Genomic DNA, 114,107 nt, shown 5'->3' with positions numbered 1-114,107 from the left:
TGAAGGCGTGGAACAGGCCGATGGCGTTGGAACCGCCGCCGACGCAGGCGATGGCGGCGTCGGGAAGACGGCCCGCGCGCTCCAGGAGCTGGCGGCGCGCCTCGACGCCGATCACGCGGTGGAAGTCGCGGACCATGGCCGGGAAGGGGTGCGGGCCCGCGACGGTGCCGAACAGGTAGTGGGTGTGGTCGACGTTGGCGACCCAGTCGCGGAAGGCCTCGTTGATGGCGTCCTTCAGCGTGCGGCTGCCGGACTTCACGGCGATGACCTCGGCGCCGAGCATGCGCATCCGGGCCACGTTGAGGGCCTGGCGCTGGGTGTCGATCTCGCCCATGTAGATCGTGCAGTCCAGGCCGAAGAGGGCGCACGCGGTGGCCGTGGCGACGCCGTGCTGGCCGGCGCCGGTCTCGGCGATCACGCGGGTTTTGCCCATGCGCTTGGTGAGCAGGGCCTGGCCGAGGACGTTGTTGATCTTGTGGGAGCCGGTGTGGTTGAGGTCCTCGCGCTTGAGGAACACCTTGGCGCCACCGGCGTGCTCGGCGAACCTGGGCACCTCGGTGAGGGCGCTCGGGCGACCGGTGTAGTTGACGAGCAGGTCGTCGAGCTCGCGGGCGAACTCGGGGTCGTGCTTGGCCTTGTCGTACTCGACGGCGACCTCGTCGACGGCGGCGACGAGGGCCTCCGGGATGAACTTGCCGCCGAATGCGCCGAAGTAGCCTTCGGCGCTGGGGACCTGACCCTCCGGGTCCGGGATGAAGAACTGGCTGGGCATGCGGAAACCTCACGGTGAGTGCGTGAAAAAGACACTGATCGCCGTGGGGGCGGGGGTTGTCAGATGACTGCGGGCCGTCGGTGGCCGATCGCGCCCTTCCCCGCGCCCCTGAAGGCCGGCTGCCATCGACGTCCGTTGACCTGCCCGGGTTCGTCGCCGATCACATAACGGACCCGGCGGCCGTGCACCCGTCGCGCAGGGGCGCGGCAGCCTCGGGGCCTGCAGCCGCGCGCGAGGCGGGCGTACGGGTCCCTGGCCGTCAGTGTGATCGTCGCAGTCATCGCCGCTCAGCTTATCGGGGATCAGCCCCGGCCGTGCCGGAGTGCGGGATGTGCGCCCGCCGCCACCAGGTCGGACACCGCCGTCTTGGGGTCCTTGCCGGTGACGAGGGACTCGCCGACCAGGACGGCGTCGGCGCCCGCGTTGGCGTAGGCGATCAGGTCGTGCGGGCCGCGGATGCCGGACTCGGCGACCTTGACGATGCCCTCCGGGATCTCCGGGGCGACCCGCTCGAAGGTGCCGCGGTCGACCTCCAGCGTCTTGAGGTTGCGCGCGTTGACGCCGATGAGCTTGGCGCCCGCGTCGACCGCGCGGTCGACCTCGTCCTCGTCGTGCACCTCGACGAGCGGGGTGAGCCCGATGGACACCGCCCGCTCGATCAGGGACTCCAGGGCGGGCTGGTCGAGGGCCGCGACGATCAGCAGCGCGAGGTCGGCGCCGTACGCCCGGGCCTCCCACAGCTGGTACGAGGTGACGATGAAGTCCTTGCGCAGCACGGGGATGTCCACGCGCGCGCGGACCGCCTCCAGGTCGGCGAGGGAGCCGCCGAAGCGGCGCTGTTCGGTGAGGACGGAGATGACGGCCGCGCCGCCCGCCTCGTAGTCCGCGGCGAGGCCGGCCGGGTCGGCGATCGCGGCCAGCGCGCCCTTGGAGGGGCTGGACCGCTTGACCTCACAGATGACCTGGACGCCGTCGCCGCGCAGGGCGGCCAGTCCGTCCTTGGCGGCGGGGGCCTTCGCCGCGCGCTCCTTGAGCTCGTCGAGGCTCACGCGCGCCTGCCGCTCCGCGAGGTCGGCACGGACTCCGTCGATGATCTCGTCGAGCACACTCACGCGAGTGGCCCCCTTCCAGACGGTTGACTGTCACAGCGGCACCGAAGAACAAAACCGGTGGTCACTGCGATGGTATCCGGAGCCGGGCGAAGGCCTCGCATCCGGTTGACGCCGGTCCCAGTACCTGGACATCTGCCAGTTGATCAAGGATGGAGCCAGCCACCGAAGGGCAGGTTCCGGACAACGGTGAAGAGCAGCAGCAACGCGCCCGCGCCCCACACGTACGCCGGCCGCGGATCGAGGCGGAGCGGACGGCCGCGTGCCGCGTGGACCACCCAGACGGTCCACAGCACGGCGAAGAGCAGATAGCCGGCGACGGCCACGGCATTGGCGTGCAGCGCGGCCGGGAGGTCGCCGTGCACGACGGCGTGCGCGCTGCGCAGGCCGCCGCAGCCGGGGCAGTACAGGCCGGTGATGCGCAGCAGCGGGCAGGCGGGGTAGTGGCCGGGTTCGTTGGGGTCCACGGCGCCCACGTAGGCGAAGGCGGCGGCGACGGCCGCGAGGACGCCGACGGGGGCGGCCAGCCGTCTGGTGCGGGTGCTGCGGCTGTCGGCGTTCATGTCCCGCATTGTGCCCGCCCGGGCGTGGACGCGCGAAAGGGGCGGCCCGGCGTCGCGCCGGGCCGCCCCTCGACGAGGTCGCGGCGGAAGGCCGTACGGGAAGGATCAGCTCTCGGCGGCGACCGGCTCGCGCGCGGTCACGGTCCGCGCGGGCTGCGTCGCGCCGGACGTCATCTTGAGCGGCTGCGCCTTGGGCGCGCCCAGGCCCATCGCGCGCATGATCCCGCCGACGACACCGCCCAGGACCACGATCACCATGCCGCCCCAGAAGCCGAGCGGGTTGTCCATCACCATGAAGGCGCCCGCGACGCAGAAGCCGATGAAGATGATGATGACTCCGGTCCAGGCGGCGGGGGTGTGACCGTGCCCGTGGCTGCTGTCCGCCATTGCTTGCTCCTCGTTGCCGTGTGCGTGTGTGAGCCGGACGCTCGTCGTTCATTGTCCCGTACGCGCGCGCGTGCCATACGCGGGGGGGCTGACCCCGGGTGCGTCTGTTTCGCCACACCGGGGCGGGCGGCCCGGTGCCTGTGCCGACCGGTGCCTAGGCCGGGCCGGTGCCCGTCGGGTCCTCGCCGCGGTCCAGGGCCTTCCAGAGGTCCTCGGGCCGGTCGGGGTCGGCGGACGGGGCGGTACGGCGCGCGCGGGGGGCGCCGCCTCGTTCGTAGCGTCCGGACATCGCGGGCCACAGGCGGCCGTAGCGCAGGGCGAGCAGTCCGGCGAGCAGGATCAGCGCGCCGCCCACGGCCGCGGCGTACGGCCACGCGGTGTGGGTGAGGGCGTCCACGGTGGCGGAGGTGTCGCCGGAGGCCTGCGCGGCCTTCTCGTCGAGCGCGGAGCTGTCGGAGGCGCCGGACAGGGCGGCGGCGATGGTGCCGGCGCCGCACAGCGCGAGCAGCCCGGCCACCGCGAGGCGGCCGGCCCGGCGGACGGCGAAGACGGCGACGAGCGCGGCCAGGCCCACTATGGCGAGCGCGGCGGGGACGCCGGTGACGTCGCTGCCCTTGGCGGTCAGCGGGAAGGCGCCGCCGGCCACCGTCGCGGTGCCCTCCGACCACTGCTGACGGGTGGCCAGCAACGCCACGGCCGCGCCGAGCGCACCGCACAGCAGGGCCAGGGCAAGACTCCGCCGCCCGGCACGCGCGGGTCCGGGGCCTTCGGAACGGGGGTGAGGAACAGCAGTCACGTACTCCACTATCGCCTGCCCTTCGCGTGAACCGTCACCCGGGCTCACGTGAGAATCGCCCTATTGTCCGAGCCGGTTCGCCGTGTGGACCGCGCGCAGGACCGCTGCCGCCTTGTTGCGGCACTCCGTGTCCTCGGCGACCGGGTCGGAGTCGGCGACGATGCCCGCGCCCGCCTGGACGTACGCCGTGCCGTCGCGCAGCAGGGCCGTGCGGATGGCGATGGCGGTGTCGGAGTCGCCGGCGAAGTCGAGGTAGCCGACGCAGCCGCCGTACAGGCCGCGCCGGGACGGCTCCAGTTCGTCGATGATCTGCATCGCGCGCGGCTTGGGCGCGCCGGAGAGGGTGCCCGCCGGGAAGCAGGCCGTCAGCACGTCGAAGGCCGTACGGCCCGGCGCCACCCGTCCCGTCACCGTGGAGACGATGTGCATCACGTGCGAGTACCGCTCGATGGACATGAAGTCGACGACCTCCACCGAGCCGGGCTCGCAGACCCGGCCGAGGTCGTTGCGGCCGAGGTCGACCAGCATCAGGTGCTCGGCGCGCTCCTTGGGGTCGGCGAGCAGTTCCTCGGCCAGGGCCTGGTCCTCCTGCGGGGTGCCGCCCCGGGGCCGGGTCCCGGCGATGGGGTGGACCATGGCCTGCCCGTCCTCGACCTTGACCAGCGCCTCGGGCGAGGAGCCGACGACGTCGAAGCCCTCGAAGCGGAGCAGGTACATGTACGGCGACGGGTTCGTGGCGCGAAGCACCCGGTACACGTCCAGCGCGCTCGCCGTGCACGGCGCCTCGAACCGCTGCGACGGTACGACCTGGAAGGCCTCGCCGGCCCGGATGCGCTCCTTGATGTCCTCGACGGCCTCCTGGAAGTCGGGGCCGCCCCACAGCGCGCTGTACTCCGGCAGCTCGGAGGGCGGCAGCACGGCCGGCGGCTGCGCCACCGCGCGCGTGAGGTCGTCCTCCATGGCGTCGAGGCGGGCCACGGCATCGGCGTAGGCCTCGTCGACGCCGGTGTCGAGGTCGTTGTGGTTGATCGCGTTGGCGATCAGCAGGACGGAGCCCTCCCAGTGGTCCATCACCGCGAGGTCGCTGGTCAGCAGCATGGTCAGCTCGGGCAGCCGCAGGTCGTCCCGCTCGCCGGGGCCGATCTTCTCCAGGCGGCGGACGATGTCGTACCCGAGGTAGCCGACCATGCCGCCGGTGAAGGGGGGCAGGCCCTCCTGGTGGGGCGTGTGCAGGGCCTCGACGGTGGCGCGCAGGGCGGCCAGCGGGTCGCCGTCGAGGGGCACGCCCACGGGGGGCTCGCCCAGCCAGTGCACGTGGCCGTCCCGCTCGGTGAGCGTGGCGGCGCTGCGGACGCCGACGAACGAGTAGCGGGACCAGGAGCGGCCGTTCTCCGCGGACTCCAGCAGGAAGGTGCCGGGGCGCTCGGCGGCGAGCTTGCGGTACAGCCCGACCGGGGTGTCGCCGTCGGCCAGGAGCTTGCGGGTGACGGGGATGACGCGGCGGTCGGTGGCCAGCTTGCGGAACGTCTCGAGATCCATGGCGGCCGACCTTACTGACCCAGCGGCAGGACGTCGGAATCGAAGCAGGTGCGCGCGCCCGTGTGGCAGGCGGCGCCCACCTGGTCGACCTTGACGAGCACGGTGTCGGCGTCGCAGTCCAGGGCCACGGACTTCACGTGCTGGACGTGTCCCGAGGTGTCGCCCTTGACCCAGTACTCCTGGCGGCTGCGCGACCAGTACGTGCAGCGGCCCGTGGTCAGCGTGCGGTGCAGGGCCTCGTCGTCCATCCAGCCCAGCATCAGCACCTCGCCGGTGTCGTACTGCTGGGCGATGGCGGGCAGGAGCCCGTCGGCGCTGCGCTTCAGGCGCGCGGCGATCTCGGGGTCGAGGCTGCTGGGCGGCGTCGTACTGGTCATGGATGCCATTGTGCCGCGCACCACTGACAGTGCCGGACGGCGTCCACTGGGCGGACCGGACACCCGGTCGTAGGCTGACCCCATGTCGACCTTTGCCAAGCGTGAACGGCTCCTCCTCGCCGACCTCTTGGAGACCGCCGGTCCGGAGGCCCCCACTCTGTGCGAGGGCTGGCTGACCCGTGACCTGGCCGCGCACGTGGTGGTGCGCGAACGCCGCCCGGACGCCGCCGGCGGCATACTGATCAAGCAGCTCGCGCCACGCCTGGACAAGGTGATGGAGGAGTACACGGCGAAGCCGTACGAGGAGCTGATCCAGCTCATCCGCACCGGCCCGCCGCGCTTCTCACCCTTCCAGCTCAAGCAGATCGACGAGATGTCGAACACGATCGAGTTCTACGTCCACGCCGAGGACGTCCGCCGCGCCCAGCCCGACTGGACGACCCGCGAACTCGACCCGGTCTTCCAGGACGCCCTGTGGTCCCGGCTGGAGCGCACCGCCCGCCTGATGGGCCGCGCCGCGCCCACGGGGCTGGTGCTGCGCCGCCCCGACGGCCAGACGGCGGTCGCCCACCGCGGCACCCCGGTGGTCACGGTGACGGGTGAGCCGTCCGAGCTGCTGCTGTTCCTCTACGGCCGGCAGAGCGCCGCCAAGGTGGACATCGACGGAGACGCGGACGCGATCGCCAGGCTGGAGGAGGCCAAGCAGCTCGGCATCTGAGGCACGGGCGGCGGCTCGGATCCCGTGGCCCCGGCTCACCGTGGCCGGCTCACCGTGGCCGGCTCACCGTGACCGGATCACCGCGGCCGGATCACCGCACGGAGTGACCCGCCGCCCGCAGCGTCTCCTTCACCTCGCCGATCCGCAGATCGCCGAAGTGGAACACCGAGGCCGCCAGGACGGCGTCCGCGCCCGCCGCGATGGCCGGCGGGAAGTCGGCCAGCCTGCCCGCGCCGCCGGAGGCGATCACCGGCACGGTGACGTGCTTGCGGACAGCGGAGATCATCTCCAGGTCGTAGCCGTCCTTGGTGCCGTCCGCGTCCATCGAGTTGAGCAGGATCTCGCCGGCCCCCAGCTCGGCGGCCCGGTGCGCCCACTCGACGGCGTCGATGCCGGTGCCGCGGCGCCCGCCGTGCGTGGTCACCTCGAAGGAACCCGACGAGGTGCGGCGCGCGTCGACCGACAGGACCAGGACCTGGCGGCCGAAGCGTTCGGCGATCTCACGGATCAGGTCGGGGCGGGCGATCGCCGCCGTGTTGACGCCCACCTTGTCGGCGCCCGCCCGCAGCAGCTTGTCCACGTCCTCGGCGGTGCGCACGCCGCCGCCGACGGTGAGCGGGATGAACACCTGCTCGGCGGTGCGGCGCACCACGTCGTACGTCGTCTCGCGGTTGCCCGAGGACGCGGTGATGTCCAGGAACGTCAGCTCGTCGGCGCCCTCGGCGTCGTACACCTTCGCCATCTCGACGGGGTCGCCCGCGTCGCGCAGGTTCTGGAAATTGACGCCCTTGACGACCCGGCCGTTGTCGACGTCCAGGCAGGGGATGACTCGGACCGCCAGGGTCATGAATCCACGGCTCCTTACGAGATGCCTCTAGCCTCTGAAGGCTTCCACTTCCACTTCGACCAGGATGCGCGGGTCGACGAAACCCTCCACGACGAGCAGGGTCGACACCGGGCGCACCGAGCCGAACAGCTCCTTGTGGGCCCGGCCCACGGCGTCCACGTCCCGCGCGTGGGTCAGGAACATCCTGGTACGGATCACCGAGTCGACACCCAGCCCGAACTCGGCGATCGCCTCGACCGCGCTGGTGAAGGCCACCTTGGCCTGCTCGTACGGGTCGCCCTCCCCGTACAGCACGCTGCCCTTGAAGGACGTCGTGCCCGCCACCAGGACGCGGTCGCCCACCGCGACGGCGCGCGCGAAACCGAAGGACTCTTCCCAGGGACTTCCGCTCTGCACACGCCGCACGGCATCGGACGTCATGACACTGTGTCCTTTTTCAAGATGTGGCCTCCAGTGCCTCTTCCAGGGTGAACGCCTTCGCGTACAGGGCCTTCCCGACGATCGCGCCCTCGACACCGAGGGGCACCAGCTCGGCGATGGCCCTCAGGTCGGCCAGCGAGGACACGCCGCCGGAGGCCACGACCGGGCGGTCGGTCGCCGCGCAGACGTTCTTCAGCAGCTCCAGGTTGGGGCCCTGCAGCGTGCCGTCCTTGGCGATGTCGGTGACGACGTAGCGCGCGCAGCCCTCCTTGTTGAGGCGCTCCAGCGTCTCGTAGAGGTCACCGCCGTCACGGGTCCAGCCGCGGCCGCGCAGCGTCGTGCCGCGTACGTCGAGACCGACCGCGATCTTGTCGCCGTGCTCGGCGATGACCTTGGCGACCCACTCGGGGGTCTCCAGGGCGGCCGTACCGAGGTTCACGCGCGTGCAGCCCGTCGCGAGAGCGGCGGCCAGCGACGCGTCGTCACGAATACCGCCGGACAGCTCCACCTTGATGTCCATCGCCTTGGCGACCTCGGCGATCAGCTCACGGTTGTCGCCCGTGCCGAAGGCGGCGTCCAGGTCGACCAGGTGCAGCCACTCGGCACCCGCCCGCTGCCAGGCGAGGGCGGCCTCCAGGGGAGAGCCGTACGAGGTCTCCGTGCCGGACTCGCCGTGCACGAGGCGGACGGCCTGGCCGTCACGGACGTCTACGGCGGGGAGGAGTTCGAGCTTGGCCATGTCTCTACAGGGTTCCGATCCAGTTGGTGAGCAGCTGCGCGCCGGCGTCGCCGGACTTCTCGGGGTGGAACTGCGTGGCCCACAGGGCGCCGTTCTCCACGGCGGCCACGAAGGGCTTGCCGTGCGTGGACCAAGTGACCTTGGGGGCCTTGAAGGCGGGGTTGTGGGTCTCCAGCGTCCAGTCGTGGACGGCGTAGGAGTGCACGAAGTAGAAGCGCGCGTCCGCGTCCAGGCCGGCGAACAGCTCGGAGTCGGCCGGCGCCTCGACGGTGTTCCAGCCCATGTGGGGCACGATGTCGGCCTGGAGCGGCCCGACCTCGCCGGGCCACTCGTCGAGGCCCTCGGTCTCGACGCCGTGCTCGATGCCGCGGGCGAAGAGGATCTGCATGCCGACGCAGATGCCCATCACGGGGCGTCCGCCGGAGAGGCGGCGGTCGACGATCCAGTCGCCGCGGGCTTCGCGCAGGCCGTTCATGCAGGCGGCGAAGGCGCCGACGCCCGGCACCAGGAGGCCGTCCGCGTTCATGGCCTTGTCGAAGTCGCGCGTTATCTCGACGTCGGCACCCACGCGCGCGAGGGCGCGTTCGGCCGACCTCACGTTGCCGAAGCCGTAGTCGAAGACCACGACGCTCTTAGGAGCGCTCAATTCCACACCTCCAGCCGCAGGACGCCCGCGACCAGACACATCGCGGCGCCGATGGAGAGCAGCACGATCAGACCCTTCGGCATCTTCTGCTTGACGAAGGAGATGATGCCGCCGACGAGGAAGAGGCCGACGACGATCAGCAGAGTGGACGTACCGTTCACAGTGTCCCTTCGTTCGCTTCTCCGCCCGCGCGGCGCAGAGGTGCGGCCATCGTCGTCGTCTGCGGCCCGGCGGCCGCGCGTGCGTCGCTCACAATGCGCCCTTCGTGGAGGGGAGGATGCCGGCCGCGCGCGGGTCGCGCTCGGAGGCGTACCGCAGGGCGCGGGCGAGGGCCTTGAACTGGCACTCCACGATGTGGTGCGCGTTGCGCCCGTACGGCACGTGCACGTGCAGCGCGATCTGCGCCTGGGCGACGAACGACTCCAGGATGTGCCGGGTCATCGTCGTGTCGTACTCGCCGATCATCGGCGCCATGTTCTCGGGCTCGGTGTGCACGAGGTAGGGGCGGCCACTCAGGTCGACCGTCACCTGGGCCAGCGACTCGTCCAGGGGAACCGTGCAGTTGCCGAAGCGGTAGATCCCCACCTTGTCGCCGAGCGCCTGCTTGAAGGCGGCGCCCAGCGCGAGGGCGGTGTCCTCGATGGTGTGGTGCGAGTCGATGTGCAGGTCGCCCTCGGTCTTCACGGTCAGGTCGAACAGGCCGTGCCGGCCGAGCTGGTCGAGCATGTGGTCGTAGAAGCCGACGCCTGTCGACACATCGACCTTGCCGGACCCGTCGAGATCGATCTCGACGAGGACCGAGGTCTCCTTCGTCACGCGTTCCACGCGTCCTACGCGGCTCATGCCTTCTGCTCCTTCTTCAGTTCACGGACCGCGTCGAGGAACGCGTCGTTCTCTTCGGGCGTCCCGGCCGTGACCCGCAGCCACCCCGGTACGCCGTTGTCCCGGACCAGCACGCCCCGGTCGAGGATCTTCCGCCAGGCCTCGTGGGCGTCCGGGAACCGCCCGAACTGCACGAAGTTCGCGTCGGACTCCGTCACCTCGTAGCCGATCGCCCGCAGCTCGGCGACCAGCCGGTCCCGCTCGGCCTTCAGCTGCTCGACGTACCCGAGCAGTGTGTCGGTGTGCTCCAGGGCGGCCAGGGCGGTCGCCTGGGTGACGGCCGACAGGTGGTACGGCAGCCGTACGAGCTGCACGGCGTCCACGACGGCCGGGTCCGCGGCGAGATAGCCGAGGCGCAGGCCGGCCGCGCCGAAGGCCTTGGACATGGTCCGGGAGATCACCAGATGCGGACGGCCCGCCAGCAGCGGCAGCAGCGAGTCGCCGTGGCTGAACTCGATGTACGCCTCGTCCACGACCACCATCGACGGCTTCGCCGCCTGTGCCGCCTCGTACAGCGCTACCACCGTCTCGCGGGAGACCGCGTTGCCGGTGGGGTTGTTGGGGGTGGTGATGAAGACGACGTCGGGCCGGTTCTCGGCGATCGCCTTCGCGGCGGCGGCGACGTCGATCGTGAAGTCGTCGTTCCGGGGACCGGAGATCCAGCCGGTGCCCGTCCCGCGCGCGATGAGGCCGTGCATCGAGTACGACGGCTCGAAGCCGATGGCCGTACGGCCCGGTCCGCCGAACGTCTGGAGCAGCTGCTGAATGACCTCGTTGGAGCCGTTGGCCGCCCAGACATTGGCGAGGCCGACCTCGTGGCCGGAGGTCTTGGTCAGGTACTCGGCGAGCCTCGTGCGCAGCTCGACCGCGTCGCGGTCCGGGTAGCGGTTGAGGTTGCGGGCCGCCTCGCGCACCCGCTCGGCGATCCGTTCGACCAGCGGCTCGGGCAGCGGGTACGGGTTCTCGTTGGTGTTCAGCCGTACGGGGACGTCCAACTGGGGCGCGCCGTAGGGGGACTTGCCGCGCAGCTCGTCCCGTACGGGGAGATCGTCGATGCCGGTCACTTGCTCTCGGGTACCTTCCAGCCGAACCTCGCCTTGATCGCCGCGCCGTGCGCGGGCAGGTCCTCCGCCTCCGCCAGCGTCACCACGTGATGCGCGACCTCGGCCAGCGCGTCCTGCGTGTAGTCGACGATGTGGATGCCGCGCAGGAAGGACTGCACGGACAGGCCCGAGGAGTGGCAGGCGCAGCCGCCGGTCGGCAGGACGTGGTTGGACCCGGCCGCGTAGTCGCCCAGCGAGACCGGCGCCCAGGGGCCGACGAAGATCGCGCCGGCGTTGCGGACCCGGTCGGCCACCGCGGCGGCGTCGGCCGTCTGGATCTCCAGGTGCTCGGCGCCGTACGCGTCGACCACTCGCAGGCCCTCGTCGATGCCGTCGACCAGGACGATCGCGGACTGCTTGCCCTTCAGCGCCGGGACGATCCGGTCGTCGATGTGCTTGGTGGCCGCGACCTGCGGCTGAAGCTCCTTCTCCACCGCGTCCGCCAGGTCGGCGGAGTCGGTGACCAGCACCGCCGCCGCCAGCGGGTCGTGCTCGGCCTGGCTGATCAGGTCGGAGGCGACGTGCACCGGGTCGGCGGTGGCGTCGGCGAGGATCGCGATCTCGGTCGGGCCGGCCTCGGCGTCGATGCCGATCTTGCCGGTGAAGTAGCGCTTGGCGGCGGCGACCCAGATGTTGCCGGGGCCGGTGACCATGGGGGCGGGCGGGCAGGACTCGGTGCCGTACGCGAACATCGCCACGGCCGTCGCGCCACCGGCGGCGTACACCTCGTCGACGCCGAGCAGGGCGCACGCGGCGAGGATCGTCGGGTGCGGCAGCCCGTTGAACTCGGCCTGCGCGGGCGAGGCGAGCGCGATGGACTCGACGCCGGCCTCCTGTGCGGGTACGACGTTCATGACCACGGACGACGGGTAGACCGAGCGGCCACCCGGCGCGTACAGGCCGACGCGCTCGACCGGCACCCACTTCTCGGTGACCGAGCCGCCGGGCACGACCTCGGTGGTGTGCGTGGCGCGGCGCTGCTCGCGGTGGACGAGCCGGGCGCGCCGGATGGACTCCTCCAGAGCCGCGCGCACGGCCGGGTCGAGTTCTTCGAGGGCCTTTTCGAGTGCCGCGGGCGCCACCCGCACCTGGTCGAGCTTGACGCCGTCGAACTTCTCGGCGAAGTCGATCAGCGCCGCGTCGCCCCGATGATGCACGGCCTCGCAGATCGGGCGCACCTTCTCCAGGGCGGCCGATACGTCGAAGTCGGCTCGGGGCAGCAGGTCGCGCAGGGCGGGGCCCTCCGGGAGGGCGTCGCCGCGCAGATCGATTCGGGAGATCACGCGTCCAATTCTCGCAGACCCGGACGGGGCGCCGTCCGCGCGTTCCAGTGGCTGATACGAGACCCCGCCGACGCCCCGCACCGCCACCGGGGAGATCGGCTGCACGTTGGGCGTTCGGGCCGTCACTCAGCGGGCATGAACGGCAGTACGAAACCGCTGAGCAGCCGGGGAGGAGAGAGAACACGGTGACCGAGGGGGCCGGCATCCGGGACGGGGATCTGCCGGAGGATCTGACCGCCGCCGAGGCCGGGATGTGGCAGGCCTTCCGCAACGGCAGCGTGTACGACCTGAGCAGCGGGGACCCGGTCGTCGACGATCCGCACGGCGGGCATCCGTGGGGGCCCGAGCGGTCCGTGCGGGCGCGCATCGTGTGCTGGCTGCTCCTGGACGGGCCGCCGGCGCTCGCGGGCCGGGTGTCCTCGCTGAAGCTGACCGGCGTGCGGATCAGCGGCAGCCTGGACCTCGCGGGCGGCACGGTGACGCCGTACGTCGAGCTGCGGGGCTGCCGCTTCGAGCGGGAGGTCCTGCTGCCGGAGGCCCAGTTCAAGACCCTGCGGCTGGTGAACTGCTCGGTGCCGCGGCTGGAGGCGGCCCGGGTGCACACCGAGGGGGATCTGCATCTGCCGCGCTGCCGGTTTCACAACGGCATCCGGCTGACCGACGCGCACATCGGTACGGACCTGCTGCTCAACCAGGCCGTGGTGTACCGGGACCGCACCGGCCGTTCGATGGCCGCGGACGGTATGACGGTCGGCCAGGACCTCCAGGCCGAGATGCTGGAGTCGCACGGCGAGCTGAGCCTGCGCAGCGCGAAGGTGGGCGTCTCGCTCAGCCTGCGCGGGGCCCGGCTGCGCAACCCGTACACGCGGCTCGCGCTGAACGCCCCGCAACTGACCGTCGAGCGCACCCTGTACCTCACCCCGGCGGGTGTCGGCAGCCTGCAACTCGCCGGGCGCACCCCCGCGCGCGGAACGCGGATACAGCACTTCGAGTGCCACGGCGGGGTGCGGCTGGACGACGGCCGGTTCGGGGACGCGGTCGACCTGGAACGTGCCCGGTTCACCTTCACCGACGAACAGGAGCTGTCGCTGCGCCGGGTCCAGGTGCCCGAGCTGCGCTTCCTCGGGGAGCGGCCGCAGCGCGGCAAGGTGGTGCTGTCCGGCGCGCGGATCGTCAACCTGGTCGACCGGGCGAGCAGCTGGCCGGGTCCCGGCAATCTGCACATGCCGGGTTTCGCGTACGAGAACCTGGTGCCGCAGGGGCCGTTCCCGCTGGCGGAGCGGCTGGAGTGGGTGGCCGCGGCGACCGCCGAGTACCACCCGGAGCCGTACGAGCGGCTGGCCGCCGTGCTGCGGGCGGGCGGGGAGGACGAGGACGCGCGCGAGGTGCTGCTCGCCAAGCAGCGCCGCCGCCGGGAGACCCTGCCGCCGGCCGGCAAGTTCTGGGGGTACGCGCAGGACCTCGCGGTGGCCTACGGGTACCGGCCGGGGCGGGCCGCGGTGTGGATGGCGGTGCTGTGGGCGGCCGGCACGCTGGCCTTCGCGTACGCGGGGCGGCCCCGGACGGGTGGCAGCGCCGGTGACCCGCCGTGGAACCCGGCCCTGTTCGCCCTGGATCTGCTGCTGCCGGTGATCGACCTGGGGCAGGTGGGCGTCTGGCATCTGGACGGCGGCTGGCAGTGGCTCGCCGCCGCGCTGGTCCTGCTCGGCTGGATCCTCGCCACGACGGTGGCGGCGGGGGCGACCCGGCTGCTGCGGCGCAATTAGGGGTCCTTTCACTATGAGCGTCCGATCAGGTCGCGTGGTTTGGTGCCGTGCATCGCAAGGCGCCGGAGCGCCCTCGTGGCGGAGCCACGTGGGCGTTTCGGCAACGCCGCGAGGTGCGGTGCCAAACCACGCGACCCGGACGGGCATAGTGAAAGGACCCCTTAGGGCCTGTCCGGCGGATCGGGTCGCACGAGCGCGGGGCTCCGGGGAGGGCGGGGCGGACGGGCCGGGCCGCGCGACCATTAGGCTCTTGCGTCGTGACCACCGTCCGGCTGCCGCTCTTCCCCCTGAACACGGTGCTGTTCCCGGGACTCGTGCTCCCCTTGAACGTCTTCGAGGAGCGCTACCGCGCCATGATGCGTACGCTCCTGAAGACCCCCGAGGACGAACCGCGCCGCTTCGCCGTCGTGGCGATCCGCGACGGCCATGAGGTCGCGCCGAGCGCGCCCGGCATGCCCGATCCGACGGCCGTGCCCGAGCGGGGGGCGGCGGCCGGGTTCGGCACCGATCCGGCCAAGGCGTTCCACGGCGTGGGCTGTGTGGCCGACGCGGCGACGATCCGGGAGCGGGCCGACGGCACGTTCGAGGTGCTGGCGACCGGGACGACCCGGGTGCGGCTGCTGTCGGTGGACGCGTCGGGGCCGTTCCTGACGGGCGAGCTGGAGGAGCTGCCGGAGGAGCCGGGCGACGAGGCGGGGGCGCTGGCCGAGGGGGTGCTGCGGGCGTTCCGGCAGTACCAGAAGCGGCTGGCGGGCGCGCGGGAGCGGTCACTGTCGACGGGCGGGGAGCTGCCGGACGAGCCGTCGGTGGTGTCGTTTCTGGTGGCGGCCGCGATGATGCTGGACACCCCGGCGAAGCAGCGCCTGCTCCAGGCCCCCGACACGGCGTCCCGCCTGCGCGACGAGCTGAAACTCCTTCGCTCCGAGACCGCCATCATCCGTACGCTGCCCTCGCTGCCGGCGTCGGATCTGACGCGGGCGCCGACGAGTCTGAACTGACCTGAAACGACCTGGGGAACAGCCCGGATGGCAAAGAAGCCGAAGAAGAACCAGCAGTCCGGCGGCACGCCCGCGACGGTGGCGCTGACGGCGGCGGGCGTGGAGTTCACGATCCACTCCTACGACCACGACCCGTCCCACCCCTCGTACGGCGAGGAGGCGGCGGAGGCGATGGGCGTCTCACCGGACCGGGTCTTCAAGACCCTGGTGGCGGACGTCGACGGCACCCTGACGGTGGCGGTGGTCCCGGTGGCGGGCACGCTGGATCTGAAGGCCCTGGCGTCGGCGGTGGGCGGCAAGAAGGCGACGATGGCGGACCCGTCCCTCGCCGAACGCACCACGGGCTACGTCCGAGGCGGCATCTCGCCGCTCGGCCAACGCAGGAAACTCCCCACGGTCCTGGACGCCTCGGCCTCCGCCCACGCCACGATCTGCGTCTCGGCGGGCAGGCGGGGCCTGGAGGTGGAGCTCTCCCCGGACGACCTGGCCAAGCTCACCGAGGCGACCCTGGCGCCGATCGGCCGCGCGTGACCTCTCGACGGCTTGCCCTTCCTCGGTTAATGAGAAAGGACATGTCGAAGAAAACCCGGAAACGCAAATGGCGCATCCGAAAACGCCGGGCGAACCACGGCCGGCGTCCGGCGTAGTCAGCGCGTCCCGCCGGCTGCCCGCAGCAGAGCTGCCCAGCTGCGGGCAGCCGCACCGCAGGAGCTACCGAACCTCTCCGTGCGGCCCGTACCCCACCGGCTCGGGATCCCGGGGCCCGAACAGCGCCGTCAGCCCCAGATGCACCAGCACCCCGGAGAACGACCAGGCCAGCAACGCCCCCTTCGCCCCCAGCTTCAACGGCGCCGAGAACGTCACCCCCTGCCCCACCTCCTTCGCATGCGCCAGCACGTCCTGCGCAGGCCCGAGCCACACCCCCAGCCGCCAGGCGAGCAACGACCCGAGCAACCCGCCGACCCCCAGCGCGACCACGCCCGGCACACCCCCGCGCCGCCGCACCAGGAACACCACCACCGCGCTGACCACACCGAACGCCAGCGCGAGCAGCGTGAACGTTCCATCGACCCCGACCGACTGCTCCCCCTCGGTGTCCTTGAGGTAGACGACCCACGCCCCGTCCACCACGTCACCGACCAGCGGCACACGCGGCGCCAGCCAGTTCCACAGCACCCCGAGCAGGGCCCCGCCCAGAGTCAGAGCCACCGTGATCACGGCGGCCTCCCGCAGCTCGGTCCTCATCCCGGGCCCGTCCTCACCCTCGCCTCCGTGAGCACTGCCAGGAGCGACGGCGTGATGATGCGCGCCCACCCCGTGCCCGGCCCCGGCCGGGGGCCACGCGCTGTGCGAGGACTGTTCATGCGGCGGCGGAGGTGGCGTCAACGGTGCTGTCACCCTGACATCGTGCCAGGCCCGTCCGCAGGACGCGTCACCGGACGGCGGCCCGGCGGTACGCCCAGGTGGCGACGGCCAGCGAGATCACTCCGACCCCGGCGCACACGGCGAGGTCCCCGGCGACCCGCGCCCAGTCGGGATGCGCCGCGAACGTCCGCGCGTACGCCTCCACCCCGTACGTCGACGGCAGCAGATCCCGAGCGAACCGCACGGCCTCCGGCATCCGGTCCGGCGGCAGCACCCCCAGCAGCAGCGCCGCCGACATCCCCAGCTGCCCCAGCAGCGTGGCCAGCTCCGGCCGCGGCGCGAGCAGCCCGCAGGCCGCCCCGAGCCCGGACAGCGCGGCCCCGGCCAGCGGAATCACCGCCAGCAGGACCCACAGGTTGGTCAGCGGCAACCCGAACAGCACGCACCCGAAGACGGCGGTCACCAGCGTCCCCGGCACGGTGAAGGACGCGTACGCCCCCGCGGCCCCCAGCACCACCGCGGCCGGCGGCACGGGCAGCGTGGCGTAGTGGTCGAGCCCGCCGGTGGCCCGCAGCTGACCGAAGTACTGTGCGAGCAGGTTCAGCGCGACAAACGCGACGACCACGACCGACGCCCCGGCGACCACGGCGTGCGCCTCGCCGCCGCCGTCCACCACGCCCCGCATCATGATCATGATGCCGACGGACTGGAAGGTCGCCACGAACAGCAGCGGAATCCGCGCCACCCGCGCCCGGGACAGCTGCGCCCGGTACACGGCCGCCAGCGACGGCCACAGCCGCGCGGGCGGCGCGAGCTCGGCCGCGTCCCGGGCCGCTCCGTCGGCGGCCAGGGCACTGCCCGGCAGCACCTCTGCGGGTACGACACTCACGTCGCGCTGCTCCCCTTCCCCGGTTTCACTCCGGCGCTCCCCCCGTTCCGTACGGATGTGACGGCTCGACGACTCAGGCCCGCCCTGATACGACTCAAGCCGGTGCGGCGGCTCACACTCATGCCTTGACCAGCCCCTGCCGCGCCGCCCCGCCCAGCGCCATGTACACGTCCTCCAGGCTCGGCGTGGTCAGCGTGAAGTCGTCCAGCGCGGCGAAGGCGGCCCCGCCGGTGACCGTCGAGACGACCGCGCGGGCCTCCTCCGGCGCCAGCCGCAGCGTCCAGCGCCGCCCGGACTCCACGACCCGGTCCCGCAGCGCGGCCACCTCGGGCACGTCCAGCGGTGCCCGCTCCCGCCACACCAGGTCGACCCGCACCTCACCGGCGACCTGCTCCTTCAGCCGGGAGGGCGTGTCGCAGGCGATCACGCGCCCCTGGTCCAGCACGGCGACCCGGTCGAGCACGGTCTCGGCCTCGATGACGTTGTGGGTGACCAGCACGACGGTCGTACCGCGCTCGGCCCGCCGCCGGTCCACGGCGGCCCACACGGCCCGCCGCGCCACGGGGTCCATCGCGGCGGTCGGCTCGTCCAGCACGAGCAGCGGCCGCTCCCCCACCAGCGCCGCGGCGACACAGGCCAGCCGCCGCTGCCCACCGGACAGCTTCTTCAGCGCCCGCCCGGCGATCGCGGTGAGCCCCAGCTCCTCCAGTACGGCGTCCCGCTCGTGCCGCGCCTGCCGCGCGTCCAGCCCGCGCAGCCGCCCGGTGGTCTCGGCGGCGAGGGACACGCTCAGTTCGTCGAGGGCGGTGGACTCCTGCCCGAGGTAGGCGAGGATCCGCGAGGCCCGCTCCGGGTGCCGCACGATGTCGTGCCCGAGGATCTCGACGCTGCCCCTGTCGGGCCGCATCAGCCCGGTCAGCTGCCGCACGAGGGTGGACTTGCCGGCCCCGTTCGGCCCGAGCAGCCCGAAGATCTCCCCCCGGCGCACATCCAGCCGTACGTCGTCCGTGGCCCGGACCTCGGGGGTTCCCGGCGCCCCGCGCCGACCCCGTACCGCCGGATAGGTCTTGGTCAGCCCGCGCACCGCGCACACGACCTCACCACTGTCCCGGTAGGTCTGTGCCGCGCGCGTACTCACAAGGGACGAGCCTACGGGGTCCACGCCCCCGGCACGGTCCCGGGTCGGCCTACGCCGCGAAAACCACCACTGAGCCCAGGGGATTCACTGCTCCCCGGCAGGAGCCGGTTCCGCCGCCGTCCGTACGTCGATCTCCCGCCAGAACCCGGCCCGGATCGCGTACCGGTCGTGCTCGTCGATCTGGTCGTCCTTGTGGGCGAGCAGCCCGAAGCGGGCGGCGTACCGCAGCAGCTCGCCGTCGATCCGGTGCGGGATGCGCGGATACATGCCGGACAGCTTCTGCAGGTGGCTCTGGTCGCCGAGCCGGGACATCCACCGCCGCGCGAACACCTGTCCGACCTCGTACGGGTCCCCGCCGACGGTCGTGATGTCCTCCTCGCGGTCGGCCCAACGCTGCTCCGCCGTGGTCAGCTGCGCCAGCGTCGGCATCGAGGCGGCATCGGGCGGCTCCGCGGCGACGCCGGGCCGGTCCACCCAGCCCTTGTCGGAGGACCAGCGCAGGGTGGCGGTGGCGGGTTGCGGGGGCTGCGGGCCGTGCGCCCGGAGCGCGGCGAGGTCCTTGGGCGTCGGCACGCCCTTCGGCGCCGGCACCCGCTCCTCGGCGCCGTTCTGCGCGGCGGCGGGCGCGGTGCGGGGCGGTTCCTGGGCGGGCCGCTCGGCGGCCGGGGCGAGCGTGGCGTCGGGCAGCGGCGCGGACAGGATCGCGGCGATCTCCGGCCGCGGCGCGGGCGGCGGCGCGCAGATCCCGCCCAGCTCCTTGGCGCGTACGGCCTTGGTGATCCACGTCCGGTCGAGCACGCGCCGCTCGTCGGCCTCGGCGACCAAGTCCTCGGACTGGTTGTAGTCACCGTCGGCGGCCTGCACGGCCCACAGGTGTACGGCGACCCCGTGCTCCTTGGCGGCCATCATGCCCGGCAGCAGATCGCCGTCGCCGGTCACCAGGACGATGTCGGAGCAGGCGCGGTTGCGGGCGAGCTCGGTGAGCTCGGCGTGCATCGCGGCGTCGACGCCCTTCTGGTTCCAGCGGCCGTCGCTGCGGGTGAGCGCGCCGAGCCGGACCGTGACCCGGGGCATCACACGCAGCCTGCGGTGCTCCGGCTGCGGGACTCGGTCGGGGGCGCCGTCGAACCAGTAGATGCGCAGCAGCGGCCGTTCCGTGTCGGCCTCGGCGCGTTCGCGCAGCCCTTGGATGAGGGCGGTGTGGTCGACGGTGATGCGGGACCGCGACGGCTCCCCGGCGAGGAGACTGGCGGCGGCCCCCAGCAGATACCCGGCGTCCACCAGGACGACGCAGCGGTCCACGCGACTCACCCTCTTCCCGGGAGGTTTGCTTCGGGCTTGCTTCGAGTCTGCCCGACCACGCGGGGGTTAACGGCCCGAACTCGATCTTCGGCGTGGCGTTTGTGGGATTCGCGCGCCGTTCTGACTCCGACAAGCCCTGTTACAGACGGTAATTGTCCGACATGCGTTTGTTGTCAGCCTATGTGAATCTGGTCCCGGCCCTGGCCCCTAGATCCCCCACAGGAGGCAGATCACCATGGCCAAGAACAAGAACCGTGACCGTAAGCAGCAGCAGACCAGCCGCGCGCAGCAGCAGCCGGAACAGTCGTCGGCGGAGCCGATGTCGGAGCAGCAGGCCGCGCAGCCGTCGCCCATAGACGTCGCCCGCAAGGGCCGGCAGAAGCGCTTCGGCCACAACTGACGTCCGCGTGACGGGCCGTCGCGGCCCAGGCACATGACGAGGGGCGCATCCGGGATCGGATGCGCCCCTTGCGTGCATCGGGAAGCCGGGCCTCAGCCCGCCAGGCAGGACGGCCCGAGCAGCACCTTCAGATCACCGAACAACGCCGGGTCGGGCTTCACCCGGTGCCGGTCCAGCCGCAGGACGGTCGTCTTCGTCGGCCCCTGGAGCTTGATCCGCACCTCGCTGTCGCCCTTGTGGTGGGTGAGGATCTCACCGAGCCGGCTGACCATGGGCGGGGTGACCTTCACCGCCGGGATGGTGAGCACCACGGGCGCGTTGGTGCCCGCGTTGGACAGGTCGGGGACCATCAGCTCCATCGCGACCAGCCGCGGCACGTCCTCGCGCTTGTCGAGCCGTCCCTTGACGAACACCACGGCGTCCTCGACGAGTTGGGTCGACACCAGCTGGTACGTCGCCGGGAAGAACATGCACTCGATGGAACCCGCGAGGTCCTCGACCGTGGCGATCGCCCAGGCGTTGCCCTGCTTGGTCATCTTGCGCTGCAGGCCCGAGATGATGCCGCCGATGGTCACGACCGCGCCGTCACCGAAGTCACCGCCGGTGAGCTGGGCGATGCCCGCGTCGGCCTTGTCGGACAGCACGTGCTCCAGACCGAAGAGCGGGTGGTCGGAGACGTACAGACCGAGCATCTCCCGCTCCTGGGCGAGCAGATAGGTCTTGTCCCACTCGTCGGGCGAGAACTCCACGTCCAGGCCGAAGCCCGGCTCGCTGCTCGCCTCCTCGCCCATGCCGCCGAAGAGGTCGAACTGTCCTTCCGCCTCCTTGCGCTTGACCGCGACCACGTTGTCGATCATCGGCTCGTACTGCGCCGTCAGGCCCTTGCGGGTGTGGCCCATGGTGTCGAACGCGCCCGCCTTGATCAGCGACTCCGTGGTGCGCTTGTTGCAGACGACCGCGTCGACCTTGTCGAGGTAGTCGGGGAAGGAGGCGTACTTCCCCTTGGCCTTGCGGCACTTGATGATCGAGTCGACCACGTTCGTACCGACGTTGCGCACGGCGGACAGGCCGAAGAGGATCACGTCGTCGCCCTGGGCGGCGAAGTTCGACTCGGACTCGTTGACGTTCGGCGGCAGCACCCGGATGCCCATGCGGCGGCACTCGTTGAGGTAGACCGCCGACTTGTCCTTGTCGTCCTTGACCGAGGTGAGCAGCGCGGCCATGTACTCGGCGGGGTGGTTCGCCTTCAGGTACGCGGTCCAGTACGAGACCAGTCCGTACGCCGCCGAGTGCGCCTTGTTGAACGCGTAGCCGGCGAACGGCACCAGCACGTCCCACAGCGCCTGGATGGCTTCGTCGCTGTAGCCGTTCTTGCGGGCGCCGCCCTGGAAGATGACGAAGTTCTTCTCCAGCTCCTCGGGCTTCTTCTTGCCCATCACCCGGCGGAGGATGTCGGCCTCGCCGAGCGAGTAGCCCGCGATGATCTGGGCGGCCTTCTGCACCTGCTCCTGATAGACGATCAGGCCGTAGGTGACGTCCAGGACCTCCTTGAGCGGTTCCTCCAGCTCGGGGTGGATCGGTGTGATCTCCTGCTGGCCGTTCTTGCGCAGGGCGTAGTTCGTGTGGGAGTTCATGCCCATCGGGCCCGGGCGGTACAGGGCCGAGACGGCGGAGATGTCTTCGAAGTTGTCCGGCTTCATCAGCCGGAGCAGCGAGCGCATGGGGCCGCCGTCGAACTGGAAGACACCGAGGGTGTCGCCGCGCTGGAGCAGTTCGAAGGTCGTGGGGTCGTCCAGCGGCAGCGACAGCAGGTCGATGTCGATGCCCTTGTTGGACTTCACCATCTTGACGGCGTCGTCCATGATCGTCAGGTTGCGCAGGCCCAGGAAGTCCATCTTCAGCAGGCCGAGCGACTCACAGCTCGGGTAGTCCCACTGCGTGATGGTCACGCCGTCGGTGTGCCTGACCCAGACCGGGACGTGTTCGGTGATGGTCTCGCTGGACATGATCACGCCGGCCGCGTGCACACCCATCTGCCTCACCAGGCCCTCCACGCCGCGTGCGGTGTCGATGACCTTCTTCACGTCGGGCTCGTTCTCGTACATCGCCCGGATCTCGCCCGCCTCCGAGTAGCGGGGGTGCTGCGGGTCGGTGATGCCGGAGAGCGGGATGCCCTTGCCGAGGACGTCCGGCGGCATGGCCTTGGTGAGGCGGTCGCCCATCGCGTACGGGTAGCCCAGCACGCGCGCGGAGTCCTTGATCGCGTTCTTCGCCTTGATGGTGCCGTACGTGCCGATCATGGCGACCTTGTCGGCGCCGTACTTCTCCGTCACGTACCTGATCACCTCGACGCGCCTGCGCTCGTCGAAGTCGATGTCGACGTCGGGCATCGAGACGCGCTCGGGATTGAGGAACCGCTCGAAGATCAGACCGTGCGGGATCGGGTCGAGGTCGGTGATGCCCATGGCGTACGCCACGATCGAACCGGCCGCGGAGCCTCGGCCGGGGCCGACGGCGATGCCGTTCTTCTTGGCCCACATGATGAAGTCGGCGACCACGAGGAAGTAGCCCGGGAACCCCATCGAGATGATGACGTCCATCTCGTACTCGGCCTGCCGCATCCGGTCCTCGGGGACGCCGCCCGGGAAGCGGCGCTCCATGCCGCGGCGGACCTCCTCCTTGAACCAGGTGACCTCGGTGTACCCCTCCGGGATGTCGAACTTGGGCATCAGGTCGCGCTTCTCGAACATGCCCGTGGTGTCGACCTGCTCGGCCACCAGCAGCGTGTTGGCGCAGCCCTCCTGCCAGGCGTCCGAGGAGTCGATGGCGTACATCTCGTCCGTGGACTTCAGGTAGTAGCCGGTGCCGTCGAACTTGAAGCGGTCGGGGTCGGAGAGGTTCTTGCCGGTCTGGATGCACAGCAGGGCGTCATGGGCGCCCGCCTCGTGCGCGTACGTGTAGTGCGAGTCGTTGGTGACCAGCGGCGGGATGCCGAGCTTCTTGCCGATCTCCAGCAGACCGTCGCGGACCCGGCGCTCGATCTCGATGCCGTGGTCCATCAGCTCCAGGAAGTAGCGGTCCTTGCCGAAGATGTCCTGGTAGTCGGCGGCCGCCTTCAGGGCCTCGTCGAAGTGGCCGAGACGCAGCCGGGTCTGCACCTCGCCGGAGGGGCAGCCGGTGGAGGCGACGATCCCCTCGGACCACTGGGCGATGGTCTCCTTGTCCATCCGGGGCCACTTCTGCAGCCAGCCCTCGGCGTACGCGTCCGAGGAGAGCCGGAAGAGGTTGTGCAGGCCGGTCCTGTTCACCGCCCACATCGTCTTGTGGGTGTAACCACCGGAACCGGAGACGTCGTCCCGCTTCTGGTGCGGCTGGCCCCAGAGGATCTTGCGCTTGTTGCGCCGGGACTCGGGGGCGACATAGGCCTCGATCCCGATGATCGGGGTGATTCCGGCCTTCTTCGCGGAGTGGAAGAAGTCGTACGCGCCGTGGAGGTTGCCGTGGTCGGACATGGCGATGTGCGTCATGCCCATCTCGTTGCAGGCGTTGAACATGTCCTTCAGCCGCGCGGCACCGTCCAGCAGCGAGTACTGGGTGTGGACGTGCAGGTGCGTGAACGGCGGCTTTGACACGGCTGCGGCCTCCAAGGAAAACGGATGTCGACGGGGGTCCGTCAGGCTGCGGACAGTCTGGGGGACAGCGTCGAAGTCTATGCCCAGGGACTGACACTCGGCGGGCACTCACGCGTACCTTCGGACGTTGGAAAGTGACGGACGGATCCTTGCCGGTGGCATGAACCATCCGTCCCACAGGTCACGCACCACCGCCGCACCAGGAGGCACCCAGCGATGTCGTTCCCGCAGCTCAATGACGAGCAACGCGGTGAGGAGATCCTCGCCGTCTTCGGCACCGCCTTCGGCGAGCTGCTCGCCGCCGACCCGGCCGCGTTCCGCGTGAAGTTCCGGAAGATGGCGGCCTCGGCCTTCGCCTTCTACCGGGGCACGGCGTGCCTCTTCTACCACGACCTGGACGCGGAGAACGCCGAGGAGAACGCCGAGAGGGCTGGCGGGACCATATACGGCGGACCGTTCCTGGACGAGCGCACCTCGCGCGTGTGGATCCACGGCGACCTGCACGCGGAGAACTTCGGCACGTACATGGATTCGAACGGCCGGCTGATCTTCAACGTCAACGACTTCGACGAGGCGTACGTCGGCCCCTTCACCTGGGACCTCAAGCGCTTCGCCGCCTCCATCGCCCTGATCGGGTACGCGAAGGCACTCAGCGACGAGCAGATCACCGAGCTGGTGACGATCTACGCGACCGCGTACCGCGAGCGCGTGCACGCGCTGGCCACCGGCGCCAAGAGCGACGAGGTGCCGCCGTTCACCCTGGACACCGCCGAGGGCCCGCTGCTGGACGCGCTGCGTGACGCCCGCTCGCTGACCCGGTTCGGGCTGCTGGACTCGATGACCGAGATCCGCGACTTCGAACGCCGGTTCGCCGCGGGCGGCGGCTCCATCGAGCTGGACGCGGCCACCCGCTACAAGGTGCTCGCCGCCTTCGACGGCTACCTGGAGACGCTCCCGGAGTCCTCGCTGGCCCGCCCCGACTCGTACCGGGTGAAGGACGTCGTCGGCCGCCGCGGCATCGGCATCGGCTCGGCCGGCCTGCCGTCGTACAACATCCTGCTGGAGGGCAACAGCGACGCCCTGGAGAACGACGTGGTGATCTACGTCAAGCAGGCCCAGACCCCGGCCGTCTCCCGGCACATCACGGACCCTGCGATCCGCGAGTACTTCCAGCACGAGGGCCACCGCACGGTGATCTCCCAGCGCGCCCTCCAGGCGCACGCCGACCCGTGGCTGGGCTGGACCGAGCTGGACGGCGCGGGCCAGCTGGTCGCCGAGGTGTCGCCGTACGCCGTGGACCTGGACTGGGGCGACATCGACGACCCGGAGGAGATCGCCGCGGTCGTCGCCGACCTGGGCCGGGCCACGGCCACCATGCACTCGGCCGCCGACGACGACTCCGGCCACTCCGACCTGGTGCCGTTCTCCACCGAGCGGGCCATCGACGCGGCCATCGCCGCCGACGAGGAGGGCCTGGCGCCGCTCCTGGTCGACTTCGCGCACAGCTACGGCGCACGCGCGCGTGCCGACCACCAGATCTTCGTCGACCTCTTCCGCAACGGCCGGATCCCCGGCCTGTGACCGCCCACCGGCCGCCCCAGGACTTCACAGGGACCCTTTAGGAGTCCCTTACCGGAGTCCGTGACACACTCTCCCCGCTATGGACATATCCAGGACACAGCTCAGAGCCGTACGCGCGGCGCTGTTCACGGCGATCGTCGTGACGCTCAGCACCGCGTCGCACGTGCTGCTGTCCCGGGCCCCACTGCCGCTGGGCACGGTGGCGGCGATCGCCGCCGCCGTGTTCGTCATCGCGTACGCCCTGGCGGGCCGTGAGCGCGGCTTCGGCCGGATCGCGGCGCTGCTGATCCCGCTGGAGCTGGCCGCCGACACGGTGTTCACCACGGGCCAGCACGCCTGCTACGGCCGGGCGGGCGGCCCGGTCGCGGGCCCGCTGCGCTCGGTCGGCCTGGATGTGCTGTGCGGCGGCGAGGTGGGCACGCCGCTGGCACGGATGGCGGGGACCAGCGGCACCGACCGGATCGCCGCCGTCCTCGCGCACGCGCACCCCTCTACCGCCTGGCTGCTGCTCGGCGCCCACGTCGGCGTCGGCCTGCTGGCGGCGGCCTGGCTGCGCCGCGGCGAGCGGGCCCTGGCCCAGCTGCTCAGCGCGATGGCCGCGACCACGTTCCGGCCACTGCTGCTGGCGGCCGCCGCCGGCACGGCACGACCCTCCGCACCGGCCCCCCGGCTCCCCCGCCCGGCGCACCGTACGGCTCCCGCGCGCGACCTGCTCCTCACGCACTCCCTGGGACGGCGTGGCCCGCCGTGCTCTCTCGCCCTCGTCTGAAGAGCGGCATCCCGAGAGCACGACCACCCCCTCACACGTATCCCGCGTACGACATGTGCGCGTCCCACACGGAGATCATCACCATGAGCAAGCGGAACAGCCAGGCGGCGAAGACGGCGGCCCGGGAGCGGCTGCGGGCCGAGCGCGAGCGCGAGGCCAAGCGGGCCAAGGTCAGGCGGCAGATCATCGTCGCCTGCTCGGTCGTCGGCGTCCTCGCGGTGGCCGGCGGCATCGGCTACGCCGTCGTCCAGACCAACCAGCCGAGCAAGTGGGAGGAGGCCGCCGACGCCAAGGTCGTCGCCCCGGCCAACACCTCCGGCAAGAACGGCACCACCGTCCTGATCGGCGACTCCAAGTCCGACAACGTGGTCCACCTCTACGAGGACCCGCGCTGCCCGGCCTGCGCCTCCTTCGAGCAGACCATCGGCGAGACCGTCGACAAGGGCATGGAGGACGGCGCCTACAAGCTGTCCTTCACCATCGGCACCTTCCTCGACGGCAACCTCGGCGGCGAGGGCTCCAAGAACGCCCTGAGTGCGCTCGGCGCCGCGCTGAACGTCAGCCCCGAGGCGTTCCTGGACTACAAGGCCGCGCTGTACTCGGCGGAGTACCACCCGCAGGAATCCACCGACGAGTTCGCCAAGGACAGCTACCTGATCAAGGTGGCGAACACGGTGGACGCGCTGAAGAACAACAAGAAGTTCCAGGACGCCGTCGAGCAGGGCACGTACGACGCCTGGGCGATGAAGATGAGCGACTCCTTCGACAACACCAAGGACGTCAAGTCGACCCCGACCATCAAGATCAACGACAAGGTGATCCAGAACCCGAGCACCGTCGCCGAGTGGGAGACCGCACTCAAGGACGCGGGCGTCACCAAGTAACAGACCGTCAGGCGGTAACGCCATACGGAAATACGAAGAACGAGCGGGCGAACTCTTCCTGGTTCGCCCGCTCTTCGTATACCCGTGCCTTACCGAAAGCGCTACCGATCAGTAATCTGATCACCCGTGACCAGTCGAAACAGACCCATCACGGGCCTCAACTTCCCCGCTCCGCGCCGCCGTACGGTCGTCAAGGCGGCCGCCGCCGGAGCCGTCCTCGCCGCCCCGCTCGCCGGCGCCCTGCCCGCCCGCGCGGCCACCGAAACCCCCGCCTTCCTGCACGGCGTCGCCTCCGGGGACCCGCTCCCGGACGGCATCCTGCTGTGGACCCGGGTGACGCCCACCGCCGAGGCGACGCCCGGTTCCGGACTCGGCCCGGACACCGAGGTCAGCTGGATCGTCGCCCGGGACAAGGCCTTCACGAACATCGTCGCCAAAGGCTCCACCACCGCGACCGCCGCCTCCGACCACACGGTGAAGGCCGACATACGCGGCCTCGCGCCCGCCACCGACTACTGGTTCCGCTTCTCGGCCGGCGGCACCGACTCCCCGGCCGGCCGCGCCCGCACCGCCCCCGCCACCGACGCCGCCGTCGCGGGCCTCCGCTTCGGTGTGGTCTCGTGCGCCAACTGGGAGGCCGGCTACTTCGCGGCGTACCGCCACCTCGCCGCCCGCGGCGACCTGGACGCCTGGCTGCACCTCGGCGACTACATCTACGAGTACGCCGCCGGCGAGTACGGCACCCGGGGCACCTCCGTCCGCGCGCACGCCCCCGCGCACGAGATCCTCACCCTCGCCGACTACCGCGTCCGGCACGGCCGTTACAAGACCGACCCGGATCTGCAGGCGCTGCACGCGGCCGCCCCGGTCGTGGCGATCTGGGACGACCACGAGATCGCCAACGACGCCTGGTCCGGCGGTGCCGAGAACCACACCGAGGGCGCCGAGGGCACCTGGGCCGCCCGCCAGGCCGCCGCCAAGCAGGCCTACTTCGAGTGGATGCCGGTCCGCCCGGCCGTCGCCGGCACCACCTACCGCCGACTGCGCTTCGGCAAGCTCGCCGACCTCTCCCTGCTCGACCTGCGCTCCTTCCGCTCCCAGCAGGCCGCGTTCGGCAACGGCGACGTCGACGACCCGGACCGCACCCTCACCGGGCGCGCCCAACTCGACTGGCTGAAGGCGGGCCTGAAGTCCTCCGACACCACCTGGCGGCTGGTCGGCAACTCGGTGATGATCTCGCCGTTCGCCGTCGGCTCGCTCTCCGCCGAGCTGCTGAAGCCGCTGGCCAAACTGCTGGGCCTGCCGCAGGAGGGCCTCGCCATCAACACCGACCAGTGGGACGGCTACACCGACGACCGCCGCGAACTCCTCGCCCACCTGCGCTCGAACGCGATCCGCAACACGGTCTTCCTCACCGGCGACATCCACATGGCATGGGCCAACGACGTGCCGGTGAACGCCGGTACGTACCCGCTGTCGGCGTCCGCCGCCACGGAGTTCGTGGTCACCTCGGTCACGTCCGACAACCTCGACGACCTGGTGAAGGTCCCCGAGGGCACCGTCTCCGCCGTCGCCTCGCCGATCATCCGCGCGGCCAACCGGCATGTCCACTGGGTCGACACCGACCGCCACGGCTACGGCGTCCTGGACATCACCGCCGAGCGCGCGCAGATGGACTACTACGTCCTCTCCAACCGCACCAAGGCCGACGCGACCGCCTCCTGGAGCCGCTCCTACCGCACGCGCAGCGGCACACAGAAGGTCGAGCGGACGTACGACCCCGTGTAATCGCACGCTAGAGACTGTCGAGGAAGCCGAGCGCCACCCGCCAGGTGGCCTCGGCGGCCTCCTCGTCGTAGTCCGGCAGGTCCGTGTCGGTGTACAGGTGCCCGGCCCCGGCGTACCGGTAGATCTCCACGTCCGCCCCGGCCCGGCGCATCTGCAGATACCAGGCGCTCAGCCAGTCGTCCGTCTCGAACGGGTCCGGCTCGGCGACATGCAGCTGCACCGGCAGGTCGTCCACCGAGACGTTCGGCGCCAGGTCCGACGTGCCGTGCAGGAGCAGCAGTCCGCGCGCCTTCTCGTCGCCCAGCGCGAGGGTCTGCGCGACCGAGGCGCCGAACGAGAACCCGGCGTACACCAGCCCCCGCTCCGAGTAGGGCGCGGCGGCCAGCACGGCCCGCTTCAGCAGCTCGTCCTTGCCGATCTCCTCCTTGAACGCCATGCCGTCCTCGGCCGTCTCGAACGTGCGCCCCTCGAAGAGGTCGGGCGTCCACACCTCGTGACCGGCGGTGCGCAGCCGGTCCGCCGCGGCGCGCACCGCGGGTCTGAGGCCGTAGGTCGAGTGAAACAGCATGATGTTCATGAGGCCATGGTGCCAGCCGGGTACGACAACGCAGGTCCGGGCACTACCCCGATCCGCCGCGAAGTCACATGTTCACTGCCCCCCGGTACTGGTTACGTTCGAGGGCATGGAGAACCTGCTCCGCCCTCTCATAGTGATCGGCGGCTCGGTCGGCCTCGGCCTGCTCATCGGCTGGGCCACCGACCGGCTGCTGCGCAAGGCCGACGAGCGGCACCCGGAGACACCGCTGTGGGGTCTGCTGCGCCGGGGGCGCATCCCCTACCAACTCGTGCTGTGCGCGGCCCTGCTGAGAGCGTCGTACGACGAGGCGCAGCTGCTCCAGGACCACCGGGTCGGCGTCGGCCAGACGCTCACGCTGGTGATGATCGGATCGGCGGCCTGGCTGGTGATCCGGATCGCGGCGGCCGTCGTCGAGACGTCGTACACGCGCTACGCCAGCTCCCGCGCCCAGCGCGACCCGGCGCGGGTCCGCCGGGTGCGCACCCAGGTGACGCTGATCATGCGGGTGGTCGCGGCGGTCGTCGGCGTGGTGGCCATCGCGGCGATGCTGCTGACGTTCCCGGCGTTCCGCGCGGCGGGCGCCTCGCTGCTGGCCTCGGCCGGCATCCTCGGCATCGTCGCCGGTGTGGCGGCGCAGTCCACGCTGAGCAACATGTTCGCGGGGCTGCAGATCGCGTTCGGCGACATGGTGCGCATAGGGGACACGGTCGTGGTGGACGGCGAGTGGGGCACCGTGGAGGAGATCACGCTGACCTACCTCACGGTCCGCACGTGGGACGAACGCCGGATCACGATGCCGGTGTCGTACTTCACGTCCAAGCCCTTCGAGAACTGGTCGCGCGGCAGCCCGCAGATGACCGGCATCGTCTACTGGCACCTCGATCACACCGCCCCCGTGGAGGCGATGCGCGAGCAGCTCCGCGACATCCTGCGCGAGTGCCCCGCGTGGGACGGCCGCCACTACGGCGTCGACGTCACGGACACCACGCCCAACACGATGGAGGTACGGGCCCTGGTGACGGCGAAGGACGCGGACGACGTCTGGAAGGTACGGGTCACGGTCCGCGAGCGGATGATCGCCTGGCTGATCCGCGAACACCCGTACGCCCTCCCCCGAGTCAACACCGCGGACGCGCTCCTCCCTCCGGGCTCCACCCCCCACCGCCCGTCCCCCGACGGCACCCCCCAACGCCGAGCGGTGGACACCCCGAGACCGGACCGGGGCTGAGGTACGTGGCCGACAACAACCGGACCAGCCGCACCAGTACGACGACCCCCACGATCGCCGCCGGCCAGCCCAGCAGCTCACCCCACCGCCCGGACGCCGTCCGGATCGCGTCGAGCAGCGCGAGCACGATGCCCACGTTGAACGGTCAGGACCGCCGCTGAACGGTCAACCCCCGCTAGAGCGAACGCCGCATCGCCCGGTGCGGTATTCCCGCGTCGGGGAACTCCGGCCCGTACGCCACGTACCCCAACCGCTCGTAGAACCCCAGCGCATGCGTCTGCGCGTGCAGATCGACCGCCGACAGCCCACGCGCGCGTGCCGCGTCCTCGATGGCCCGCACCAGCGCGCCCCCGACACCGAGTCCGCGCGCCTCCCGGGTCACCGCGAGGCGCCCGAGCGACCCCACCGACGGATCGCCCCCGGTCTTGGCGGCCGCCGCGGCCCCGTACAGCAGCCGCCCGGTCCCGAGCGGCACGCCGTCCTCCCGTACGGCGAGCACATGCAGCGCGCCGGCGTCGTACGCGTCGTACTCGACATCCTCCGGTACGCCCTGTTCGGCGACGAAGACCTCCTTGCGTACGGCGAAACACGCCTCGCGGTCGGCCTCCTCCTCGGCGACCCGCACGACGTACCCGGGGCTCATCCGTAGGTCTCCTCGCGCACCTTGTCCAACGCGCTCTGCAGGTCGTCCGGGTAGTCGCAGGCGAACTCCACCCACTCACCGTCGCCGGGGTGCTCGAAGCCCAGCCGTACGGCGTGCAGCCACTGCCGGGTCAGGCGGAGCCGCTTGGCGAGGGTCGGGTCGGCGCCGTACGTCAGGTCGCCCACGCAGGGGTGGCGGTGGGCGGCCATGTGGACGCGGATCTGGTGAGTGCGGCCCGTCTCCAGTTTGACGTCGAGGAGGGAGGCCGCGCGGAACGCCTCGATCAGGTCGTAGTGCGTGACGGACGGCTTGCCGTCGGCCGTGACCGCCCACTTGTAGTCGTGGTTGGGGTGGCGGCCGATGGGCGCGTCGATGGTGCCGCTGGTGGGGTCGGGGTGGCCCTGGACGAGGGTGTGGTACCGCTTGTCGACCGTGCGCTGCTTGAACTGCCGCTTGAGCGAGGTGTAGGCGCGCTCGGACTTGGCGACCACCATCAGCCCCGACGTACCGACGTCGAGCCGGTGCACGATGCCCTGGCGCTCGGCCGCGCCGGACGTGGAGATCCGGTACCCGGCCGCCGCCAGGCCGCCGATGACCGTCGGCCCGGTCCATCCCGGACTCGGGTGCGCGGCCACGCCGACCGGCTTGACGATGACGACCACGTCCTCGTCGTCGTGCACGATCTCCATGCCCTCGACCGGCTCGGCCACCACCTGCACGGGCGGGGCCGCCTGCGGCATCTCGACCTCCAGCCAGGCGCCGCCGCGCACCCGCTCGGACTTGCCGACCGCCGTGCCGTCGACCAGCACCTTGCCCGCCGCGGCGAGCTCCGCGGCCTTGGTACGGGAGAAGCCGAACATGCGGGAGATGGCGGCGTCGACGCGCTCGCCCTCCAGGCCGTCCGGCACGGGCAGGGTACGGATCTCGGGAATCGTGCTCACCCGTCGAGTATGCCGGACGGGTCCGACACCGCTGACCGGAGGCTGTTGATCAGTCCTTGTGATCCTTGTGATCAGTCCTTGTGGACGGTGCCGTCCGGGTCGAGGCCCTTGAAGGACAGCAGCACGATCAGGATGCCGCCGCACACGATGGCCGAGTCGGCGAGGTTGAACACGGCGAAGTGCTTGGGCGCGATGAAGTCGACGACCGCGCCCTGGAAGACGCCCGGGGAGCGGAAGATCCGGTCGGTGAGGTTGCCGAGCGCACCGCCGAGCAGCAGGCCGAGGGCGATCGCCCAGGGCAGGCTGTACAGCTTGCGGGCGAGCCGGGCGATCACCACGATCACCGCCGCCGCGATCACCGTGAAGATCACGGTGAAGGCCTCGCCGAAGCCGAAGGCGGCGCCCGCGTTGCGGATCGCCTCGAAGCGCAGCCAGTCCCCGATGACCTCGATCGGCTCGTGGTGCTCCAGCTTGGCGACCACGATCATCTTGCTGATCAGGTCGAGGGCGTACGCGAAACCGGCGACCGCGAACAGCACGGCGATCCGGCGCTTGCCCCGGGGCCGCTCGGCCGGGGCGTCGCGCTCGTCCGTGCCGGACGCACCGGCCGCTGCCGCCGCCGCCTCGGCGCCGGACCGTTCCTGCGACGCGGCGTCGTCGCCCGGCCGCTCCTGCTCGGCCCGCGCCGCGTCCGGGGTGCCCGGCATACCGATGATGCGCTCCGCCTCTGCCACGTGAGTCCCTCAACCTAGGTGCCTGACTGAGCACGAGGGTACGGCACGCCCGGGACGGCACACGTGCTCGGCCGGGTCAGTAGCGGCGCTCCTGCTTCTGCTTGCACTCGACGCACAGCGTGGCGCGGGGGAAGGCCTGCATACGGGCCTTGCCGATGGGGTTGCCGCAGTTCTCGCAGAGGCCGTATGTACCCGCGTCGAGGCGTTGCAGGGCGTGCTCGGTCTGGGTGAGCATCTCGCGCGCGTTGGCGGCGAGGGCCAGCTCGTGCTCGCGGGTGATGTTCTTGGCGCCGGTGTCGGCCTGGTCGTCGCCGGCGCCGTCGCCGGAGTCCCGCATGAGGCCGGCGAGGGACGTCTCCGCGTTGGCGATCTCGGCGCTCAGCCGCTCCATCTCGGACGTCAGCTCTCCGCGCGCCTCCGCGACCTCTTCCGGGGTCCAGGGGTCCTCACCGGGGCGCACCGCGAGATCGCCCGGCTCCGCCGCGGCGACCCGTGCCTTGGGGACGGCGGTCTTCGCCGCCGTGGCCTGCCCAGGGGTCTTCTTCGCAACCACTGTCGTGGCTCCCGTCTGCCTCGCGGCCTGCGCCGCGCCCACCTTCTTGCCCGTACTCCGCCCGCCCGCCCCCTTCAAGGCGCGCTCCGGCTCCCCAACGACAACTGCCGCGCCCTCACCGACGCCCACCTCGCCGACTACTGCGCCCACTGCCTTCTCGGCGACGGCCTCCTCACCCGCCGCGCGCTCAGACACCGCCGCCTCCTCGACCGCGGCTTCCTTGGCCGACGCCACCTTCCTTGCCCCGGCCTTCTTGACCGACGCCACCTCCTCGACCGCGGCCTCCTTGGCCGACGCCACCTTCCTTGCCCCGGCCTTCTTGACCGACGCCGCCTCCTTGGCGACGGTCCCCTCAGCCGCCGCCCGCGCAGACACCGCCGCCTCCTCGACCGCAGCTTCCTTGGCCGACGCCACCTTCTTTGCCCCGGCCTTCTTGACCGACGCCGCCTCCTCGACCGCGGCCTCCTTGGCCGACGCCGCCTTCTTTGCCACGGCTTCCTTCGATGCCGCAGCCTCCTTGGCAGCTGTCCTCTTGGCGGCAGCCTTCTCAGCAGCGGTCTTCTTGACCACCGCTTCCTTCGGCCCCGCCGTCTTCTCGACCACCGCCGGCGTGGCCGCAGGTGTCTTCTTGGCGGCGGTCTTCTTGGCCGTAGGCTTCTTCGCCGCCCGCTTCCCGGCCGCCACCTCTCCGGCCACCGTCTTCTTGACCGGCGCCTTCTTGACCGGCGCCTTCTTCACGGCCCGCTTCTCGCTGGCCTCCTTCCCAGCGGCAGCCTTCTCGGGCACCGCTGCCTCCGGTGCCCCCTTCTTGCCCGGCGCCTTCTTCGCCGCACGCTTCCCGGCAGCCTCCTCTTTGACGGCGGATTTCTTGGCAGCCGCCTTCTTGGCGGCCACACCCGCAACCGGCGCTTTCTTGGCCGCAGCCTCCTTGGCCGCCGTCTTCGCAGCGATCTTCCCGCCGCCCGCCTCCTTGGCCGCAGCCTCCTTGGCCGCCGCCTTCACGCCAGTCTTCCCGCCGCCCGCCTCCTTGGCCGCGACCTTCTGCCTCGCCACCTGCTTGGCCGCACCCTTGCCCGCGGCCCCCTTCTCGCCCGCCGCCCCCGCCGAAGCCGTACCCTTCCCACCCCCCACCCCCGAGGAAACCCGCCCCCTCGCCGCCCCCGACTTCGCAGGCGCCGCCCGCGCCCCACCCGCCTTCTCGGCGGTCGCCCCCCGCACCCGCTGCACGGCCTTGCCCACCGCGCGCTTCGCGACCGACGCCACCCCCTGCGTGCTCTTCTTCCCGCCCGCCCCTTGGCCGCACCACCGGACGCCCCCGCCACCCCGCCCGAGGCGCTCGTGGACCTGCCGGACGCCGACTGCTGTACGGCGGTCTTCTTCGCCACCATGGCCGCGGCCCCTTCACATATTGTGATCTTGCACGCGAATCGTGCTGGGACGATAAATCGACTCGGGTCCCGCGGCAACGGGGCACGCCGCCCGAATCGCCCGCCCCACGGCCGCCACGCGGCCGGCATGCATGCGTTGTGCCCAGCTCCCCGCCAGGTAATCCGTCGAGCCCGACATCATAGGATCCGATGTCGTATAAGTGACCAATCGGGTCATATTACATCCACCCCGCCACCCCCAGCCCTCGCCGGAAATTCCGGTCCGCAGAAATCCGGTCGGCCCCTGTCCGCCCGGCGCCGTACACTGGGCGGAGCGAGAAGCGTGGATGGGGACGAGTAGCGGCGTACGCAGCCCAGAGCGACCCGGGGACGGTGGAAGCCCGGGGGCGAGCGCGACGTGAAGATCACCCCGGAGCCGCCGGAAGAAAGCCCAGCTCAAGATCCAGGGTCAGTAGAACCGGCATCGCGACCCCAATGAGGGGGCTCACCGAGGCACACCAGTGCGCCGGCGAGCCAAGGAGGGTGGTACCGCGGGAGCGCGCCGAAAGCGGCGTAAAGAAAGACGGCTCTCGTCCCTCCGGACGGAAGGCAGCAAGTCCGCCGGAGGAAGCTCGCAGATGACAACGCCGACGTACCGCCAGGTGCCCGCCCAGGTCGACCTGCCCGCCCTTGAGCACGCCGTGCTCGACTTCTGGCGCGAGCAGAAGATCTTCGCCAAGAGCCTGGAGCAGTCCGAGGGCCGCCCGGAGTGGGTGTTCTACGAAGGCCCGCCCACCGCGAACGGCATGCCGGGCGCCCACCACATCGAGGCCCGCGTCTTCAAGGACGTCTTCCCCCGCTTCCGCACCATGCGCGGCTACCACGTGGCCCGCAAGGCCGGCTGGGACTGCCACGGCCTCCCGGTGGAGCTGGCGGTGGAGAAGGAGCTGGGCTTCTCCGGCAAGAAGGACATCGAGGCGTACGGCATCGCCGAGTTCAACGCCAAGTGCCGCGAGTCCGTGCTCCGCCACACCGACGCCTTCGCCGAGCTGACGACCCGCATGGGCTACTGGGTCGACCTCGACGAGGCATACGTGACCATGGAGCCCGAGTACATCGAGTCGGTCTGGTGGTCGCTGAAGGAGATCTTCAACAAGGGCCTCCTCGTCCAGGACCACCGCGTCGCCCCCTGGTGCCCCCGCTGCGGCACCGGCCTGTCCGACCACGAGCTGGCCCAGGGCTACGAGACGGTCGTCGACCCCTCCGTCTACGTCCGCTTCCCCCTCACCTCCGGCCCCCTCGCCGGCGACGCCGCGCTCCTGGTGTGGACGACCACCCCCTGGACCCTGGTCTCCAACACGGCCGTCGCCGCCCACCCCGAGGTCACCTACGTCGTCGCGACGAACGGCGAGGAGCAGCTCGTCGTCGCCGAACCGCTGGTCGAAAAGGCGCTCGGCGAGGGCTGGGAGACCACCGGCCAGACCTTCACCGGCGCCGAGATGGAGCGCTGGACGTACCAGCGTCCCTTCGAGCTGGTCGAGTTCCCGGCCCCCGCCCATTTCATCGTCAACGCCGAATACGTCACCACGGAGGACGGCACCGGCCTGGTCCACCAGTCCCCCGCCTTCGGTGAGGACGACCTCAAGGTCTGCCGCGCCTACGGCCTGCCGGTCGTGAACCCGGTCCGCCCGGACGGCACCTTCGAGGAGGACCTCCCCCTCGTCGGCGGCGCCTTCTTCAAGAAGGCCGACGAAAAGCTCACCGAGGACCTCGGCAACCGCGGCCTGCTCTTCAAGCACCTGCCGTACGAGCACAGCTACCCGCACTGCTGGCGCTGCCACACCGCGCTGCTCTACTACGCGCAGCCGTCCTGGTACATCCGCACGACGGCCATCAAAGACCGTCTGCTGGAGGAGAACGAGCGGACCAACTGGTACCCGGACACGGTCAAGCACGGCCGCTACGGCGACTGGCTCAACAACAACATCGACTGGGCCCTGTCCCGCAACCGCTACTGGGGCACCCCGCTGCCGATCTGGCGCTGCGAGGACGACCACCTCACGGTCGTCGGCTCCCGCGCCGAGCTCACCGAGCTGACCGGCACGGACCAGTCCGGCCTCGACCCGCACCGCCCGTTCATCGACGAGGTCACCTTCGCCTGCCCGCACTGCCGGCAGACGGCCACGCGCGTGCCGGAGGTCATCGACGCCTGGTACGACTCGGGTTCGATGCCGTTCGCGCAGTGGGGCTACCCGTACAAGAACAAGGACCTCTTCGAGTCCCGCTACCCGGCGCAGTTCATCAGCGAGGCCATCGACCAGACCCGCGGCTGGTTCTACACGCTGATGGCGGTCGGCACCCTCGTCTTCGACAAGTCGTCGTACGAGAACGTCGTCTGTCTCGGCCACATCCTCGCCGAGGACGGCCGGAAGATGTCCAAGCACCTGGGCAACATCCTCCAGCCGATCCCGCTCATGGACCAGCACGGCGCCGACGCGGTCCGCTGGTTCATGGCGGCCGGCGGCTCCCCGTGGGCGGCCCGCCGCGTCGGCCACGGCACCATCCAGGAGGTCGTCCGCAAGACGCTCCTCACCTACTGGAACACGGTCGCCTTCCAGGCCCTGTACGCGCGCACGTCGAACTGGGCCCCGTCCGCGGCCGACCCGGCCCCGGCCGACCGCCCGCTGCTCGACCGCTGGCTGCTGTCCGAACTGCACGCGCTGACCGACCAGGTGACCCAGTCCCTGGAGGCGTACGACACCCAGCGCGCCGGCAAGCTGCTGTCGGCGTTCGTCGACGATCTGTCGAACTGGTACGTACGCCGCTCCCGGCGCCGCTTCTGGCAGGGCGACAAGGCGGCGCTGCGCACCCTGCACGAGGTCGTCGAGACGGTCACGAAGCTGATGGCCCCGCTCACCCCGTTCATCACCGAGCGGGTCTGGCAGGACCTGATCGTGCCGGTCACGCCCGGGGCACCGGAGTCGGTGCATCTGTCCTCCTGGCCGGAGGCGGATCTGACCGCCATCGACCCGGAGCTGTCGAAGCAGATGGTGCTGGTGCGCCGCCTGGTGGAGCTGGGCCGGGCCACGCGCGCGGAGTCGGGCGTCAAGACGCGTCAGCCGCTGCGGCGCGCGCTGATCGCCGCGACCGGGTTCGCCGCCCTCTCCCCCGAACTGCACACGCAGATCACGGAGGAGCTGAACGTCGAGTCGCTCGCGTCGCTGAGCGAGGTCGGCGGCTCCCTGGTCGACACGACGGCCAAGGCCAACTTCCGTGCGCTGGGCAAGCGGTTCGGCAAGCGCGTCCAGGACGTCGCCAAGGCCATCGCGAACGCCGACGCGGCCGCGCTGTCCCTCGCCCTGCGCGAGGGCACGGCGTCGGTGGAAGTCGACGGCGAGACGATCACCCTGGCCCCGGACGAGGTCATCATCACGGAGACCCCGCGTGAGGGTTGGTCGGTGGCCTCGGACTCGGGTGCCACGGTCGCCCTGGACCTGGAGATCACGGAGGAACTCCGCCGCGCGGGCCTCGCCCGGGACGCGATCCGCCTGATCCAGGAGGCTCGCAAGAACAGCGGCCTCGACGTCGCCGACCGCATCGCGCTGCGCTGGACGGCGACGGACCCGGCGACGATCGCCGCCCTCGGCGACCACGCGACGCTGATCGCCGACGAGGTCCTGGCAACGGACTTCGCCCAGGGCGAGGCGGACGACAGCTACGGCTCCCCGTTCACGGACGAGCCTCTGACCCTGACGTTCCGCCTGCGCAAGGCGTAACAACCCACACGAAGGCCCGGGTCCATCAAAAAATCTTGGTGGACCCGGGCCTTCGGCGTTGCGTACACCCACACATCTGCGCCTACACCCGAACGCACACGGCAAAAGCCGCGAACACGCGTAGCAAAAGGGCGGGGCCCCGGACTCGGAATCCGGGGCCCCGCCCTATGAACGCTGCCGATGCCTACGCCGTACTACGGACTGTCAGTTGTCGTCCTCGTCGATGAGGAACCCGCGCATGGGCGAGGGAGCCTGACCCATCGGCGACGGGCCCTGCGGCCGTACCGGAGCCATCGGCTGGGTCATCGCCGGGGACATCTGCTGCTGGCTGCCGTACGACGGGCCGGACGGCGAGGGGCCGCCACCCATCGTCTGGTTGCCGCCGTACGACGGGGCACTCGCGCCGGCCGGGGCCATGGAGGGCGCCGGGGACGGCGGGAGGGACGCGGTCGCCGGAGTACGCGGCGGGGCGAGCGAGTCGTCCGCCTGGGTCTCCAGCTGACGCAGCTGCGACTCCAGGTAGGACTTCAGGCGCGTGCGGTACTCCCGCTCGAAGCCGCGCAGGTCCTCGACCTTGCGCTCCAGCGTGGCGCGGGCGGACTCCAGCGAGCCCATCGCGACACGGTGCTTCTCCTGGGCGTCCCGCTCCAGCGCGTCGGCCTTGGCGCGGGCGTCCCGCTCCAGGCCCTCGGCGCGCGAACGAGCCTCACCGACGATCTTGTTGGCCTCGGAACGGGCCTCCGCGATCGCCTGGTCGGCGGTCTGCTGGGCCAGCGACAGAACGCGCGCGGCGCTGTCGCCCCCGGGGCCCTGACCGGGCATACCGGGACCACCCATCGGACCGCCCATGGGGCCCGGGCCCATCTGGCCCTGCATCGGCCCCTGGCCCATCGGACCCTGACCCATCGGGCCGGGACCCTGCGGACCCTGACCGCCGGGACCGGCGGGCAGTTGCGGCGCACCGCTCGGCAGCTGGGGCGGGCCACCCATGGGGCCACCCATCTGCTGCTGCGGCGGGCCCGATATGCCGGCGGGTACGGGAGCGCCGGGACCGCGCATGCCCTGCTGCGGCATGCCCTGCTGGGGCATACCGCCCTGCTGGGGCATACCCTGCTGCTGGTCCTGCCCCTCCGGAGGCTTGCGCATGTTCTGCTGGTTCTGGGCGGCGGCGCGGGTGGCCGCGGCCAGCTTGGCGCGCAGGTCCTCGTTCTCGCGGAGGAGACGGGTCAGCTCGGCTTCGACCTCGTCGAGGAAGGCATCGACCTCGTCCTCGTCATAGCCTTCTCGGAGGCGGACGGTCGTGAACTGCTTGTTCCGCACGTCCTCGGGGGTCAACGGCATCTCTTCACCTCAACGTAGTCGTCGGCATTCGGCAAGACCGTAGTTCACATCGCTCACAGCCGGCTCACGATCGAGATCAGGATGTAGACGATGATCATCAGTACGAAGAAGGACAGGTCGAGCGCCACGCCCCCGAGACGCAGCGGCGGGATGAACCGCCGCAGAAGCTTGAGCGGTGGATCAGTGACAGTGTAGGTGGCCTCCAGAACGACCACCATCGCCTTGCCGGGTTGCCATGAGCGGGCGAACTGGAAGACGTAGTCCATGACCAACCGGAAGATGAGCACGATGAGGAAGCACATCAGCGCGATGTAAACGACGTCCAGGACCACGCTCATGACCCTTGCTTCCCTCTCCCCTGATCCGTGCTCTGGGTACTGCTCGGTGATGCTTGTACTGCTGTTTCCGGTCGTGCGTCTCAGCTCTGGTTGAAGAACCCGCCCTCTGCGATGCGGGCCTTGTCCTCCGCCGTGACATCGACGTTAGCAGGAGACAACAGGAACACCTTCTGCGTCACCCGCTCGATACTGCCGTGAAGACCAAACACCAAACCCGCCGCAAAGTCGACAAGTCGCTTGGCATCTGTGTCATCCATCTCAGTCAAATTCATGATCACCGGAGTGCCCTCACGGAAGTGTTCCCCGATGGTACGGGCCTCGTTGTAGGTCCTCGGGTGAAGCGTGGTGATCCGGTACGGCTCTCGTTCCGACACAACCTTGGGCATGATCACCGGTGCGTTCTTCTCCAGGCTTGCGCGTTCTTGTGTGATGGATGCCACGGGCGCGATGCGCGCCGGACGGCCGGATTCCGCGGGTAGCGAAGCGGAGTGGGAGACCGGCTCGCGGGGCGCCGGAGGCTGCACCACTCGTACCGGTTCATCCCTTTGGGACTGATGTGCACCGTGGGACTGGTGCGACGAGTCGTGCCGCCGGTGGTCCCGCTCGGGTTCCGGGTCGAGTTCGGGCTCGAAGTCGTCGTCGGGGTCGAATCCCCGGCCGTCGTACCCATCGTCCTCCACGAGGCCGAGGTAGACCGCCATCTTGCGCATCGCGCCGGCCATGCTCTGAGTCCTCCGCTCTGTGGTGGATCGGCTGACGACTGCCAAGTGCCCGCGATCCACGAGGTCGTTACGCCCGCCCTTCGACGGCAATGACCATATTTTCTGCTGTGGTCCGACTTCTTGGCGACGTTACCCGAGCCTGGGGCGGACTCCGAGTACCGCGGTGCCGACGCGCACATGTGTCGCTCCGGCGGCCACGGCCTGTTCGAGGTCCGCGCTCATCCCTGCCGAGACCATGGTGGCAGCCGGATGGGTCCGGCGCAGGTCAGTCGACAAATCCATCATCCGCTCGAACGCCGCCAGTTCGTGTCCCGCGTACTCCCCGGTGAGCGGCGCGACGGTCATCAGTCCGTCCAGCCGCAGTCCCGGAGCGCCGGCCACGAGATCCGCCAACTCGCCGATTCCGCTCGGCGCCACGCCACCCCGCTCCCCTCTCGCGCTCTCACCCGCGTCGAGCGCGACCTGGATGAGGCATCCCACCTCGCGCCCGGCGCGCACGGCCTCCTTGGACAGAGCCGTGACGAGCCGGGAACGATCGACGGACTGTACGAGATCCGCGTAACCGACCACGGAACGCACCTTGTTGGTCTGCAACTGGCCGACGAAGTGCCACGTAAGGGGCAGATCCGAGCACTCCGCGGCCTTGGGTGCCGCGTCCTGGTCGCGGTTCTCGGCGACATGGCGCACACCGAGTTCCGACAGGATCCGTACATCGGCCGCGGGATAGGTCTTGGTGACCACGATCAGGGTCACCTCCTCGCGCCGCCGCCCGGCGGCCGCGCACGCGGCGGCGATGCGCTCCTCGACCTGTCCCAGATTCCTGGCGAGTTCGTCCTTACGGTCCGTCATGTTCCATCATTCCAGCCACACATAGCCCGCGAGCCGACCGGTGGTGCGGTCGCGGCGGTACGAGAAGTGGTCGCCCGACTCCAGCGTGCACACCGGCGACTGCGCCCGGTCGCGCACCCCGAGCCGGGCGAGCTGGGCGTGTACGCCGGCGGCCACGTCGACCGCGGGCGTGCCCCAACTCGTCTCGGCGTACGCCTCCGGCTCGACGGCGGCCACCTCGGCGCGCATCGCCTCCGGCACCTCGTAGCACCGGCCGCACACGGCGGGTCCGGTGCGGGCCACGATCCGGTCCGGTTCGGCACCCAGTTCCATCATCGCGCGTAGCGCGGCGGGGACGACGCCGGCGACCATGCCGGGCCGGCCCGCGTGGGCCGCGGCGGCGACCCCGGCGACGGGGTCGGCGAGCAGGACCGGTACGCAGTCGGCGGTGAGGACGGCGAGGGCGAGGCCGCGGTGCCGGGTCACGATCGCGTCGACCGAGGGGATCGGCTCAGCGGAGTCCCAGGGTCCGTCGACCACGGCCACGTCGTCGCCGTGCACCTGGTTCATCCAGACCACCCGCCCGGCGTCCAGCCCCAGGGACTTGGCGGCCAGCTCGCGATTGGTCCGTACCGCCCCGGGGTCGTCGCCGACCGCCCCGCCCAGGTTGAGCTCCTCGTACGGAACGGCGCTCACCCCGCCCCACCGGTCGGTGAAGCCGAAGTGCGCGCCGTTCACGGTGTCGCGCTGTCCTATCACTTCAGGAAGTCCGGTACGTCCAGTTCCTCGGCCGCGCTCTCCGCGTAGCTGCGCGACGGCGGGACCGGCGGCGGCGCCTGGATCTCGCTCACCGGCTCGGGCGCGGGCTCCGGCTCCTCCTTCGGCTTGACGCTGCCGAGGGCGCCGAAGGACGGGCGGCTCTCGGTCTGCCGTACCGGAGTCGGCTCCTCGCGCTTGGCGGAGGACGAGCCGAGGACGTTGTCCCGGCGGGCCGGGGGCTGGCCCCCGTCGAAGCCGGCGGCGATCACGGTGACCCGGACCTCGTCGCCGAGGGCGTCGTCGATGACCGCGCCGAAGATGATGTTGGCCTCGGGGTGGGCGGCCTCGCTGACCAGCTGGGCGGCCTCGTTGATCTCGAACAGGCCGAGGTCGGAGCCGCCGGAGATGGAGAGCAGCACGCCCCGGGCGCCGTCGATGGACGCTTCGAGGAGCGGCGAGGAGATCGCCATCTCGGCCGCGGCCACCGCACGGTCGTCGCCACGGGCCGAGCCGATGCCCATGAGGGCCGAACCGGCCTCGGACATGACCGACTTGACGTCGGCGAAGTCGAGGTTGATGAGGCCGGGGGTGGTGATGAGGTCGGTGATGCCCTGGACACCGGAGAGGAGGACCTGGTCCGCCGACTTGAAGGCGTCGAGGACGGAGACCTGGCGGTCCGAGATGGAGAGCAGCCGGTCGTTCGGGATGACGATGAGGGTGTCGACCTCTTCGCGGAGCTCGGCGATGCCGTCCTCGGCCTGGTTGGCGCGGCGCCGTCCCTCGAAGGTGAACGGGCGCGTGACCACGCCGATGGTGAGGGCGCCGAGGGAGCGTGCGATGTTGGCCACGACGGGCGCGCCGCCGGTGCCGGTGCCGCCGCCTTCACCGGCCGTCACGAAGACCATGTCGGCCCCCTTGAGGACCTCCTCGATCTCCTCGCGGTGGTCCTCGGCGGCCTTGCGGCCGACGGCCGGGTTGGCTCCGGCGCCGAGTCCGCGGGTGAGTTCACGGCCCACGTCGAGCTTGACGTCGGCGTCGCTCATCAACAGCGCCTGCGCGTCGGTGTTGATGGCGATGAACTCGACGCCCTTGAGACCGACCTCGATCATCCGGTTGATGGCATTGACACCACCGCCGCCGACACCGATGACCTTGATGACTGCGAGGTAGTTCTGCGGTGCTGCCACGTCGAAGGCCTCTCGCCTCGAATTACGTGCCGTCGTCTCGCGGTGCCCCGCGATCCGACGACTGATGCCGAATGGGACGGTCCGTATCGCCGACCCGAACCCTAACGCTGAAGTTTAGGGTTACCAGTGTGTCTGTTCCCTGGAGTCTTCTGAACAGGACACTAAGTCGACAAGTGGCGCACGTTCAACGAACACGCCGAACCTCCCGTTTTTCTTTTCACCCTATGTGATCAGCCGTAGCGCTGCCCAACCAGGGTGCTGGCCTGCGCTGATGTGCGTCAACTCCCCGATGACGCAGGGGCGGTGGGAACGCTGACATCGAAGTGCCGGGCGCCGGGGGCGGCTTTCATGAGAGCGGTGAGCGTACGGGCTTTGGCGCGCCCCTTCTCGCTGCTGCCCCACGCGACGGTGCGTCCGTCGCTCAACTCCAGTGAGATGTCGTCGTAGGAACGGACCTTGACGACCCGGGTCTGGTGGGCGACGGCGGCCGGAACGGCACCGGCGGCCCGGACCGCCTCACGCATGAGACGGCTCTCGCCGAAGCGGCGGTGGCTGGGCACGGCCGAACCCGTCCGGGACACCGTCAATTCAAGGAGCGGAACGCCTTTCGGAGCCTCAGAAACCGTGGCGAACCGGACACCTTCGTCGTCCACTTCCACAAACTTCGTGCCCTTTTTGACAAGGAGAACCGGCGTCCGCTCGGTCACTTTCAGGCCGATTCCATGAGGCCAGGAACGGACTACCTGAACCGCATCAATTCGGGGCAATTTCTGACGCAGTCGTGCCTCAATCCCGTCGGTGTCGACGGAAATCAGCGGCGCTCCGACCGGCACGTCGGCGGCCTCGCGCACCTGCGCGGGCGTCAGGACGCGAGTTCCGGAGACGGTCACGCGCTCCACGCGTGTCCACTGCGAGCCGTACAACAGCCAGCCGGCACCGGTGCCGAGAAGAATCAGGACAATCGCAAGGATGATGATCGTACGAAGCCGGAACCGCCTCAACCGCCGGACGAGGGGCGGGCCGGACGACTCCTGCTGGCGTGCACCGCGCTCGGCGGTGGTCGGTCCGGCCACGCTTCCTGCCTTCCGTTCAAACGTGCCTAACGGTGTGCACGGTGGGCGGCGATCGCCTCGTACACCATGCCGACGAGGAGTTCGTCGGCGTCCCGGCGGCCGAACTCGCCGGCGGCGCGGGACATCTCGTACAGCCGGTGCGGGTCGGCGAGCACGGGCAGGACGTTCTGCTGCACCCACTCCGGGGTGAGTTCCGCGTCGTCGACCAGCAGTCCGCCGCCGGCCTTGACCACCGGCTGGGCGTTCAGCCGCTGTTCGCCGTTGCCGATGGGCAGCGGGACGTAGGCGGCCGGGAGTCCGACGGCGGAGAGTTCGGCGACGGTCATCGCGCCCGCGCGGCAGAGCATCATGTCGGCCGCGGCGTACGCGAGGTCCATCCGGTCCAGGTAACTTACCGGGATGTAGGGGGGCATTCCCGGCATCTGGTGCACCTGCGGCAGTTCGTTCTTCGGGCCGACCGCGTGCAGGATCTGGATCCCGGCCTGCTGAAGGTAGGGCGCGACCTGCTGGACCACCTCGTTGAGGCGGCGGGCGCCCTGCGAGCCGCCGGAGACCAGCAGTGTGGGCAGGTTGGGGTCGAGGCCGAACATGTGCCGGGCCTCGGGGCGGGCGGCGGCCCGGTCGAGGGTGGCGATGGCGCGGCGCAGCGGGATGCCGATGTAGCGGGCGCCGCGCAGCTTGCTGTCCGGGGTGGAGACGGCGACCTGGGCGGCGTACCGCGAACCGATCTTGTTGGCGAGGCCGGGACGGGCGTTCGCCTCGTGGACGACGATCGGCACGCCGAGGCGCTTGGCGGCCAGATAGCCGGGCAGGGCGACATAGCCGCCGAAGCCGACCACCGCGTCCGCCTTGGTGCGCTCCAGGATCTGCTCGGCCGCCTTGATCGTGCCGCGCAGCCGGCCCGGGACGGTGATCAGCTCGGGAGTGGGCTTGCGCGGCAGCGGTACGGCGGGGATCAGCGCCAGCTCATAGCCCCGCTCCGGGACGAGCCGGGTCTCCAGGCCGCGCTCCGTGCCCAGGGCCGTGATCCCCACCGTCGGGTCCTGCCTGCGCAGGGCGTCCGCGAGGGCGAGCGCGGGCTCGATGTGGCCGGCGGTCCCCCCACCAGCGAGTACGACATGCACCGAAATTCACCGCTCTCCGGACGAGCGCGCCGTGGCGCGCCGTCGCATCGTGTTCCAACTCCGGGGACTCCGATTCGACGCAGTACCCCCAGCCCCCCGCTTTCTACCAAAGCGGGGTTGCCGCATCGCAAGCGCCGCCCGCGCAGCGGGCTCGTCGCGCGCGAAGGCGATCAGCAGCCCGATGGCGAACATGGTCGGCAGCAGGGCGGATCCCCCGTAGGAGAACAGCGGGAGGGGGACGCCGGCGATCGGCAGCAAGCCGAGCACCGCACCGATGTTGATCACGGCCTGGGCCGTGATCCAGGTGGTCACGCCTCCCGCGGCATACCTCACGAAGGGGTCCTCCGTGCGTCCGGCCACGCGGATACCCGCATAGCCTAGAGCGGCGAAGAGGGCGAGCACCGACAGCGTCCCCGCCAGGCCCAGTTCCTCACCGGTGACGGCGAAGATGAAGTCGGTGTGAGCTTCGGGGAGTTGACCCCATTTTTCCACACTCGCGCCGAGCCCGGAACCGAAGAGTCCGCCGGAGGCGAGGGCGTAGATCCCGTGCACGGCCTGCCAGCAGGAGCCGTCGGGGCCCATCTCGGTGGCGCCGATGCAGCGGAACCGGCCCAGCCGGTTGGAGCTGCTCTGGATGAGGATCGCGCCGAGGGCCGCGGCGACCCCCAGCACGCCGACGAACAGCCGGGTCGGGGCGCCCGCCAGCCACAGCAGGCCGAACAGGATCGCGGTGAGGATGATCGCGGTGCCCATGTCGCCGCCGAGCATGATCAGGCCGAGCAGCAGGAACGCCATCGGCACCAGCGGCACCAGCATGTGCTTCCACTGCGCGAGCAGGTTCCGCTCCTGCTTGCGGGCGAGCAGATCGGCGGCCCACAGCACCAGGGCGAGCTTGCCGAACTCGCTGGGCTGGATCTGGAAGGAGCCCCCGAGGGCGATCCAGTTCTGGTTGCCGTTGACAGCCAGCCCTATCCCCGGCACCTGCACCAGGGCCATCAGGAAGACGGCACCGGCCAGGATCGGGTAGGCCAGCGCCCGGTGCAGCTTCACGGGCATCCGGCAGGCGACGTACAGCAGCACCGCGCCGATGACGGCGGCCAGCATCTGCTTGCGGAAGAAGTACGACCCCGGCAGGGACATCTGCAGCGCGGTGATCTGGGAGGCCGAGTAGACCATCACCAGGCCCAGCACGGTGATCAGCAGGCTGCCGCCGAGAATGAGGTAGTACGCCGTCAGCGGCCGGTCCCAGGCTCTCTTCGCGCGCGTGGAGAACCGTACGAAGGGGTTCTCGCGCGGCGGCCGGGGGGCGGCGGGCGCGCGGACGGTCCGCGGAACCGGAGGGCGTCCGGTACGGCTGCCGGACATCACCGGTTACCCCCGGCGGGCAGCCGCCGACCAAACCCGTGCCACATCCGAGTCACCCGTCCCTCCATGGGTCCCACAGCACCCGCCGTGGCCGAGACCCGCCGTCAGGCGCCCGCGCCGAGTTCGCGCACCGCCTCCGCGAACGCGTCTCCTCGCTTGTTGTAGTTGGCGAACATGTCCATAGAGGCACAGGCAGGTGCCAAGAGCACCGTGTCTCCGGTGACGGCGAGTCGCCGTGCCTCGCGGACAGCCGCGAGCATCGCCCCAGTGTCGGTCCGGTCGAGGTCGACGACGGGTACTTCCGGGGCGTGTCGCGCAAGGGCGTCCCGGATCAGGGCGCGGTCGGCGCCGATGAGCACGACCCCGCGAAGCCGCTTCGCCGACTTGGCGACCAGTTCGTCGAAGGTCGCGCCCTTGGCCAGTCCGCCCGCGATCCACACGATGGAGTCGTACGCCGCCAACGAGGCCTCGGCGGCATGGGTGTTGGTGGCCTTCGAGTCGTCGACGTACGCCACCCCGTCCAGGTCGTCGACGAGCGCGATGCGGTGGGCGTCCGGGGTGAAGGCCCGCAGCCCGTCCCGTACGGCCGTGGGGGGCACGCCGAAGGCACGCGCGAGGGCCGCTGCCGCAAGGGCGTTGGCGATGTTGTGCGGGGCCGGCGGGCTGACGTCGGAAACCTCGGCGAGTTCCTGGGCGTTGTGGTGCCGGTCCGCGACGAAGGCGCGGTCGACCAGGATGCCGTCCACCACGCCGAGTTGGGACGGCGCCGGCGTGCCCAGCGTAAAGCTGATGGCCCGGCAGCCCTCCTCGACGTCGGCCGCGAGCACCAGGTCCTCGGTGGCCTTGTCGGCCGCGTTGTAGACGCAGGCGACGCGATTCCCTTCGTAGATACGGCCCTTGTCGGCAGCGTACGCCTCCATGGAGCCGTGCCAGTCGAGGTGGTCGGGGGCGAGGTTCAGCACGGCGGCGGAGTGGGCGCGCAGGGAGGGCGCCCAGTGGAGCTGGTAGCTGGACAGCTCGACGGCGAGGACGTCGTAGCGCTCCTCGCCGAGCACCGCGTCCAGCAGCGAGACACCGATGTTGCCGACGGCCGCGGTGCGCAGCCCGGCCGCGCGCAGCATCGAGGCCAGCATCTGGACGGTGGTCGTCTTGCCGTTGGTGCCGGTGACGGCGAGCCAGGGGGCCGCGTCGGGGCCGCGCAGCCGCCAGGCCAGTTCGACGTCGCCCCAGACGGGGACGCCGGCCTCGGCCGCCGCCGTGAACAGCGGCTTGTCCGGCTTCCAGCCGGGCGCGGTGACGATCAGTTCGGTGCCCTCGGGCAGGGTCGCCCCGTCGCCGAGGCGGACGGTGACGCCGAGCGCCTCCAGCTCGGCGGCCTGGTCCCGGGCGCGCTCGTCGGCGCCGTCGTTGACGACGGTGACGTGTGCGCCGAGGCCGCGCAGGACCTTGGCCGCCGGGACGCCGGAGACGCCGAGCCCGGCGACGGTGATGCGCTTGCCCTTGACCATCGAGGACACCGTGGAGGTCACTTTTCCGCTGCCCATCCCGCATAGAAGAGGCCCAGTCCGACAATCACACAGATGCCCTGAATGATCCAGAAGCGGACCACGACAAGGACTTCGGACCAGCCCTTGAGTTCGAAGTGGTGCTGGAGTGGCGCCATCCGGAAGACGCGCTTTCCGGTCATGCGGAACGAGCCGACCTGGATGACCACCGACATGGTGATCAGTACGAACAGGCCGCCGAGGATGGCCAGCAGCAGCTCCGTGCGGGAGCAGATGGCCAGACCGGCGAGCACACCGCCGAGCGCCAGCGAACCGGTGTCACCCATGAAGATCTTGGCCGGCGAGGTGTTCCACCACAGGAAGCCGAGGCAGGCACCCATCAGCGCGGAGGCGACCACCGCGAGGTCGAGCGGATCCCGTACCTCGTAACAGGCGTTGGGGTTGGTCAGATCCAGCGCGTTGGCGCACGACTCCTGGAACTGCCAGACGCCGATGAACGTGTAGGCGCCGAAGACCAGCACGGACGCGCCGGTGGCGAGGCCGTCGAGGCCGTCGGTGAGGTTCACGCCGTTCGACATCGCGAGGATCATGAACAGCGCCCAGACCACGAACAGCACCGGGCCGATCGACCAGCCGAAGTCGGTGATGAACGACAGCTTCGTGGAGGCCGGGGTGTTGCCGCGGTTGTCCGCGAACTGCAGCGAGAGTACGGCGAAGGCGATACCGACGATCAGCTGGCCGGCCATCTTCGCCTTGGCCCGCAGTCCCAGCGAACGCCGCTTGACGATCTTGATGTAGTCGTCGAGGAAGCCGACCAGGCCCATGCCGACCATCAGGCCGAGCACCAGCAGACCCGAGAAGGTCGGCGCCGCGTCCGCCTCGGGGTCCAGCGAGCTGGTGACCACCTTGGCCAGGAAGTAGGCGGCGACCGTCGCCAGGATGAAGGCGATGCCGCCCATCGTCGGCGTACCGCGCTTGCTGGCGTGCTCGCGCGGGCCGTCGTCGCGGATGTACTGGCCGTAGCCCTTGCGGGCCAGCAGCTTGATCAGCAGCGGGGTGCCGATCAGCGTCAGGAAGAGGCCAATGACTCCCGCGAACAGGATCTGCTTCATCATCGGGCGGCAACCTCACCCTCGGCACCGGTCTCGAGCAGCGCCTGGGCAACGCTCTCGAGGCCGACCGAACGGGACGCCTTCACGAGTACGACGTCTCCCGGGCGCAACTCGCTGCGCAACAGGTCGACCGCCGCCTGTGCGTCGGACACGTGCACCGACTCCTCACCCCACGAACCCTCGTTATATGCGCCCAGTTGCAGCCAGGACGCTTCCCTGCCCCCGACCGCGACGAGCTTGCTGACGTTGAGCCGGACGGCGAGCCGTCCGACCGCGTCGTGCTCGGCGAGCGCCTCGTCCCCGAGCTCGGCCATCTTGCCGAGCACCGCCCACGTACGACGCCCCTTGCCCATGGCCACCAAGGCGCGCAGGGCGGCCCGCATGGACTCGGGGTTCGCGTTGTAGGCGTCGTTGACGACCGTCACGCCGTCCGGGCGCTCGGTGACCTCCATGCGCCAGCGGGAGAGGGAGCCTGCCTCGGAGAGCGCGGTGGCGATCTCTTCCGCGGACATGCCCAGCTCATGGGCGACGGCGGCCGCGGCGAGCGCGTTCGACACGTGGTGCTCACCGTACAGGCGCATGGTCACATCGCTGCACCCGGAGGGTGTGTGAAGCATGAAGGAAGGCTGTCCGCTGTCCGTGAGTCGCACGTTGTCTGCGCGTACGTCCGCTTCGTCGGACTCTCCGAAAAGGATCACCTTCGCCTTCGTACGGGACGCCATGGCCCGTACGAGGGGATCGTCGGCGTTGAGGATCGCGGCGCCGTCTTCCGGAAGGGCCTCTACGAGTTCGCCCTTGGCCTGCGCGATCTGCTCACGGCCGCCGAACTCGCCGATGTGCGCGGTGCCGACGTTGAGCACCAGGCCGATCTTCGGGGGCGTCAGGCCGGTGAGGTACCGGATGTGGCCGATGCCCCGCGCGCCCATCTCCAGCACCAGGAACCTGGTGTCCTCGGTGGCGCTGAGCGCGGTCAGCGGCAGCCCGATCTCGTTGTTGAACGATCCGGGCGTCCACACCGTCGGCGCCTTGCGCTGGAGCACCTGCGCGATCAGGTCCTTGGTGCTGGTCTTGCCCGCGGAGCCGGTGAGCGCCACGAGGGTGGTGCCGAGCTTGCGCACGACGTGCCGGGCGAGGGCGCCGAGGGCCGCCTGGACGTCGTCCACGACGATCGCGGGCACGCCGACGGGACGCGACGCGAGCACCGCGACCGCGCCCGCCTCGACGACCTGTGCCGCGAAGTCATGGCCGTCCACGCGTTCGCCGACGAAGGCGGCGAACAGGCTGCCGGGCGTGACCTCGCGGGAGTCCCGGACGACCGGTCCGGTGACCTGTGCCGACGGATCCGGTATGTCGTGCGTCTGCCCGCCGCAGATTTCCGTGATCTCGGCGAGAGAGAGGGCGATCACAAGTTCATCCCCTGGGTCTTTACGGATTTTCATCCCTGGGTTTTCTGGATGGCTTCGCGCAGCACCTGGCGGTCGTCGAACGGACGGACCACCCCGGCGATGTCCTGGCCCTGCTCGTGGCCCTTGCCCGCGACCAGCACCGTGTCCCCGGGGCGCGCCCGGCCGACGGCGGCGGCGATGGCGGCGGCGCGGTCCTCGAAGAGCAGCACCTCGCCGCGTTCGTGCGCGGGCACCGTCGCCGCGCCCTGCAGCATGGTGGCGAGGATCGCGAGCGGGTCCTCGGAGCGGGGGTTGTCGGAGGTCAGTACGGCCGTGTCGGTGAGCCGGGCCGCGGCGGCGCCCATGGGGCCCCGCTTGGTGGTGTCCCGGTCGCCGCCGCAGCCGAGCACGACGTGCAGCCGGCCCTTGGTGACCTTGCGCAGCGCCTTGAGGACGGACTCGACGGCGTCCGTCTTGTGGGCGTAGTCGACGACCGCGAGATAGTCCTGGCCGGCGTCCACGCGCTCCAGGCGGCCCGGCACGCCCGGTACTGCGGCGATGCCGTCGGCGGCGGTCTGCGCATCGAGGCCGGCGGCGGCGAGGGCGACGATCGCGGCGAGGGTGTTCGCGACGTTGAAGGGGCCCGGCAGCGGCGATCTGGCGCTGATCCGCTCGCCCTTGGGGCCGAGCACCGTGAACGGCGAGTTCAGCGGGCCGACCTCGACGTCCTCGGCGCGCCAGTCGGCGTCCGGGTGGCCCTCGGCGGAGTAGGTGACGACCGGGACGGTGGCCTCGCGGGCGAGCCTGCGGCCGTACTCGTCGTCGATGTTGACCACGCCGAGTTTGCTGCGTTCCGGCGTGAACAGCTGCGCCTTGGCCCGGAAGTAGTCCTCCATGTCGGAGTGGAACTCCATGTGTTCCGGGCTGAGGTTGGTGAACACGGCGACGTCGAAGACGCAGCCGTCGACCCGGCCGAGGACCAGCGCGTGGCTGGAGACCTCCATGGCGACGGCCTCGACCCCGCGCTCGCGCATCACCGCGAACAGCGCCTGCAGGTCGGTGGCTTCGGGCGTGGTGCGCTCGGACTTGATGCGCTCGTCGCCGATCCGGGTTTCGACCGTGCCGATCAGACCACTGCTGTGGGCTGTCTTGAGGCCGCCCTCGACGAGATAGGCGGTGGTGGTCTTGCCGGAGGTGCCGGTGATGCCGATCTGGAGCAGCTCGCGGCCGGGGCGGCCGTAGATCGTCGCGGCCAGCTCGCCCATCCGCGCGCGCGGGTCGTCGACGGTGAGCACCGGCAGGCCCGTGGCGGCGGCGCGTCCGGCACCGGCCGGGTCGGTCAGTACGGCGGCGGCGCCGAGGCCGACGGCCTGGGCGACGAAGTCGGCGCCGTGCGCGCGGGCGCCGGGCAGGGCGGCGTACAGGTCGCCGGGGCGGACGGCGCGCGAGTCATGGGTGATGCCCGTGACCTCGGTTGCCCCCTCCGGGGCGGTGACACCCAGCTGGTCGGCGAGGTCCGCGAGGGGTGTGGCGGAGACCCGTTCCGGCCTGGGCGGTCCCGGGTATGTCACGGGAGCGTCCTTCTGGGCGATGTGGGACTGATCAGCGTGTGGCACGGCGGTGAGCGTACCGGGCGCACCCGCTCCGGAGCGAAGTGAGGGGCGGGGGGTGCTCTGGTTCCCGGGATCGGGGGTGATCGTTGTCACGGATGGTTCCTGGGTGCTCGGTGCTGATCGGGCGTGCGGATCGGGTACTGGCGGCTCGGTGCGGGTCGGGATGCTCGGCGGACGGGTGGCTCTGGCGGCTCGGTGCGGATCGGGTACTGGTGGCTCGGTGCGGATCAGGGTTTGAAGGTGACCGGGAGGTTCGCGGGCTTCGCTCCGGTCGGCGGGACCTGGAGGGTCTTCAGGGCGAACTCCATCACCTGCTTGTAGACGGGTCCGCAGATCTGGCCGCCGAAGTAGCTGCCCTTGGTGGCGTTCTGGATGGCGCAGTAGACGGTGACGCGCGGCTTGTCCGCGGGTGCGAATCCGGCGAACGACGAGGTGTAGCCGCGGTACTTGCCGGTGTCCGGATCCACGCGGTTCGCGGTGCCCGTCTTGCCCGCGACCCGGTAGCCGGGGATGCGCGCCTTGGTGCCGGTGCCCTCCTCGTCGTCCACGACCGACTCCAGCATCTGGGCGAGCGTCTTGGCCGTCTTCTCGCTCACGACCCGCGTCTTCTCCGGCTTCGGGGCGGGTGTGAAGACGCCGTCGGGTCCCTGCGTGCCGCGCACCAGCGTCGGCTCGACGCGTACGCCGCCGTTGGCGATCGTGGAGTAGACGGACGCCGCCTGCATCGCGTTGATGGACACGCCCTGGCCGAAAGGAATCGTGTACTGCTGCGACGTCGACCACTGGTCCGGCGGCGCGAGGATGCCCTTGGTCTCACCGGGGAAGCCGAGTCCGGTGTAGCTGCCGAGGCCGAACTTGCGCAGGTACTTGTAGAGCACCCGGTTGGCCTCGGCCTGCGTCTTGCCGAGCTGTCCGGTGGCCAGGATGGTGCCGATGTTGCTGGACTTGGCGAGCACGCCGTTGAGCGTCAGGTACCAGGTCGGGTGGTCGATGTCGTCCTGGAAGAGCCGGTCGCCGCGGTGCAGCCGGTTGGGCACGGTGACGTGCGTCAGCGGGGTGGCGACGTTCTCCTCCAGCACGGCGGCCATCGACATGACCTTGGCGGTGGAGCCGGGCTCGTAGGCGTCCTGGAGGGCCGCGTTGCCCATGGCGGACGCGTCGGCCTTGGTCAGGTCGTTGGGGTCGAAGCCGGGCGAGTTGGCCATGGCGAGGATCTCGCCGGTGCGGGTGTCCTGCACGATCACATAGCCGCGGTCCGCCCGGGACTCCTTCACCTGCTCCGCGATGGCGTTCTGCGCGGCCCACTGGATGTCGCGGTCGATGGTCAGCTCGATGTCGGAGCCGGGCACCGCGGGCGTCTCGGTGGAGCCGACGGTCGGCACCTGCAGGCCACCGGACTGGGCGTAGCGGATCTTGCCGTCCTCGCCGGCCAGCTGCCCGTTCAGCTGCTGCTCGATGCCGCCTCCGCCCTTGCCGTCGGCGTTGACCCAGCCCAGTATCCCGGCGGCCAGATCGCCGTTGGGGTACACGCGCTTGCTGCTGGGTTCGGCGAGGACGCCGGCCAGGACGTTCACGGTGCTCTTGTCGGTCTTCGCCTTGGTGACGAGCGCGGTCCTCAGGTCCTTGATCTGCTTCCAGACCTGCGGGGTCTGCCGCCCGGCGAGCTTGACGTAGCGGAGCGTCCTGTCCTCGGGCCGGAGCTTGGCGACGAGCTCTTGCTGGTCCGTGCCGAGGATCGGCGCGAGCAGCGCCGCCGCCTGCTCGGGCCCGCCGTCGATCTTCAGCTGCTCGCGGGTGAACAGCGTGGGGTCGGCGGTGATGTCGTACGCGTCGACACTGGTCGCCAGGGCGACGCCGGTGCGGTCGGTGATCTCACCGCGCTGGGCGGCGAGGGTGTGCACCACATAGCGGTTCCTCTCGGCCTTGGCGGCGTAGGCGCTCGCGTCGACGGCCTGTACCTGGAGCAGTCGTACGACGAAGACCAGCAGGACGAGGGTCAGCGTGAAGCCGATCATGCGCAGCCGGGGGCGGGGGCTGCCGAGCCGGATCGCGCGCGGGGCCGCCGGACGGGGCGGGGCGGGGCGGCGCGCCGGGCGGGCGCCGGGGCCGGGGCGCCGCTGGCCGCCGGAGCGATCGGGCCGCGCGGGTCCGGGCACGCGGCGTCGCGGCGATTCCCTGTCGGTCACTTCCGTCACCTGCCGGAGGGTGTGGTCGGGAGGGGGGCGGGCGTGCTGGCGAGCGGGCGGGGAGCGGGGGCCGTGGGGGTGGTCGTGGTGGCCGGGGGTGCCGTGCGGGTGGCCGGTGTGACGGGCGCCGGCACGGGGTGGAGGGCCGCGGACGGGATGGCCGCGGAGGGGATGGGCACGGGCCCGGTGGACATCGCCTCGGGGGCGAGGACGAGGGGGTGGCGAGCGGAGGCCGGTTCGGCGTCGGCGGGGGACGGGACGCCGTTGATGGTGCCGTCCGGGTTGAGGAAGGCGGGGTCCGAGCCGGGGACCATGCCGAGTTCGCGGGCGCGGCGCTGGAGGGCCCCGGGGGCGGAGTAGGCGTCGATGTCGCGCTGGAGGGCCTGTTCCTCGTCGGTGAGGTTCTTGGTCTCCTTCTGCAGGTCGTCGAGTCGGAACGACCCTTCGCTGAGCGCCGAGTTCAGCATGAGCAGGCCGATGAGGCCGCCGCCGAGGAGCAGGACGACGAGGAGGACGAAGGGCGTCCGGGCGGCCTGCGCCCGCCCGGTCGGCAAGAGCTGCGCGAGCCGTGCGGCCCTCCCCCTCAGTTCGGGTTTCCTACTCACTCACCCTCCCCCCGTCCGGATGTCGAACCCGCGTGTGTTGTGAGCCCCCCGCCCCGTCGGCTGCCTCACTCGACGTCCTCCCTGATCCGCTGCGCCCCACGCAGGCGCGCCGGGGCCGCACGGCGGTTCTCGGCGACCTCTTCCTCGGTGGGAAGTTCGGCACCGCGGGTGAGCAGCTTGAGCCGGGGCTGGTACTGCTCCGGCACCACCGGCAGCCCGGGCGGCGCGGTGCTGGCGGCGCCCGCCGCGAACACCTGCTTGACCAGCCGGTCCTCCAGCGAGTGGTACGACAGGACGGCGATCCGGCCGCCCACGTCCAGCGCCTTCACCGCCGCCGGGATCGCCCGCTCCAGCACGGACAGCTCGCCGTTGACCTCGATGCGCAGGGCCTGGAAGGTGCGCTTGGCCGGGTTGCCGCCGGTGCGCTTGGCGGCCTGCGGCAGCGCGTCCCGGATCAGCTCCACGAGCCGCGCGCTGTTGCTGAACGGCTCCTTCTCGCGCTCGCGCACGATGGCGGCCACGATCCGCTTGGCCTGCTTCTCCTCGCCGTACGCGCGCAGGATCCGCACCAGCTCGCCGGCCGGGTAGGTGTTGAGGACCTCGGCGGCACTGATGCCGGTCGTCTGGTCCATGCGCATGTCGAGCGGGGCGTCCTGCGCGTAGGCGAAGCCGCGGTCGGCCTCGTCGAGCTGCATGGAGGAGACCCCGAGGTCGAACAGCACGCCCTGCACGCGCGCGATGCCGAGCCGGTCCAGCACCTCGGGCAGCTCGTCGTACACGGCGTGCACCAGGGTGGCGCGCTCCCCGTACGGCGCGAGCCGCTCGCCGGACAGGCGCAGCGCCTCCTTGTCCCGGTCGAGGGCGACGAGGCGGGCCTCGGGGAAGCGCGCGAGCAGCGCCTCGCTGTGACCGCCGAGGCCGAGCGTGCAGTCGACGACCACGGCTCCGGGCCGCTCCAGCGCGGGTGCCAACAGGTCCAGGCACCGCTGGAGCATCACCGGGACGTGTCGACTCTGGCTCAAGGGGCCCTCTCAGGTCCGGCGGGCGGTACGCACCGCCGGGTCCCCGCCCGCTCGTGAAGGGGAGGCCTGCCGGCGCCGGAAGCGTCAGCCGGCCGGGAGCGGGTGGAGGCCGAGCCGTACGTACGCGCCGCGCACGTGGGGGGATCTCCGGCGGCTGGGCCGGGATCCTGGGGGAATTCGATGCAGCGGGGAGAGCCTCGCCTCCCGCTTCGCGTCACTTTAGTCCACCCTCAGTCGCGGTCAATCAACCGGCCTGCGCGTCGCGGCGGGGTACGGAAATCAACCCGCGAACCGGCGAGGATCACCCGCAAGGGCGTATACGCGCCACGCTTGTGGGTTAGCTCACATCACGGCCCGATGACTTCTTTGTCCTGTCTCACAACAGGACCCGATCACCCGTGACCAGTACCGTCGTCACCATGACGACTTCTGCATCGGTTCCCGCCGGCTCCGAGGACGCCATGGCCCGGGTCGGCACCGTCACCGACCGCCTCGTCGAGGCGAACCAGCGGTACGCGGCCGCCTTCACCGACCCCGGCATGGACGCCCGTCCGGTCCTCCAGGTGGCCGTCGTGGCCTGCATGGACGCCCGACTCGACCTGCACGCCGCGCTCGGCCTCCAGCTCGGCGACTGCCACACCATCCGCAACGCGGGCGGCGTGGTCACCGACGACGTGATCCGCTCCCTCACCATCAGCCAGCGCAAGCTCGGCACCCGCAGCATCGTCCTGATCCACCACACCGGCTGCGGTCTGGAGAGCCTCACCGAGGACTTCCGCACCGAACTGGAGCTGGAGGTCGGCCAGCGCCCGGCCTGGGCGGTGGAGTCCTTCCGGGACGTCGACCAGGACGTACGGCAGTCGATGCAGCGCGTGCGCACCTCGCCGTTCCTCCAGCACACCGATGACGTGCGCGGCTTCGTCTTCGACGTGCGGACGGGTCTGCTGCGTGAGATCGACCCCGCGTAACCGGGCGGCGGAGCTGTCGTTTCGCTATCAATTCGAGCACCGAGGCCCGCGAAAAGCGTCAAAGCCGACATATCGCTGGCAGTTGTCCACAGGCGAGTGACACGAATCGGTAACGGCAGCAAGAATGCGGGGGTGGCGTCACGCGGAACCTTGCACGCGTGGTGTCCGTGTTTCGGAGTGGGCCGGTCCGCATCACAGAGCGTCGGCCCGTGAGAAAGAACGGGCCGAGGAGGGCCGGGTGACGACCTATGACGATCGAGCGAGCCTTACTGATCTGACTGCCACCGTGGAGCGGGTCCGCAGTTCGGTGGAAGAAGTGATCGAGGGCAAGCCCGAGGTCGTGCGGCTTTCGCTGACCGTGCTGCTCGCCGAGGGACACCTCCTGATCGAGGACGTCCCCGGAGTGGGCAAGACGATGCTGGCCAAGACGCTGGCGCGGTCCATCGACTGTTCGGTGCGGCGCATTCAGTTCACGCCCGACCTGCTGCCCTCGGACATCACCGGTGTGTCCATCTGGGACCAGCAGCGCCGCGACTTCGAGTTCAAGCCGGGCGCGATCTTCGCGCAGATAGTGATCGGCGACGAGATCAACCGCGCCTCGCCCAAGACCCAGTCCGCGCTGCTGGAGTCGATGGAGGAGCGCCAGGTCACCATCGACGGGCAGACCTACGAGCTGCCCAGCCCCTTCATGGTGGTCGCCACCCAGAACCCGGTCGAGATGGAGGGCACCTACCCGCTTCCCGAAGCCCAGCGCGACCGCTTCATGGCCCGCGTCTCCATCGGCTACCCGAGCCCGGAGGCCGAGCTGCAGATGCTCGACGTGCACGGCGGGGTGAGCCCGCTGGACGACCTCCAGCCGGTGGCGCACGCGCACGAGATCGTGAAGTTGATCGAGGCGGTGCGCGGCGTCCACGTCGCCGACACCGTCCGGCGGTACGCGGTCGACCTGGTCGCCGCCACCCGCACCCACCCCGATCTCAGACTCGGCGCCTCCCCGCGCGCGACGCTGCACCTGCTGCGCGCGGCGAAGGCGGCGGCGGCCCTCAGCGGCCGGGAGTACGCCCTGCCGGACGACGTGCAGGCCCTCGCCGTGGCCGTGCTGGCACACCGCCTGCTGCCCACCGCCCAGGCCCAGCTCAACCGCCGTACTGCGGAGCAGGTCGTCCAGGAGATCCTGCAGCGCACGCCGGTGCCTGCGACGCCCCAGCAGAACGCCTTCGGCGACCTGGGCCACGGCACCCCGGCGTACGGCCAGCAGCCGCCCCGGAGGCTGTGATGACCACTGCGGCGGGGCCCGCGCCCGCCGAGGCCGACCGGGGCGACAAGGGCGGCGCGCGCACGGCCCTGGCCGGTCTGACCACCCGCGGCCGCTCCTTCCTGGCAGCCGGGGTCGCCGCCGCCGTCTGCGCCTACGTCCTCGGCCAGAGCGACCTGCTCCGGGTCGGGCTGCTGCTGGCGGTGCTGCCCCTGGTGTGCGCGACCGTGCTGTACCGCACGCGGTACCGGGTGGCCGGCAGCCGCAGGCTCTCCCCCGCGCGCGTGCCCGCCGGTGCGGAGGCCCGGGTCCATCTGCGGATCGACAACGTCTCGCGGCTGCCCACCGGGCTGCTGATGCTCCAGGACCGGGTGCCGTACGTGCTCGGCCCCCGCCCCCGCTTCGTGCTCGACCGCGTCGAGCCGGGCGGCCGCCGCGAGGTGTCCTACCGCGTCCGCTCCGACCTGCGCGGCCGCTATCCGCTGGGCCCGCTGCAGCTGCGCCTGACCGACCCGTTCGGCATGTGCGAGCTGACCCGGTCCTTCTCGACGTACGACACCCTGACGGTGATCCCGCGCGTGGAGCCGCTGCCGCCGGTGCGGCTGACCGGCGAGGCCAAGGGGTACGGCGACGGGCGGCTGCGCTCGCTGGCACTGGCCGGCGAGGACGACGTCATCCCGCGCGGGTACCGCTACGGCGACGACCTGCGCCGTGTCCACTGGCGCTCCACCGCCCGCTACGGCGAGCTGATGGTGCGCCGCGAGGAGCAGCCGCAGCGCTCCCGCTGCACGGTGCTGCTCGACACCCGGGGCGTCGCGTTCGAGGGCGCGGGCCCCGACTCGGCCTTCGAGTGGGCCGTGGCGGGCACCGCCTCCGTGCTGGTGCACATGCTCGAACGTGGCTTCTCGGTACGGCTGTTGACGGACACCGGCAACTCGGTGCCCGGCGAGGGCGCGGACGGCTTCGCGGGCGCGAGCCAGGAGTCGGCGGACGCGGCCGGGCTGATGATGGACACCCTCGCGGTGATCGACCACTCCGACGGTACGGGCCTGTCGCGGGCGTACGACGTGCTGCGCGGCGGACACGAGGGGCTGCTGGTGGCCTTCCTCGGCGACCTCGACGAGGAGCAGGGCGCGGTGGCCGCGAGGATGCGTCAGCGCACCGGCGGCGCGGTCGCCTTCGTCCTGGACAGCGAGGACTGGGTGCGGGAACCGACCGATGTGCCCCGGCCGTTGGGCGGGAAGGAGGAGCGCCTGCGGATGCTGCGCGAGGCCGGCTGGACGGTCGTGCGCGTGCCGCGGGGCGCCTCGCTGCACGACCTGTGGCGCCAGGCGGAGCATGAGCGCACGGGCGTCGCGGCGGCCGGGGGCACGACGGTCGGGGAGGGACGGTCATGAGCGGACAGGCGCGGATGGCTCTGTGCGCCATGGCGGCGACGCTGATGGCCGCGTGCGCCCTGCTGCCGCTGGTCGATCCGGCCACGTGGTTTCTGCAGGCGGCCATCCTGCTGGCGATCCAGACGGGGGTGGGCGCGGCGGCCCGGCGGGTGCCGCTGGCCCGTCCGCTGACGGTGACCGTGCAGGCCCTGGTGACGCTGATGCTGCTGACTCTGGTCTTCGCCCGGGAGTACGCGTTCATCGGGCTGATCCCCGGCCCCGAGGCCTTCCTGCACTTCGCCGACCTGCTCCAGCAGGGCACCCAGGACGTCGGACGGTACGCGATCCCGGCGCCCCTGTCCCCCGGCATCAAGCTGATGCTCATCGGCGGTGTCCTGGTGATCGGGCTGGCGGTCGACATGATCGCGGTGACCTTCCGCAGCGCGGCCCCGGCCGGGCTGCCGCTGCTCGCGCTGTACTCGGTCGCCGCGGGCCTGTCGGACGGCAGCGGCGGCTGGGTGTGGTTCCTGATAGCGGCGGTCGGCTATCTGATGCTGCTGCTCGCCGAGGGACGGGACCGGCTGTCGCAGTGGGGCCGGGTGTTCGGCGGGGCGCCACGCGCCCCGGGCGGCGGTCCGGTGGCACCGGTGCGCACGGGGCGGCGGATCGGCGTGGTCGCGCTGGGCATAGCCCTGGTCGTGCCGCTGACCCTGCCCGCGATGAACGGCGGCCTGCTGGACGGCGCCGGGACGGGTGTCGGCTCGGGCAGCGGGGGCGGCGGCACGATCTCCGCGGTGAACCCGCTGGTGTCGCTGCGCGACAGCCTGAACGTGGACGAGGACCGCACGGTCATGACACTGCGCAGCAGCACGGACGACCTGTCGAACATGTATCTGCGCATCGTGTCCCTGGACGACTTCGACGGCACGACCTGGAAGCCCTCCCGGCGGAACATCGTCGCGGTGCCGGACGAGTTCCCGACGCCCGTCGGACTGGGCCCGGACGTCCGCCGCGCCGAGGTCCGCACCCGGATCGCCGCGGCGGACTGGTACGCCCAGGACTGGCTCCCCATGCCGTACCCGCCGAGCAGCGTGCGGATCGACGGCAGCTGGCGGTACGAACCGGTCGGCATGACGCTCGTCGGCGACCACGGCCAGACCACCCGCGACGCCACCTACGAGGTGACCAGCCTCGATGTGCAGCCGACGGCGGACCAGCTGGCCTCGGCGCCGGAGCCGCCCGCCGCGATCGAGCGCGAGTTCACCGAGGTACCGGACTCACTGCCGCGGGTGGTGTCGCGGCAGGCCCGCGAGATCACGGCAGGCGCGGAGAATCCGTACGAGCAGGCGGTCAAGCTCCAGGAGTACTTCACCCTGACCGGCGGGTTCCAGTACGACACCGAGGTGGAGGTCGGCGGCGGCTCCCAGGCGATCGCCCGCTTCCTGCGGGACAAGCGGGGCTTCTGTGTGCACTTCTCCTTCGCGATGGCGTCGATGGCCCGCACGCTCGGCATACCGGCCCGGGTCGCGGTGGGCTTCGCGCCCGGTACGGCGCAGGGGGACGGCACGGTGACGGTGGGGCTCCGGGACGCGCACGCGTGGCCCGAGCTGTACTTCGAGGGCGTGGGCTGGACCCGTTTCGAGCCGACCCCGAGCCGGGGCACGACGCCCACGTACACCCAGCCCGAGGTGCCGGGCAGCAGCATCCCCGAGCTGCCGGAGGCCTCGCGGACGGCGGACCCGGCTCCGTCGGCCGAGCCGTCCACGAGCGCGAGCTGCTCGCCGGAGGACAGGCGGCTCGATGCGTGCGGCGGGGCGCTGCCGCTGGACCCGGGCACCTCCGACGACGAGGGTCGGCCCTGGTACCAGACGGCGGGCTGGACACTCCTCGCCGTCGCGCTGATCGTCCTGCCGCTGCTGCCCATGCTGTGGCGGGTCAGACGGCGGTCGGTGCGACTGGCCTCGGCCCGGCACACCGGCTCGGCGGTACCGGGTGTACTCGGCCGGGGACGCGGCGGTGAGGGCGGCAGCGACGGCGTCGAGGCGACCACCCTCGACGTGCAGCTGGACGAGCGGTATGCCGCCGAGGTGGCCGCCGGGCATGTGCTGGCCGTCTGGCGCGAACTGACCGACACCGCCTGGGACTACGGCATCGTGCCGGACGACGCGCTGACCCCCCGCAAGGCGGCCGCGCGGATCGTGCGGCTGGGGCATCTGGACGAGCCGACGGCCCAGTCGGTGCACCGGGTGGCCGGTGCCGTGGAGCAGGTGCTGTTCGCACCGAACCCACGCGCGGAGACGGGGCTGGCCGACGACGTACGCCGGATGCGGGCGGCGCTGCGCTCCCGGGCCGGCTGGCGGACCCGGATCCGGGCGGTCGTCGCACCGCGCTCGGCCATCCGCGCCGTCTGGGACCTCAATGACCGCTGGTCCGCCGCGAAGACCCGCATGGCGACCGGCTGGGCGGCTCTGGTGCGCCGCCCGTCGGGTCAGCGGAGCGGCTGAGGTCTGAATCCGAAGGAGACAGAGCAGGGGCCCGGTGCTTGTCTAGAGCGCCGGGCCCCTGGCCTGTTCCGACGGCGTACTCCCTGACCGACCCCGGTCATGGCATGCGTGAGGGGTTACCGCCCGGCGGGCGGTAACCCCTCACGTACGTCGGTGGGAGCTGCGGGTGGGAATCAGTGGCCCTGTTGCTCGTCACGGCGTCGCTGCCAGCGCTGTTCGATGCGGTCCATCATCGAGCGCCGCTGACGTCCCTGACGGCCGGCGGAGGGACCACCCGCAGCGGGCTGCTCGCCCGGCTTGGGGGCCTTGCGCCAACCGGTCACGGCGAGTACCGCACACCCCAGCATGACGAGGAAGCCCACCACGCTGAGCCAGACCTGCTGGGCGACCATTCCGGCCATGAGGAGCGCGATACCTACGAGGAAGCCCGCGACCGCCTGGTAGACCCGTCGCCGGGTGTACGTACGCAGCCCGCTTCCCTCAAGCGCTGTCGCGAACTTGGGATCTTCGGCGTACAGCGCTCGCTCCATCTGCTCGAGCATGCGCTGCTCGTGCTCTGAGAGCGGCACGGAGTCCTCCTCATCGTGCAGTCGCCGGGGCGACCCGGGGGGTCTCTTCAGGATAGGCAGGGAATCGCCCCCGTGAAACCCGCCCCTCTGCGCCAATTGGCCAACCGGAACCCGCCATGGCCGAACCGGTCCGCCGAGAATCACATTCCCCGGCAGCCGACCCGTCATGCCGGGCGGTCTCCCTCGATCATACGGCGGGAAGCCCCCGATCGGGGGGCCTGTGGCGTACTCCATCCGCCACCAACCCGCTGATCAGCGGCGCACCACAGGGGTCGCTCAGGCCCCGGCAGACGCTCGGGTCTCACCGAGCACGTGAAGCTGCGTGGCCACCGCGTGGAACGCGGGCAGCTCGGCCGCGGCGGCCTCCAGCTTGAGCAGGGCGTCCATGGCGCCGGGCTCGGTGTCCACCAGCACGCCGGGCACGAGATCTGCGAAGACCCGGACGCCGTGCACGGCCGTGACGGCGAGGCCGGCGCCCTCGACCAGGTCGGTGAGCTGCTCGGCGGTGAAACGGCGCGGCATCGGGTCACCCGAGCCCCAGCGGCCGTTCGGGTCGTCGAGGGCCTGCTTGGCCTCCTTGAAGTGGCCCGCGAGGGCACGCGCGAGCACGGCGCCGCCCAGCCCGGCGGCGAGCAGGCTGAGGACACCCTCGGGCCGCAGGGCGGCCACCGCGTTGCGGATGCCCTCGGCCGGGTCGTCCACGTACTCCAGGACGCCGTGGCAGAGCACCGCGTCGTAGCCGCCGCGCTCGACCACGTCGAACAGGCCGTGGGCGTCACCCTGCACGCCCTTCACCCGGTCGGCGACGCCGGCCTCGGCGGCGCGGCGCTCCAGGGCGAAGAGCGCGTTCGGGCTGGGGTCGACGACGGTGACCCGGTGGCCGAGGCCGGCGACGGGCACGGCGAACTTGCCGCTGCCGCCTCCGGTGTCGAGGACGTCCAGCGACTCCCGGCCCGTGGCCTTGACCCGGCGGTCCAGGGCGTCCTGGAGGACCTCCCACACCACGGCGGTACGGAGAGCGGCGCGGGGGCTCGACGGGTCCGACACGGCAGTTGACTCCTCGGCGCGGCACCGCCCCCGTGCGGGGCGGAGCGAACGGGCTGCCTCCCCGGCCCGGGGTACGGGGGAAGGCTTCAGGCGCTCTCCACCCTATTGCCTCCGGCGCGCCGACCGGTCACGGTCAGCCCGCGTCGGGCATCTCGCGGTCGCGGTCCGTGCCGGGGCCGCGGTCCTCCGCCTCGTCCGCGTCCGGGCGGGGCTGTGGGAGGACCGGCTGGAGCACCAGCATCCGCTCGACGAGGCGGATGAACATCGCCACGTCGCGTATCAGGTCGTCGGCGTCCCGGCGGCCGGCCGCGCCCTGGATGCCCGCCTCGGCCCGGGCACGGCGTCGGGCCCCCGAGGCGAACAGCGCGCTCCACTCGGTCAGCTCGGGCGCGATTTCGGGGAGCACTTCCCAGGCGCTGCGGATCCGGGCCCGGCGCCGGGGGTTGGACTCCGGGCGGCCCCGCGCGGCCAGGACGGCGGCGGCCGTGCGCAGGGCGGCGAGGTGGGCGGTGGCGTAGCGCTCGTTCGGCGTTTCGAGGACTGCTGCCTCGTCGAGCCCGGCACGGGCCTTGGCGAGCAGGTCGAGGGCGGCGGGCGGGGCCGTGGCCCGGCGGAGCACGGGGTGCACGTCGCTCGCCGGGCCGGTCAGTGAGGGGGCAGGGCCGGTGGCGCGGCGCCGACGGGCGGCGGCTGCGGACGAGTTGGCCATGACGAACCTCCTGTCGTCTGTGTGACGGCACACCCTCACACGGGGTGCCGTATGTGCCCATCGTGAGGTATGGCACTGACAATCCGTTCTGACCTCGGCTTTTGCTTCGATCGAGAGTTCGGGCTAGTTTTGCACTGACCAGTCAGTTCAAATGGTTCGGTTCGGAATCACCGATCCAGAAACACCTGGGGGCACTGTGGGGGGAACCGTGGCGGGACTCGCCGTCACCGCCCGCGACTTCGGGCTCGAGGGACCCCGCGGCTGGGCCTTCCGTGGCATCTCCTTCACCGCGGAGCCCGGCTCGCTGATCGCGATCGAGAGCCCGTCCGGATCGGGCCGTACGAGCCTGCTGCTCGCGCTCACCGGGCGGATGAAGGCGACCGAGGGCACGGCGGTGGTCGGTGACGCCCGGCTGCCGAAGCAGATGGCGGCCCTGCGCTGGGTCAGCGCGCTCGCCCACGTGCCCGGCGTCACCGACCTCGACCCGGCCCTGACCGTCGGGGAGCACCTGCGCGAACGGGCGCTGCTGGAACGCCGGTTCGGCGTCTCGCTGCGGGGGCTGCTGCGCCCGCGCGCCGAACGCGCGCGGGAGGCGGGGCTGCGGATCGACGCCGCCCTGACCGCCGCCGGACTGGACCGGGAGGCCCTGCCCAAGGGCTCGCGGACCGCCGTACGCGACCTGGACCGCGTCGAGGCGCTGCGGCTGTCCATCGCCCTGGCGCTCGTCGGGCACCCGCGGCTGCTCGGGGTCGACGACACCGACCTCAAGCTGTCCGACGCCGAGCGGGCCGAAGTGTGGGCGCTGCTGAGGTCGCTCACCGAGGCCGGGACGACGGTGGTGGCGGTGTGCAGCGTGGCTCCCGGGGACGCCGTGGTGGTGTCCACCGAGCGGGGCGGCGGCGACGCCGCACACGACGAGCCCGGGCCCGGCGGCGCCGGGACACACGAGGAGCCCGACGGCGCTTGCGGCGACGTACCCGAGGACCCTGACGGCGCCGCCGACGACGTACCCGAAGACCCTGAGGGCGCCGACAGCGACGTACCGGACGAGCGGGACGGCCGGGACGGTCAGACGGCCCGCGACGATGTGAAGGAGGCGGCGGATGCGTTCGCCGAGGCTGGCCGCGCTTGAGCTGCGGCGGTTCGGCCGGGGGAAGCTGCCCCGGGCCGCCCTGGTGGCGCTTCTGCTGCTGCCGCTGCTGTACGGAGCGCTGTACCTGTGGTCGTTCTGGGACCCGTACGGCCGCCTCGACCGGCTTCCGGTGGCGCTGGTGAACGACGACAAGGGCGCGACCGCCGACGGGAAGAGGGTCGACGCGGGCGACGACATCGTGGCGGGGCTGCGGGACAGCGAGGTCTTCGACTGGCACGAGGTGAGCGCCGAGGAGGCGCGCGCGGGGGTCGAGGACGGCACGTACTACCTGTCGCTGACCATGCCCGCCGACTTCAGCGAGCGCATCGCCTCCAGCTCGGGCGACTCCCCCGAGACGGGCGCGCTTCAGGTCCGTACGAACGACGCGAACAACTACATCGTCGGGCAGATCTCGCGGACGGTGTTCAGCGAGGTGCGCACGGCGGCGTCCACCAAGGCGTCGCGGTCGTTCCTGGACCGGATCTTCATCTCGTTCTCCGACATCCACGGCGAGACCGTGAAGGCGGCCGACGGGGCCGACAAGCTCAAGAGCGGCATCGGTACGGCCGAGAAGGGCTCCAAGGACCTCGCCGACGGGCTGAAGGACGCCAAGGACGGCAGCGGGGACCTGTCCTCGGGGCTGACGAAGCTCACCCAGGGCGCGAGTGATCTGGAGGACGGTTCGGCGCGGGTCGCGGAGGGTACGCAGGCGCTCGCCGACCAGGTCAACGGTATCGCGGACAAGCTGGGGCCCTTCCTCGAGGACAACGAGAAGACGATCGGTGACACGGCGCGGCTGGTCGCCGACTCGTCGGCGGCGATCCGCGACAACCTCGACGCGCTGGTGAAGCGGGCCCCGGCCGCCGCCGAGGGAGCCCACCTGGCCTCCGACGCGCTGACCGACATCCACCAGAGGCGCTGCGAGACCCCCGTACTGCCCGACGCGGTCTGCTCCGACCTGGAGAAGGCCAGGGACTCGGCCGCCGACGTGGCGACGATCGCGGACGACCTCAACACGGTGCTCAGCAACTACGACGGCGACATGGACAAGCTCGACGGGCACCTCGCCACCCTGGAGGAGCAGGCCCGGGCGCTCGCCCAGGACGCGCCGCACCTCTCGGAGGACCTGGACGAGGCCGTCGCGAAGATCAACAAACTGAACGAGGGTGCCGGGAAGGTCGCCGAGGGCGCCAAGGCACTGCACTCGGGGCTGGGCACCGCCCGGACGGGCGCGGTGGACCTCGACGAGGGTGTCGGTGAGCTCAAGACCGGCGCGGACGACCTCAGTGGGGGCATGTACAAGCTGGTCGACGGCTCCGTGAAGCTCGCGGACGGGCTGCACGACGGCGCCGAGCAGATTCCCGACTACGACAAGCAGGAGCGCGACGCGCGTACGGAGGTGATGGCGGACCCGGTCCAGCTGGCGTCCAAGTCCCTGCACGAGGCGCCCAATTACGGCACCGGTTTCGCCCCGTACTTCATCCCGCTGTCCCTGTGGGTGGGCGCGATGGTGGCGTACATGCTGATTCCGCCGCTCAACCGGCGGGCGCTGGCCGCCGGGGCGTCGGCCTGGCGGATCGCGCTGGCGGGCTGGTTGCCGGTGCTGGCGATCGGCGTGCTCCAGACGGTGGCCCTGATGGCGGTGCTGCACTGGGCGGTCGGCCTGCAGATGGCGCGGGCGGCCGGGACGGTGGGCTTCCTGTTCCTGGTGACGGCGTGCTTCGCGGCGATCGTCCAATGGCTGAACGCGCGCTTCGGCGCCGCCGGCCGGATCCTGGTGCTCGCGTTGCTGATGCTGCAACTGACGTCCGCGGGCGGCACATACCCCGTGCAGACCAGTCCGGGCTTCTTCAACGCGCTGCATCCGTACCTGCCGATGAGCTACATCGTGGAGGCGCTCAGGAGGCTCATCACGGGTGGTGGTCTCGGTCCCGTGGGGCACGCGTGCGTGGTGCTCGCCGCGTTCACGGTGGGCGCCCTCGCGCTGACCGCGCTGTCGGCCCGCCGCCGCCAGGTGTGGACGCTGGACCGGCTGCATCCGGAGCTGAGCCTGTGAGCTCGCCGCCGGTGTCCTCCGGTGGTGCCGTTCCTGTGACAATCAGGGCCATGGAAAGCAGCAGCGCCACGTCGGGGGCGAGCACGCGCCGCGAGGCGACCCGGCAGAAGCTCTACGAGGCGGCCGTCACGCTCATCGCGGAGCAGGGTTTCTCCGCCACCACGGTGGACGAGATCGCCGAGCGGGCCGGGGTCGCCAAGGGCACGGTGTACTACAACTTCGCCAGCAAGTCCGTCCTCTTCGAGGAACTGCTGCGGCACGGCGTGGGCCTCCTCACCGCCTCCCTGAGGGAGGCGGCCGAGCGGACGGAGAAGGACGGCGGCACCAAGGTGGCCGCGCTGGACGCGATGATCCGGGCCGGGCTCGTCTTCATCGACCGCTATCCGGCCTTCACGCAGCTGTACGTGGCCGAGCTGTGGCGCACCAACCGGGCCTGGCAGTCCACGCTGCTGGTGGTTCGGCAGGAGGCGGTGGCGGTCGTCGAGGACGTGCTGCGCGGGGGGATCGAGAACGGTGAGTTCAGCGAGGAGATCGATGTACCGCTGACGGCGGCGGCGCTGGTCGGCATGGTGCTGGTGGCCGCGCTGGACTGGCAGGCGTTCCAGCCGGAGCGCTCCCTGGACGATGTGCACGCGGCGTTGTCGCGGTTGTTGCAGGGGCGGGTGAGCGGGCGGCCGTCAGCCCGCTGAGGACCCGCCGGGAGGACCTTCGGGAAACGGAAAGCGCCGGTCCGGATGGTGGCCGCGTCCCCCGCGGGCCACGCCGGACCGGCGCTTCCTTGTGCTCCCCCGATTCCCCCCGGTGCTCCCCCGTTCCCCGTGATCCCCCGTTCCCCCGTCTCCCCCGTTTCCCATCCCCTGTCGGGATTCCCCCGTTGGGCCCCGTTCGGTCGTCCCTCCCCCGGGTCCCCCCGTGCCTCGCTCCCGCCGACCTGAGCCGGCGGAAGGAGCGGTCCAGGGCCACGCCGTTCCGCCGCCCCGTGTCGGCGGTGCCGGCGCGGGGCCCCTTTCCGTGCCTCCACTCTCTCGTTCGCGCAGGTCGGCACCCATCCGCGCGCGTACTCATCTCCCTGCCTAGGTACGGATACTCAGCCGTCCGCGCTCACCCCCAGGCCGCGCAGCAGCCCCCTGGATACGATCGCGTCCGTGTCCGTACTCCCCCTCGTCTTCACCAGCGGCTGGGCCAGCGGCGTCAACGCGTACGCCGTGATGCTGCTGCTCGGCTTCTTCGGTGCGACGGGACTGAGCGACGAGGTCCCGGAGGCGCTGCAACGCCCCGAGGTGCTCATCGCGGCGGGGGTGCTGTTCCTGTGCGAGGCGGTCGCCGACAAGATCCCCTACGTCGACTCCGTGTGGGACTCCGTGCACACGGTGATCCGGCCCGCCGCGGGCGCGTGGGTCGGGGCGCTGCTCGCCGGGCAGAGCGGTTCGCTCCCCGATCTGGCGGCGGGCGCGATCGGGGGTTCGACGGCGCTGGCCAGCCATGCGGTCAAGGCGGGGACGCGGATGGCGGTCAACTCGTCGCCGGAGCCCTTCAGCAACATGATCATCAGCGTGGCCGAGGATCTGGGCGTCGGGGGGCTGGTGACGTTCGCGATCTTCCACCCGGAGGCGGCGGCGGTCATCGCGGCGACCCTGCTGGTCACTGGCCTGGCCACCCTGTACTTCCTCGCCTCCCGCATCCGCCGCTTCCTGCGCCGCCGAGCACAACGCCGGGAGGAACGACGGCTGGCGGGGCGGCGGGGGGCGCCGCCACCGGACTGAGCGGCGCGGTCGGGGGCCATCGCCGGGCCGAGGTCTGCCTGAGCGGCGCGAGAGGGGCGGTCATCCAGCCCTAGGACAGCCGTCCTCAGTCGGCGCCGCCCACACCCTGCGCACCACCCCGTCGGCCCGATCAGGCAGCGCCCGGCCGCCGGGACCACCTCCCCTCCCGCGCCCAACCTCGCTGGTCACAGGCCCGGGGACGGGCTGTCAGTGGCTGCCGATAAAGTCGCACGCATGGCACGGATTGCGGTGATCGGCGCGGGGATGGGCGCCATGGCGGCTGCTGCGCGGCTGGCCGTGGCGGGCCACCGGGTGGTGGTGTACGAGCGTACGGAGACGTACGGCGGGGCGGTGCGGCGGCGGGAGCGGGACGGGTTCACCTTCGACACCGGTCCCGGTGTGCTGCCGTTGCCCGCGGTCTGGCGGGACCTGTTCCTCAAGACCGGCAAGGAGCCGCTGGAGGCGTGTGTCGAGCTGACGCAGGTCGATCCGTCGGCGCGGCATGTCTTCGCGGACGGTACCGAGGTGTCCCTGCCGAACGCCTCGCGCGCGGGCGTGGTCGCCGCTCTCGACGAGGCGCTGGGCGCAGGTGCGGGCGCCCGCTGGGGCGACTTCCTGGTGCGGGCCCGTGAGGCCTGGGACCGGACGCGCCGACCGCTCCTGGAGGAGCCGCTGTGGCCCAACTGGCCGGTGCTGGCCGAGCGGGAGCCCTACCCGGCCGTCCCGCACAAGCGGCTGCTGCGCACCCGCCGGGCCGGCACGCTCGCCGAGGTCGGCGCCTGGGAGCTGCGCGACCCCCGGCTGATCGCCCTGCTGGAGAGCCACGCGCTGGCGTACGGCCTGGACCCGCGCGTCGCACCGGCGAGCGCGGCCGTGCTGCCGTACATGGAGCACGCCTTCGGCACCTGGTTCGTGCGCGGCGGCATCCGGGAGCTGGCGCGGGCGGTGTACGAGCGTTGCCTCGCCCGTCGGGTCGAGTTCGTCTTCGGCGCCGAGGTCACCAAGCTGCTGGAGAAGGACGGCCGCGCGGCGGGGGTGGAGCTCGCCGACGGCACAGTGGCGGAGGCGGACTTCGTGGTCGCCGGTGTCGCGCCCGGCGCACTGCCGGACATGCCGCCGCGCGCCACCGGCGAGGTCCCGCCGCAGCGCGGGCTGCCCAGCCGCCTGACGGTGCTGCTGGCGCTGCGCGGCCCCCGCCCGGAGGGGACACCGCACCGGACGGTCGTGCACACCGAGGACCGGGACGGCGAGTTGGAGTCCCTCTTCGGCAGCAGGACCGGGACATCGACACCGCGCCCCACGGTCACCGTCCTGCGCCCCGACGACCCGCGGCTGGTCCCGGATGCCGACCACGAGGCGGTCACTCTCACGACCACCGTCCCGGCCTCGACCTCCTCGGAGACCTCTTCCGACCGCGCCGAAGCCATGCTCAACGCCGCCGAACGCGCGATACCCGACCTCCGCGCCCGCCTCCTCTGGCACGAGCCGCACACCCCGGCGGACATCGCCGAGGCGACCGGCGCGCAGGGCGGAGCGGTCCCCGCCCCGTCACTGGCGGCGGCCGAGGGCAGGCTGCTGCACCCGTCCAACAGCACGGCACTGCCCGGCCTGTTCACCGTCGGCGGCTGGTCGCACCCGGGCGGCGGTCTCCCGCACGCGGGCATGTCGGGCACCCTGGTCGCGGGGCTGATCGTGGAGGGTCCGGACTTCCGCGGCTCTCAGTGAGCCGGACTTCCGCGGCCTCTCAGTGAGCCGGACTTCCGGGGTTCTCAGTGAGAACGGGCGCTCAGAACCGGTACCGCTCGTCGTACTCGTTCGCCTGCTGCCCTTGACCGTCGCCCTGATAGGGATACGGCTGCTCCGGCGGCAGCTCGGCACCGTACGGATCGTCGGCGTTGCGCTGCTGCGGCACCCACACACCCCCGGCCGGGGTCTCGCCGCCGTAGCCGCCGGTGGCACCCGTAGCACCGGTGCCGTACTGGTCCTGGCCGTAGCCCTGCTGACCGTACTGCTGGTCGTAGCCGGTGTCGTACGACCCACCGCTGTAGGTCTGGGTGCCGATGTACGGGTCGGAGTAGGCGGCGTACTGCTGTTGACCGGTGGTGTCGTAGCCGTACTGCTGCTGGCCGTAGGCAGAGTAGCCGTCGTGGGCGTAGGTCTGGTCGGCGGCCTGGGCGGCCGCCGCGTACTGGTCCTGGGCCTGGCCCTGGGTGGCGTAGGCGCCGGTGTCGCCGTACACGCCGTACGAGCCGGTGTCGTCGGGGACGGGCTGCGGCTCGTACACGGCCGTGGTCTCGGCGGCCGAGGCGGCGAGGGGGCGGGCGGGCGTGAACACGTCGTCGTGGTCGTAGTCGTCCTGGCCGTGGGCGGCGCCGTCGTCGCCGTGGTCGGCCGCTTCGAGGTCGGAGACCTCCAGGGTCGGGTCCTGGCGGTCCGGCTCACCGCGGCGGCGCTTGCTGCCGCCCAGGCTCGGACGGCCGGTCACCGCCCAGCCCTCGGCGAAGCCACGGCGGAACGACAGCGTGACGTATGTCTGCCCGACCGCGAAGGCGGCCGCGCCCAGTCCGATCACGATGACGGACGGGATCAGTACGCCGACGACGACACCGAGGAAGCCGACGAACGCCAGCAGCCGCCAGCGAAGCCGTGCCTTGTACTGCAGCAGGACCTCACCGAGCAGCCACAGCGCGACGATGCCGAACGCGATGTAGAGGACCGTCCAGCCCATGTACGCCCCTCTCCCAGTGGCCGCTACGCAGTGTGTCGTATGAGCGTGCGACCGGTCTAGGCCTGCGGTGGGTGGTGCAGGCCCAGGTTCTCGTAGATTTCCAGGGTCGCCGTGGAGTTGTTCAGCGTGATGAAGTGCAGACCCGGCACTCCCTCCGCCAGCAGCCGTGCGCAGAACTCCGTGGCGAACTCGATCCCAATGGAGCGTACAGCGGACGGATTGTCTTTCGCTGTGAGGATCCGCTCTTTCAAGGTGGACGGAATGTGAGCATTGCTGAGCTGCGGCAGCCGCTCCAGCATCCGGACGCTGGTCACAGGCATGACCTCGGGGATGACCGGGGTCTCGCAGCCCGCGCCGGCCACTCGGTCACGCAGTCGAAGGTAGGACTCCGGCTGGAAGAACATTTGTGTGATCGCGTAGTCGGCGCCGGCCCGGCACTTGTCGACGAAGTGCTCGACGTCCGTGTCCCAGTCGGCGGAGCGCGGGTGCATCTCCGGGAAGGCCGCGACGCCGACGCAGAAGTCGCCCGACTCCTTGATGAGCCGGACGAGCTCGGCGGCATAGGTCAGGCCCTTGGGGTGCGGCACCCACTCGCCCATGGGGTCGCCGGGCGGGTCGCCGCGCAGGGCGAGCATGTTGCGGATGCCGGCGTCGGCGAACTGGCCGATCACATTGCGCAGCTCGCCGATCGAGTGGTCGACGGCGGTGAGGTGGGCGACCGGGGTGAGTGTGGTGTCGGCGACGATCTGCTGCGTCTCCTTGACCGTGCTGGCGCGCGTGGAGCCGCCGGCGCCATAGGTCACGGAGACGAAGTCGGGAGCCACCGCCTCGACCCTGCGCAGCGCGTTCCACAGGCTGCGCTCGCCCTTGGCGGTCTTCGGCGCGTAGAACTCGAACGAGTACGTCGTCTTACCGGTGGCGAGCATGTCGCGCACGGTGCGTGCGCGATCAGTCCTGGTGGATGCGGTTCCGAGGGCCATACGGGCAGGTTAGCCAGGGGCTGTCGGTCCCCCAACCGGATGCCGGAAATTTGCCCGAATTGTCGGGTTGCTGTCCATCCCTTGGACAACCCATGGCCGAAACGGGTCACGCAGCGGCCGAGGCCCGGCGTCCCGCCCGCCGACGCCGCCTCACGCCCCGCTGCTGTCTCACACCCCCCGCAGCCGCTTCGCGAACTCCCCCGCAGCCGCGCCCGGGTCGTCCGCCTCCGTGATCGCGCGGACGACGACCACCCGGCGGGCGCCCGCCTCCAGGACCTCGTCGAGGTTGCCGAGGTCGATGCCGCCGATGGCGAACCAGGGGCGGCCGGTGCCCAGCGCGGCCGTGTGCCGGACCAGGTCGAGGCCGGGGGCGTGGCGGCCGGGCTTGGTGGGGGTGGGCCAGCAGGGGCCGGTGCAGAAGTAGTCCACGCCCTGCTGGACGGCTGCCGCCTCGGCCTCGGACTCCGCGTGCGTGGAGCGGCCTATGAGGATGTCGTCGCCGAGGATCGCCCGGGCCGCCGGGACCGGGAGGTCGCCCTGGCCGAGGTGGAGCACGTCGGCGCCGGCGGCGTGCGCGACGTCCGCGCGGTCGTTGACCGCGAGCAGTTTGCCGTGCCGGGCGCAGGCGTCGGCGAAGACCTTGAGGTGCTCCAGCTCCTCGGCGGCCTCCATGCCCTTGTCGCGCAGCTGCACGATGTCGACCCCGCCGGCCAGGACCGCGTCCAGGAACTGGGGCAGGTCGCCCTGGCGCTGACGGGCGTCCGTGCACAGGTACACACGGGCGTCGGCGAGCCGGGCGCGAGCGGTGGCGGCGGTGTCGGGCATGCGTTGGGTCCCCCCGTGGATCGGTACCTCTGGGTGTCACTGTCGGTGGCGTACGGGCCGCGCCGGGGCGCGGTCGGCCCGGGGCCGTGGCCCAGGGCCTGTCTATCGGATCATGCCGGCGTCACGCGCCCTGGCACGCGACGCCGAACGACAGGCCCCTGGCCGACCGCGGCCCGTACGCCGGACGGTTGCTCGGGTCGGGCCGGCGTCAGACGGCGAGCGCCTGGGCCCGGCGCTTCACCTCCGTGCCGCGATTCTCGCTCAGCGCCTGCGCGGGCGTACCGGGCAGGGTCGGGTCGGGGGTGAAGAGCCACTCCAGCATCTCTTCGTCCGTGAAGCCGTCGTCCCGCAGGAGCGTCAGGGTCCCGGACAGGCCCTTGACGACCTTGTCTCCGTCGATGAAGGCGGCGGGGACGTGCAGTGCGCGGTTCTCACCGCGGCGGACGGCGATGAGCTGGCCCTCCTTGACCAGCTGCCGCACGCGCGTCACCTCGACATCGAGCTTTTCGGCGATGTCGGGGAGGGTGAGCCAGGCAGGGACGAGAGCATCGATCTTTGCGTCAATCTCGGTCACGGGAACAAGCCTGCCATCCCCCACTGACAGTCGGAAGTCAGCCCCGCCCACCGACCCCTCCCACCTGCGAGAACGCGTTACGCCGTGGCCGCCTTCAGCGGGCGCGCCGGGTCGGCCAGCAGCTCGGGATCCATCGCGGTCCCGGCCTCGATCAGCCGACGTCCCTGCGCCAGGTCCCGTGGCCGGCCCACGGCCAGCAGGGCGACCAGCCGGCCCTCGCGCAGCCAGCACACCGACCAGGCGGGCCCGGCCGGGTCACCGCGCCACACGGTGGCGTCGGCGGACGCGTGGTGCCCGGCGTACTGGACGAACCGCCCGAACTGCTCGGACCAGAAGTACGGCACCGGGTCGTAGACCGCCGGTGCCTCGCCGACCGCCTCGCCGATGATGTTCGCCGCGACCGCACGGGGTCCCTGCAGGGCGTTGTCCCAGTGGTGCACCATCAACCGCTCGCCGTACCTTGCCGAAGGGAAGGACGCGCAGTCGCCGACCGCGTAGACGTCCGGCGCCGAAGTGCGCAGGTGGTCGTCGGCCACGACCTCGCCGTGCGCGCCGAGCTCGATGCCGGAGCCGGTGAGCCAGCGCGTGGCGGGCCGGGCGCCGATGCCGACCACGACGGCGTCGGCGGGCACCCGCGAGCCGTCGTCCAGGACGACCGCGCCGGGCTCGACACGCCGCACGCGCGCGTGGGTGCGCAGGACGGCCCCGCTGTCGGCGTACCAGGCGGCCATCGGCGCGGCCACCTCGGCGGGCAGCGACCCGACGAGGGGGCGGTCCGCGGCCTCCACGACGGTCACCGCGCAGCCCGCCTCCCGGGCGGCCGTGGCGAACTCCGCGCCGATCCAGCCCGCGCCGACGACCACGATGTCGTGCTGCCGGGCGAGCACCGGCCGCAGCCGTTCGGCGTCGTCGAGGGTGCGCAGCAGATGCACCCCTGGGACGCCCTCCGCGCCCGGCAGGGTGATGGGTTCGGCGCCGGTGGCGAGGACCAGCACGTCGTACGGCACCGGCCCGGCCTCGGTGTCCAGCTCGTGGTCACCGGTGCGGACGCCGGTCACCTCGCGCCCGAGGTGGAGGTCGATGCCGAGCGCCTCGAAGTCGACGTCGAAGGCGGAGCCCTCGGCCTTGCCGAGCAGGACGGCCTTGGACAGCGGCGGCCGGTCGTACGGCTGGTGGGGCTCGGCGCCGATCAGCGTCACGGTGCCGGTGAAGCCCTGTTCCCGCAGGGCGACGGCGGTCTGCACCCCGGCCATGCCCGCGCCCACGACGACCACGCGCCGCGCCTGTGCCCTCGTCTGCTCGCTCACCTGATCACCATAGACAACTGACAGATTGTCAGTCAGGGGGCGGACCCAGTGAGCTGCTCCACATCACCGGCCGACCTGCTCGACCACGCTGGTCCCGCTGCCCGGCTGCGACTCCCACTCCCAGCTCTCCTCCAGCCGCACCCGCCCGTCCGGCAGTTCCACGACCGTCGACACACAGTGCCCCGAGGACGTCGTCCCGTCCCGCTTCAGCTGCACGTAGCGGAAGTCCAGCCGGTCGCCCTCGCGGGTCCCCACCAGGTACCCGCGGACCACGTCCCCACCCGCGTACTCGGCCCAGATCTCGCCGTCCTGCTCGTGGTACGTGAACCGGGTGCGGGTCCCGACCTGACCCGGTGCCTGGTCGGCGACGGGCGAGAGGACGAGGCCGTCGAGTGAGCGGGGCATGCCAGGAGGCTCCCTTACAGATGCGTGGCGGCAAGAGCTAGGGTGGCCACCGTAAAGCACTCGCGGGAGCCCGGACGCACCGGGCTGAGAGGGAGGCTGGCGGCCTCCGACCGTACGAACCTGATCCGGGTCATGCCGGCGAAGGGAGGGGCTGAGCGCCCGTGTCGTCTTCCGCACGTACGTCAGACGTCCTCGTCATCGGGGGCGGAATCATCGGCCTGGTCACGGCCTGGCGGGCCGCGCAGCGCGGATTCGCCACCACCGTGGTGGACCCCGAGCCGGGCGGCGGGGCCGCCCAGGTGGCGGCCGGCATGCTGGCCGCCGTCACGGAACTGCACTACGGCGAGGAGACCCTGCTCGGTCTGAACCTCGCCTCGGCCCGCCGCTATCCGGACTTCGCGGCCGAGCTCACCGACCTCACCGGCCACGACCTCGGCTACCGCCGGTGCGGCACGCTCGCCGTCGCCCTTGACGCCGACGACCGCGCCCATCTGCGCGAACTGCACGCCCTGCAGCGGCGGTCGGGGCTCGCCTCCGAGTGGCTGTCGGGCCGGGACTGCCGCCGCCTGGAGCCGATGCTGGCGCCGGGTGTGCGCGGCGGGCTGCGGGTCGACGGCGACCACCAGATCGACCCCCGTCGGCTCGCGGGGGCCCTGGTGGCCGCGTGCGAGCGGGCGGGCGTGGTCTTCCACCGGGAGTGGGCCGAGCGGCTGCTGGTCACCGGAGAGCGGGCGGCGGGGGCTGTCACGCGCGCGGGGGCCGAGCTGGCCGCCGGGCAGGTGGTGCTGGCCGCCGGGAGCCTCAGCGGGCGGCTGGCGGGTGTCCCGGACGCCGTACTGCCGCCCGTGCGGCCGGTGAAGGGGCAGGTGCTGCGGCTGACCGTGCCGCCGGTCCACGCGCCGTTCCTGAGCCGCACCGTGCGCGCGGTGGTGCGCGGCAGCCATGTCTACCTGGTGCCGCGCGAGAGCGGCGAACTGGTCGTCGGCGCCACCAGCGAGGAAATGGGCTGGGACACCACAGTCACCGCCGGGGGCGTGTACGAGCTGCTGCGCGACGCGCACGAGCTGGTCCCCGGTATCACCGAGCTGCCCCTGACGGAGACCCGGGCCGGGCTGCGCCCCGGCTCGCCCGACAACGCGCCCCTGCTCGGCCCGACCGAGCTGGACGGCCTGCTGCTGGCCACCGGCCACTACCGCAACGGCGTCCTGCTCACCCCGGTCACCGGCGACGTCATGGCGCACGTCCTGACCACCGGTGAACTCCCGGACGTGGCCCGTCCCTTCACGCCGAAGCGCTTCAGCGCCGTACTCACGGAGCAGCCCGCATGATCATCTCCGTCAACGGGGAGCCCCGCCGGATCGCCGACGGCACGGCTCTCGACGCCCTCGTACGCACCCTCACCCCGGCGCCCTCCGGAGTGGCCGCCGCCCTCAACGAAACCGTCGTCCCGCGCGCGCAGTGGCCGACCACGCCCCTGTCCGAGGGGGACCGTGTCGAAGTCCTCACCGCCGTCCAAGGAGGCTGACCCATGGCCGACGATCCCCTTGTCCTGGGGGGTACGACCTTCACCTCCCGGCTGATCATGGGCACCGGTGGCGCGCCCAGCCTCGACGTGCTGGAGCGGGCGCTGGTCGCCTCCGGGACCGAGCTGACCACGGTCGCGATGCGGCGCGTGAACCCCGATGTGCACGGCTCGGTGCTGTCGGTACTGGACAAGCTGGGCATCCGGGTGCTGCCCAACACGGCCGGCTGCTTCACGGCCGGTGAGGCGGTGCTGACCGCCCGCCTCGCGCGCGAGGCACTCGGCACCGAGCTGATCAAGCTGGAGGTCATCGCCGACGAGCGCACCCTGCTGCCGGACCCGATCGAGCTGCTGGAGGCGGCGGAGACGCTGGTGGACGACGGTTTCACCGTGCTGCCGTACACCAATGACGACCCCGTGCTGGCACGCAGGCTCCAGGACGTGGGCTGTGCCGCGATCATGCCGCTCGGGTCGCCGATCGGCTCCGGGCTCGGCATCCGCAACCCGCACAACTTCCAGCTGATCGTCGAGCACGCGCGCGTGCCGGTGATCCTGGACGCGGGAGCCGGTACGGCGTCGGACGCGGCGTTCGCGATGGAGCTGGGGTGCGCGGGTGTGATGCTCGCCTCGGCCGTCACCCGGGCACAGGAACCGGTGCTGATGGCGGCCGCCATGCGGAACGCGGTGGAGGCGGGGCGGTTGGCCCGGCTGGCGGGGCGTATCCCTCGGCGGCACTTCGCGGAGGCGTCGTCGCCGGTGGAGGGGATGGCCGCGCTGGATCCGGAGCGGCCCGCTTTCCAGTGACCGCGCGCGTGCCCGCAGTTGAGTAGGACCGGTGCGTGCCCGCAGCTGGGTAAGACACGTCACAGGTCGGCTGCAGTCCCGCCCCGATGCCGCCGGAAGCGGCAAGGAGTGTCGGCGGCGGCTCGTACACTCGCCTGCGTGGACACGACCCTTCAGGACCCTCTGGTCGGGCAGTTGCTCGACGGCCGTTATCGCGTCGACGCGCGGATCGCGGTCGGCGGGATGGCCACGGTCTACCGGGCCGTGGACACCCGCCTCGACCGTGTGCTCGCGCTCAAGGTGATGCATCCGACCCTGGCCGCCGACGGCTCCTTCGTCGAGCGGTTCATCCGCGAGGCCAAGTCGGTGGCCAGGCTCGCCCACCCCAATGTCGTCCAGGTGTTCGACCAGGGGGCCGACGGGTCGTATGTCTACCTGGCCATGGAGTACGTCTCCGGCTGCACCCTTCGGGACGTGCTGCGCGAGCGCGGGGCGCTGCAGCCGCGGGCCGCGCTGGACATCCTGGAGCCGGTGCTGGCGGCGCTGGGCGCCGCGCACCGCGCCGGGTTCGTGCACCGGGACATGAAGCCGGAGAACGTCCTCATAGGGGACGACGGCCGGGTCAAGGTCGCCGACTTCGGGCTGGTCCGGGCCGTGGACGCGGTCACCCACACCACCGGCTCCGTCCTCGGCACCGTCTCCTACCTCGCCCCGGAGCAGATCGAGCACGGCAGCGTCGACCCCCGCGTCGACGTGTACGCGTGCGGTGTGGTGCTGTACGAGATGCTGACCGGCGCCAAGCCGCACAGCGGGGACTCCCCCGCCCAGGTGCTCTACCGGCACGTCCACGACGACGTGCCGCCACCCTCGGCGGCCGTGCCGGGCCTGCCGTACGAGCTGGACGAGCTGGTCGCCACGGCGACCGCCCGCATGCCGGAGATCCGCCCGCACGACGCCGTGGCGCTGCTCGCGCGGGTCCGCGAGGCGCGCGGCGCGCTCAGTGAGGGCCAGCTCGACGCGGTGCCCCCGCAGGCGATCAGCGGGGAGCACGACAACGCCGACGACCGTACGAGCGTGATCCCGCGCGCGTTGACCGCGCTGCGGCAGCTGCCCGTCAACGAGGACGGCGACGAGTCCGAGTACCACCGGACCAGCCGGCTGGAGTCCCCGCCGCTGGACGCCCCGCGCCGCCGCTCCCGCCGCCCGCGCGCGGTCGTCACGATCGTCGCCGCCGTGCTGCTGGTGCTGGGCCTCGGTGTGGGCGTCTGGTACATCAACTCGGGCCAGTTCACCGAGGTCCCGCCGCTGCTGGCGAAGACCGAGGCGCAGGCCAAGGACCGGCTCGCGGACGCCGGGCTGGAGGTCGGGCAGGTCAAGCACGCCTACAGCGACACGGTGAAGCGCGGCACGATCATCAGCACCGACCCGGCGCCGGGCTCCCGCATCCGGCACAACGACTCCGTGACACTCACCGTCTCCGACGGCCCCGAGACGGTGAAGGTGCCGGATCTCGCGGGCTACCGGCTGGACAAGGCACGCAGCGTACTCAAGGACAGCGGGCTGGAGCCGGGCATGGTGACCCGGGCCTTCAGCGAGGACGTCCCCCGCGGCTTCGTGATCAGCACGGACCCGGCGACAGGCACGACCACGCGCGCGGGCAAGGCGATCGCGCTCACCGTCAGCAAGGGTGCCCCCGTCGACATCCCCGACGTCACCGGCCGTGACCTGGGCGAGGCCAGGGAGCGGCTCCAGGAGGCGGGCCTGAAGGTGCGGATCGTGTCCGGGCGGATCAACTCGGAGTACGAGGCGGGTCAGGTCGCGCGGCAGAACCCGGGGCCCGACGGCCAGGCCGCCGAGGGCGACACGGTGACGCTGACGCTGTCCAAGGGGCCGGAGATGATCGAGGTCCCGGACGTGGTGGGCGACAGCGTCGGCGAGGCCAAGCAGAAGCTCCAGGACGCCGGTTTCGAGGTCAAGGAGGACCGCGGGCTGCTCGGCCTGTTCGGCGACACCGTGCGGGGTCAGTCCGTGGAGGGCGGCGAGACCGCACCCAAGGGGTCGACGATCACCATCGAGATCCGCTGACCGACGATCACCGGCCGGACCGCTGATCGATGAAGATCCGCTGACGGGGCACCCCGGGGCGCATGACACCCTGAACGGGTGAAGAGTCAACACCCCGGCCCCTCCCGCAACCCCATCGGCGGTCACGTCCCCGTCGCCGGCGGCCTGCACTCCGTGGGCCTCACCTACGCCCACGACCTCAAGGCCGAGACCGTGCAGGTCTTCGTCGCCAACCCGCGTGGCTGGGCCACGCCGGCCGGTAATCCGCGGCAGGACGAAGCGTTTCGCGCGGCGTGCGCGGAGGAGTCGATCCCGGCGTATGTGCACGCGCCGTACCTGATCAACTTCGGTTCGCACACGGAGGCCACCGTCGAGCAGTCGGTGCGGTCGCTGCGGCACTCGCTGCGGCGCGGGCGGGCGATCGGCGCGCTCGGCGTGGTCGTGCACACCGGGAGCGCGACCGGCGAGCGGGAGCGGTCGGTGGCGCTGCGGCAGGTACGGGAGTACCTGCTGCCGCTGCTCGACGAGCTGACCGACGACGACCCGTACCTGCTGCTGGAGTCCACGGCCGGCCAGGGCTCCTCGCTGTGCTCACGCACCTGGGACTTCGGGCCGTACTTCGAGGCCCTGGACGCCCACCCGAAGCTGGGCGTCTGCCTCGACACCTGCCACATCTTCGCCGCCGGGCACGACCTGACCGGCCCGAACGGGATGCACCAGACGCTGGACCTGCTGGTCGACACGGTCGGCGAGGGCCGGCTGAAGCTGATCCACGCCAATGACTCCAAGGACTTGGTCGGCGCCCACAAGGACCGGCACGAGAACATCGGCGCCGGCCACATCGGCGAGGACCCGTTCCGCGCCCTGATGACCCACCCCGCCACCGAGGGCGTACCGCTGATCATCGAGACACCCGGCGGCAAGCAGGGTCACGCGGCGGACGTCGAGCGGCTGAAGAAACTCAGGGACGGGTAAGCCCCCAGGCAGGAGTCAGAGCTCGGGGCCGTCCCCGGGCTGCTCCTGGTACGAGTAGCGCTGCTCCTTCCACGGATCGCCGATGTTGTGGTAGCCGCGCTCCTCCCAGAAGCCGCGGCGGTCGGCGGTCATGTACTCCACGCCGCGCACCCACTTCGGGCCCTTCCAGGCGTACAGGTGCGGGACGATCAGGCGGAGCGGGAAGCCGTGCTCGGCGGTGAGGAGTTCGCCGTCCTTGTGGGTGGCGAAGATCGTGTGCTCGGAGGCGAAGTCCGACAGCCGGAGATTGGAGCTGAACCCGTACTCCGCCCACACCATCACATGGGTGACGTTCGGGGCGGGCGGCGCGAGCTCCAGGACGGTCCGGGCGGGGATTCCGCCCCATTCCGCGCCGAGCATGCTGAACTTCGTGACGCAGTGCAGATCGGCCACCACGGTGGTGTACGGCAGGGCCGTGAACTCCTCGTGGGTCCAGCAGCGCTTGTCCCCGTCGGCGGTGGCGCCGAAGACCCTGAACTCCCAGCGCTCGGGCCGGAACTTGGGCACCGGACCGTAGTGCGTGACCGGCCATCCGCGCTGCATTCGCTGACCCGGCGGAAGCTCGAACGATGCCGCTGCTCCAGATTCGCGCTCCACCGGATGACCCATGACTCCATCCTGACAGACGGCGGACGGTGCACAGGACCAGCCCAGTGCGAAATCGGACAACTCACACTAAGCATGCCCTTACTTACTAAGTACGCACTTACTGGACGATCTTCGACGTGCGGTGCAATCATGCGGCGGCAACCTCCCGTTTCGACCTCCCGACGTGGAAGGAGCCCATTCATGCAGGGCGACCCCGAGGTGCTCGAACTGCTCAACGAGCAACTGACCGCCGAGCTCACCGCGATCAACCAGTACTTCCTGCACTCCAAGCTGCAGGACCACAAGGGGTGGACGAAACTCGCCAAGTACACCCGGGACGAGTCGTTCGACGAGATGCGGCACGCCGAGGCGCTCACGGAGCGCATCCTGCTGCTGGACGGTCTGCCCAACTACCAGCGGCTGTTCCACGTCCGCGTCGGCCAGACCGTGGCCGAGATGTTCCAGGCGGACCGGCAGATCGAGGTGGAGGCCATCGACCGGTTGCGGCGCGGTGTGGAGATCATGCGCGCCAAGGCCGACATCACGTCGGCGAACCTCTTCGAGGCGATCCTCGCCGACGAGGAGCACCACATCGACTACCTGGACACACAGCTCGAACTGATCGAGAAGCTCGGCGAGTCGCTCTATCTGTCGACGCTGATCGAGCAGAGCCAGCCGGACTCCAAGGAATCGGGCAGCTACGGCGCCTGAGGCACTCAGGCGGCGTCGGCGGTCACCTGCGCGGCGGGCGGCGCCACATCGGCCAGGGGCGACCTGCCCTGGTCGGCCAGCTCCCGGCGCGGGCAGTTGCCACGGCCGAGGAGTGCCTGGATACGGCGTACACAGCCGCCGCAGTCCGTTCCCGCCTTGCAGGCCGAGGCGATCTGGCGAGGGGTGCAGGCGCCGTCCGCCGCATGCTGCCTGACCTGCTGCTCGGTGATGCCGAAGCAACTGCAGACGTACACGCGCTTCACCTCCCGCCGGGATTGATCGATGGTGCCGTCCCCGTTGATCGGTGAGGCTAACCTAACCTTACCCGGCACACCCGGACCGCAAAAGTAGAGGGGCGCGGATCGTTTGTGATCCGCGCCCCAATGCATGCGCCGGTAAGAGGCGAACGGCTACTGGTCCCGGTACATCTCCGCGACCAGGAACGCCAGGTCCAGCGACTGGCTGCGGTTCAGCCGCGGGTCGCAGGCCGTCTCGTAGCGCTGGTGCAGATCGTCGACGAAGATCTCGTCGCCGCCGCCCACGCACTCGGTGACGTCGTCACCGGTCAGCTCGACATGGATGCCGCCCGGGTGCGTACCGAGCGCCTTGTGCACCTCGAAGAAGCCCTTGACCTCGTCGAGCACGTCGTCGAAGCGGCGGGTCTTGTGGCCGGAGGCCGCCTCGAAGGTGTTGCCGTGCATCGGGTCGGTCACCCAGGCCACGGTGGCGCCGGAGGCGGTGACCTTTTCGACCAGCTCGGGGAGCTTGTCGCGGATCTTGTCGGCGCCCATGCGGACGATGAAGGTCAGCCGGCCGGGCTCACGCTCGGGGTCGAGGCGCTCGATGTACTGCAGCGCCTCCTCGGCCGTCGTCGTCGGGCCGAGCTTGATGCCGATCGGGTTGCGGATCTTCGAGGCGAACTCGATGTGCGCGTGGTCCAGCTGACGGGTGCGCTCACCGATCCACACCATGTGCCCGGAGACGTCGTACAGCTGCCCGGTGCGCGAGTCGACGCGGGTGAGCGCGGACTCGTAGTCGAGCAGCAGCGCCTCGTGCGAGGAGTAGAACTCGACGGTCTTGAACTCCTCCGGGTCGGCCCCGCAGGCGTGCATGAAGTTCAGCGCGTTGTCGATCTCGCGGGCGAGCTGCTCGTAGCGCTGGCCGGACGGGGACGACTTCACGAAGTCCTGGTTCCAGGCGTGCACCTGGCGCAGGTCGGCGTAGCCGCCGGTGGTGAAGGCGCGGACCAGGTTCAGCGTGGAGGCCGACGCGTGGTACATCCGCTTCAGCCGCTCCGGGTCCGGGACCCGGGCCGCCTCGGTGAAGTCGAAGCCGTTGACGGAGTCGCCGCGGTAGGTCGGCAGAGTCACGCCGTCGCGGGTCTCGGTCGGCTTGGAGCGCGGCTTGGAGTACTGGCCGGCGATCCGGCCCACCTTCACCACGGGCACGGACGCGGCGTACGTCAGCACGGCGCCCATCTGGAGCAGGGTCTTGAGCTTGTTGCGGATCTGGTCCGCGGACACCGCGTCGAAGGCCTCGGCGCAGTCGCCGCCCTGGAGGAGGAACGCCTCTCCCTTGGCGACGGCCGCCATCCGGGCGCGCAGCTGGTCGCACTCGCCCGCGAAGACGAGCGGCGGATACGACTCGAGGTCCGCGATCACTGCGCGCAGAGCCTCGGGGTCGGGGTACTCGGGCTGCTGCGCCGCGGGCAGGTCTCGCCAGGTGTTGCCAGCGTGGGAGCTGGTCTTAGCGTTCACGGTCACAAGCTCAACATTACGGGGTGATGTCCGGCCTTCCTGCCGCTGCCCAGGAAGTGAGACGCCGGTAACGCTCTGCGGACATGGGGTAGGGTGCGGCGTATGTTCGCGCACTCGATCCAGAGCTGGTGGTGGACCGCTTCTTCGGCGGCCCACTGACTGCGCGTACGCAAAACTTCGCGAAGGCCGCCCGAGGGGCGGCCTTCGGCGTTTCCGCGGCCGTTCCTCGACCCGATCACGACGACGGAAGAGGAACCATGGACCTGGCACAGCTCCCGCACGACGACCGCCCCTTCGCCCTGCTCCGCCGCCGCACCCCGGGCCACGACCACGACACCGTGGAACTGCTGCTCGGCCCCGTGACGGCGTACGACCGCCTCGCCGACCTGCCCGACGAGGGCCTGGCGCTCGTCCCGCACCGCCAGATCCGCGAGCGCGGCTTCGACGTCCGCGACGACGGCACCCCGCTGCTGGCGCTCGTCCCCGAGGAGTCGTACGCCATCCCGCTCGCCGAGGCGCTGCGCCGGCTCCCGGCGCACGAGGTGCGCGTCGAGGGCGGCGGCTTCGACGTCGGGGACGAGGAGTACGCCGGGATCGTGGGCCGGGTGCTGCGGGAGGAGATCGGGCGGGGCGAGGGCGCCAACTTCGTCGTCCGGCGGACGTACGAGGGTGAGATCCCGGGGTTCGGCCGGGCCGACGCGCTGGCGCTGTTCCGGCGCCTGCTCGTCGGGGAGCGGGGTGCGTACTGGACGTTCGTGGTGCACACCGGTGACCGGACCCTCGTCGGCGCCAGCCCCGAGGTGCACGTGCGGATGTCCGGCGGCACGGTCGTCATGAACCCGATCAGCGGGACGTACCGCTATCCCGCCGAGGGGCCCACCCCGGAGCACCTGCTCGGCTTCCTCGCCGAGGGCAAGGAGATCGAGGAGCTGTCGATGGTCGTCGACGAGGAGCTCAAGATGATGTGCGCGGTCGGCGACATGGGCGGAGTGGTCGTGGGGCCGCGGCTGAAGGAGATGGCGCACCTGGCGCACACCGAGTACGAGCTGCGCGGCAAGTCCTCGCTGGACGTCCGGGAGGTACTGAAGGAGACCATGTTCGCGGCGACCGTCACCGGCTCGCCGGTGCAGAACGCCTGCCGGGTCATCGAGCGGTACGAAGCCGGCGGACGCGGCTACTACGGCGGGGCCCTCGCCCTGCTCGGCCGGGACTCGGGCGGAGCGCAGACCCTGGACTCCCCCATCCTCATCCGCACCGCCGACATCGACGCCGCCGGGCGGCTGCGCGTGCCGGTGGGCGCCACGCTCGTGCGCGGCTCGGACCCGGCGGGCGAGGTCGCGGAGACGCACGCGAAGGCGGCGGGGATGCTGGCGGCTCTGGGCGTGCTGGAGCAGCGGCCGCGCGAGGAGGCTGTACGGCCGCGGCTGGCCGACGATCCCCGGGTGCGGGCCGCGCTGGACGGGCGCCGGGCCTCCCTCGCCCCCTTCTGGCTGCGGATGCAGGAGCAGACGGCGGACCTCACCGGGCACGCCTTGGTCGTCGACGGCGAGGACACCTTCACGGTGATGCTCGCGCACGTGCTGCGGTCCTCGGGCCTCACCGTCACCGTCCGCCGCTACGACGAACCGGGCCTGCGCGAGGCCGTGCTCGCGCACGAGGGGCCGCTGGTCATCGGGCCCGGCCCCGGCGACCCGTCCGACCTGAACGATCCGAAGATGCGGTTCCTGCGGGAGCTGACCGCCGAGGTGGTTCGCGGGCACCGGCACGGAGTGCTGGGCGTCTGCCTGGGGCACGAGCTGATCGCCGCCGAGCTGGGGCTGGACATCGTACGGAAGGAAGTGCCGTACCAGGGGGCGCAGACGACGATCGATCTGTTCGGGCGGGCCGAGACCGTCGGCTTCTACAACAGCTTCGTGGCGCGCTGCGACGACGAGACGGCGGCGGAGCTGGCCGCGCACGGGATCGAGGTCAGCCGGAGCGACTCCGGTGAGGTGCATGCCCTGCGGGGAGACGGGTTCGCCGGTGTCCAGTTCCACGCGGAGTCGGTGCTGACGCTGAACGGCGCCGACATCGTGCAGGAGCTGATCGGTCAGCTGCGCGGCACCAGCACGTTCTCCGAGCGGCGGCCGGCCCGGTAGTCGAGGATGTTGCGCAGCGTGGTGTCGACGATCTGGCCGACCGCGTCCTCGGTGTAGTACGCCTGGTGGGAGGTGACCAGGACGTTCGGGAAGGTGACGAGGCGGGCCAGGGTGTCGTCCTCGATGGCCTGCAGGGACTTGTCGAGGAAGAACAGCCCGGCTTCCGCCTCGTACACATCGAGGCCGACGCCCGTGAAGCGGCCCGCGCGCAGCTCGTGGACGAGGGCGGCGGTGTCGATCAGGCCGCCGCGGCTGGAGTTGATCAGGATCGCGTCGTCCTTCATCGACTTCAGGGCGGGCACGTCGATCAGGTGCCGGGTCTCCGGCATCAGCGGGACGTGCAGGGTGACCAGGTCGGACTCGGCGAGCAGCTGTTCCTTGGGGACGTACGTCATGCCGAGCTGCATGCATTCGGGGTTCTCGGCGATGTCCCAGCCGAGCAGCCGCATGCCGAAGCCGTGTGCGATCCGGGCGAACGCCTCGCCGATCTTGCCGGTGCCGAGGACGCCGGCGGTGCGGCCGTGCATGTCGCGGCCCATCAGGCCGTCGAGGCGGAAGTCGAAGTCGCGGGTGCGGGTGGAGGCGCGGACGATACGGCGGTTGACGGCCATGGCGAGGGCCCAGGCGAACTCGGCGACCGCGTACGGCGAGTAGTACGACACCCGGGCCACCGTCATGCCGAGCCGCTCGGCCACGTCGAGGTCGATGTTGTTGAAGCCGGTCGAGCGCTGGGCGATCATCCGGGTCCCGCCGGCCGCGAGGGTGGACAGGACCGGCGCGCCGAGGTCGGCATTGACGCTGGTGGAGATGATCTCGTGGCCGGCGGCGATGGGGGCGGTGTCCTCGGTGAGGAAGACGTCCAGACAGCGGATGCCGCGGTGGCCCTGGAAGGCCCGCTCGATCAGGGGCTTTTCGTCGGCCTGTACACCGAAGGCCAGGATCTCCACGACATCTCCTGTTCTGTACTGGTATGGGCCGAATATACGACCCATACCCCCTTCACGGCCGATACTCGCGGGACGCCGGATCAGCCGAAGAACACCCCGACCTCCTCGTAGAGCTTGAGGTCGACCGTCTTCAGCCGGGCCGTGGCCTCGGCGATCGGCACCCGCACGATGTCGGTGCCGCGCAGGGCGACCATCGCGCCGAAGTCGCCGTCGCGGACGCAGTCGATGGCGTGCAGGCCGAAGCGGGTGGCGAGCCAGCGGTCGAAGGCGCTGGGCGTGCCGCCGCGCTGGACGTGCCCGAGGACGGTCGTCCGGGCCTCCTTGCCGGTCCGCTTCTCGATCTCCTTGGCCAGCCACTCGCCGACCCCGGACAGCCGTACGTGCCCGTAGGAGTCGAGGGACTCGTCCTTGAGCACCATGTCGCCGTCCTTGGGCACGGCCCCCTCGGCGACGACGACGATCGGGGCGTACGACGCCTTGAACCGGGACGTCACCCAGGCGCACACCTGGTCGACGTCGAAGCGCTGCTCGGGGATGAGAATCACGTTGGCGCCGCCGGCCAGGCCGGAGTGGATGGCGATCCAGCCGGTGTGACGGCCCATCACCTCCACGACCAGGACGCGCATATGGGACTCGGCGGTGGTGTGCAGACGGTCGATCGCCTCGGTCGCGATGCCGACGGCGGTGTCGAAGCCGAAGGTGTAGTCGGTGGCGGACAGGTCGTTGTCTATCGTCTTCGGGACGCCGACGCAGGGCACGCCGTACTCGCCGGACAGCCGTGCGGCGACGCCGAGGGTGTCCTCGCCGCCGATCACGATGAGCGCGTCGACCTCGTGCTTGGCGAGGTTCTCCTTGATCCGGGTGACGCCGTTGTCGTGCTGGAACGGGTTGGTGCGCGAGGAGCCGAGGATGGTGCCGCCGCGGGGCAGGATGCCGCGCACGGCCGGGATGTCGAGGCGCGTGATGTCACCGTCGAGCGGACCGCGCCAGCCGTCCCGGAAGCCGACGAAGTCGTAGCCGTACTCCTGCACGCCCTTGCGGACGATGCCCCGGATGACGGCGTTGAGCCCGGGGCAGTCGCCGCCCCCGGTCAGTACTCCGACCCGCATGGAATTGTCCCTTCGCCGCGGTTGCCGTGTGCCGTGTGCCGTGTGCCGTACCAGCACGCTAATGGTGACTCAGGTCACTACGGCATGGCCCGTAAGGGAAATTCGGTGAGTCGGCGCAAGGTTGGTTCGGGCCGGGAAGGGTCCTATTCCTCGTCGAGGCCGCGCTCTATCGCGTACCTCACCAGTTCCACCCGGTTGTGCAACTGGAGCTTGCCGAGGGTGTTCTGGACGTGGTTCTGGACCGTGCGGTGGGAGATGACCAGCCGCTCGGCGATCTGCTTGTAGCTCAGGCCCTTGGCGACCAGCCGCAGCACCTCGGTCTCGCGGTCGGTCAGCCGGGGCGCCCCGGGCTCGTCGGCGTCGGTCGCCGCACCGGGCGCCGGGTCGGAGGCGAGGCGCCGGTACTCGCCGAGCACCAGCCCCGCCAGGCCCGGCGTGAAGACCGGGTCGCCGACGGCCGTACGGCGGACCGCGTCCAGCAACTCCTCCGTGGACGCCGACTTCAGCAGATAGCCGGTCGCGCCGGACTTCACGGCCTCCAGTACGTCGGCGTGCTCACCGCTCGCCGACAGCACCAGGACGCGCAGCGCCGGGTTGTGGGCGACGAGTTCCTTGCAGACCTGCACGCCGGGCTTGGCGGGCAGGTTGAGGTCCAGGACGAGGACGTCGGGCGCGGCCGCCTTGGCGCGGCGTACCGCCTGGTCGCCGTCGCCCGCGGTGGCGACCACCTCGAAGCCGGACTCGGCCAGGTCGCGGGCGACCGCGTCGCGCCACATGGGGTGGTCGTCGACCACCATCACCTTGATCGGGTCCTGCTGTTCGCTCATCGCTGCCCCCGCGCCATCTGCTTCGGTACCTTCAGCTCGACTTCCGTGCCCTGTCCGGGCGTCGATATCAGCTCGGCCGTGCCGCCCAGGTCGCGCAGCCGGCCCCGGATGGACAGCGCCACCCCGAGGCGTCCCTCGCCCTCGGCCTGCGCGAGGCGGCCCTCGGGGATGCCGGGGCCGTCGTCGCGTACGGTCACGATCACCGCGTCCGGCTCGTCCTCGACCAGGATCCAGGCCCGGGCGCCCGCACCGGCGTGCTTGCGGACGTTGTCCAGCGCGGCCGACACGGCTGCGGCCAGCTCCCGCGCGGCGGACGGCGGCAGCAGGACGGCCGCGCCGGGCTCGGCGAGACTGACCCGGGCCGCGGCGAACGGGGCGAGCAGCGCGCGCAGGTCGACGGGGCCGCCGTCGTCGTCCGGCTCCTCGACGGTGCGTACGACCGCCCCTTCGGCGGCGTCCTCCGAGGCCCGGGAGACGGGCACCATGCCGCCGGACACCAGCGTGCGCAGGGCCACCTCCTGCTCACCGGCCATGCGGCCCAGCTCGGCCGCCTCGCCGCCGATGACCGCGCCGCGCCGCTGCACCATCGCCAGCACTTGGAGCACGCCGTCGTGGATGTCCCGGGCGAGCCGCTCCCGCTCGCGGGTCGCGGCCTCGATCTCCAGGGCGCGGGCGAGGGTGCGCTCGGAGGCGCGGGCGACCTCGACGACGTAGCCGATGGCGATGGAGGCGATCCACACCAGCAGCACCATGTGGACGGTGTCGCGGGTCGGTACGCCGGAGCGGTGGACCAGGTTGGCGGCGGCGACCAGCGTGGACGCGAAGGCCGCCCAGCGCCAGCCGCCCTTGATGGCGAAGGCCAGCACGGCGCCCGCGGTCCATATCGACGGCAGGGTCGGGGCACCGGCGTCGATCCGCTCGGGGGTCTCGGCGACCCGGGTGAGCAGGATGCCGGCCAGGGCGATGGCGAGGTCGACGGCGAGGAAGCGCTTGGTGCAGCTGGCGGCGTTGGCGACCCTGGGCAGGGTGGCCAGGGTCCAGACGGCCAGGACGGCCAGGTAGGCGACGGTCACGCCGGGGCGGGCGACCTCGTCGTAGGCGCTGACGAAGAGGCCGATCGCGTACACCATGGTCAGGACGCGGTATCCCATGAGCGCACGCCACAGCGGCTGCTCGACCGACATCCTCATGACGCGCTCACGCCTGGCCATGTCCCCCCGCCCCCGTCGCTACTGGTCGGCCCGCTGTTCCTTTTCTATCTGCGCCTGTTCTTTGTCCTTCTGCGCCTGCTCTTTTTCTTTCTGCGCCTGCTCCTTCTCGGCCTGCGCGAGCGCGGCCTTGGCCGCCTTGGCCGCTTCCTTCTCCGCCTTCGCCGCCTCCGCGATCTGGCGCTTGGCGGCGGTCGCGTAGATGTCGACGTACTCCTGGCCGGAGAGCTTCATGATCTCGTACATGACCTCGTCGGTCACCGCGCGGAGCACGAACCGGTCGTGCTCCATGCCCCGGTAGCGGCTGAAGTCCAGCGGCTTGCCGATCCGGATGCCGGGCCGCATCAGCTTCGGCACGACCTTGCCGGGCGGCTGGATCTTCTCCGTGTCGATCATCGCGACCGGGATGACAGGGGCGCCGGTGGCGAGCGCCACGCGCGCCAGGCCACCGGGCTTGCCGCGGTAGAGGCGGCCGTCGGGCGAGCGGGTGCCCTCCGGGTAGATGCCGAACAGCTCACCGCGCTCGATGACCTCGATGCCGCTCTTGATCGCGGCCTCGCCCGCGCCCCGGACGCCGGAGCGGTCCACCGGGAGCTGGCCGACACCCTTGAAGAAGGCGGCGGTCAGGCGGCCCTTGACGCCGGGGGTGGTGAAGTACTCGGCCTTCGCGATGAAGGTGACCTTCCGGTCGAGCACCGCGGGCAGGAAGAACGAGTCGGAGAAGGACAGGTGGTTGCTCGCCAGGATCGCGGCGCCCTCGGCGGGAACGTTCTCCAGGCCCTCCACCCAGGGCCGGAAGACGAGCTTCAGCGGTCCCCCGACGGAAACCTTCATCGCGCCGTACAACAACCGAGTGCCTCCTGTGTCTGTAGATCAGACCTTAACCCGGCGGCCGGTCAATGAACCCGACGACCCTGGTCGGTGTCAGTGCGGTCGCGTACGGTGAACCACACCTGGACTCTTTTCACGCCCCTCTCACATGAACAGGAGACCGAAGGTGCCGGTCCTTCCTGGAGCCGAGCCGTACCGCCACGACGGCGGCGAAGTCGGCGTCCTGCTCTGCCACGGCTTCACCGGTTCCCCCCAGTCACTGCGCCCCTGGGCGGAGTATCTCGCCGAGCACGGTCTGTCCGTCACGCTGCCGCTGCTGCCCGGGCACGGCACGCGCTGGGAGGACATGGAGCTCACGGGCTGGCAGGACTGGTACGCCGAGGTGGACCGCGAGCTGCGCGCGCTCAGCCGCCGGTGCGCGCAGGTGTTCGTGTTCGGCCTGTCCATGGGCGGCGCCCTCGCGCTGCGGCTGGCGGCCCGGCACGGGGACGCGGTCAGCGGTGTCGTGGTCGTCAACCCGGCGAACAAGGTGCACGGACTGTCGGCGTACGCCCTGCCGGTCGCCCGCCATCTCGTGCGGTCGACGAGGGGGATCACCAGCGACATCGCCAAGTCCGGTGCGGTGGAGATCGGCTACGACCGGGTCCCGCTGCACGCCGCGCACTCCCTGCGGACCTTCTTCCGGATCGTCGACGGCGAGTTGCCGCAGGTCACGCAGCCGCTGCTGCTTCTGCACAGCCCGCAGGACCATGTGGTGCCGCCGGCCGACTCGGCCCGGATCCTCAGCCGGGTGTCCGCCACGGATGTGCGGGAGGTCCTGCTGGAACAGAGCTACCACGTCGCGACGTTGGACCACGACGCGGACCGGATCTTCGAGGAGAGCCTCGCGTTCATCGGCCGGCTCGCACCCAGTCTCGGCAAGGAAGGGACGGCCGCAGGTGGCTGAGCACGACTCCGACCGCGAGGACCGCGAGGAGCGGGAAAACCGGGAGGAACGGCAGGCTCGCGCCGGGGACCGGCGCGAGCCCGGTGAGCAGCACGTGCCGTTCGACGAGGATGCCGCCTGGGCGGCGATCGTCGCCGGGTTCGGCGAGGAGCCGCCGGACCCGCCGGGCGCCAAGCCGTTCAAGTCGGTCGAGGATCTGGCGCTGCTGGAGTCCGAGACGAACGACGCCGGGGGCGAGGCGGGCGAGTGCGAGCCGGAGCCCAAGAAGGGGACACCGAAGCCGCTCGGCAGTTCGGTGACCTTCGCGCCGGGCGTGGGCGGCGGGCCCCGGGACTACACGGTGACCGAGCCGTCCGAGGACGACTTCGACGGCGACGACGAGGGCCACTTCGTACCGCCGGAGCCGCCCCCGCTGCCCACCGGCGACACCACGGCCAAGTTCGCGTGGCTGGGCGTGCTGGGCGGGCCGCTGCTGCTTCTGCTGGCGGTGCTGATCGGCTGGGACATGACCTGGTGGCTGACCACGCTCGGCATCGGCGGCTTCCTGGGCGGTTTCGCGACGCTGGTGATGCGGATGCGGACGGACGACGAGGACGACGACGATCCGGGGCGCGGGGCGGTCGTCTAGGTCAGGCCCTGAGGGCTAACTCGCGGGCACTTTGAGGGCGGCCAGGACCGGGAGGTGGTCCGTGGCCGCCCTCAGGTCTGTGTCCGTGATGCCGGGGTGGCCGTGCGGCACCCCGCAGCCGAGGATCTCGATGCCTGCGGTGGCGAAGACGGCGTCGATGCGCTGGTGGGGGTCGGTGGGGGTGGAGGTGTACTCACCGCCCCAGGGGGCGGCGGCCCGGCAGTCCTGGAGGGTGTCGGCCAGCCGCTGGAACGCCGGGCCGCCGGGGCGTTCGTTGAGGTCGCCGCCCGCGATGGCGTGTTCGACGCCCAGTCCCGCGAGCCGGTCGAGCAGCATGCCCGCCTGGTCGTACCGCTCGTCCTTCTGCAGGCTCAGGTGACAGCTGAGCACCCCGAGGCGAGCGCCACCGAAGCGGACCACCGCGGTCGCGAAGCCACGCCGGTGCAGCCCCGGCGTGAGCGGCAGCAGCACGTCCTCCGTGCGCTCGACCGTGGCCCGCAGCGAGCACAGCAGCGCCGGTCCGGCCGCGGTCGCGCCGCCCGAGAGGATCATCTGCCCCGACGCGGCCGCGAGCCGGGCGAGCTTCTTGCGCCAGCGGAAGAAGCGGGGCGCCTCCTGGATCAGGACCAGGTCGGGGTCGCAGGCGCTGATCACGCGGGCGAGCGCGGCGGTGTCGTCGCGCATCGAGCGGATGTTGTAGCTGAGGACGCGGAGGACGGCGGAACCGTCGGGGTGGGTACGGGAGTTGGGCAGCTCCATGTGGATCAATCTACGCCCCGTGGCTCGGGGCGCGAGGTGTGTGGGCGACTGCCGGTTCGTTGTGGCTTGTCGCGCAGTTCCCCGCGCCCCTGGGGACGTCGCAGGCCCCGTACGCCGAAAAATCAACCCTCACATGATCGGGTCCGGCTCCCGAGCCAGGTCCGCCGCGCCGACCAGCCCGGCCTTGTTGCCCAGCTGCGCGGCGATCACATCCGCGACCGGGCGCCAGTTGCCGCCGACCAGCCAGCGCTTGTACGACTTGCGGATCGGCCCCAGGACCAGCTCCCCCTCCTCGGACAGCCCGCCGCCCACGATGAACGCGGACGGGTCGAAGAGCGAGGCGAGGTCGGCCAGGCCCGCACCGGCCCAGCGGGCGAGCTCGCGGTAGGAGTCGACGGCGACGGGGTCGCCCTGGCGGGCGGCCATGGAGATGTGCTTGCCCTCGATGCCGTCGGGGGTGCCGTCGCCGAGCGAGAGCAGCAGCTCGGCGTTCTCGGGGGTGGCGTTGGCGCGCTGCTTGGCGTACCGCACCAGGGCGCGGCCGGAGGCGTACTGCTCCCAGCAGCCCTGCGAACCGCAGCCGCACAGCAGCCCGTCCGGCACCATCCGGATGTGGCCGAACTCGGCGGCCACGCCGAAGTGCCCGCGGCGCAGCTTGTTGCCGATGATGATGCCGCCGCCGAGGCCGGTGCCGAGCGTGATGCAGATGACGTTGCGGTGGCCCTTGCCCGCACCGAACTTGTACTCGCCCCACGCGGCGGCGTTGGCGTCGTTCTCCACGACCACGGGGAGGCCGGTGCGGGCCTCGACCTTCTCCTTCAGCGGCTCGTTGCGCCAGTCGATGTTGGGCGCGAAGTAGACCGTCGAGCGCTGCCGGTTGACGTATCCGGCGGCGCCGATGCCCACGCCGACGATCTCGTGCCCCGCACGCGCACCGTCCACGGCCGAGGCGATGGCGTCCACGATGGCCTCGGGGGTGGTGGGCGTCGGCACCTTGAAGGTCGAGAGGATGTTGCCGTCCTCGTCGACCACGCCGGCCGCGATCTTCGTGCCGCCGATGTCGACGCCGATGGTGAGTCCCATGAATCCCTCAGTTTCGGTCGAGCCCCGCTACGGCCAACCGTACCCGAGCAGAGGGTCAGTCCAAGTCGATGCGCTGGCCGGGGCCGGTGCCCTCGCCGGGGTCGCGGCGGGGGTCGTCGAGGTTCTTCAGTTCGTCCGTGGCGCTGCCGGTGTCCGTGCCGGCCGTCCAGCGGCGTTCCTGGGCCTGGACCGCGGAGCGGTAGGCGGCGAGGAGTTCGTGGCCGGCGGCGGCGAGGTGGTCGAAGACGTCCGGGTTGCGCTCGATCACGGGTTCCACGGCGGCCTTGGCCTGCTCCACGACCTGCTGCACCATCTGCTGGGCGGCCGGGCCGGCGACCGCGCCGAGCAAGGGCGACTGCAGGCCGGACAGCTTGTCCGCGACGGTGTCGACGAGCCGGCGCAGCTCCTCCGCGGCCGAGCCGGGCGGCGGCCCGTGCTGGGCCCGGCGGCGGGCCTTCTCCGCCTCCAGGTCCTCGGCGCACGCGGTCGCCCACGCGTCGGCGTCACCCGTGGGGCGCGGCTCGTCGGCCGACGGCTCCTGAGCGGCGTCGGGGAAGGGGCGCTCTTCGCTCATGGCGGGCTCCTGACTACGTGTCGTCCCTACGACGTTACCCGAACGGGGGTAGCGGTTTCACGGCGTCCGCGGCCACAGCTGAGGGTCCGGCGCGAACCGGATACGCAGCTCACCCTCACGCAGGGCCGCCCCGGCGACGGTGCAGCGGCGCAAGGCGGACGGCAGCGGGACGACGCGACGGAATTGGGCGGCCGTGACCACGATGTCGTCGCCGCGCCGGACGAGGTCGAGGTCGTCGCGTACGGCGCCGGGGAGCGGGATGTGCCAGACCAGCACGCCGTCGTCGGCGAGCCGGTCCTGGACGGGCCACTCGACGCGGGCGGGGGCCGCCTCGGCCACGGGTACGGCGAGGGCGGTGAGGTCGTCGGCGCCGCGCGGGTCGTGTCCGAGGTGGGGGACGCGGTGTACGTCGTAGGCGGCACCCCACTCGTCGACGGCCTTCCGCTGCTGGGCGAGCGGCCCCGCGAGCCAGCCGACCCCGGCCTCCTCCGGGAGCACCCGGTTGGCGATCAGCGCGTCCGGGCGCAGGCCGCGCAGGGCGAGACCGAGGGTGGCGGTGTGGACGGCGTCGAGGCTCGCCGGGGAGGGTTCGGCGACGAGCCGTACGGTCGTGGCCCGGTCGGCCAGGACGGCTTCCAGGGCGGCGAGTTCGAGGTCCCAGCGGGCGGCGGTCTCGTACAGCCACTCCGCGGGCATGGGCACGCCGGCCAGCCGGCCGAGTACGGGGCGCAGGGCGCGGGCCGCCTGCCGCTCGGGCGGGAGCAGGCGGCGCAGATAGCGGCGGAGTTCCTCGGGGAGGGCGAGGAGGGCGAGGGCCTGCGGGGTGGGCGGCAGATCGACGACGAGCAGCTCGTGTGCCTCGGCGAGGGCGGCGTCACGCAGGGCGCGGAGTATGGCGAGTTCCTCGGCGCCGGGGAGCGGGGTGAGCTCCTCGGGGTCGAGCGGGCTTGCCCCCAGCAGGTCGAGCACGGTGGACGCACGCTCCTGCAGCCCGGCGAGGTCCTCCCGGAAACCGGCGGCGGCGTCGGGACGCCAGGCGGTGAGGCCGGGCGCGGCTTCCACGGGGGCCGGTCCGGTCGCCGTCCCCAGCGCGGCCCCGAGCGTGTCGGTCGGGTCGGTGCCGAGGACGAGCGTGCGGATGCCGGCACGGGCGGCGGCGAGCGCGGTGGCCGCGGCGACCGTGGTACGACCGCTGCCGCCGGGCCCGGTGATCAAGATGGTGCGCATGACGGTGAACCGTACCGGGGGTGTCGGCGGCCCGCCCGCCCACGGCCGCACGGCGTGGTGAGAAAGAGATGGCCCGACAGCTAGGACAGCTACTGCCCGGACTCCACCCGCTTCTTCAGGCCCGCCAGCGCCCGGTCGATGATCACCTTCTCCGCCTTGCGCTTGATCATCCCGAGCATCGGGATCTTGACGTCCACCGTCAGCTGGTAGGTGACCTCGGTCGAGCCCGGGCCCGCCGGCTTCAGCAGGTACGAGCCGTCCAGGGACCGCAGCATCTGCGACTTCACCAGCGTCCAGGAGACCTCGTGCTCCCCGGTCCAGGTGTACGCCAGCGTCTGGTCGTCCTTGATCGCCCCGGCGTCCATGACCAGCCGTACGTGCTCGGCGCGGCCCTCGCCGTCGGTCTTGAGGACCTCCGCCTCCTTCACCTCACCGGTCCAGTCCGGGTAGCGGGCGAAGTCGGCGATCACCGCCATGACGTCGGCCGGAGCCGCCTCGATCTCGATGCTCGAGCTGGTGTGTTCCGCCATCGCCGTGGCTCCTCCAGATGCGGTCCGGCAAGAGGTCGTCGTGCGCACGTGTGTGCAGCGTGAAGGCTACCGCGCGGCGCCCCACCCGCCGTCACCCCTACCTGCGCGTACCGGCCGCACACCAGTTGCGGATCTCACCACTCCAGCGCCCACGGCCGCCCCGTCCCCGCGAAGTGCCCCACGTTCACACACTCGGTCCCCCCGATCCGCATCCGGCTGACGAGCGGCTGGTGGACATGGCCGAAGAGGGAGTAACGGGGCCGCGTGCGGCGGATCGCGTCGAGCAGCGCCCGGCTCCCCCGCTCGAAGCGCCGCGCCACCGTGTCGTACACCAGCTCCGGCACCTCCGGCGGGATGTGCGTGCACAGCACGTCGACCTCACCCACCGCCTCGATCTTCGCCGCGTACTCCTCGTCGCTGATCTCGTACGGCGTGCGCATGGGGGTGCGCAGGCCGCCGCCCACGAAGCCGAACACCCAGCCCCCGATCTCGACCCGCTCGCCGTCCAGCACCGTCGTGCCCGGCCCGGCGTACTCCGGCCACAGAGGCGGCATGTCGACATTGCCGTACGTGGCGTACGTCGGTGTCGGGAACGCGGCGAACAGTTCGGCGTACTGCTTGCGCACCGCCCGCTCGATCACCGCCGCCCGGTCCTCGCCGACCCCGGCCCACAGCATCGCGCCCAGCTCACGCGCCTCCTCGAAGCGGCGGGCGGTGCGCAGGGCGACGATGCGGTCGGCGTTCTCGACGCCGAAGAGGTCGGGGAAGATGCCGCGCGAGTGGTCGGCGTAGTCGAGGAAGAGGACGAGGTCCCCGAGGCAGACGAGCGCGTCCGCCCCGTCCCCGGCGCGTGCCAGGTCCCGCGTGTTGCCGTGCACGTCACTGATCACATGGATCCGCGTCCTGCGGTTACCGGCTGGTGTGGATGCCATGGCGATCAAGGGTAAGCGTGTGCGACTGACGTGAACAGTGGCGGCCGGACCTGCGGTTACTCGCCAGTCGGGAAATCCGTCGACTACTCTGCGCACAGGAACACCAACAGGAACATCAACGAAGCACCAACTGTGTGACGCAGCGAACATCTCGCCGGTCCCCCCTGTCGTAGACGCCATACCGGCGGGTAACGTCCGGGCAGTCCAGTCGTGCTCGGGTTTTCAACCAGTGGGACCGTTGGCTCCTGCCGGCGCCTGAGCACCCTGCCCGAGCCTTGGACCGGACCGTCGCAGCACACAACGTCGTGGCGCCGGCGCCCTATGAGGAGCAGCAGTCTTGCGCGAGTTCAGCCTTCCGGCTTTGTACGAGGTCCCCTCGGACGGCAACCTGACGGACATCGTCCGCAGAAACGCCGCGCAGCATCCCGAGGTCGCCGTGATCGCCCGCAAGGTCGGCGCCGCCTGGCAGGACGTGACGGCCGCCGCCTTCCTCGACGAGGTCCGGGCCGCGGCCAAGGGCCTCATCGCCGCCGGCGTGCGGCCGGGCGACCGGGTCGGGCTGATCTCCCGTACCCGCTACGAGTGGACGCTGCTCGACTTCGCGATCTGGAGCGCGGGCGCGGTCACCGTACCCGTCTACGAGACCAGCTCGCCGGAGCAGGTGCAGTGGATCCTCAGCGACTCGGGCGCGACCGCCTGCATCGTGGAGACGGACAGCCTCGCGGCCGCCGTCGAGTCGGTGCGCGACCGGCTGCCCGAGCTGAAGCACGTCTTCCAGATCGAGGGCGGCGGCATCGACGAACTGGGCCGGCTGGGCAAGGACGTCAGCGACGCGGCGGTCGAGGAGCGCAGCTCGCTGGCGAAGGCCGACGACCCCGCGACGATCGTCTACACCTCCGGCACCACCGGCCGCCCCAAGGGCTGCGTGCTCACCCACCGCAGCTTCTTCGCGGAGTGCGGCAACGTCGTCGAGCGCCTGCGCCCGCTGTTCCGCACCGGCGAGTGCAGCGTGCTGCTCTTCCTGCCGCTGGCGCACGTGTTCGGCCGCATGGTGCAGATCGCCCCGATGGTGGCACCGATCAAGCTGGGCTGTGTCCCGGACATCAAGAACCTCACCGACGAACTGGCCACGTTCCGGCCGACGTTGATCCTCGGTGTGCCGCGCGTCTTCGAGAAGGTCTACAACTCGGCCCGCGCCAAGGCCCAGGCGGACGGCAAGGGCAAGATCTTCGACAAGGCCGCCGACACGGCCATCGCGTACAGCAAGGCCCTGGACACCCCCTCGGGCCCCTCGCTGGGCCTGAAGATCAAGCACAAGGTCTTCGCCAAGCTGGTCTACAGCAAGCTGCACGCGGTGCTCGGCGGCCGCGGCGAGTACGCCATCTCCGGCGGCGCCCCGCTCGGCGAGCGGCTCGGCCACTTCTTCCGCGGCATCGGCTTCACGGTTCTGGAGGGCTACGGCCTGACCGAGTCCTGTGCCGCCACCGCCTTCAACCCCTGGGACCGGCAGAAGATCGGCACGGTCGGCCAGCCGCTGCCGGGCTCGGTCGTGCGGATCGCGGACGACGGTGAGGTGCTGCTGCACGGCGAGCACCTGTTCAAGGGGTACTGGAACAACCCGGGCGCGACCGAGGAGGCCCTCGCCGACGGCTGGTTCCACACCGGCGACATCGGCACCCTCGACGAGGACGGGTATCTGCGGATCACCGGCCGCAAGAAGGAGATCATCGTCACGGCGGGCGGCAAGAACGTGGCGCCCGCCGTGATCGAGGACCGGATCCGGGCGCACGCGCTGGTCGCGGAGTGCATGGTGGTCGGCGACGGACGGCCGTTCGTGGGCGCGCTGATCACCATCGACGAGGAGTTCCTGGGCCGTTGGGCCACCGAGCACGGCAAACCGGCCGACTCCACGGCCGCGTCCCTGCGCGACGACCCCGACCTGCTGGCGGCGATCCAGTCGGCCGTCGACGACGGCAACGCGGCGGTGTCCAAGGCGGAGTCGGTCCGCAAGTTCCGCATCCTGGACTCGCAGTTCAGCGAGGACTCGGGGCACCTCACGCCGTCGCTGAAGCTGAAGCGGAACGTGGTGGCGAAGGACTTCGCGGCCGAGATCGAGGCGATCTACCAGAAGTAGCAAGCGGTTTGACGCACCGTCATGGCGCGAGCCCCACCTCACCGGGGACCCGCGCCACAGTGCGTCTGCAACAGCCCTTTACAGCAGCGCCTTCACAACAGCGCCTTCACAACAGCGCCTTGAGCCGCTCCGCCAGCAGGTCCCACCGCCACTTCTCCTCGACCCAGCTGCGCCCCCGCTCCCCCATCCGGCGACGCAGCTCGGCGTCCCCGAGGAGCGTGACGATCCGGTCGGCGGCGTCCTCCACGGACCCGCCGCGCACGACCCACCCGGTCTCCCCGTCGAGCACGGCGTCGGGCGCGCCCCCGGAGTCCCCGGCGACGACCGGCAGCCCGGTCGCGGACGCCTCCAGGTACACGATGCCGAGCCCCTCCACGTCGAGCCCGCCGCGCCGGGTACGGCACGGCATGGCGAAGACGTCACCGGCGCCGTAGTGGGCGGGCAGATCCGACCAGGGCACGGACCCGGTGAAGACCACGGAGTCCTCGACCCGGGTCTCCCGCGCCAGCTTGCGCAGCTCACCCTCGTACGGCCCGCCCCCGACGATCAGCAGCACCGCGTCCGGTTCCTTGGCCAGGATCCGCGGCATGGCGAGGATCAGCGTGTCCTGCCCCTTGCGCGGCACGAGCCGGGAGACGCACACGACGACGGGCCGGTCGGTGAGCCCGAGCCGGGCCCGCACCCGGTCGCCGCCGGAGCCGGGGTGGAAGGTCTTCTCGTCGACGCCGGGCGGCAGTTGCACCATCCGCGCGGCCGCGTCCGGCGTCAGCGCCTGCGCGATCCGCGAGCGGGTGTACTCGCCGAGGTGGGTGAGGGTGTCGGTGGAGTCGCCGATCCGGCGCAACAGCTGCCGTGCGGCGGGCAGTTGGGCCCATCCGGCCTCGTGCCCGTGGGTGGTGGCCACCAGCCGCTCGGCGCCCGCCCGGCGCAGCGCCGGCGCCATCAGCCCGAGCGGGGCCGCCGCCCCGAACCACACCGACGTGCACCCGTGCGCGCGCAGCAGCGCGACGGCCTGCCGGGTCGCGGCGGGCGTCGGCAGCAGCATGGTCGTCCGGTCGCGTACGACGGTGAAGGGCTGCTCGGCGTCGAAGGCGGCGGTGGCCTCGACGCCCTCGCGGCTCCGTTTCCAGGTCGAGGCGTAGACGACGAGCCGGTCGGGATCCAGCCGGAGCGCCATGTTGTGCAGAAACGCCTGGATGCCGCCGGGGCGGGGCGGGAAGTCGTTCGTGACGATGAGGGTCTTGCGCATCAGCGCCGACCCTACCCAACGTAAACTCACGCGGGTGGACAGGACGGACGGAACGCGATCCCTGACCGGACTTCTCGCGCTCTGGGGTCTGACCAGATTGCTGCTGCTCCTGTCCGTGTTCAAGGTGTACGTCTTCCCCGGCCCGGACGTCACCAACGACGTCTTTGTGATCTACCAGGGCTGGTACGAGGTGCTGCGCACCGGGACGTTCCCACTGGACGACGTCACCTGGCAGTACCCGCCCGCGGCCGCCCTCGCGATCCTCTCCCCGGCGCTGCTGTTCTTCCTCGACTACGCGCAGGCGTTCTTCGTCCTGGCCTTCCTGGCCGACCTGGCGGTCCTCGCCCTGCTGCTGAACGCGGGCCTGCGCCCCGGCCGGACGGTGCGGGGCGCCTGGGTGTGGGTGGTGGGCGTACCGCTGCTCGGGCCGACGGTGTACGCGCGCTACGACGTGATGGTCACGGCCGTCGCGGTGGCCGCGCTGCTCGCGGGCGCCCGCCGTCCCCGGCTGATGGGGGCGCTGGCGGGCTTCGGGGCGGTGCTGAAGGTGTGGCCGGTGCTGCTGCTGATCGGTGCCGTGCGGCGCCGGGCGTGGGCCGCGGCGGCGGTGACGGCGGGGGTGCTGGTGGCGCTGTTCGCGCTGGCCATGCCGGGGGCCTTCGCGTTCCTGACCTTCCAGCGGGAGCGGGGCACCGAGGTGGAGTCGCTGGGCGCGCTGGTGTTCCATGTGGCGCGGCACTTCGGCTGGGACGGGCAGGTGCTGCTCAACTACGGCTCGGTGGAGTTCCTCGGCCCGTACGTGGACGTGGTGAGCACCGCCGCCCTGGCGCTGACCGGGATCGCCTTCGGCTGGCTGCTGCTGTGGCGGCTGATGGCGACGCGGTTGGTGCCGCACACGCTCACGGACGCCGCTTTCGTGGCGGTGCTGATGTTCACGACCACGAGCCGGGTGATCAGCCCGCAGTACATGGTGTGGCTGGTCGGGCTCGCCGCGGTCTGCCTCTGCTTCCGCCGCACCGGCATGCGCGTACCGGCCGCCCTGGTCCTGCTCGCGTCCTTCGTGACGATGCTGGAGTTCCCCCTGTGGTTCTCGCACGTCGTCGCCAGCGACCCGCTCGGCGTCACCCTCCTGTTCGTCCGCAACGGCCTGCTGGTGCTGGCCACCGTCGTCGCGGCCCGCGAGCTGTGGCGCACGTCGGTCCCCCGCACCGGCCGGCGGGAACCGGCGGGCCGCACGGACGCGGTCCCGAAGGGCGGGCCCCTGAACGGGGCCCGCCGGCTCACTTCCCGGGCTTCCCGAGAGGCTGGGTGAAGCGGAGCAGGTTCCCGGCGGGGTCGCGGAACGCGCAGTCACGGACGCCGTAGGGCTGGTCCATCGGCTCCTGCAGCACCTCGGCGCCCGAGGCGCTGATCCGCTCGAAGGTGGCGTCGCAGTCCTCCGTCGCGAACAGGACGCCGCGCAGCAGGCCCTTCGCCATCAGCTCCGCCAGCGCCTGTTTGTCGGCCGCCGAGGTGCTCGGATCGGCGGCGGGCGGCTCCAGGACGATGTTCACGTCCGGCTGCTCGGGCGACCCGACGGTCACCCAGCGCATTCCCTCGAACCCGACGTCGTTGCGCACTTCGAGGCCGAGCACGTCGCGGTAGAAGGCGATCGCCTTGTCGTGGTCGTCGACGGCGATGAAGCAGGTGGAGAGCTTGATGTCCATGGCGCTCACGCTACGGGCGATCCGCGGGCCGCGCTTCTCCGTTCCTGACCGGTCGCGTGTAGATCTTGGCGATGCAGGCCGGGATCGCGGCACCCTGGTCGTGGCTGCGGGCCCGGTAGGCGCTCGGGCTCTCGCCGACGAGTTCGGTGAAGCGCGAGCTGAACGACCCCAGCGACGTACAGCCGACCGCGAAGCAGACCTCGGTCACCGTGAGATCGCCCCGCCGCAGCAGCGCCTTGGCGCGCTCGATGCGGCGGGTCATCAAGTAGCTGTACGGCGTCTCGCCGTAGGCGGCGCGGAAGCTGCGGGAGAAGTGACCCGGCGACATCAGGGCCTGTCGCGCCAGCGCCGGGACGTCGAGCGGCTCGGCGTAGTCGCGGTCCATCCGGTCGCGGGCCCGCCGCAGCCGGACGAGGTCGTCGAGGTCCTGCCGTTTCACCCGACGAGTCTCCCACAGCTCCCCGGTCAGCCGCCGACGTACGCCGCGAGGTGCTCACCGGTGAGGGTGGAGCGGGCGGCGACGAGGTCGGCCGGTGTGCCCTCGAAGACGATCTTGCCGCCGTCGTGGCCGGCGCCGGGGCCGAGGTCGATGATCCAGTCGGCGTGCGCCATGACCGCCTGGTGGTGCTCGATGACGATGACCGACTTGCCGGACTCCACGAGCCGGTCGAGCAGGCCGAGCAGCTGTTCGACGTCGGCGAGGTGCAGGCCCGTGGTCGGCTCGTCGAGGACGTACACGCCGCCCTTGTCGGCCATGTGCGTGGCCAGCTTGAGCCGCTGCCGCTCGCCGCCGGACAGCGTGGTGAGCGGCTGGCCGAGGGTGAGGTAGCCCAGCCCGACGTCGGCGAGCCGGTCCAGGATCTTGTGCGCGGCCGGCGTGGCCGCCTCCCCGGCACGGAAGAACTCCTCGGCCTCGGTCACCGGCATCGCGAGCACCTCGCTGATGTCGCGCCCGCCGAGCCGGTACTCCAGCACCTGCGCCTGGAACCGCTTCCCCTCGCAGTCCTCGCACGTGGTGGCCACCCCGGCCATCATCGCCAGGTCGGTGTAGATGACACCGGCGCCGTTGCAGGTGGGGCAGGCGCCCTCGGAGTTGGCGCTGAACAGCGCCGGCTTGACCCCGTTGGCCTTGGCGAACGCCTTGCGGATCGGGTCGAGCAGTCCGGTGTACGTCGCCGGGTTGCTGCGCCGGGAGCCGCGGATGGGCGTCTGGTCGACCGACACCACGCCCGCCGAGGCGGGGACGGAACCGTGGATCAGCGAGCTCTTGCCGGACCCGGCGACGCCGGTGACCACGCACAGCACCCCGAGCGGAATGTCGACGTCGACGCCGCGCAGGTTGTTCGCCGTCGCGCCGCGGATCTCCAGCGTGCCCTTCGGCGTCCGCACGCTCTCCTTCAGCGCCGCCCGGTCGTCGAGATGGCGGCCGGTGACGGTGCCGCTCGCCCGCAGCTCCTCGACGGTGCCCTCGAAGCAGACGGTGCCGCCCGCCGTACCGGCGCCGGGGCCGAGGTCGACGACGTGGTCGGCGATCGCGATGGCCTCCGGCTTGTGCTCCACGACGAGGACCGTGTTGCCCTTGTCCCGCAGCCGCAGCAGCAGGTCGTTCATCCGCTGGATGTCATGGGGGTGCAGGCCGATGGTGGGCTCGTCGAAGACGTACGTGATGTCGGTGAGCGCGGAGCCGAGGTGGCGGATCATCTTGACGCGCTGCGCCTCACCGCCCGACAGCGTGCCCGCGGGCCGGTCCAGCGCCAGGTAGCCGAGGCCGATCTCCACGAACGAGTCGAGGGTCTGCTGCAGCGCGGTGAGCAGCGGTGCCACCGAGGGCTCCTGGAGCGCGCGGACCCATTCGGCCAGGTCGCGGATCTCCATCGCGCAGGCGTCGGCGATGCTGATGTCCTTGATCTTCGACGACCTGGCCTCCTCGCTGAGCCGGGTGCCGTCGCACTCGGGGCAGGTGGTGAAGGTGACGGCCCGCTCCACGAACGCCCGGATGTGCGGCTGCATCGCCTCCTTGTCCTTGGACAGGAACGACTTCTGGATCTTGGGGACCAGCCCCTCGTAGGTGAGGTTGATGCCGTTGACCTTCACCTTGGTCGGCTCGCCGTAAAGGAAGGCGTGCATCTCCTTCTTGGTGAACTCGCGGATCGGCTTGTTCGGGTCGAGGAAGCCCGACTGGGCGTAGAGCCCCACGGTCCACTGGCTGTCCGACTTCCAGCCGGGGATGGTGAACGCGCCCTCGGCGATCGACTTGGAGTCGTCGTAGAGCTGCGTGAGGTCGATGTCGGAGACCGTGCCCCGTCCCTCGCAGCGCGTGCACATGCCGCCGGTGCGGTTGAAGGTCGCCTTCTCCGCCTTGGTCTTGTTGCCGCGCTCGACGGTGATCGCGCCGCTCGCCCGGACCGAGGCGGTGTTGAAGGAGTATGCGCTGGGCGGGCCGATGTGCGGCTCGCCGAGCCGGCTGAAGAGGATGCGCAGCATCGCGTTGGCGTCGGTGGCGGTGCCGACGGTGGAGCGGGGGTCGGCGCCCATCCGCTGCTGGTCGACGCTGATCACGGTCGTCAGCCCGTCGAGCACGTCGACCTCGGGCCGCGCCAGCGTCGGCATGAAGCCCTGCACGAAGGCGCTGTACGTCTCATTGATCAGCCGCTGCGACTCGGCGGCGATGGTGTCGAACACCAGTGAGCTCTTGCCCGAGCCGGACACGCCGGTGAACACCGTCAGCCTGCGCTTGGGGATCTCGATGCTGACGTCCTTGAGGTTGTTCTCGCGCGCCCCGTGCACGCGGATCATGTCGTGGCTGTCGGCAGCGTGCGGCGCAGGCGACTGCGTGTTCGTGCTGGTGGGCATGCTCATGTCTCCTCCGTCGGGGCGGGGCCGCCTCTCGGCCTCCGCGGCGTCGCCTGGCTCGATCCAACCAGCTTCGAACGGCTTGCGTGACCGTCCTTCGTCGATACGGCCGTCTGCCCAGGTCAGCGCTCAGCGCAGCTCCTGGATCCGGACCATGTTCCCCGCGGGATCGCGCACGGCGCAGTCCCGGACGCCGTACGGCTGCTCGGTCGGCGCCTGGACGATCTCGGCGTCACCGGCCCGCAGCCGCGCGAAGACGCCGTCGAGATCGCGGCTGGCCAGGAGGATGCCGGCATAGGTGCCCTTGGCCATCATCTCGACGATGGTACGGCGCTCGTCCTCGGTGACGCCGGGGTCGGTGACCGGCGGCTGCAGCACGACGGACGTGCCGGGCTGTCCGACGGGGCCGACCGTGATCCACCGCATCCCGTCATGTCCGACGTCGTCGCGGACCTCGAAGCCGAGGGTGTCCCGGTAGAAGGCCAGGGAGGCGTCCGGGTCGTCGTGCGGCAGGAAGCTCGCGTGAATGCGGATGTCCATGACCATCACGCTAGGCGCGCCCCGGCCGCCGGCGCTTCTCGATTCCTGACCGGTTCCCGACGCCGACGGAAGCGCCCTTACTGGGGCCGGCTCAGAAGGATGCCGGCCATCCCGCCCTCGCCCGCGTCGACAGCGCCTTGCGGATCGGGGGCGGAGAAGGGCTGCGTGTTTTGCCGACACGTTGTCCCCACCGGCGGGAGGGTGCCCTCGATGAGGTAGCGGCTCTCGTGTGCCTGAATGCAGCCGCTCGGGTTGATCAGAGCGGTGTGCCCGTACCCGTTGTGGGTGAGCAGGCGGGCGTCGGCCAGCTTCTTGGCCATGGCCTGCGCGCCCTGGTAGGGAGTGGAGGGGTCGTGGAGGGTGCCGACCACCAGGATCGGATGCGCCGTCGGCTTGTTCCACGGGCCGCGATAGGGGTTTGCCGCTGCGGCAGACCAGGAGGCACACCCTGCGGTGGCCCAGGTCCAGAAGCGTCCGGCGTCGCCCGCGCGGGTGGCGCTCGCCTGCTCCAGGGCGTGGTAGGTGCCGGGGTCACGCGGATTCGGGCTGTCGCCGCAGAGCACCGCCGCGGCCTGTTCTTCGCCCACGTACGGATTCGGGTTCGGGACCGCCGGCGCGGACGGGAGCGGGGACGGCTTCGCGACGCGGCCCTGCCACAGGTCCTGCAGCCTGCCGGCGAGGTCCGTCCACCCCTCAGTGGTGAAGAGGCTGTTCACCACGTCGGCGACCGTCCCTCCGTAGGTCCACTCGCCCACGGGATGCTCGCTCAGCCGCCGCATCAGCTGGTCGAACTTGTCCCGGGTCGCCTTCGGGTCGCCGGCGGAGAAGGCGCAGCGGGCTGTGGTGGCGGACCCGCACAGGGTGAGGAACTGGTCCAGGACCGACGCCGCGCTGCGGTCCGAGCCCAAGCGCTGGAAGGTCGTGAGCCGAGGGGCGGCGTCGGAGGCCTGGTTCGTCCAGGCCTCCGGGTCCCAGTTGCTGTCGAGGACCATGGCGCGGACCTTGCCCGGGAAGAGGTTGGCGTAGGTGGCGCCCAGGAAGGTCCCGTAGGAGATCCCGAGGTAGCTGAGCTGGGCGTCGCCCACGGCCTGGCGGAGCAGGTCGAGGTCGCGGGCGGTGTCGGCGGTCGACACATGGCGCAGGAGTTCCGGGTCACGCTGCCGGCACTGCCGGGCCAGATCCTTGTACGCGGCGATGAAGGCCGTCCGCTCCTGTTCGCCCACCGGGAAGCCCGCCGCTTTGCTCGCGTCCCAGGCGGCGGCTTGCTGGGAACCCGCGAAGCAGTTCACCGCGGTGCTGCTGCCGACTCCGCGGGGATCCCAGCTGACGATGTCGAACCGCTCCCGCACCTCGCGCGGGAAGAGCTCGTAGTTCTGGGGCATCTGGACCGTTCCCGGCCCGCCGGGTCCGCCGGGGTTGAAGAACAGGGTGCCGATCCGTCGTCCGGGGCCGGTCGCCTTCCGCTTGACGACCGCCAGGTCGATGCTGCGCCCGCCGGGGTCGCGGTGGTCCAGCGGCACCTTCGCGGTCGCGCAGTCGAACTGGCTGCCCGTAACGCAGGGGCTCCAGTCCAGCTTCAGGGCGGGCGCCGAAGGTTTCGGCGTACCGTCGGCCGTGGCGAGGCCCGGTCCGGTCAGTGCCGTCGAGCAGGTCACGATCGCGGCGATGAGCGCGGCACAACTCCGACGGCCGACTCCGGGTTCAGATATGTGCATGCCTTGTCCATTCACGGCTGAGCGCCCGACGCCGCCCGAGCGCTGGACGTCGGTGCGCATGCACGTCCACAACACCGAGGTCCGGCAGAACGCGCGAGCCATGCGCAGCCGAATGGGGGGTGGGAGTCCCGCTCGGCCGGACCCGCCTCAATCGAACCGGGCCCCGCCACCCCACCCGCCTCAGCCGAACTGAGCCCGCAGATACTCCCGCCACCACCCCGTGAACTCCTCCACCGAGGTCCCCAGGACGTCCGTCAGGGCGGCCTCCAGCCCGGTCGCCCCCACCGCCCGGTAGAACTCGCCGAGTCGCCGCTCGCCCCACCGGTTCTCGATCAGCCGGCAGGCCATCCAGCCGCCCTCGTAGGCCTGGGCCAGCGCGTTCGAGTCGCCGGTGAAGCCGAAGTCGCCGTTGTCCGGCAGCGCGGTCGGCACCTCCCCGGCGGCCACCGACCGCGCCAGCTCCGGCGCGGCCTCGGCCGGGGTGCGCCCGCTGTCGCGGTAGCCGACCCAGTCGGCGTAGCCCTCCGAGAGCCACATGGGGGTGCCGGAGTCGGTGTGGGCGCGGGTGGCGACATGGGTGGTCTCGTGGGTGAGGACCACCTGCTTGCCGACGGAGCCCAGGACGCCGTACGCCTCGGGGTTGACGATGATCCGGTCGGCGGGCGCCCGCGCCGTCCCCGTCTCGCCGGTGGTCACCGCGGCGATCCCCCGGTAGGAGGTGGCGGGCGAGCCGAGCAGTCCGGCCATCGCCTCCAGCGACTGCGGTACGAGCACGACGACGTGCCTGCTCCAGTCCGTGCCCCACGCCTGCGACACGGCGGGCACGGCCCGGTCCCCCAGATCCGCGTACAGACCCAGCGTCTTGCGGGACTGCCCGACCCCGAGCACCAGGCTGTGCTCGCCCCGGACGACGGTCACCGCGCCCCGGTCCCACAGCTGCTCGGCGGAGTTCCGCGCGGGCCGGTCGGAGGTGACGGACCAGTCGCCGTCCGCGTCCCGGGTCAGGCCCAGGGTGCGCCCGGCCGTCACGGGCGCCTTGTCGAAACCCGCTATTCGGTACCGCAGTTCGGCGTCGGCCGTGGCCCGGTCGCCGGTGCGGTGCAGATCCGTCAGCCGGTACGACCAGTCCGCCAGCGGCAGCCCACGCACCTGGGCGAAACCGGTCGCCGTCCCGGTCCGCCGATACCCGCTCTCGTCGTGGTCGAGGACCGCGGCCGCCCGCCGGTCGAGCAGCCGCTGCACCTCGGCCCGTGCGGTGTCGGTGGTGGGCCCGCCCCCGCAGCCGACCAGGGAGACGAGCAGCAGGCAGAGCGCCACGACCGAGGAAACCGACGCCCGCCTTCGACCTGCCACCTTCCCGATCGTACGGGGCCCGCGCCGCCCGGTCAGACCCTGGTGACCCCCGCGACCGGCATCATGCCGACCGGGTCGTAGCGCACCGGCGCGCCCGGGTAGGGGGCGTGGATGACCTGGCCGTTGCCCATGTACATGGCGACATGGCTGGCGTCGTCCCGGTAGGTGATCAGGTCGCCGGGCCGGGCCTCGGAGAGCGGGACCTGGCGGCCTGCCACGCGCTGCGCCTGCGAGGTGCGGGGGATCGCGATCCCGGCCTGGGCGTACGACCACTGCATCAGGCCGGAGCAGTCGAAGCCGCCGGGACCGGCCGCGCCCCACACATAGGGCTTGCCGAGCGCGGCGCGGGCGGCGGCGACCGCGGCGGCGGCGCGGCCGGAGGCGGGGACGGCACCCCCGAGCTCGGGCAGGTCGAAGCGGCCGGAGCGGGAGGCCCGGTCATAGGCGGCGCGTTCGTCGTTGGGGAGGGCGTTGAGGAGTGCGCGGGCCTCGGCGAGCTTCTTCTCGACGGTGCGCTTGTGGGCGGCGACGGCCTGGCGGCTCTTCTCCAGTTCGCCGAGCCTCTCGGCGGCCTGCGCCCGCTCCTGGGTGAGCGTGCGCATGGCCTCCTGCAGGTCCCTCAGCTGCCCGGCCTGGTGCAGGGTGATCCGGTCCAGGACGGCGGCCTTGTCGAGGTAGTCCTCCGGGTTGTCGGAGAACAGCAGGGCGAGGGTGGGGTCGATGCCGCCGTGGCGGTACTGGGCGCCGGCCAGCGAACCCAGCGCCTCCCGCATGGAGTTGATGCTCTGCTGCTGCCGGGCGATCCGGTCCTGTGCCCGGCGCACCTGCCCGTGCAGCGCGTCGGCGCGCTCGTCGGCCTGGTTGTAGGCCTCGGTGGCCTTCTCGGCCTCCGCGTAGAGGCGGTCCACCTCGGCGCGGGTGTCGTCGAACGGCGCGGCCTGCGCCGGTACGGCGGTGAAAGCGGCCGCGGCGGCCGACACCACGCCGACGGCGAGACGCGCCACGCAGGCGCCCTGGTCGAACCCGGACGGTGCAAGGCGGCGATGGGACCCCACGAGAAGCCGCGCTCCTTCCACTGGCGGACAGGAAAATCCCCCGGCGCCGGGCGGCGGCCCGACGATGGGGAAACGCGGCCGACAGTAGCCCTGTCGTGGGGCACCGGCCAAAGAGCTCGGGGGGCCTTCAACGCCTCACCCCGCCGCTGACGCAGGTCATGGGCGGGGTGTGGGGTCACAGACCGGTCCCGTAATTCGCCCGAACGGGCGGTACGGGGTCCTGATCTTGAAGCGGCCCGTGCCGGCTTTTCAGACCCGGACGCCGAACTGGTACGGCATGTTGTTGATCGACTCGTAGCGCACGACCGTGCCGGTGCGCGGGGCGTGCAGCACCTGGCCGTTGCCCGCGTAGAAGCCGACGTGGTGCAGGTCGCCGTAGAAGAACACCAGGTCGCCGACCCGGAGGTCGCTCTGCGAGTAGATGCGGGTGCCGATGTTGGCCTGCGCCTGCGAGGTGCGCGGGATGGAGATGCCGGCCTGGGCGAAGGCCCAGGAGGTGAGGCCCGAGCAGTCGAAGGAGGACGGGCCGGAGGCGCCGTAGACGTAGGGCGAGCCGAGCTTGCTCTGCGCGGCGCCGTAGGCCGAGGAAGCGCGGCCGGTGGCGGGGGCGCCGGAGCTGAGAGCGGTGCGCTCGCTGGCGCGGCTGGCGCGCTCCTGCTCGGCGGCGAGGGCCGCCTTCTCGGCGGCGGTGAGGGAGTTGAGCAGCTTCTGCGCCTCGGCGAGCTTGCCCTGAACTTCCTTCTTCTTCTTGCCAAGTTCGCTGCGGGTGGCGGCGAGGTCCTTGAGCTTGTCGGAGGCCTCGGCGCGCTCCTGGGCGAGTTCGCGCTGCTTCTCCTGGATCTTCTTCAGCGCGTCGACCTGCTGGGCGCTCAACTGGTCGAGCGTGGAGGCCTTGTCGAGGTAGTCGTCCGGGTCGGCGGAGAGGAAGAGCTGCAGGGAGGGGTCTATGCCGCCCGAGCGGTACTGGGCGCTGGCCATCAAACCGAGGCCGTCGCGCAGCTCGTTGACCTCTTCCTGGCCACGGGCGACGTTGTCCTGGATGGTGGAGATCTCCTTCTGGAGCTTCTCCTGCTTCTCCTTGGCGCCGTTGTACTTCTCGGTGGCCTGCTCGGCCTGCTCGTAGAGCTTGTCGACCTTGGCCTTGACCTCGTCCTTGCTCGGCTTCTCGCTCGGCGCGGCGTTGGCGGCCTGCGAGCTGAGGGCGACGGCAGCGGCGGCTGCGGTGGTCAGCACGGTCACGCGTGTGCGACTGGGCTGCTTGGGTCGACGGTGGGACGCCACGGGGGCAATCTCCTTCTTGTGAGTGATCACCCGATCGGAGGTTCGAGGCCAGACCCTAGTGACCTCGCTGTGATCAGATCAAATCCTCACATGAAAAATCTCGGTGACCGAGCGCATCCTTTACCTACAACTCACGCGCAGTGATGCGTGTTGACGCTACGTTGCGTGACGGTCCTGTCAATTCGGGCATTCCCTGGGCACATTGCACGGTTGGGACATGCGGTGCGCATGGGGCACATGTCAGCTGCGCGAGAGCCGCTTCAGCAGCACCGCCGACGCCACCGGCCGCGCCCCCGCCCGGGCCACCCCGTCGGCCACCTCGCGGTCGGTCGAGACGACGATGACCGGACGCCCGGGCGGCTCGGCGCGCACCAGCTGGCGGATCAACTCGTCGGCGGTGACACCCGGTTTGGAGAACAGCACCCGCACTCCGCGCGGCGGCGCCAGCAGCACCGGCGCGGCCAGTTCGGCCCCGTCGAAGACACAGGTCACCTCGGCACCGGACTGCGCGGCGAGCTGCGAGAGCTGCCCGAGCAGCCGCAACCGCTGCTTCTCCAGCGGCATTTGGGGATAGCCGGTCTTGGTGACGTTGTAGCCGTCGACGACCAGATGGGCCTGCGGCAGCGCGAGAAGCTGGTCGAGGATCGCGGGGTCGTGCTCGGACAACGCCCGTGCGGCGATGTCCTTCGGGGTCATTCGTCCCGGTTCGACCGCGTCCACGGTCTCGGCGGGGCGTACGGACACCGGTGGCAGCGCCAGTTCCCGGCGCAGCCCCTGCGCCGCGTCCAGCACGGTGTCGAGCAGCAGCCGTACCCGCATGTCCTCGACGCTGCGTCCCTCGCGCGCGGCCCGGCGGGTGGCCTCCAGGGTGGCCTCGGCCTCCCCGAGCCGCGCCTTGAGCCGCCGCGCCTCGCTCTCGGCGGCGGACATCTGGGCCTGGCCCTCGGCGCGTACGGCCTCGATCTCGGCCTGCACCTTGCGCAGCGCCGCCTCGCCGCGCTTGACGTCGCTGAGCGCGGCCCGCAGCTTGCGGTGCAGCGATTCGGCTTCCTTGCGGGCGGCGTCCAGCTCGGCGCGCAGCCGCTCGGTCTCGGCGCGGGTGTGGTCGCGGGCGGCGGCGAGTTCGGTGCGCAGCCGCTCCAGTTCGGCGCGGTTCTCCTCGTCGGCG

Annotated in this window: 106 protein-coding genes and 1 riboswitch (2 of these 107 cut by a window edge); of the genes, 32 read left to right on the top strand and 74 right to left on the bottom strand. The window is 71.4% G+C overall.

Annotation, left to right across the window (positions count from 1 at the left end; all coding sequences use genetic code 11):
- The 7 genes from trpB to hisI form a co-directional block, all read right to left on the bottom strand.
- Positions 1-772, bottom strand: partial view of a tryptophan synthase subunit beta gene (gene trpB, locus HJD23_RS31945; protein WP_171115234.1) — the 5' portion only. It extends 515 nt beyond the left edge of the window; 772 of the gene's 1,287 nt are visible here — the first part of the coding sequence; it begins with the start codon at positions 770-772; the stop codon falls past the left edge of the window.
- A gap of 302 nt (positions 773-1,074) precedes the next feature.
- Positions 1,075-1,884 (bottom strand): indole-3-glycerol phosphate synthase TrpC, encoded by an 810-nt coding sequence (gene trpC / locus HJD23_RS31940; RefSeq protein ID WP_171115236.1) that lies wholly within the window; start codon positions 1,882-1,884, stop codon positions 1,075-1,077.
- 143 nt (positions 1,885-2,027) lie between these two features.
- Positions 2,028-2,453: a DUF2752 domain-containing protein gene (locus HJD23_RS31935; RefSeq protein ID WP_171115237.1), complete on the bottom strand. Its 426-nt coding sequence runs from the start codon at positions 2,451-2,453 to the stop codon at positions 2,028-2,030.
- Positions 2,454-2,549: 96 nt separating this feature from the next.
- Positions 2,550-2,831, bottom strand: a complete 282-nt coding sequence (locus HJD23_RS31930; RefSeq protein WP_171115239.1) for an HGxxPAAW family protein — start codon at positions 2,829-2,831, stop codon at positions 2,550-2,552.
- A gap of 154 nt (positions 2,832-2,985) precedes the next feature.
- Positions 2,986-3,636, bottom strand: coding sequence for a TIGR02234 family membrane protein (locus tag HJD23_RS31925; protein ID WP_171115241.1), 651 nt, complete (start codon positions 3,634-3,636; stop codon positions 2,986-2,988).
- A 51-nt stretch (positions 3,637-3,687) separates the two neighbouring features.
- A complete protein-coding gene (locus tag HJD23_RS31920; protein WP_171115243.1) occupies positions 3,688-5,166 on the bottom strand; it encodes an anthranilate synthase component I in 1,479 nt (492 codons plus the stop codon).
- Between the two features lie 11 nt (positions 5,167-5,177).
- The gene (gene hisI, locus HJD23_RS31915; RefSeq protein ID WP_171115245.1) at positions 5,178-5,552 is read right to left on the bottom strand and encodes a phosphoribosyl-AMP cyclohydrolase; all 375 of its coding nucleotides are present in this window, start codon (positions 5,550-5,552) and stop codon (positions 5,178-5,180) included.
- Between the two features lie 73 nt (positions 5,553-5,625).
- Here hisI and HJD23_RS31910 point away from each other — a divergent pair, with 73 nt between their 5' ends.
- On the top strand, positions 5,626-6,261 hold the full coding sequence (locus HJD23_RS31910) for a TIGR03085 family metal-binding protein (protein ID WP_171115247.1): 636 nt from the start codon (positions 5,626-5,628) through the stop codon (positions 6,259-6,261).
- 91 nt (positions 6,262-6,352) lie between these two features.
- Here the strand turns inward: HJD23_RS31910 and hisF are convergent, their stop codons facing one another.
- The 8 genes from hisF to hisD all read right to left on the bottom strand — a co-directional run bounded on the left by hisF (position 6,353) and on the right by hisD (position 12,181).
- Positions 6,353-7,108: an imidazole glycerol phosphate synthase subunit HisF gene (hisF, locus tag HJD23_RS31905; RefSeq protein WP_171115249.1), complete on the bottom strand. Its 756-nt coding sequence runs from the start codon at positions 7,106-7,108 to the stop codon at positions 6,353-6,355.
- 27 nt (positions 7,109-7,135) lie between these two features.
- Positions 7,136-7,528: a RidA family protein gene (locus HJD23_RS31900; protein WP_171115251.1), complete on the bottom strand. Its 393-nt coding sequence runs from the start codon at positions 7,526-7,528 to the stop codon at positions 7,136-7,138.
- A 16-nt stretch (positions 7,529-7,544) separates the two neighbouring features.
- Positions 7,545-8,267: a bifunctional 1-(5-phosphoribosyl)-5-((5-phosphoribosylamino)methylideneamino)imidazole-4-carboxamide isomerase/phosphoribosylanthranilate isomerase PriA gene (gene priA, locus HJD23_RS31895; protein WP_171115253.1), complete on the bottom strand. Its 723-nt coding sequence runs from the start codon at positions 8,265-8,267 to the stop codon at positions 7,545-7,547.
- Positions 8,268-8,271: 4 nt separating this feature from the next.
- Entirely contained in the window at positions 8,272-8,913 is a 642-nt protein-coding gene (gene hisH / locus HJD23_RS31890) for an imidazole glycerol phosphate synthase subunit HisH (protein WP_171115256.1), read from the bottom strand.
- Positions 8,910-9,074 (bottom strand): hypothetical protein, encoded by a 165-nt coding sequence (locus HJD23_RS31885; protein WP_167529542.1) that lies wholly within the window; start codon positions 9,072-9,074, stop codon positions 8,910-8,912. The genes hisH and HJD23_RS31885 overlap by 4 nt, the downstream gene beginning before the upstream one ends.
- A gap of 88 nt (positions 9,075-9,162) precedes the next feature.
- Positions 9,163-9,756, bottom strand: coding sequence for an imidazoleglycerol-phosphate dehydratase HisB (hisB, locus tag HJD23_RS31880; RefSeq protein ID WP_030932889.1), 594 nt, complete (start codon positions 9,754-9,756; stop codon positions 9,163-9,165).
- A complete protein-coding gene (locus tag HJD23_RS31875) occupies positions 9,753-10,859 on the bottom strand; it encodes a histidinol-phosphate transaminase (RefSeq protein WP_171115258.1) in 1,107 nt (368 codons plus the stop codon). Before HJD23_RS31875 ends, hisB begins: the two co-directional genes overlap by 4 nt.
- Complete coding sequence (gene hisD / locus HJD23_RS31870) at positions 10,856-12,181, bottom strand: histidinol dehydrogenase (RefSeq protein WP_171115261.1); 1,326 nt, start codon at positions 12,179-12,181, stop codon at positions 10,856-10,858. Before hisD ends, HJD23_RS31875 begins: the two co-directional genes overlap by 4 nt.
- 185 nt (positions 12,182-12,366) lie before the next feature.
- On the opposite strand from hisD, the gene HJD23_RS31865 reads away from it, so the two are divergent.
- The 3 genes from HJD23_RS31865 (at position 12,367) to ybaK (ending at position 15,476) form a co-directional block, all read left to right on the top strand.
- A complete protein-coding gene (locus tag HJD23_RS31865; protein WP_171115263.1) occupies positions 12,367-13,947 on the top strand; it encodes an oxidoreductase in 1,581 nt (526 codons plus the stop codon).
- 257 nt (positions 13,948-14,204) lie between these two features.
- Complete coding sequence (locus HJD23_RS31860; RefSeq protein WP_171115264.1) at positions 14,205-14,945, top strand: LON peptidase substrate-binding domain-containing protein; 741 nt, start codon at positions 14,205-14,207, stop codon at positions 14,943-14,945.
- 27 nt (positions 14,946-14,972) lie between these two features.
- Positions 14,973-15,476 (top strand): Cys-tRNA(Pro) deacylase, encoded by a 504-nt coding sequence (gene ybaK, locus HJD23_RS31855; RefSeq protein ID WP_171115266.1) that lies wholly within the window; start codon positions 14,973-14,975, stop codon positions 15,474-15,476.
- Between the two features lie 180 nt (positions 15,477-15,656).
- Here ybaK and HJD23_RS31850 read toward each other — a convergent pair whose 3' ends face one another.
- The 4 genes from HJD23_RS31850 to HJD23_RS31835 all read right to left on the bottom strand — a co-directional run bounded on the left by HJD23_RS31850 (position 15,657) and on the right by HJD23_RS31835 (position 19,639).
- On the bottom strand, positions 15,657-16,343 hold the full coding sequence (locus tag HJD23_RS31850) for an AAA family ATPase (protein ID WP_171115269.1): 687 nt from the start codon (positions 16,341-16,343) through the stop codon (positions 15,657-15,659).
- A 34-nt stretch (positions 16,344-16,377) separates the two neighbouring features.
- Positions 16,378-17,199: an ABC transporter permease gene (locus HJD23_RS31845; RefSeq protein WP_171115271.1), complete on the bottom strand. Its 822-nt coding sequence runs from the start codon at positions 17,197-17,199 to the stop codon at positions 16,378-16,380.
- Positions 17,200-17,317: 118 nt separating this feature from the next.
- Complete coding sequence (locus HJD23_RS31840) at positions 17,318-18,292, bottom strand: ABC transporter ATP-binding protein (RefSeq protein WP_171118911.1); 975 nt, start codon at positions 18,290-18,292, stop codon at positions 17,318-17,320.
- A 129-nt stretch (positions 18,293-18,421) separates the two neighbouring features.
- Positions 18,422-19,639 carry an NYN domain-containing protein gene (locus HJD23_RS31835; protein ID WP_171115273.1) on the bottom strand — a complete coding sequence of 406 codons (1,218 nt, stop codon included), beginning with the start codon at positions 19,637-19,639 and terminating at the stop codon, positions 18,422-18,424.
- A 235-nt stretch (positions 19,640-19,874) separates the two neighbouring features.
- Between HJD23_RS31835 and HJD23_RS31830 the strand changes: the two genes are divergently transcribed.
- Positions 19,875-20,039, top strand: a complete 165-nt coding sequence (locus HJD23_RS31830) for a hypothetical protein (RefSeq protein ID WP_171115274.1) — start codon at positions 19,875-19,877, stop codon at positions 20,037-20,039.
- A gap of 92 nt (positions 20,040-20,131) precedes the next feature.
- Here HJD23_RS31830 and dnaE read toward each other — a convergent pair whose 3' ends face one another.
- Positions 20,132-23,671, bottom strand: coding sequence for a DNA polymerase III subunit alpha (dnaE, locus tag HJD23_RS31825; RefSeq protein ID WP_171115276.1), 3,540 nt, complete (start codon positions 23,669-23,671; stop codon positions 20,132-20,134).
- Between the two features lie 216 nt (positions 23,672-23,887).
- Between dnaE and HJD23_RS31820 the strand changes: the two genes are divergently transcribed.
- The 4 genes from HJD23_RS31820 (at position 23,888) to HJD23_RS31805 (ending at position 28,693) form a co-directional block, all read left to right on the top strand.
- Entirely contained in the window at positions 23,888-25,252 is a 1,365-nt protein-coding gene (locus HJD23_RS31820; RefSeq protein WP_171115278.1) for a DUF2252 domain-containing protein, read from the top strand.
- A 79-nt stretch (positions 25,253-25,331) separates the two neighbouring features.
- The gene (locus tag HJD23_RS31815; RefSeq protein WP_171115280.1) at positions 25,332-26,021 is read left to right on the top strand and encodes a hypothetical protein; all 690 of its coding nucleotides are present in this window, start codon (positions 25,332-25,334) and stop codon (positions 26,019-26,021) included.
- Between the two features lie 83 nt (positions 26,022-26,104).
- On the top strand, positions 26,105-26,905 hold the full coding sequence (locus HJD23_RS31810) for a DsbA family protein (RefSeq protein WP_171115281.1): 801 nt from the start codon (positions 26,105-26,107) through the stop codon (positions 26,903-26,905).
- A gap of 126 nt (positions 26,906-27,031) precedes the next feature.
- Positions 27,032-28,693 (top strand): alkaline phosphatase D family protein, encoded by a 1,662-nt coding sequence (locus HJD23_RS31805; protein WP_171115283.1) that lies wholly within the window; start codon positions 27,032-27,034, stop codon positions 28,691-28,693.
- 7 nt (positions 28,694-28,700) lie between these two features.
- Here HJD23_RS31805 and HJD23_RS31800 read toward each other — a convergent pair whose 3' ends face one another.
- Positions 28,701-29,270, bottom strand: coding sequence for a dienelactone hydrolase family protein (locus HJD23_RS31800; RefSeq protein ID WP_171115285.1), 570 nt, complete (start codon positions 29,268-29,270; stop codon positions 28,701-28,703).
- Positions 29,271-29,376: 106 nt separating this feature from the next.
- Here HJD23_RS31800 and HJD23_RS31795 point away from each other — a divergent pair, with 106 nt between their 5' ends.
- Both HJD23_RS31795 and HJD23_RS31790 read left to right on the top strand, forming a co-directional pair.
- Positions 29,377-30,498 carry a mechanosensitive ion channel domain-containing protein gene (locus HJD23_RS31795; RefSeq protein WP_171115287.1) on the top strand — a complete coding sequence of 374 codons (1,122 nt, stop codon included), beginning with the start codon at positions 29,377-29,379 and terminating at the stop codon, positions 30,496-30,498.
- Positions 30,499-30,503: 5 nt separating this feature from the next.
- Complete coding sequence (locus HJD23_RS31790; protein ID WP_171115288.1) at positions 30,504-30,659, top strand: hypothetical protein; 156 nt, start codon at positions 30,504-30,506, stop codon at positions 30,657-30,659.
- A gap of 14 nt (positions 30,660-30,673) precedes the next feature.
- Here the strand turns inward: HJD23_RS31790 and HJD23_RS31785 are convergent, their stop codons facing one another.
- The 4 genes from HJD23_RS31785 to HJD23_RS31770 form a co-directional block, all read right to left on the bottom strand.
- Complete coding sequence (locus HJD23_RS31785; RefSeq protein ID WP_171115290.1) at positions 30,674-31,141, bottom strand: GNAT family N-acetyltransferase; 468 nt, start codon at positions 31,139-31,141, stop codon at positions 30,674-30,676.
- Positions 31,138-32,082: an RluA family pseudouridine synthase gene (locus HJD23_RS31780; RefSeq protein ID WP_171115292.1), complete on the bottom strand. Its 945-nt coding sequence runs from the start codon at positions 32,080-32,082 to the stop codon at positions 31,138-31,140. The genes HJD23_RS31785 and HJD23_RS31780 overlap by 4 nt, the downstream gene beginning before the upstream one ends.
- 71 nt (positions 32,083-32,153) lie before the next feature.
- Positions 32,154-32,816, bottom strand: coding sequence for a signal peptidase II (gene lspA / locus HJD23_RS31775; RefSeq protein WP_171115294.1), 663 nt, complete (start codon positions 32,814-32,816; stop codon positions 32,154-32,156).
- 76 nt (positions 32,817-32,892) lie between these two features.
- Positions 32,893-34,422: a histone H1-like repetitive region-containing protein gene (locus HJD23_RS31770; RefSeq protein ID WP_332112414.1), complete on the bottom strand. Its 1,530-nt coding sequence runs from the start codon at positions 34,420-34,422 to the stop codon at positions 32,893-32,895.
- Between the two features lie 952 nt (positions 34,423-35,374).
- On the opposite strand from HJD23_RS31770, the gene ileS reads away from it, so the two are divergent.
- Positions 35,375-38,512: an isoleucine--tRNA ligase gene (ileS, locus tag HJD23_RS31765; protein WP_171115298.1), complete on the top strand. Its 3,138-nt coding sequence runs from the start codon at positions 35,375-35,377 to the stop codon at positions 38,510-38,512.
- A 204-nt stretch (positions 38,513-38,716) separates the two neighbouring features.
- Here ileS and HJD23_RS31760 read toward each other — a convergent pair whose 3' ends face one another.
- From HJD23_RS31760 to rsmH, 16 genes are all read right to left on the bottom strand, one after another.
- A complete protein-coding gene (locus HJD23_RS31760; RefSeq protein ID WP_171115300.1) occupies positions 38,717-39,853 on the bottom strand; it encodes a DivIVA domain-containing protein in 1,137 nt (378 codons plus the stop codon).
- A 53-nt stretch (positions 39,854-39,906) separates the two neighbouring features.
- Positions 39,907-40,191 (bottom strand): YggT family protein, encoded by a 285-nt coding sequence (locus tag HJD23_RS31755; protein WP_007448661.1) that lies wholly within the window; start codon positions 40,189-40,191, stop codon positions 39,907-39,909.
- A gap of 80 nt (positions 40,192-40,271) precedes the next feature.
- The gene (gene sepF, locus HJD23_RS31750) at positions 40,272-40,913 is read right to left on the bottom strand and encodes a cell division protein SepF (protein WP_171115302.1); all 642 of its coding nucleotides are present in this window, start codon (positions 40,911-40,913) and stop codon (positions 40,272-40,274) included.
- 129 nt (positions 40,914-41,042) lie between these two features.
- A complete protein-coding gene (locus HJD23_RS31745) occupies positions 41,043-41,762 on the bottom strand; it encodes a YggS family pyridoxal phosphate-dependent enzyme (protein ID WP_171115305.1) in 720 nt (239 codons plus the stop codon).
- Positions 41,763-41,768: 6 nt separating this feature from the next.
- On the bottom strand, positions 41,769-42,500 hold the full coding sequence (pgeF, locus tag HJD23_RS31740) for a peptidoglycan editing factor PgeF (protein ID WP_171115307.1): 732 nt from the start codon (positions 42,498-42,500) through the stop codon (positions 41,769-41,771).
- On the bottom strand, positions 42,497-43,687 hold the full coding sequence (gene ftsZ / locus HJD23_RS31735) for a cell division protein FtsZ (protein WP_171115309.1): 1,191 nt from the start codon (positions 43,685-43,687) through the stop codon (positions 42,497-42,499). Before ftsZ ends, pgeF begins: the two co-directional genes overlap by 4 nt.
- A 278-nt stretch (positions 43,688-43,965) precedes the next feature.
- Positions 43,966-44,760 (bottom strand): FtsQ-type POTRA domain-containing protein, encoded by a 795-nt coding sequence (locus tag HJD23_RS31730; protein ID WP_171115311.1) that lies wholly within the window; start codon positions 44,758-44,760, stop codon positions 43,966-43,968.
- A 26-nt stretch (positions 44,761-44,786) separates the two neighbouring features.
- Positions 44,787-45,884 (bottom strand): undecaprenyldiphospho-muramoylpentapeptide beta-N-acetylglucosaminyltransferase, encoded by a 1,098-nt coding sequence (gene murG, locus HJD23_RS31725; protein ID WP_171115313.1) that lies wholly within the window; start codon positions 45,882-45,884, stop codon positions 44,787-44,789.
- Positions 45,885-45,890: 6 nt separating this feature from the next.
- The gene (gene ftsW, locus HJD23_RS31720) at positions 45,891-47,249 is read right to left on the bottom strand and encodes a putative lipid II flippase FtsW (protein WP_171115315.1); all 1,359 of its coding nucleotides are present in this window, start codon (positions 47,247-47,249) and stop codon (positions 45,891-45,893) included.
- A gap of 104 nt (positions 47,250-47,353) precedes the next feature.
- Entirely contained in the window at positions 47,354-48,793 is a 1,440-nt protein-coding gene (gene murD, locus HJD23_RS31715) for a UDP-N-acetylmuramoyl-L-alanine--D-glutamate ligase (protein ID WP_171115316.1), read from the bottom strand.
- Complete coding sequence (mraY, locus tag HJD23_RS31710) at positions 48,775-49,866, bottom strand: phospho-N-acetylmuramoyl-pentapeptide-transferase (RefSeq protein ID WP_171118913.1); 1,092 nt, start codon at positions 49,864-49,866, stop codon at positions 48,775-48,777. The genes murD and mraY overlap by 19 nt, the downstream gene beginning before the upstream one ends.
- Positions 49,866-51,272 (bottom strand): UDP-N-acetylmuramoyl-tripeptide--D-alanyl-D-alanine ligase, encoded by a 1,407-nt coding sequence (murF, locus tag HJD23_RS31705; protein ID WP_171115319.1) that lies wholly within the window; start codon positions 51,270-51,272, stop codon positions 49,866-49,868. The genes mraY and murF overlap by 1 nt, the downstream gene beginning before the upstream one ends.
- Before the next feature lie 29 nt (positions 51,273-51,301).
- Complete coding sequence (locus HJD23_RS31700) at positions 51,302-52,822, bottom strand: UDP-N-acetylmuramoyl-L-alanyl-D-glutamate--2,6-diaminopimelate ligase (RefSeq protein WP_171118915.1); 1,521 nt, start codon at positions 52,820-52,822, stop codon at positions 51,302-51,304.
- Between the two features lie 269 nt (positions 52,823-53,091).
- Positions 53,092-55,059, bottom strand: a complete 1,968-nt coding sequence (locus HJD23_RS31695; protein WP_171115321.1) for a penicillin-binding protein 2 — start codon at positions 55,057-55,059, stop codon at positions 53,092-53,094.
- Entirely contained in the window at positions 55,056-55,655 is a 600-nt protein-coding gene (locus HJD23_RS31690) for a hypothetical protein (protein WP_171115323.1), read from the bottom strand. Before HJD23_RS31690 ends, HJD23_RS31695 begins: the two co-directional genes overlap by 4 nt.
- Positions 55,656-55,720: 65 nt before the next feature.
- The gene (gene rsmH, locus HJD23_RS31685) at positions 55,721-56,677 is read right to left on the bottom strand and encodes a 16S rRNA (cytosine(1402)-N(4))-methyltransferase RsmH (RefSeq protein ID WP_171115326.1); all 957 of its coding nucleotides are present in this window, start codon (positions 56,675-56,677) and stop codon (positions 55,721-55,723) included.
- Between the two features lie 419 nt (positions 56,678-57,096).
- Between rsmH and HJD23_RS31680 the strand changes: the two genes are divergently transcribed.
- The 4 genes from HJD23_RS31680 to HJD23_RS31665 all read left to right on the top strand — a co-directional run bounded on the left by HJD23_RS31680 (position 57,097) and on the right by HJD23_RS31665 (position 62,780).
- Complete coding sequence (locus tag HJD23_RS31680; protein WP_197973681.1) at positions 57,097-57,645, top strand: carbonic anhydrase; 549 nt, start codon at positions 57,097-57,099, stop codon at positions 57,643-57,645.
- A gap of 238 nt (positions 57,646-57,883) precedes the next feature.
- On the top strand, positions 57,884-58,921 hold the full coding sequence (locus HJD23_RS31675) for a MoxR family ATPase (protein ID WP_171115330.1): 1,038 nt from the start codon (positions 57,884-57,886) through the stop codon (positions 58,919-58,921).
- A complete protein-coding gene (locus HJD23_RS31670) occupies positions 58,921-60,297 on the top strand; it encodes a DUF58 domain-containing protein (protein WP_171115331.1) in 1,377 nt (458 codons plus the stop codon). The genes HJD23_RS31675 and HJD23_RS31670 overlap by 1 nt, the downstream gene beginning before the upstream one ends.
- Positions 60,294-62,780: a DUF3488 and transglutaminase-like domain-containing protein gene (locus HJD23_RS31665; RefSeq protein WP_171115333.1), complete on the top strand. Its 2,487-nt coding sequence runs from the start codon at positions 60,294-60,296 to the stop codon at positions 62,778-62,780. The genes HJD23_RS31670 and HJD23_RS31665 overlap by 4 nt, the downstream gene beginning before the upstream one ends.
- A 173-nt stretch (positions 62,781-62,953) precedes the next feature.
- Here the strand turns inward: HJD23_RS31665 and HJD23_RS31660 are convergent, their stop codons facing one another.
- The 3 genes from HJD23_RS31660 to HJD23_RS31650 form a co-directional block, all read right to left on the bottom strand.
- Positions 62,954-63,349, bottom strand: coding sequence for a DUF3040 domain-containing protein (locus tag HJD23_RS31660; protein ID WP_171115335.1), 396 nt, complete (start codon positions 63,347-63,349; stop codon positions 62,954-62,956).
- Positions 63,350-63,625: 276 nt separating this feature from the next.
- Positions 63,626-64,396 carry a methyltransferase gene (locus tag HJD23_RS31655; RefSeq protein ID WP_171115337.1) on the bottom strand — a complete coding sequence of 257 codons (771 nt, stop codon included), beginning with the start codon at positions 64,394-64,396 and terminating at the stop codon, positions 63,626-63,628.
- A gap of 133 nt (positions 64,397-64,529) precedes the next feature.
- The gene (locus tag HJD23_RS31650; protein ID WP_171115339.1) at positions 64,530-65,105 is read right to left on the bottom strand and encodes an SAV_6107 family HEPN domain-containing protein; all 576 of its coding nucleotides are present in this window, start codon (positions 65,103-65,105) and stop codon (positions 64,530-64,532) included.
- Between the two features lie 208 nt (positions 65,106-65,313).
- Here HJD23_RS31650 and HJD23_RS31645 point away from each other — a divergent pair, with 208 nt between their 5' ends.
- The 5 genes from HJD23_RS31645 to HJD23_RS31625 all read left to right on the top strand — a co-directional run bounded on the left by HJD23_RS31645 (position 65,314) and on the right by HJD23_RS31625 (position 71,781).
- A complete protein-coding gene (locus HJD23_RS31645; RefSeq protein ID WP_240980864.1) occupies positions 65,314-66,237 on the top strand; it encodes an ATP-binding cassette domain-containing protein in 924 nt (307 codons plus the stop codon).
- A complete protein-coding gene (locus HJD23_RS31640) occupies positions 66,209-68,293 on the top strand; it encodes a YhgE/Pip domain-containing protein (RefSeq protein ID WP_171115343.1) in 2,085 nt (694 codons plus the stop codon). The genes HJD23_RS31645 and HJD23_RS31640 overlap by 29 nt, the downstream gene beginning before the upstream one ends.
- 50 nt (positions 68,294-68,343) lie before the next feature.
- Complete coding sequence (locus HJD23_RS31635; RefSeq protein ID WP_171115345.1) at positions 68,344-68,982, top strand: TetR/AcrR family transcriptional regulator; 639 nt, start codon at positions 68,344-68,346, stop codon at positions 68,980-68,982.
- 456 nt (positions 68,983-69,438) lie between these two features.
- Complete coding sequence (locus HJD23_RS31630) at positions 69,439-70,056, top strand: DUF4126 domain-containing protein (RefSeq protein ID WP_171115346.1); 618 nt, start codon at positions 69,439-69,441, stop codon at positions 70,054-70,056.
- Between the two features lie 234 nt (positions 70,057-70,290).
- On the top strand, positions 70,291-71,781 hold the full coding sequence (locus HJD23_RS31625; protein ID WP_171115348.1) for an NAD(P)/FAD-dependent oxidoreductase: 1,491 nt from the start codon (positions 70,291-70,293) through the stop codon (positions 71,779-71,781).
- A 61-nt stretch (positions 71,782-71,842) separates the two neighbouring features.
- Here the strand turns inward: HJD23_RS31625 and HJD23_RS31620 are convergent, their stop codons facing one another.
- From HJD23_RS31620 to HJD23_RS31595, 6 genes are all read right to left on the bottom strand, one after another.
- Positions 71,843-72,784, bottom strand: coding sequence for a hypothetical protein (locus tag HJD23_RS31620; RefSeq protein ID WP_171115350.1), 942 nt, complete (start codon positions 72,782-72,784; stop codon positions 71,843-71,845).
- 56 nt (positions 72,785-72,840) lie between these two features.
- Positions 72,841-73,764: a methylenetetrahydrofolate reductase [NAD(P)H] gene (metF, locus tag HJD23_RS31615; RefSeq protein ID WP_171115352.1), complete on the bottom strand. Its 924-nt coding sequence runs from the start codon at positions 73,762-73,764 to the stop codon at positions 72,841-72,843.
- A 168-nt stretch (positions 73,765-73,932) separates the two neighbouring features.
- Entirely contained in the window at positions 73,933-74,589 is a 657-nt protein-coding gene (gene thiE, locus HJD23_RS31610) for a thiamine phosphate synthase (RefSeq protein ID WP_171115353.1), read from the bottom strand.
- 208 nt (positions 74,590-74,797) lie between these two features.
- The gene (locus tag HJD23_RS31605; RefSeq protein ID WP_171115356.1) at positions 74,798-75,163 is read right to left on the bottom strand and encodes a helix-turn-helix domain-containing protein; all 366 of its coding nucleotides are present in this window, start codon (positions 75,161-75,163) and stop codon (positions 74,798-74,800) included.
- 77 nt (positions 75,164-75,240) lie between these two features.
- Positions 75,241-76,470 (bottom strand): FAD-dependent oxidoreductase, encoded by a 1,230-nt coding sequence (locus HJD23_RS31600; RefSeq protein ID WP_171115358.1) that lies wholly within the window; start codon positions 76,468-76,470, stop codon positions 75,241-75,243.
- Between the two features lie 63 nt (positions 76,471-76,533).
- Positions 76,534-76,875 (bottom strand): hypothetical protein, encoded by a 342-nt coding sequence (locus tag HJD23_RS31595; protein ID WP_171115360.1) that lies wholly within the window; start codon positions 76,873-76,875, stop codon positions 76,534-76,536.
- Positions 76,876-76,927: 52 nt separating this feature from the next.
- Positions 76,928-77,039: riboswitch (TPP riboswitch) on the top strand.
- Here HJD23_RS31595 and thiO point away from each other — a divergent pair.
- The 5 genes from thiO to HJD23_RS31570 all read left to right on the top strand — a co-directional run bounded on the left by thiO (position 77,037) and on the right by HJD23_RS31570 (position 82,219).
- The gene (thiO, locus tag HJD23_RS31590; RefSeq protein WP_171115362.1) at positions 77,037-78,203 is read left to right on the top strand and encodes a glycine oxidase ThiO; all 1,167 of its coding nucleotides are present in this window, start codon (positions 77,037-77,039) and stop codon (positions 78,201-78,203) included. It overlaps the preceding riboswitch by 3 nt.
- On the top strand, positions 78,200-78,400 hold the full coding sequence (gene thiS / locus HJD23_RS31585) for a sulfur carrier protein ThiS (RefSeq protein WP_171115364.1): 201 nt from the start codon (positions 78,200-78,202) through the stop codon (positions 78,398-78,400). The genes thiO and thiS overlap by 4 nt, the downstream gene beginning before the upstream one ends.
- Before the next feature lie 3 nt (positions 78,401-78,403).
- Positions 78,404-79,201, top strand: coding sequence for a thiazole synthase (locus tag HJD23_RS31580; protein ID WP_171115367.1), 798 nt, complete (start codon positions 78,404-78,406; stop codon positions 79,199-79,201).
- 138 nt (positions 79,202-79,339) lie between these two features.
- Entirely contained in the window at positions 79,340-81,265 is a 1,926-nt protein-coding gene (gene pknB / locus HJD23_RS31575; RefSeq protein ID WP_171115369.1) for a Stk1 family PASTA domain-containing Ser/Thr kinase, read from the top strand.
- 78 nt (positions 81,266-81,343) lie between these two features.
- Complete coding sequence (locus HJD23_RS31570) at positions 81,344-82,219, top strand: deoxyribonuclease IV (RefSeq protein WP_171115370.1); 876 nt, start codon at positions 81,344-81,346, stop codon at positions 82,217-82,219.
- Between the two features lie 15 nt (positions 82,220-82,234).
- Here the strand turns inward: HJD23_RS31570 and HJD23_RS31565 are convergent, their stop codons facing one another.
- Entirely contained in the window at positions 82,235-82,867 is a 633-nt protein-coding gene (locus tag HJD23_RS31565) for a sulfite oxidase-like oxidoreductase (RefSeq protein WP_171115372.1), read from the bottom strand.
- A 180-nt stretch (positions 82,868-83,047) separates the two neighbouring features.
- On the opposite strand from HJD23_RS31565, the gene bfr reads away from it, so the two are divergent.
- Complete coding sequence (bfr, locus tag HJD23_RS31560; protein ID WP_171115374.1) at positions 83,048-83,557, top strand: bacterioferritin; 510 nt, start codon at positions 83,048-83,050, stop codon at positions 83,555-83,557.
- A 5-nt stretch (positions 83,558-83,562) separates the two neighbouring features.
- On the opposite strand, the gene HJD23_RS31555 is transcribed toward bfr, so the two are convergent.
- Positions 83,563-83,820: a (2Fe-2S)-binding protein gene (locus HJD23_RS31555; RefSeq protein ID WP_171115376.1), complete on the bottom strand. Its 258-nt coding sequence runs from the start codon at positions 83,818-83,820 to the stop codon at positions 83,563-83,565.
- Positions 83,821-83,967: 147 nt separating this feature from the next.
- A complete protein-coding gene (locus tag HJD23_RS31550) occupies positions 83,968-85,320 on the bottom strand; it encodes a 3-deoxy-7-phosphoheptulonate synthase class II (RefSeq protein WP_171115378.1) in 1,353 nt (450 codons plus the stop codon).
- A gap of 251 nt (positions 85,321-85,571) precedes the next feature.
- Between HJD23_RS31550 and HJD23_RS31540 the strand changes: the two genes are divergently transcribed.
- Positions 85,572-87,452 (top strand): anthranilate synthase family protein, encoded by a 1,881-nt coding sequence (locus tag HJD23_RS31540; protein WP_171115380.1) that lies wholly within the window; start codon positions 85,572-85,574, stop codon positions 87,450-87,452.
- Here the strand turns inward: HJD23_RS31540 and HJD23_RS31535 are convergent.
- The 5 genes from HJD23_RS31535 to HJD23_RS31515 form a co-directional block, all read right to left on the bottom strand.
- Positions 87,404-88,399, bottom strand: a complete 996-nt coding sequence (locus HJD23_RS31535; protein ID WP_171115382.1) for a 2-hydroxyacid dehydrogenase — start codon at positions 88,397-88,399, stop codon at positions 87,404-87,406. The two genes, HJD23_RS31540 and HJD23_RS31535, sit on opposite strands and share 49 nt — an antisense overlap.
- Before the next feature lie 80 nt (positions 88,400-88,479).
- On the bottom strand, positions 88,480-89,508 hold the full coding sequence (locus tag HJD23_RS31530) for a 6-phosphofructokinase (protein ID WP_171115384.1): 1,029 nt from the start codon (positions 89,506-89,508) through the stop codon (positions 88,480-88,482).
- Positions 89,509-89,651: 143 nt separating this feature from the next.
- Positions 89,652-90,335, bottom strand: coding sequence for a response regulator transcription factor (locus HJD23_RS31525; RefSeq protein WP_171115386.1), 684 nt, complete (start codon positions 90,333-90,335; stop codon positions 89,652-89,654).
- A complete protein-coding gene (locus HJD23_RS31520; protein WP_171115388.1) occupies positions 90,332-91,546 on the bottom strand; it encodes a DUF5931 domain-containing protein in 1,215 nt (404 codons plus the stop codon). Before HJD23_RS31520 ends, HJD23_RS31525 begins: the two co-directional genes overlap by 4 nt.
- A gap of 18 nt (positions 91,547-91,564) precedes the next feature.
- The gene (locus tag HJD23_RS31515) at positions 91,565-92,377 is read right to left on the bottom strand and encodes a lysophospholipid acyltransferase family protein (RefSeq protein WP_171115390.1); all 813 of its coding nucleotides are present in this window, start codon (positions 92,375-92,377) and stop codon (positions 91,565-91,567) included.
- Positions 92,378-92,540: 163 nt separating this feature from the next.
- Here HJD23_RS31515 and HJD23_RS31510 point away from each other — a divergent pair, with 163 nt between their 5' ends.
- Both HJD23_RS31510 and HJD23_RS31505 read left to right on the top strand, forming a co-directional pair.
- Positions 92,541-93,320 carry an alpha/beta fold hydrolase gene (locus HJD23_RS31510; RefSeq protein WP_171115392.1) on the top strand — a complete coding sequence of 260 codons (780 nt, stop codon included), beginning with the start codon at positions 92,541-92,543 and terminating at the stop codon, positions 93,318-93,320.
- Positions 93,313-93,948, top strand: a complete 636-nt coding sequence (locus HJD23_RS31505) for a hypothetical protein (RefSeq protein ID WP_171115394.1) — start codon at positions 93,313-93,315, stop codon at positions 93,946-93,948. The genes HJD23_RS31510 and HJD23_RS31505 overlap by 8 nt, the downstream gene beginning before the upstream one ends.
- 15 nt (positions 93,949-93,963) lie before the next feature.
- Here the strand turns inward: HJD23_RS31505 and HJD23_RS31500 are convergent, their stop codons facing one another.
- From HJD23_RS31500 to HJD23_RS31475, 6 genes are all read right to left on the bottom strand, one after another.
- Positions 93,964-94,707, bottom strand: coding sequence for an endonuclease/exonuclease/phosphatase family protein (locus HJD23_RS31500; RefSeq protein WP_171115396.1), 744 nt, complete (start codon positions 94,705-94,707; stop codon positions 93,964-93,966).
- A 129-nt stretch (positions 94,708-94,836) separates the two neighbouring features.
- The gene (locus tag HJD23_RS31495) at positions 94,837-95,790 is read right to left on the bottom strand and encodes an ROK family glucokinase (protein WP_171115398.1); all 954 of its coding nucleotides are present in this window, start codon (positions 95,788-95,790) and stop codon (positions 94,837-94,839) included.
- A 55-nt stretch (positions 95,791-95,845) separates the two neighbouring features.
- The gene (locus tag HJD23_RS31490) at positions 95,846-96,364 is read right to left on the bottom strand and encodes a DUF5304 domain-containing protein (protein ID WP_171115400.1); all 519 of its coding nucleotides are present in this window, start codon (positions 96,362-96,364) and stop codon (positions 95,846-95,848) included.
- Between the two features lie 57 nt (positions 96,365-96,421).
- Complete coding sequence (locus HJD23_RS31485; protein WP_171115410.1) at positions 96,422-97,591, bottom strand: ArsA family ATPase; 1,170 nt, start codon at positions 97,589-97,591, stop codon at positions 96,422-96,424.
- 89 nt (positions 97,592-97,680) lie between these two features.
- A complete protein-coding gene (locus tag HJD23_RS31480; protein WP_171115412.1) occupies positions 97,681-98,121 on the bottom strand; it encodes an SRPBCC family protein in 441 nt (146 codons plus the stop codon).
- Between the two features lie 134 nt (positions 98,122-98,255).
- Complete coding sequence (locus HJD23_RS31475) at positions 98,256-99,053, bottom strand: metallophosphoesterase (RefSeq protein ID WP_171115414.1); 798 nt, start codon at positions 99,051-99,053, stop codon at positions 98,256-98,258.
- 337 nt (positions 99,054-99,390) lie between these two features.
- Here HJD23_RS31475 and HJD23_RS31470 point away from each other — a divergent pair, with 337 nt between their 5' ends.
- Positions 99,391-101,187, top strand: coding sequence for an AMP-dependent synthetase/ligase (locus HJD23_RS31470; RefSeq protein ID WP_171115416.1), 1,797 nt, complete (start codon positions 99,391-99,393; stop codon positions 101,185-101,187).
- Positions 101,188-101,293: 106 nt separating this feature from the next.
- Here HJD23_RS31470 and HJD23_RS31465 read toward each other — a convergent pair whose 3' ends face one another.
- On the bottom strand, positions 101,294-102,436 hold the full coding sequence (locus HJD23_RS31465; protein WP_171115417.1) for a glycosyltransferase family 4 protein: 1,143 nt from the start codon (positions 102,434-102,436) through the stop codon (positions 101,294-101,296).
- A 34-nt stretch (positions 102,437-102,470) separates the two neighbouring features.
- Between HJD23_RS31465 and HJD23_RS31460 the strand changes: the two genes are divergently transcribed.
- On the top strand, positions 102,471-103,748 hold the full coding sequence (locus tag HJD23_RS31460) for a glycosyltransferase 87 family protein (RefSeq protein ID WP_240980863.1): 1,278 nt from the start codon (positions 102,471-102,473) through the stop codon (positions 103,746-103,748).
- On the opposite strand, the gene HJD23_RS31455 is transcribed toward HJD23_RS31460, so the two are convergent.
- The 9 genes from HJD23_RS31455 to HJD23_RS31415 all read right to left on the bottom strand — a co-directional run.
- Positions 103,717-104,142, bottom strand: coding sequence for a VOC family protein (locus HJD23_RS31455; protein ID WP_171115418.1), 426 nt, complete (start codon positions 104,140-104,142; stop codon positions 103,717-103,719). The two genes, HJD23_RS31460 and HJD23_RS31455, sit on opposite strands and share 32 nt — an antisense overlap.
- 10 nt (positions 104,143-104,152) lie before the next feature.
- Entirely contained in the window at positions 104,153-104,527 is a 375-nt protein-coding gene (locus HJD23_RS31450; protein WP_197973701.1) for a helix-turn-helix transcriptional regulator, read from the bottom strand.
- 80 nt (positions 104,528-104,607) lie between these two features.
- Complete coding sequence (locus tag HJD23_RS31445; RefSeq protein ID WP_171115421.1) at positions 104,608-107,001, bottom strand: excinuclease ABC subunit UvrA; 2,394 nt, start codon at positions 106,999-107,001, stop codon at positions 104,608-104,610.
- A gap of 123 nt (positions 107,002-107,124) precedes the next feature.
- Complete coding sequence (locus HJD23_RS31440; protein ID WP_171115423.1) at positions 107,125-107,535, bottom strand: VOC family protein; 411 nt, start codon at positions 107,533-107,535, stop codon at positions 107,125-107,127.
- 77 nt (positions 107,536-107,612) lie between these two features.
- Positions 107,613-109,250, bottom strand: coding sequence for an alpha/beta hydrolase (locus HJD23_RS31435; protein ID WP_171115426.1), 1,638 nt, complete (start codon positions 109,248-109,250; stop codon positions 107,613-107,615).
- A gap of 180 nt (positions 109,251-109,430) precedes the next feature.
- Positions 109,431-110,603, bottom strand: coding sequence for a hypothetical protein (locus HJD23_RS31430; RefSeq protein WP_171115428.1), 1,173 nt, complete (start codon positions 110,601-110,603; stop codon positions 109,431-109,433).
- A 32-nt stretch (positions 110,604-110,635) separates the two neighbouring features.
- Positions 110,636-111,658: a C40 family peptidase gene (locus HJD23_RS31425; protein WP_171115430.1), complete on the bottom strand. Its 1,023-nt coding sequence runs from the start codon at positions 111,656-111,658 to the stop codon at positions 110,636-110,638.
- A 249-nt stretch (positions 111,659-111,907) separates the two neighbouring features.
- Positions 111,908-112,939: an NlpC/P60 family protein gene (locus tag HJD23_RS31420; protein WP_171115432.1), complete on the bottom strand. Its 1,032-nt coding sequence runs from the start codon at positions 112,937-112,939 to the stop codon at positions 111,908-111,910.
- A 240-nt stretch (positions 112,940-113,179) separates the two neighbouring features.
- Positions 113,180-114,107: the 3' portion of an NYN domain-containing protein gene (locus tag HJD23_RS31415; RefSeq protein ID WP_171115434.1), read on the bottom strand. Its footprint extends 422 nt past the window's final position; the window shows 928 of its 1,350 coding nt (coding positions 423-1,350); its start codon lies off the right edge, out of view; it ends in the stop codon at positions 113,180-113,182.

Source organism: Streptomyces sp. Z423-1 (assembly GCF_013009255.1).
GTDB lineage: Bacteria > Actinomycetota > Actinomycetes > Streptomycetales > Streptomycetaceae > Streptomyces > Streptomyces gossypiisoli.
This window is presented reverse-complemented; position numbering and strand designations above follow the sequence as displayed.

What these genes read in the sequence shown, in the direction of transcription:
- HJD23_RS31910 (WP_171115247.1), top strand. Translation starts at nt 5,626, where the DNA reads ATGTCGACCTTTGCCAAGCGTGAACGGCTCCTCCTCGCCGACCTCTTG.
- hisI (WP_171115245.1), bottom strand. Translation starts at nt 5,552, where the DNA reads ATGGCATCCATGACCAGTACGACGCCGCCCAGCAGCCTCGACCCCGAG.
- HJD23_RS31530 (WP_171115384.1), bottom strand. Translation starts at nt 89,508, where the DNA reads ATGCGGGTCGGAGTACTGACCGGGGGCGGCGACTGCCCCGGGCTCAAC.
- HJD23_RS31515 (WP_171115390.1), bottom strand. Translation starts at nt 92,377, where the DNA reads ATGAAGGTTTCCGTCGGGGGACCGCTGAAGCTCGTCTTCCGGCCCTGG.
- HJD23_RS31440 (WP_171115423.1), bottom strand. Translation starts at nt 107,535, where the DNA reads ATGGACATCCGCATTCACGCGAGCTTCCTGCCGCACGACGACCCGGAC.
- HJD23_RS31830 (WP_171115274.1), top strand. Translation starts at nt 19,875, where the DNA reads ATGGCCAAGAACAAGAACCGTGACCGTAAGCAGCAGCAGACCAGCCGC.
- HJD23_RS31810 (WP_171115281.1), top strand. Translation starts at nt 26,105, where the DNA reads ATGAGCAAGCGGAACAGCCAGGCGGCGAAGACGGCGGCCCGGGAGCGG.
- ileS (WP_171115298.1), top strand. Translation starts at nt 35,375, where the DNA reads ATGACAACGCCGACGTACCGCCAGGTGCCCGCCCAGGTCGACCTGCCC.
- HJD23_RS31930 (WP_171115239.1), bottom strand. Translation starts at nt 2,831, where the DNA reads ATGGCGGACAGCAGCCACGGGCACGGTCACACCCCCGCCGCCTGGACC.
- HJD23_RS31445 (WP_171115421.1), bottom strand. Translation starts at nt 107,001, where the DNA reads ATGAGCATGCCCACCAGCACGAACACGCAGTCGCCTGCGCCGCACGCT.
- mraY (WP_171118913.1), bottom strand. Translation starts at nt 49,866, where the DNA reads ATGAAGCAGATCCTGTTCGCGGGAGTCATTGGCCTCTTCCTGACGCTG.
- HJD23_RS31580 (WP_171115367.1), top strand. Translation starts at nt 78,404, where the DNA reads ATGGCCGACGATCCCCTTGTCCTGGGGGGTACGACCTTCACCTCCCGG.
- HJD23_RS31565 (WP_171115372.1), bottom strand. Translation starts at nt 82,867, where the DNA reads ATGGGTCATCCGGTGGAGCGCGAATCTGGAGCAGCGGCATCGTTCGAG.
- HJD23_RS31480 (WP_171115412.1), bottom strand. Translation starts at nt 98,121, where the DNA reads ATGGCGGAACACACCAGCTCGAGCATCGAGATCGAGGCGGCTCCGGCC.
- sepF (WP_171115302.1), bottom strand. Translation starts at nt 40,913, where the DNA reads ATGGCCGGCGCGATGCGCAAGATGGCGGTCTACCTCGGCCTCGTGGAG.
- HJD23_RS31820 (WP_171115278.1), top strand. Translation starts at nt 23,888, where the DNA reads ATGTCGTTCCCGCAGCTCAATGACGAGCAACGCGGTGAGGAGATCCTC.
- hisB (WP_030932889.1), bottom strand. Translation starts at nt 9,756, where the DNA reads ATGAGCCGCGTAGGACGCGTGGAACGCGTGACGAAGGAGACCTCGGTC.
- HJD23_RS31795 (WP_171115287.1), top strand. Translation starts at nt 29,377, where the DNA reads ATGGAGAACCTGCTCCGCCCTCTCATAGTGATCGGCGGCTCGGTCGGC.
- metF (WP_171115352.1), bottom strand. Translation starts at nt 73,764, where the DNA reads ATGGCCCTCGGAACCGCATCCACCAGGACTGATCGCGCACGCACCGTG.
- HJD23_RS31755 (WP_007448661.1), bottom strand. Translation starts at nt 40,191, where the DNA reads ATGAGCGTGGTCCTGGACGTCGTTTACATCGCGCTGATGTGCTTCCTC.
- HJD23_RS31465 (WP_171115417.1), bottom strand. Translation starts at nt 102,436, where the DNA reads ATGCGCAAGACCCTCATCGTCACGAACGACTTCCCGCCCCGCCCCGGC.
- HJD23_RS31435 (WP_171115426.1), bottom strand. Translation starts at nt 109,250, where the DNA reads ATGCACATATCTGAACCCGGAGTCGGCCGTCGGAGTTGTGCCGCGCTC.
- priA (WP_171115253.1), bottom strand. Translation starts at nt 8,267, where the DNA reads ATGGCCAAGCTCGAACTCCTCCCCGCCGTAGACGTCCGTGACGGCCAG.
- HJD23_RS31785 (WP_171115290.1), bottom strand. Translation starts at nt 31,141, where the DNA reads ATGAGCCCCGGGTACGTCGTGCGGGTCGCCGAGGAGGAGGCCGACCGC.
- HJD23_RS31540 (WP_171115380.1), top strand. Translation starts at nt 85,572, where the DNA reads ATGGACCTGGCACAGCTCCCGCACGACGACCGCCCCTTCGCCCTGCTC.
- HJD23_RS31495 (WP_171115398.1), bottom strand. Translation starts at nt 95,790, where the DNA reads ATGGGACTCACCATCGGCGTCGACATCGGCGGCACGAAGATCGCGGCC.
- HJD23_RS31490 (WP_171115400.1), bottom strand. Translation starts at nt 96,364, where the DNA reads ATGAGCGAAGAGCGCCCCTTCCCCGACGCCGCTCAGGAGCCGTCGGCC.
- HJD23_RS31485 (WP_171115410.1), bottom strand. Translation starts at nt 97,591, where the DNA reads ATGCGCACCATCTTGATCACCGGGCCCGGCGGCAGCGGTCGTACCACG.
- murD (WP_171115316.1), bottom strand. Translation starts at nt 48,793, where the DNA reads ATGGGCAGCGGAAAAGTGACCTCCACGGTGTCCTCGATGGTCAAGGGC.
- HJD23_RS31920 (WP_171115243.1), bottom strand. Translation starts at nt 5,166, where the DNA reads ATGGATCTCGAGACGTTCCGCAAGCTGGCCACCGACCGCCGCGTCATC.
- HJD23_RS31760 (WP_171115300.1), bottom strand. Translation starts at nt 39,853, where the DNA reads ATGCCGTTGACCCCCGAGGACGTGCGGAACAAGCAGTTCACGACCGTC.
- ftsW (WP_171115315.1), bottom strand. Translation starts at nt 47,249, where the DNA reads ATGTCCGGCAGCCGTACCGGACGCCCTCCGGTTCCGCGGACCGTCCGC.
- HJD23_RS31525 (WP_171115386.1), bottom strand. Translation starts at nt 90,335, where the DNA reads ATGAGCGAACAGCAGGACCCGATCAAGGTGATGGTGGTCGACGACCAC.
- HJD23_RS31620 (WP_171115350.1), bottom strand. Translation starts at nt 72,784, where the DNA reads ATGGGCTGGACGGTCCTCTACATCGCGTTCGGCATCGTCGCGCTGTGG.
- ybaK (WP_171115266.1), top strand. Translation starts at nt 14,973, where the DNA reads ATGGCAAAGAAGCCGAAGAAGAACCAGCAGTCCGGCGGCACGCCCGCG.
- HJD23_RS31640 (WP_171115343.1), top strand. Translation starts at nt 66,209, where the DNA reads ATGCGTTCGCCGAGGCTGGCCGCGCTTGAGCTGCGGCGGTTCGGCCGG.
- HJD23_RS31450 (WP_197973701.1), bottom strand. Translation starts at nt 104,527, where the DNA reads ATGGACCGCGACTACGCCGAGCCGCTCGACGTCCCGGCGCTGGCGCGA.
- HJD23_RS31935 (WP_171115237.1), bottom strand. Translation starts at nt 2,453, where the DNA reads ATGCGGGACATGAACGCCGACAGCCGCAGCACCCGCACCAGACGGCTG.
- HJD23_RS31680 (WP_197973681.1), top strand. Translation starts at nt 57,097, where the DNA reads ATGACGACTTCTGCATCGGTTCCCGCCGGCTCCGAGGACGCCATGGCC.
- HJD23_RS31520 (WP_171115388.1), bottom strand. Translation starts at nt 91,546, where the DNA reads ATGGCCAGGCGTGAGCGCGTCATGAGGATGTCGGTCGAGCAGCCGCTG.
- HJD23_RS31815 (WP_171115280.1), top strand. Translation starts at nt 25,332, where the DNA reads ATGGACATATCCAGGACACAGCTCAGAGCCGTACGCGCGGCGCTGTTC.
- HJD23_RS31625 (WP_171115348.1), top strand. Translation starts at nt 70,291, where the DNA reads ATGGCACGGATTGCGGTGATCGGCGCGGGGATGGGCGCCATGGCGGCT.
- HJD23_RS31665 (WP_171115333.1), top strand. Translation starts at nt 60,294, where the DNA reads ATGAGCGGACAGGCGCGGATGGCTCTGTGCGCCATGGCGGCGACGCTG.
- HJD23_RS31635 (WP_171115345.1), top strand. Translation starts at nt 68,344, where the DNA reads ATGGAAAGCAGCAGCGCCACGTCGGGGGCGAGCACGCGCCGCGAGGCG.
- thiS (WP_171115364.1), top strand. Translation starts at nt 78,200, where the DNA reads ATGATCATCTCCGTCAACGGGGAGCCCCGCCGGATCGCCGACGGCACG.
- thiE (WP_171115353.1), bottom strand. Translation starts at nt 74,589, where the DNA reads ATGCCCGACACCGCCGCCACCGCTCGCGCCCGGCTCGCCGACGCCCGT.
- HJD23_RS31500 (WP_171115396.1), bottom strand. Translation starts at nt 94,707, where the DNA reads ATGGAGCTGCCCAACTCCCGTACCCACCCCGACGGTTCCGCCGTCCTC.
- HJD23_RS31745 (WP_171115305.1), bottom strand. Translation starts at nt 41,762, where the DNA reads ATGACGGACCGTAAGGACGAACTCGCCAGGAATCTGGGACAGGTCGAG.
- HJD23_RS31800 (WP_171115285.1), bottom strand. Translation starts at nt 29,270, where the DNA reads ATGAACATCATGCTGTTTCACTCGACCTACGGCCTCAGACCCGCGGTG.
- bfr (WP_171115374.1), top strand. Translation starts at nt 83,048, where the DNA reads ATGCAGGGCGACCCCGAGGTGCTCGAACTGCTCAACGAGCAACTGACC.
- HJD23_RS31650 (WP_171115339.1), bottom strand. Translation starts at nt 65,105, where the DNA reads ATGGCCAACTCGTCCGCAGCCGCCGCCCGTCGGCGCCGCGCCACCGGC.
- HJD23_RS31670 (WP_171115331.1), top strand. Translation starts at nt 58,921, where the DNA reads ATGACCACTGCGGCGGGGCCCGCGCCCGCCGAGGCCGACCGGGGCGAC.
- hisF (WP_171115249.1), bottom strand. Translation starts at nt 7,108, where the DNA reads ATGACCCTGGCGGTCCGAGTCATCCCCTGCCTGGACGTCGACAACGGC.
- HJD23_RS31595 (WP_171115360.1), bottom strand. Translation starts at nt 76,875, where the DNA reads ATGCCCCGCTCACTCGACGGCCTCGTCCTCTCGCCCGTCGCCGACCAG.
- HJD23_RS31475 (WP_171115414.1), bottom strand. Translation starts at nt 99,053, where the DNA reads ATGGCATCCACACCAGCCGGTAACCGCAGGACGCGGATCCATGTGATC.
- HJD23_RS31900 (WP_171115251.1), bottom strand. Translation starts at nt 7,528, where the DNA reads ATGACGTCCGATGCCGTGCGGCGTGTGCAGAGCGGAAGTCCCTGGGAA.
- HJD23_RS31455 (WP_171115418.1), bottom strand. Translation starts at nt 104,142, where the DNA reads ATGGACATCAAGCTCTCCACCTGCTTCATCGCCGTCGACGACCACGAC.